Below are 115,343 nucleotides of genomic sequence, written 5' to 3'. Positions count from 1 at the left end.
TTTTCTTCAGGCTCTCGGGGCTACCCGCGCACAGACCATCCATCACCAGGTTCATCAATCTGGCGAGGCGCGAGCGCCATTCACTCTGAGCATCCATTTGCCATATGCCAGCAATGGCTAGAAAGAAATCGTCGTTGGTAATCCCGCTACGAATAGTTCCGGCCTTTTCATTCGCCCTCAAAAGCAACTCGGCGGCGGCCTGGACTGGAGCGTATCCCGATTTCCCTGGGAACTCGTAAACAGACGCAGCTTGTTGAATCGCAGCAGCGAGTCCTGCCTTTGTCATTGCGTATTCAGCGAGGCTGTCCATCCATTCTCGCAGGGCCTCCTTGGGCGGTTTTGTCGCGAGAAGCTGTTCCGCCAACGATGCCACCTGTTGCATCTCGAATTGATAGACCTCGAATACCAGTTTCTCTCGGGTGGCGAAGTGGCGATAGAACGTGCCCTGCCCCACCCCGGCCTTCTTCGCAATCGTGCTCAACGCAACCGCAGGATCGCTGGTCAGTTCGAGCACAGCGACTTCCAGTATCCGTTCGCGGTTTTTCTTGGCGTCAGAACGCATCACCAATTCGTCAGTCATGGGCAAAGTTTTCCTTCAATGTATTGCTAAGCGGACAGTTGTCCGGTACGGTTTGCAAGTGGACACTTGTCCGCTTACGCATCATTTCTGGAGTTTACTATGAACAGCACTGGCAATACGATTCTGGTTACTGGTGGCACCTCAGGTATCGGCCTTGGTCTGGCACTTAGGCTTCACAAGGCGGGCAACATAGTAATCATCGCGGGACGTCGCAAGGCTCTGCTCGACAAGATAGTGTCGGAGCATCCAGGTATTGAATCAGTATTGCTGGACGTCTCCGATCCACAATCCATCCAGCGCACCAGCGAAGCGCTTGCGGTCAGCCACCCAAATCTGAACGTCCTCATAAACAATGCTGGCATCATGCATTGGGAGGATCTGACTGACCCGGCATACCTGAGCACCGCCGAAGATATCGTGACAACTAACTTACTTGGCACGATTCGCATGGTATATGCATTCATCCCCCAGCTGATCAAGCAGCCCAGTGCAACGATTGTGAATGTCAGTTCGGCGTTGGCATTCGTCCCGCTACCTGCGACACCGACCTACAGCGCAACCAAAGCGGCAGTTCATTCGTTCACTCAAAGTCTTCGAGTGCAGCTAGAGGACTCGCCGGTCGAGGTTATCGAGCTTGCGCCGCCGGGTGTACGTACCACTTTGCTTGGGCAGGAAAACGACGAACACGCCATGCCCTTGGACGAGTTTCTGGATGAAATCTTCGAACTGCTCGAGATCTCTCCAACCCCACGCGAACTTGTCGTCGAGCGCGCCAAACCCTTACGGTTTGCTGAAGCGAACGGATCACATGATGAGGTCTTGAAAATGCTTGCGGACTACAAACCACCGGCAGAATGACGTCAACCGTATGAGTAGCCTCTGCTGCTTACCTGGACACTTAGTGGGTGCTCGCTCAGCGTGCTCAGTTTTAAACAGATAAGTTCGCCGTCGCCATGATGGATCTCGAGAAGGGTGCCATGGAAAATCAATTTGAAGCGCTCATCCGCAGCGCTCAAGAATTGATCGGCACCGCTTAATAGCTTGATTATTGTTCGTAGGTGAGGATGCGATTGAAATGAAAATCGGAATTATCGGCGCAGGCAACATTGGGGCGACTCTTGCCCGTAAGCTCGCTGCGTGCGGCCATGAAGTCAAACTGGCAAACTCGAAGAGTCCTCATACCCTTGAGGACCTTGCCAACAAAATCGGTGTGCACGCGGTGACCAAAGAAGATGCTGTGTCCGACGTGGATGCCATAATCCTCTCGATCCCCTTTGCAAAGTACCCGGATCTGCGGCAAACATTGAGTCGTATTCCCGAGAAAGTCGTCATCATCGACACCTCCAATTACTATCCAAGACGAGACGGGCCAATCAAAGAAGTGGACGACGGCAAGCCCGAGAGCGTTTGGGTAAGCGAGCAGATTGGCCGCCCGGTTGTTAAGGCGTGGAATGCCGTCCTCGCAGCAACTCTTGCCGGCCACGGCCAACCGGTCGGGGCTTCCTCACGCATAGCCCTACCTGTAGCTGGCGGTGACATCAATGCTGAGGCAATCGCGCAAGATCTTGTAGAGGATACCGGCTTCACCGCGCTTGCCGCTGGTAGCCTTGAAGACTCGTGGCGTCAGCAACCGGGCACACCGGCCTACTGCACCGAACTGAAGCTGCCAGAGTTGAAGTCGGCCTTGTGCGCGGCAGATAAGTTGAGGGCGCCTCAAAACCGGGATGCCCTGATGACCAGGTTCATGACTCCCGGTAGCAATTTCATACACGAGGAAATTGTTGCCATGAATAGGGAACAGACCGCCTGACTATCGAGAGCCCCCTAACCTCCATCTACTAGCAGTCTGTAAGTACACTGAAAGCCACCCAGTTCAATTTTGGTTTTCTGTCAGAAATCGCCATGCGTGAGTGACGGCCCACGCCGTCGGCGTGAACCTGGCGCCCTCACTCAGGCTTGGCGTCAGGCAGCCATAACGTGAAAGAGGTTGCGTGCCTGGGCGATCAGCCAATCATGGTCACGCTTCGCGAAGTGCCGTGGCATTCCGGCGGATACCCGAAGCGCCATTCTGTGGGCACCCCTGCCTTCGCTTTCACTGGGGGGCGCCTCCCCTAGCTTTGTATTGTTCTTGAACCCGCTAATGAACAAGGCTGCGGATGCGATCAACGCAATCAGCGCCGTGTTCAAGCCAGTCAAAATACGCTGTGAGAAAGCCCCGCTGGTGCGCATTGTCTAATTTCCGCGACCTTTCTGAGAAATCACACAATAAGGACTATGCACAGACGATCTCCACGTTTTGCGACGCCTGGTAGAGAATCTGCCCAACCAAATCGACCTCCGCTTCGCTGATGATCAGCGGCGGCAGGAAGCGAACGGTTGCGCCGTGCCGGCCGCCCAGCTCGACGATCAGGCCACGTTCCAGACAAGCACGTTGTAGCTTGCGCGCCCGCTCGCCATCGGCAGCGGGCTGGCCCAGGGCATCCTGGCTGGCAGGATCGATGATCTCCATACCCAGCATCAGACCACGGCCGCGCACGTCGCCGATCCAGTCGAACTCGGCCTGCAGCCCGTGCAGCAGTGTCTGCAAGCGTGCTCCGACGTTGCGCACATGGCTGCAGATCCCTTCGCGCTGAATGAAGCGCAAGGTGGCATCGCCAGCGGCCATGGCCAGTTGATTACCTCGGAAAGTGCCGGCATGGGCACCGGGCTGCCATTGATCCAACTCGCCCCGGTAGACCACCACCGACAGCGGCAGACCACCGCCAATGGCCTTCGACAGCGTCACCACATCAGGGGTGATGGCGCTGCGCTCAAAGGCAAACAGATCGCCGGTGCGCCCGATACCGCATTGGATCTCGTCGAGAATCAGGGGAACACTGTGCTCACGCGTGATCGCCCGCAACCCTTGCAGCCAGCGATCAGGGGCGGAAATCACCCCGCCCTCGCCCTGTACCGTTTCCAGGATCATGGCCGCCGGCTGGGTCACGCCGCTTTCCGGGTCGGCGAGCAGGTGGCGGATGTAATGCAGGCTGGCGTCGATCGCCTGCTCGCCGCGCAGGCCGAACGGGCAACGGTAGTCATGTGGATACGGCAAGAATTGCACCCCCGCCAGCAGCCCACCCAAGGCATTTTTCGGCCCCAGGTTGCCGCTCACAGACAGCGTGCCAAGGGTCATACCGTGATAGGCACCATGGAACGCCAGGATGCTCTGCCGCCCGGTTGCCGTGCGCGACAGCTTGAGCGCCGCCTCCACTGCGTCCGCCCCCGTGGGGCCACAGAACTGGATGCGCGCGTCCTTGGCGAAGTCGCCAGGCAGCAGATCGAAAATCGTCTCTACGAAGGCATCCTTGATCGGCGTACTCAGATCGAGGGCATGTAGCGGTATGCCCGAGGCCAGGGTCTTCTGGATCGCCTCCACGGTCACCGGGTGATTGTGCCCCAACGCCAGGGTACCGGCACCGGCCAGGCAATCGATGTACACCTGCCCCCGCGAGTCCTCAACGTACACCCCCTGCGCCCGCTTGAGCTCCAGCGGTATGCGCCGTGGGTAGCTGCGCGCATTCGACTCACGCTGCATTTGCCGCTGCAATGCCGGCGTGCTGTCCAGGCAGTAGCGCTGGCTTAGCCCGGTGTGCCGGTACTGGAGTTCGAGCGCGGTGTTGGTGATCGGGGTGATTGCATTCATGAGTGCATCCTCGTGTCGCGCGGATAGCGCGTTATCTGACGACGCTGCCGGAACGTGCGTCATGCCGCGAACGACCAGCCAACTCAGGCGATTCCAAGTTGCTGCTATCGGCTACCGGGCAACGTCACCTGCAAGGCCATGACCAGCTCAATGGGTGCGCAAGGCATCAGCCGCGATCCTGGGGCTGCATGGCTTGACGCAAGCTCAAAGGCCGCATGTCAGTCCAGGCCGACTCGATATAGGCCAGGCACTCATCCTTGCTGCCCTGCTTGCCGGCCGCGCGCCAGCCTTGGGGTATCTCCTTGTAATCCGGCCAGAGGGAATACTGCTCCTCGAAGTTGACTACAACCAAAAATCGCGTGTCAGGACTGTCCAGACTCATGTTCCACTCCGTTTCCACTGAAGGTGCGAGTGCTCGTAGGGTAAGCTTCGCATGCGAGCGGCCGTAGGATAATACAGTTAATAATAATTATCATTAGGTATTGGCGTGATGCGTTTACACGCCCTGCTGTCACAGACCCCTGCTGTCACAGACAGAGTTCGCCTGCATGCCCCCGGTTTGTTTATACTGATCGCCACCAGTGATAACGAGTCTCAACAGCAAGCGACTGACTATGCCTCGACCCACAGCCTCCCTGACCACGTATTGCGCAATGCCGCCTGACGGTGACACTGGGCCTCGAGGATGATCGCCAGCCTCGCCCCGCTGTTCAGCGGCCCGCTGGCGGACTATGGGGAAAACCTGCAACTGGCCAGTGATCAACAGCAGGCAATTGCCGCCTCGCAACTGTTTCAGCCGGACTATTTCGCCGAGTTCATTCGTGAACTGGCAGCCCGCCACGGCAGCGACGATTTCATAGCGCTGACCTCTATCTGGTCGAAATGGTATTTCTGCTTCATAGCACCCGCCGTGGCGGCCAGCTTGCTCTTGCAGCGCGAGTTGCCTATCGCCCTGAGTGATGTCGGTGTCACCCTCTCGGCAACGGGAAAGCCGCTTGGCCTGCACCTGCCCCATGAAGGCAGCGTTCTGCCACCCAGCGCGCCCTTCGCGCGCTTCGACGCCTTGATCGAGCGGCATCTGCAACCGGTGATCGAGGTAATGGCCAGCGTCTCGAAAGCCTCGCCACGACTGTTCTGGAGCAACGCCGGCAACCTCTTCGAATTCGCTACTACCCAAATCGAACTGCATCGATTGGCAACGTTCGATTGCGCAGCCCCGGCCAGAACCGTGCTGGAGAGCCGCCTGCGCCCCGATGGCCGGCGCAATCCGCTGTTCGCCCCGGTGTACTACAAGGACGTCGGCGCTAACGAACCGCAGCGGTTACGCCGTATCTGCTGCATTCGCTACCGCCTGCCCGGCATCGGCTATTGCAGCAGTTGCCCACTCGACCGCGACAAAGTACCCGAATAAGCCGCTCCAAGCGGCTACCTGACCAACTGGAAAGGCTTCTCGCTGGTGTGGTCATAGTCCACCAACTGGCCGTAATCAAGCCGGTAGATGCGATCGGCCACGTCGAAGTAGCGGTCATCGTGAGTGATGGCGATGACCGTTTTTCCGGCCGCCTGCAACTCGGGCAGCAGCTCGTGGTAGAACACGTGGCGGAACACCGGGTCCTGGTCCGCCGCCCATTCGTCGAGCAGCAGCACCTCGCGCCCCTCCATCATCAGCAACAGCAGGGCCAGGCGCTTGCGCTGCCCCTGTGAAAGGGCTGTGGTAGACAGGCGTCCCTCGACGAACTGGACTTTGTGCGACAGCCCCAAGCGTTGCAGATAGTGATCGACCCGCTCCTCCAGCCCATCGAGCTGGCCGTTCTCACCGAGCACATCGGCGAACAGATAGAAGTCGGCGAAGATTGCCGCGAAATGCTCGCGGTGCCACTCGCTGTTCGAGACGTCCAGCGTCACGCCATTGAGCGCGACCGTCCCCTCGCCTGGCTGGTAGAGCCCGGTCAGCAATTTGGCCAGGGTCGACTTGCCGCTGCCATTGCCGCCGACGATAAAGATCAGTTCGCCACGGCGAACGTGCAGATCGATGGGCCCCAGCTGGAAGGCGAATTCGTCGCTCTGCCCGGGGTAGTGGTATTGCACGTTGCTCAGGCGCAACTCACGGAAAGGCTCGGCAGCCTTGGGCGGCAAGGTGAAGTGCACCGTCTCGCCCAGGGCCAGGTCATCGATGGCCTGCAAGGCCACATGGCCGCGGATCACCGCCGGCACGGCATCGAGGATCATCGAGATCGGCGTACGCAGGAACATGATCGCCAACACGTAACCCATCACCACCTGCTGGCTCAGCAGCCCGAGGCCCTGACCGAGGAAGAACAGCGTACCGATCAACACGAACACCAGCAGCGACGTCCAGTTCAGGTTGATCGCCCACAGGGTATCGGCGCGTACCGAGGCCTGCAGCGAGGCCTGCGCGATCGGCTCCAGGCGCTGGTTGTACAGCATCTGCCGACGCTCCCGGCTCAAGGCCAGTTCGCAGCGACCGTTAATGGTTGCCTCGAACTGCTCGGTCAACCGGTCGTCCTGCTGCCGCACCTGCTGCATCAGGCGCTTGACCTTGCGCCCGAGCAGCACGTCTATCAGCACGCCGAAGGCGATCACCGCCAGGGTCAGGGCGAAGAAGGGCAGGCTCAGCCAAGCCATGTAAGCCAGGCCAGCCAGCAGCAGCAAGCCGTTGTACAGCGAGATCGGCAATTGCTTGAAGGCCGTGGCCACGGTGGTCACATCCTTGGTCAGCGCGTTGTAGATGCGCGGGCTGCCCAGTCGCTCAATGCGCTCCAGGGCGGTGCCCAACACCTTGCCCACCAAACGCAGGCGCAACTGATAGACCAGGCGATGGCCAATCTGCACCAGCAGCCACTGGGCCAGGGTGCCGCTGACGAACAGCAGCAACAGCAGGCCGGCGAACAGCGCCAGCGCCTGGCTCAGGTCATCCAGTCCCTGCTCCAGGCTGCGGTTGATATAGCCGATCAGGCCGATGCTGCTGGCCGCACTCAAGGCACTGCACAGCACCGCCAGAAAAATGCGCCAGCGCGCATCATGCAGCAGTTCCTTCAATAACATCATCAGTTCGACACCTTCTCGGCTGGGTGTTGCGGCGCAATGCTTGGCGCTAGCAAGGACATCAGATCCGCACTCAGACGCGGTTCGGCAACGATCGCATGATGGCCGACATCCAGGCTCCAATCATGCAGCGCCTTGCGCGTGTGCGCCTGCCAGGAGGTGCGCAGATCACCGTGGGCATTGCTGCGCCACAACCAGATGGGCACGTCGACCACCGGTAAGGTCTGTTCGTAAAGGCGCGTCTTGATCGCCCGGTAGCGCACCATCACAGCCTGCAACTCGGCATCAGCGCCGTGGGATTGCAGGTGCTCACGCACCTCGGCGTCGGCCAGCATGCGGGTCACCCCCTCGGCATAATCGCAATCGACCAGTTGCCGGGCCAGACGCTCGCGCAACGTATCGCCAAGCGGCCGTGAACGGCTGCGACACAGGAACACCAAGTCGGCGAGCAACTGGCCACCCTCGTCGCCGTCGCCAGCAAGGCTGCGCTGCGGATCATGATCCACCGTCGCCAAGGCCTTGATGGTGAAACCGGCTGACTGTAGGTGCGCAATCAACAGCAGCGCCAGGCGCGAAGCCAGGCACCAGCCCAGTACCACCAGCGGCCGCTGCTTGAGCGACTCAGGAATGCTCTGCACATAGCGCTGCAGCAGCCTGCCCAGATCCTTGCTTTCCCAACCCTCGCCAAATGCCGCCAGACCATAAACGGCCTGCTGTTCGCCAAGTTGCGCCACCAACGGTCGGTAGTCTTTCAGGTGACCCTCCGCGCCATGTACCAGGAGCAAGGCCGGCGCCTCACCGGCCACGTCGTTCAGTACCTGCCAGCCCTCACTATTCGCGCCCTGATCGAGGCTCTGCACCAGTTCGCGCACGGTCTGCCGCTCGAACAGCAGATTAGTTGGCGGGTTGAGCCCCAATTGTTCGCGAATCAGTGCCACCACCTTGATCGCCGCCAGGGAATGCCCGCCCGTGGCGAAGAAGTTGTCGGTCACGCCGAGATCCTCGACACCCAACACGCGGCACCAGATTTCCAGCACGGCACTTTCCAGTTCGCCGACCGGGGCCACCCGCGCACCTTGCAGGCGCTGCCGGGCACGCTCCAGCAGCGCCTGCCGATCGAGTTTGCCATTGCTGGTCAGCGGCAGGGCTTTCAGGGCGAAGATGCCGGCGGGCAGCATGTAGTCCGGCAGTTGTTGGGCCAAATCGTCGCGCAGCAGGTCCGCGGCCCGGCTCTGCCCTGGCTCCTCCACAACGAAGGCCAACAAGCGCTCACCATCAAGCAACACCGCCGCCTGCTCCACACCCGGCAGGTTGCGCAACGCCTGTTCGACCTCCGCCAGTTCCAGACGAAAACCGCGAATCTTCACCTGCTGATCATTGCGCCCGAGAATGCGCAAGGCGCCATCGGCCTGGCGCAACGCCAGATCACCGGTGCGATACAGGCGTGCGCCGGACCGCGGGTCTTGGCCGAATGCCGAACTGCCGACATCCCCCAGGTAGCCACGGCCGACACTGGCCCCGGCCACGCACAACTCGCCCGCCTGCCCGCAAGGCACGGGGCGCTGTTGTTCGTCGAGCAGATAGATGCGGTTGTTGCCGAGCACCTGGTCAAGGGCCGTGCCGCTCGCCCCCTGCTCGCTGTCGATGGCCCGCCAGAGCACGCCGACCGTGGTTTCGCTCGGCCCGTAGTGGTTGTACAGGCGGCAACCAGACCCTGCCGCTGCCAGCCGCGCCAGCAGGCTCTCACCCACCGCTTCGCCGCCAAGCACCAGCACCTGACGCGGCAGCACACCCTCCAGCGGATGCTCGCCGATCAAGGCCTCGAGGTGCGATGGAACGATCTTCAGCACATCCAGCGGATGATCGCGCAGCTCCTCGGCGAAGGCCTGCGCATCGGTGACGCTGGCCTGGCTCAGCAGGTGCACACAGCCCCCCTGCAGCCACGCCGGGTACAGCACGGTATTGCCCAGGTCGGCGAGCAGCGACGACACCAGCCCGTAATGACCACCTGCCGGCAAATCCAGCGCGTGAGTGATCTGGCTCGCGTAGTGGCGTAGCTGCCCCTGCTCGATCTGCACGCCCTTGGGCTTGCCGCTGGTGCCCGAGGTGTAAAGCACATAGGCCAGGTGCTGCGGCGCGCTGGCCACAGGCGCGGCGAGTGGTGCAGCGCTGCTGGCCTCCGACCAGGCCAGGCTGGGCACCTCGCAGATCAGGCTCGACTCATCCAGATGCAGCAGAACAGCAGGTTTGGCATCCTCGAGAATGCTGGTCAGACGCAGCGGTGGCAGCGCCGGGTCCAGCGGCAGATAGGCCGCGCCGGCCTTGAAGCAGGCAAGCATGGCGACCAGCATCTGCGCGCCACGCGGCAGCAGCAGCGCCACCACTTGGTCAGGGCCAACGCCGGCCTGCTGCAAGCTACCGGCCACCCGTTCGCTCAGTTCATCCACCTCGGCATAGGACAACAGCCGCCGGCCATCGCGCAGCGCCGGACTGTGCGGCTGGTGGCGCGCATGGGCACGGAATCGCTCGACGATATCGACGTCCGTTGGCAGTTCCCCGCCAGCCACTGTGGGCTGCCCCTCCTCCGCCAGCAAGGTATCCAGGCCGTCCAGCGGCGCTTGCGGCGCCTGCAGCAGTTGGCCGATCCAGTGCACGTAACGGCGCAGCAAGAGCTGCATCTGCTCACGGCGATACAACCCGGTGTCGTACACCAGCGCCAACTGGCCCTGGCCGGATTCATCCAGCAGCCAGTGCAGTTGCAGTTCCACCGGTGTGTCGAAGGACAAGGCCTGCAGCGCCTGTACCTCGGCCAGATGCTGCACGCGCAGCCCGGCCTGATAGCTGGCACGCCACTCCGGCAGCAGCTCGGCCTGGCCGAGGTACTCCTGCCAGAGCACGGCGTTTTCCAGTTGCCGGGCCAGCTGCCGGGCCAGACTGACCCAACTGGCGTGCTCGGACAAATGCACCTGCATGGGCAGCGTTTGCTCGAACAGCCCGTAGGCGCCCTGCAGCTCCTCATAGTCGTCACGCGGGTCGTGCTGCAGGCCCAACTGCGCATGGCGCTGACCGTTCAGGCGGCCGAGCAAGGCGCCCCAGGCTGCCAGGGCGAGTGGTTCGATGGCCAAAGCCTCGCTCCCGGCCAGTGCCTGCACGGAACTGCACAGTGCAGGTTCCAGCGCCTGCTGCACGCAGCCACGGGCACCGCTGGCCATGCCATAGCGCTCGATCAGGCGCAGCCCCGGCACCTCCTGCAGGGCCAGGTTGCGCCAGAACTGCGCGCCCTGCTCGGCGTCCTCGTCCAGTTGCAGGCCGGCGATCCACTCGGCGTAGTCGCTGTACTGCATCGGCTCGGCCTCCAGTGCCGCGCCCTGCCCCAGCAGCTCACGCCGCAGTTGCTCGAGGCTGTGCAGGTCCAGCGAGCAGGCCGGCAGCGCCAGCCATAGCTGCTCGTCGCGCCACCAGGCCAGCAGGTCGGGCTGCTGCGCCAGGCACTGGGCCTGGGCGTCGCGCTGCCAGGCCGCCGCATCGGTGCCGGCACCCGCCTGGTGCCAGTCCAGGCGCAACTCGCCCGGCTCGGCCACGCGCTGGCGCAGGCCAGTGGCGCCGAGCGGGCGCTGATAGCGCAGGCGCAGCGCATCGTGTTGGCCCAGGGCGTCACGCAGACGCTGTTCGACCCGCTCTGGCGCAACGCCGGCGAGCGTCATGCGCACCCAGCGGTACGCCTGCGGGTTGGCCTCGGCCAATTGCTTCTGGGCCGGGGAAAGAGGCAGGCCAAGATCCATCATGGTGTCATCTCCAGAGCGTTTTCCTCAGCCGTCGCCGGTGCGGCCGCGACCTGATCGCGGCGATAGATATCGCCCATGGCGACGACGATGCGCCGATCGCCCTCGAAGGGGTCGCGGGCATGGGCGGCGAGCATGTTGTCGAGCATCACCACGTCGCCGCGCTGCCAGTCGAAGCGCACCGCACAACGCTCGTAAGCGGCATTGATCGCCTCGATGGCGGCCTCTTCCAGTTCGCTGCCATCACCGTAGAACACCTGCCGGGGCATGACGCTATCGCGCCCCTTGAGGAACTGCTCACGGATATCGGCATCGAGAAACGCCGGATGGTAGAGCTGGATCTGGTTGAAGAAGCTGGCATCGCCGGTCAGCGGGTGGAGGATCACCGCCGGACACACCTGGCGCGTGTGCAATTCGTTGGCGCCGCGCCACTCGAACTCGATCCCGCCCTCATGGCAGATGCGCTCGGCCTCAGCACGCTCTTCAGTCTGGAAGAAGTGCTGCCAGCTGACATCCAGGCTGGCGCTGAAATTGCGCACGTACATCAGTTGCTTGCAACGCAGCTTGACCTGCAGCCAGGCCGGCAGCTCGCGGTACACCTCACGGCTGTCGACGATGGGCGTGGCCCCGCCGCTGGTGGCCGGCGTCTCGCAATAGAACCACTGCCGGCGCGGCCAGCGATGTTGGTGAGCGCTCTCATTGTGGAACATGATCATGCGGTCCTTCGGATAGGGCGTGGACTTGTAGATCTTGTTGCCGCCCTCCTTCTTCGGCAGATCGCCATACTGGCCGTACAGCTCCGGGCACAATGCCTGGCAGAACTGCTCGAAGTCCGCCGGGGTCGGCAGATCGAAACCACGAAAAATAATCCCGCCGTGCTCGCGCAGCCAGCTTTCCACCTGCTCGCGATGGGCCTCGGCCCACACGGCGGGGGCCAGCTCGCGCTCGCGCAGTTGCACCAGCAGGGGGAAGCTGGATCCGGCACGCAGCGGCCGGGTTTCGATCGGTGTGGCCGCGGCAGCCGGGCCATTCTGGCGCAGCTTGCCGAGCTTGCTCATTTTGCGTTGCAGCGGGTTGCCCGTGGTGGTGGACATGGCAGCAGCTCCCTTGGAAGGCAGAGATAAGGCATCGATGGGGCTGTCCGGCGCACCCAGCGCAGCCTCGAGCAGCGCCAGGAAGCTGTCGCGCAAACGCTCGATGGTGGCTGGGCGGAACAGGCTGGTGCGATACACCCAGCGCAGGCTGAGGGCATCGCCGTCGGCAGTGGCGAACAGCGCCATGTCGAACTTGGAGTGTTGTTGTTCACGGCTCACCGGCGTGACCTCGAGATTGCCTAGGCGGCGCGGCTGACGCGGCGTGTTGTCCAGTACGAAAAGGGTCTGCAGCAGCGGATGCTGGTTGGCCCCACGCGGCAGGTCGAGACATTCCACCACCTGGTCGAACGGGGTGTCCTGCCAGGCGAAGGCATCCAGGCAGACATCGCGCACCAATGCCGCCTGCTCACGGAAGCTGAGCTCCGGTTGCAGGCGAATGCGCAACGCCAGCAGGTTGACGAAGAAGCCGATCAGCGCCTCGGTCGCCGGGTGTTCGCGGTTGGCCACGTCGGTGCCGATGACCAGGTCGCGGCCCTGGGTCTCGCGCTGCAGCACGGCGGCATAGACAGTCAGCAGCAACATGAACAGCGATAAGCCGCTCTCACGCTGCAAGGCCTCCAGGCGTGCCAGCGTCGCCGCTGGCAACTGGAAGTCCAAGGCCGCACCACCACTGTTATCGCGCTCGCCGCGTGGGAAGTCGAACGGCAACGGCACCTGGCTCGGTACGCCGGACAGGGTACGTTGCCAGAACTGCTGGCCCTGGCGCTGACGGGCGCGCAGCGCCGCTGAAACCTGCCAGGCGGCATAGTCGACGTACTGGATCGCCAGTTCGCGCTCCACGGGCAGCCGGCCCTGGCTGTAGGCCTCGTAGCCTTCGACCAGCTCACCGATCAGCACCGAGCCGGACCAGCCGTCGGAGGCGATATGGTGCAGCACCAGTTGCAGCACATGTTCCTGCTCGTACAGGCGATACAGCACCGCGCGCAGCGGTGCCTCAACGCTCAGGTCGAACGGGCGCGCGGCCATCTCATGTTCAGCCTGCGCCCACTGCGCCTGGCTCACGGTCGCCAGTTGCAGCGTCAACGCAAAATCCGCCTGGATGCGCTGGCGCGCCTCGCCCTGCTGCTGATGGTAGGTGGTGCGCAGGATCGCATGGCGCCTTACCACACGCTGCAAGGCCCGCTGCAACGCCTGGGTATCAAGGGCACCCCGAAGGCGCACGTTGCTGCTCATGTTGAAGCTGCTGTCGCTCGGCTGCAGTTGCTGCATCAGCCAGACCCGTTGCTGCGCAGGTGACAGCGGCTGGTCGATGTGCTGATCGACCCGCGCGATGTTCAATCCAGCCGGGTCGATGGCGGTGGCCTGGGTTTCCAGGCGCGTCGCCAGCTCCGTCAGCGAAGGCGTCTCGAACAGCCAGCGCAGCGGCACCTCGAACCCCTGCTCGCGCAGCCGCGAACGCACCTGCGCGGCCATCAGCGAGTGTCCGCCGAGTTGGAAGAAATGCCCATCGAGCGGCACCTGCTCGAGCTGCAGCACCTGGCCCCAGATCTCCCTCAGCAGGGTCTCGCTGGCGCTCAGCGGCCGCTGCGCGCTGCCTGCTGCCGCCTGCTGCTGGTTGCGCAACTGCGGCAATTGCTGGCGATCCACCTTGCCATTGCTGTTGAGCGGCAATTCTGGCAGCGCTTGCAGATGAGTTGGCAGCATATACACCGGCAGACGTGCCTGCAGATGTTCACGCAGCTCGTCTGCGCTCGGCTCGCCAGACAGACTGGCAACCCAGAACGCGGCCAGGTGCTCACCCTGCACCGCCACCACCGCCTGGGCGACCCCCGGGTGACCGAGCAGCGCCGCCTCGATCTCGCCCAGCTCGATACGGAAGCCGCGCAGCTTGATCTGATCGTCGCTGCGGCCCAGGTAATACAACTGCCCATCGGCCTGCCAGCGGGCCACATCGCCGGTGCGGTACAGGCGCCCGCCAGCGCCGCCGAACGGGTCGGCGATGAAACGCTCGGCGCTCAGCGCCGGCTGCCCGGCATATCCACGGGCCAGTCCAAGGCCTGCGATATACAGCTCGCCGGCACGGCCTGGTGGAACCTCACAGAGGAACTCGTCGAGCACATGGCAGCGCGTGTTGAGCAGCGGCCGGCCAATTGGCACAACCGGCTGATGTAGCTCCTCCACCAACGTCTGGGTCGACCAGACGCTGGTTTCGGTCGGCCCGTAGACGTTGATCAGGCAGCCGACGAGCTGCTGCAGCTCGCTGGCCATTTCCGCCGCCAGGGCCTCGCCGCCGGCCAGGGCGACCTGCCCGGCCAGCACCTGGCGATCCCCCTGCAGCAGCATCGCCCAGGTCGCCGGGGTGGCCTGGATCAGTTCCACCGCCCGCTCACGTATCAACTGCGCCAGCAGCAGCGGGTCCTGGCGCTGCTCGTCATCGGCGAGCACCACGCTACCGCCGCGCACCAACGGCAGGCACAGTTCCAGGCCGCTGATATCGAACGTCACGGTGGTCAGCGCCAGGTAGCGCTGCACGCCCTCCAGCGGCAAGGCGCGCTCCATGGCCAGCAGGAAGTTGGCAAAGTTGCCCCGGCTGATCTGCACGCCCTTGGGCTGCCCGGTGGAGCCGGAGGTGTAGAGCGTGTAGGCCAGTTGCTGCAGGTGCCTCGGCAGCGCCGGTGCATCGGCCGGCTGCGCCTGTAACGCCAGGTCCCGCCAGAGCTGGCAGCGCAACGTGGCCGGGAAATGCTCATCCTGAAGGTCGCACAACAGCAGATGCGGCCGTGCCCGCTGCACAATGGCCGCCTGCCGCGCAGGCGGATGGCTTGGATCGAGCGGCAGGTACTGCGCCCCGGCCTTCTGGATGCCCAGCAGGCAAACCAGCAGGCGCTCGTCGCGCGGCAGGCAGAAGGCGATCGTGGATTCCGCCGTCACACCTTGCGCCAACAACCAGTGCGCAAGCTGGTTGGCCTGTGCCTGCAACTGCCCGTAGCTCAGTTGTCGGTCGCGGCAGAACACCGCGGTGCGCTCGGGATGCAAGGCGGCCTGAACCTCGAAGCGGGTCACGAAATCCGCCTCGATGTCCAGCTCGGCAGATTCGCCCCCGCTGTGCAGGCGTTGTACCGACCGCAGTGGCAGCGCCAGCAGCGGCTGCTGCAGATCGAGATGCGCCAAGCTGGACAGCACGCCCAGGTAATCGTCCACCAGGCACTGAATGCGGGCCGGGTCGAACAGCGCGGTGGCGTACTCGACTATCAATTGGCTGCTGGCCTCATCGCCGCGGCCCTGGCTGAACAGGTTGAAGGTCAGGTCGAACTTGGCGCTGATTGCCCCCTGCGGCAATGCCAGGGGCGCTACCGTGACGCCCGGCAGTTGCAGATTGCGCTCGCCGAGGTGATCCACCTGGTAGTTGAACATGGCCTGGAACAATGGCGTGCGGTCGAGGCTGCGCTCGACCTCGAGCACGTCGAGCAGGCGCTCGAACGGCAATTGCTCATGGACCCGGTCATCCGCCAGGCGTTGGCCAAGGCGCTGCAGAAAACGCTCCAGGCTTTCCAGCTCATCAAGCTGCACGCGATACGCCAGGGTGTTGACGAACAGACCGACCAGCGCCTGGCTGTCCGCCGCGTCACGCCCGGATACCGGCAGGCCGATGGCGAAATCGCGGCGCCCGGCGTGTTTCCAGAGCAGCAGCTGCTGCGCGGCGAAATACAGCACGAAGGGGGTCACCCCAAGCTGCTTGGCACGGGCCGCGATTGCCGAGGTCAGCTCGCCTGGCAACGGGAACTGCTCACGCGCGCCGGCATACGCCTGCACTGCCGGGCGCGGGCTTTCGCTGAGGGCCAGCGGCTCGTCACTCAAGCCCTGCAGGCGCTGCTGCCAGTAATCGAGCAGTACCTGGCCGGCCTCCCCTTCCAGCGTCTGGCGCTGCGCTTCGATCACTTGCAAAAGGCCCGTTCTGGGCGCGGGCTGACGGCCCTCGTAGAGGGCGGCCAGATCCTGCACCAGCAGTCCCATGGACCAGCCGTCCACGGCGATATGGTGGGCGTTGAACAGCAGGCGATAGTCGTCTTCAGCGAACTGGAACAAGTCAATGGCCACCAGCGGCCCCTGGGCCAGGTCGAAGACCCGCTGCGCGGCCAGGGCAATCGCTGCCTCCCGTGCATCCGCCGGCGATGCACGCAAATCGTGCAGGGCGAAGCTGGCCTCGGGCGCCTCCACCAGGCGCTGACGCACCTGCCCGTTGTCCTCGAAGAAGCGGCAACGCAGGGCTTCGTGACGTTCGATCAGGCTCAGGCAGGCGCTGCGCAAGCGTGGCACGTGCAATTCACCCTGCAAGACCAGCAGTTGCGTGACGTTGTAGGCAGTGGTGTCGGGTTCGAGCTGCTGCATGAACCACAGCCGCTCCTGGGCATGGGATAGCCGCGCCACGGCACTGGCCAACGCTGGCGACGCCTCTGCCGGCTCGCTGCGGGTGGCAGGCGCTGGCTCCAGAGCGGCCGCCAGTTGCCGCGGCGTGGGGTTTTCCAGCAACTGGCGCGGCATCAGGCGCAGGTCGGCCTGGCGCAGCCGGGCGATCAGTTGCAGGCTGAGAATCGAATCGCCACCAGCAGCGAAGAAGTCGTCGTCCAGCCCCAGTTGCGGCTGGCCCAGCAGTTCGCGGAAGGCCGCCAGAATACTGGCCAGACGCGGCTGTGCGCGGCAGTCGGCACTTGCTGCCATGGCCGCCAGGGTCGGCTGTTCCAGCACGTCGCGCGGCTGCAGACGGAGCCCTTCGCGTGCGGCCAGGCCGATCAGTTGCAAGCTGAGAATCGAATCGCCGCCGAGGGCGAAGAAATCGTCCTGGCGAGTGACCGCGGCGCAGCCGAGCACCTGGCACCACAGCCGGGCCAGCAATTGCTCGCTGACGCCCTGGGGCGCCTGCCCGCCCTCATCCACCGCCACGTTAGTTTCAGGCTCGGGCAAGGCGCGGCGATCCAGCTTGCCATTGGCGGTCAGCGGCAAGGCGTCCAGGCTCGACCAGTACGCCGGCTGCAGCGGTTCGGGCAATTGCGCCCGGGCCTGCGCCTGGATGGCGCTCAGTTCGTCCGGGGTCAGGCGCGGCGCGAGATAGGCCACCAGTTGCATGCGCCCCTGAATCTCGCGTGCCAGCACAGCGGCTTCGCGTACCCGCGCTTGCCGGCTCAGCCAGGTACTGACCTCACCGGGCTCGACGCGGAAACCGCGAATCTTCACCTGATCGTCCTGGCGCCCGAGGAACGCCAGACGCCCATGGTGATCCAGGCGTACCCGATCACCGCTGCGGTAGAAACGCCGCCCTGCGTCATCGATGAAGGCGGCGGCAGTGACGTGCGGCTGGCCAAGGTAGCCCAGCGCGACCTGAGGGCCGCCGATCAGCAACTCGCCCGCCACGCCGCGCGGCACGGGCTGGCCCGCCGCATCGACGATCCGCAGCTCGGCACCGGCCAATGGTTGGCCCAGCGGCAGGTAAGCGCCCTGCCCGGCCTCCGTCACCTCGCCACAAACCACACCGACGGTGGTTTCCGACGGGCCGTAGTGGTTGAACACGCGCAGCTGCGGCGCCAGTTCGCGGATGCGGGCGAACAGCGCCGCATCGAAGCCTTCACCGCCCAGGATCAGCAACTGCCGCGGCAGTACCCGCCGGGCATCGTCCAGCGCCAGCAGGCCACGCAAATGCGAGGGGGCGATCTTCAGGCAGTCCACGGGATGTTGGGCCAGGAAATCGGCCCAACCTGGTGGATCGAAGGCCAGCGCGGCCTCCGGCAGGATCAGCGGATCACCTGAGTGCAAGGCGGCGAAGACGCAGGTCAGGCCGAGGTCGGCGGCGACCGTGGCCAGGGTCGCCCAACGGCTGCTGGCGCTGGCCTGCAGGCGCTGGCTGACGGCGGCGGCGTAATGCGCCAGGTTGGCATGGCTGACCAGCACGCCCTTGGGCTGGCCGGTGGAGCCCGAGGTGTAGATCAGGTACGCGGCCTGCTCAGGCTGGCTAAGGCTGGGCACAGGCTGGCACGGTGCGGGCGCGGCGAGATCGGCGGCGCTCAGTTGCAGACGCGCGACCGCGCCGTTCAGCGCTGGCGCCTCGGCCAGGGTCAGCAGCAGGCTCGCCGCGCTGCTTTCAAGCAGTTGCTGCAAGCGCTGCACGGGCTGCGCCGGGTCGAGGAACAGGCAGGTCGCACCACGTTGCCAGCAGGCCAACATCGCCAGCACCTGCTCGGCGCTGCGCGGCATACACAGGGCGACTACCTGGCCGGGGCCGACGCTCTGCTCGGCCAGGCGCAGCGCCAGTGCCTGTACGGCATTGGCCAGATCGCCGTAGGCCAGCGACTGCCGCGTATCGCACAGGGCGGGTGCTTGCGGCGTGCGCGTGGCCCACTGCTGCACCTGTCGATCCAGCGGCTCAGGGCTGGCGCCCAGCGCGGGGCCATGCAGTTCGCTGCCCGGCGAGGCGAGGCGCAGTGCCGACAACCGCTGCCCGGGATTGACTGATGCCTCCTGCAGGATGGCCTGCAGATCGTCGAGCAGTTGCTCAATGGTGGCCGCCTCGAACAACTCGTCGCTGTATTCCAGCTCGCAGCGCAGGCGCTGGTCGGCGCAACGCAGCAGACGCAGTGTGAGATCGAAACGGGCATGGCGCTGCGGCGGGTCGAGCACCTCGACGCTTACCCCCGGAAGGCTCAGGGTGCGGCTTTCGGGTAATTCGACCTGCACGAACATGGCCTGGAACAACGGGCCGGAACGCGGCCGGTCGAGGGCTTCGAGGATCTTTTCATACGGCAGGGTCTGCTGGTCGAACGCTGCCGCCACGCTGTCGCGGGTGCGCAGCAGGGCGCTGCGAAAGTCCGGGTCGTCCTCCAGGCGCTGGCGAATCACCAGGGTGTTGAGCAGCGGCCCGATCAGCGGCGCCAGCTCGGGGCGATCGCGTTGCGCCACCGAAGTACCCAGGCACAGGTCACGCTCGCCGCTGTAGCGCGCCAGCAGCCAGGCAAAGGCGGTCAGGCCAAAGATATACAGGGTCACGCCCTGCTCGCGGATGGCCCCATCCACCTGCGCCGACAAGTCAGCTGGCAGTTCGCGCACCCGTACCGCGCCGCTATGACGGCGCTGGTTCGCGGGCGGACGCGGATGATCGAAGGGCAAGGCCAGCGGACCGGGCGCATCGGCCAACTGGCTGCACCAGTAATCGAGTTGCTGGCGGCAGGCGTCGCTGGCCAGCCACTCATGCTCCCAGGCGGCATAGTCGGCGTACTGGATGTCGAGCGGCGGCAACTGGGCTGGCGCGCCCAGGCTCGAGGCACGGTAGCCCTCGGCCAGCTCGCGGGTCAGTTGCTGGGCCGACCACGCGTCGTAGGCGACGTGGTGGATGGTGAAGAACAGCCAGGTGCTGCCCTGCTCGGCGTCGCTGAACACGCGCCAGCGCCAGGGCACCTCGCGGCTCAGGTCGAAAGGCTCGGCCAGTTGCCGGGCGTACTCGTCGGCGCACCATTGCTGCGGGTCGGCAAGCGCCTCGCGGGGTAACGGCTCGACCGCCGGCAGGCCCGCCGTCCAGGGCTCGCAGTGCGCCTGCAAGTGGCCTCGGGCATCGGCCACGTAGCGAGTGCGCAGGATCGTGTGTCGCTCCACCAGTTGCTGCATGGCCTGCTGCAGGCACGCCAGATCCAGACGGCCATCGAAGCGCAGCACCGAGCAGAGGTTGTACAGCGCACGGCTGCTCAGGGCCTCGGCCGAGAGAAAACGCAGTTGCGCATGGGCCAGCGGCACCGCTGCACCCTCCCTGCCAGCGGCCGGGACGATGGGCAGGCGCCAGCTATCGATGCCCTTCTCGGCCAGGCGCTGACGGAACAGTTGCTTCTTGTCCGCCGGCAGTGAGGCCAGGCGCTGGGCGATCTCGACAAAGGCCTGTTGGTTGGTCGCATTCATCTTCAGTCTTCCATCTCTGCCAGCAAACGCTGCATCTCATCCAGTGCCTGGTCGGTCGAAGGCCGCTGCGGGTTTTCGATCTGTTCGGCCAGGCCGGCAATGGTCGGGTTGTGGAACAGGCTGCGCAGTTCGACCTTGACGCCGAAGCGGCTCTCCACCCGGGTCATCAGGCGCATCGCCAGCAGCGAATGGCCACCGAGCTCGAAAAAGCTGGTGAGCACGCCGACCTGCGGCAGGTCGAGTAGCTCCTGCCACAGTTCGGCCAGTTCGTGCTCCAGCGCCGTACGCGGGGCCACGCCTTGCTCTGCCTGCGCTTGCGGCGCCGGCAGGGCCTTGCGGTCGATCTTGCCGTTGGCATTAAGGGCGAAACGCTGCACCTGGATGAAGCCGGCCGGCACCATGTACGCGGGCAGCAGGCTTTCCAGATGACGGCGCAGCGCCACCTCGTCGACCGGGCTCGCGGCCTGCAGCCAGGCGAACAGGTTGTGGCTGCGCGCATCGAGCATGACCACCGCCTCGTCCACGCCGGGATAACGGCGCAGCAGCGATTCGATCTCCCCCGGCTCGATGCGGAAACCACGCACCTTGACCTGGAAATCGGCGCGTCCGACATAGGCCAGGCGCCCATCGGTGCGTCGGCGCACCAAATCGCCGGTGCGGTACATGCGGCTGCCAGGCTCGCTGGCGAACGGATCGGGCAGGTACGCCGCTGCGGTGATCGCCGGCGCCCGCTGGTAACCACGGGTCACCCCGCTGCCCGCGATATACAGCTCGCCGGTGCTGCCCAGCGGCACTGGCCGCAGGCATTCGTCGAGTACGTAGCAACGGGTGTTGAGCAGCGGCATGCCAATATCGGCGACACCGGGCGGTACTTCCCGCAGCGCCTGGGTGGTCGACCAGACGGTGGTTTCCGTCGGGCCATAGGCGTTGATCAGCCTCACCCCCTTGGCCTGCAGCGCACTCACCAGTTCGGCCGGCACTGCTTCGCCGCCGATCAGGCCGCGCAGAACCGGCCAGTCGTCACGTCCGGTTTCCAGCAGGATCTGCCAGCCGGCTGGGGTGGCTTGGAACACCGTGGCACGGCGCAGCAGATCGAACAGGCGATGACCATCGACCACCTGCTCGCGGCGCGCCAGGAGGATGCTCGCACCCTTGAGCAGCGGCAGGAACAGCTCCGGCTTGCACATATCGAAGGCGTAGGTGGTGCTGGCCAGCCAGACGTCCTCGGCCGTCAGCGGCAACTGGCGGTCGAGGCCGGCAAGCAGGTTGCTCAGGTTGCCACGGGTGACCTGTACGCCCTTCGGTGTGCCGGTGGAGCCCGAGGTGTAGATCACGTAGGCCCGCTGCAGCGGCGCCACCGGTAATGCCAGGTCGTGCGCTGGCTGTTCGTCCAGCGGCAGGTGGTCGACGGCCAGGCTGTCGACACTGCCGAGTACGTCGGCGCAGGCCTGCTCACTGAGCACCAGCTGCGGCCGCGCATGCTCGATGATGAAGCGCAGCCGTTCGCCCGGTTGCTGCGGATCCAGCGGCAAGTAGGCCGCGCCCGCCTTGTGGATCGCCAGGATGCTGGGCAGCAGCCAGGGGCCACGGGTCAGGCACAGCGCGACCAGATCGTCGCAGCCGACACCCTGGGCGCGCAGCCAGTGGGCCAGGCGGTTGCTCAGGGCATTGAGCTGGGCATAGCTGTAGCGTTGCTCCTGGCAATCCACGGCCAGCGCATCCGGGGTGTGCAGGGCCTGGCGCTCGAAGCGCGCGATCAGATCCTGCGTCTCGCTCAGCGCATGCGCTGGCAGGTTCCACGTACGGCGTGTCAGGGCATGATCGGCATTCGCCAGGTCGATATCCCACAGCGGCGCCTCGGGCCGCGCCAGCATGCCGTCGAGCAGGTGACAGTACTCGTCGGCGTAGCGTTGCATGGTGCTGGCGACGAACAGCTCGGTGTTGTACTCCAGCACGCAGTGCCAGGCGCTGCCGTGCTGCTCGATATGCAGGCCGATGTCCACCAGGGCGCTGTCGCTCTCGACATCCAGGCGCTGCGCCGGCAGGCCGGCAAAACCCTGGCCGACCGCCGCCACGTCATCGCGCTGGATCAGGTTGAACAGCGCCTGGAACAGCGGCGTATGGCTGAGATCGCGGCGTACCTGCAAAGCCTCCACCAGCCGTTCGAAGGGCACGTCGCCGTGCTGCTGCGCGGTCAGGTGGGTGGCTTGCAACGCCTGCCAGAACGACGCCACCGATTGCAGTGGATCGATCTGGCTACGCAGCACCTGCGTGCTGGCGAAATAGCCGATGAGGTTGTCGGTGTGCGCCTGCTGACGCTGCGCCACCGGCAGGCCGATCCACAGCTCACGCTGCCCCGAATGCCTGGCCAGCAGCACTTTCCATGCTGCCAGCAGAGGCGCGAAGGCGGTCAGGCCATGGCGCTGCGCGGTGCCACGCAGGCGCTCGACCAACTCGACGGGCAACTCGAAACGCAGGCGCCGGCCGTGGTAGCCCTGCTCGGCAGGACGTGGCAGGTCGGTGGGCAGGTCCAGCACCGGCGGTTCGCCGGCCAGGGCCTGCCGCCAGTAGTCCAGCTGCGCTTCAATGCGTGCCTGCCCGGCAGGGGTCTGCCAACTGGCGGCGACATCGCTGAACTGCAGCTGCAGCGGCGCCAACGCCGCCTGGGTTGCGCCCAGCTCGGCCTGGTAAAGACGTTGCAGCTCATCGAAGAAGATCTCCAGCGAGCGGGCGTCGGCGATGATGTGGTGCAAGGTGGCCTGCAGCACGCTCTGACCTTCGCCCTGATACAGCCGCACCCGCCACAGCGGCGTTGCGCTCAGGTCGAAGGCGCGCTGCGCTTCCTCGCTCAAGGTGCGGGCGAAGGCGGGCGAATGCACATCCTGCTGCAAGGGCTCGACGCTGAGCAGCGTGCCGTGCAACTGCACGACCTGCTGCCGCGCGCCTGCTTGCGTCTCGCTGAACACGCTGCGCAGGCTGTGCTGGCGCTCCACCAGTTGTGCCAGCGCGCGCTCCAGGACTTCGGCTTGCAGCGTACCGTGCAGGTGCATGGCCAGTGACAGGTGGTAGGCCTGGGTATCGCCCTGCAAGCGGTCGAGGAACCACAGCCGCTGCTGGGTGAAGTGCAGCGGCGCCGGCGCCTCGCCGAATGCCCGCAGGATGCTCTCGCCTGCGCCCTCGGCCGTGGCCAGGATGGCCGCCAGTTCACCCAGGGTCGGGCACTCGAACACGCTGCGCAGCGGCAGTTGCCGCTCGTAGCGCTCGGCGATGCGCGCCACCAGCCGTGCCGCCAGCAGCGAATGGCCGCCGAGGGCGAAGAAATTGTCGCCTGCGCCAACCGCGTTGCAACCGAGCAGCTCGCACCAGAGTCCGGCCAGTTGCGCCTCCCAGGGTTTGCTCAGCTCGCCGTCGCGCTGACCTTCATGTTGGAGTGGAGCCGGCAGCGCCTTGCGTTCGACTTTGCCACTGGGGCTCAACGGCAAGCTGTCGAGACGCACGAACTGGCTCGGTAGCATGTAATCCGGCAGGTGCTGCGCCAGTTGCACGCGTAGCGCGGCGTCGCCCACGTCAGCACCCGCCGCCTGCGTCACCGAGTAGTAAGCCACCAGGCGCGCGCTGTCGCCGCTGCCGAGCAGCACCACAGCCGCTTCCCGCACCCCGGTGAGCCGCGCCAGCAGGGCCTCGATCTCGCCCAGCTCGATACGGAAGCCACGCAGCTTGACCTGGAAATCCAGGCGCCCCTGGTAGTCCAGGCTGCCTTTGGCGTTGCGCCGCACGCGGTCGCCGGTGCGGTACATGCGCGCCCCCGGCACGAAAGGATCGGGCAGGAAGCTCACCGCACTCAGGGCAGGTGCGGCGAAATAGCCACGCCCCAGGTTGGCACCCGCCAGGTACAGCTCGCCGGAAACGCCCGGAGCCACGGGTTGCAAGTCGGCGTCCAACACATAGGCGGCGGTGTTGACCACCGGCCGGCCGATCGGCACCTCCACCCCGCCCTTCTCGCCCTGACGCGGCTCGAAGGTGCTGTAGACGGTGGCCTCGGTCGGCCCATAACCGTTGATCACCTGGGCACCACGCTGCTCCATGGCCTCGGCCAGCGCGCACGGCAGGGCCTCGCCACCGGAAATGGCGCGCACGCCCTGCCAACTGCGCCCGGTGTGCGCCACCAACATGCGCCAGGTGGCTGGGGTGGCCTGCATCACCGTCGGCTGGCCGGCCTCGATCAGGCGGTCGAGGGCTTGCGGGTCGCGTGCCTGCTCACGGTCGGCGAGCAGGATGCTGGCCCCGCGACTCAGCGGTAGCAGCAGCTCGACGATGGCGATATCGAAGGTCGCTGTGGTCAGCGCCAGCACCCTGTCCTGCGCCGTCAATGGCAGCACCTGCTGTACGCCGAGCATGAGGTTCATCAGGTTGCCACGGGCGATGGCCACGCCCTTGGGCTGGCCGGTGGAACCCGAGGTATAGAGCACGTAGGCGAGCTGGGCAATATGCACGCTCGGCGCGCGGTAGGACTCGGTGGTGGTCAGCGCATCGATATCCAGCAGTTCGACGGCACTGCCCCACTCTGCCAGTTCCGCCAGGGCCTCGGCATTGGTCAGGCACAACCGCGGCTGCGCATGGGCAAGGATGTAACGGCCGCGCTCGGCAGGGGTGTCCTCGGCCAGCGGCACGTAGGCGGCGCCAGCCTTGAGAATGGCTAACATGGCCATGGGCAGCCGCGCATCGCGCGGCAGGCGCAGGGCCACACGATCTTCGGCGCCGACGCCACGGGCCTGCAAGGCAGCGGCCAGCTGTTCGGCCGCCTGGTTCAGTTCGGCATAGCTCAGGTGCCGTTCGCCGGCCTGTACGGCGATGGCTTCAGGCTGCCCGGCGACCTGCCGTGCAAAGGCCTGCAGGATGTCTTCCCGGCCCTCCACAGGCTCACCGTGCAAGCGCGCCAGCGCGCGCTGCTCGGGCGGCCAGGCGAGTTCGCCCAGTACCTGCTGCGGTTGTTCGAGCACGGCATCGAGCAGCGCCAGATACTGCTCGAGCATCGCCTGCGCGGTCTGCTCACGGAACAGCTCGCTGCTGTACTGCAGGCTCAGGGCAATGCCGTGTTCGCTGTCGCGCACGTCCAGATGCAGGTCGCACAGGGCGCTGTCCGGGCGATTGTCGAGCGGCTCGGCGATCAGCTCGGTCAGGTCGAAACGCTCCAGGGCATGGCCCGGGAAGTAGTTGAACATCGCTTGGAACAACGGGTTGTAGCTGACCTGGCGGGCCACGCCGAGCTGTTCGATCAGGTAGTCGAAGGGCAGGTCCTGATGCGACTGCACCGCCACGGACAGCGCCTGCAACTCGCGCATCAGTTTCAGCAGGCTGGCCGTGCCGGAAAGCTTCTGGCGATAGACCAGCGTATTGACGAAGCAGCCCACCAGCGGCTGCAACGCCGCGTGATGGCGGTTGGCGGCCGGCACCCCGACGAGGATGTCGTGCTCGCCACTGCGGCTGCGCAGCAGCAGCTGGAAGGCGCAGAGCATGGGGATGAAGTTGCTCCAGCCGTGGCTCGCGCTGAATGCCCGCAGGCGCGCCGCCAGCGCATCCGGGAGGCGTTGCTCGACGCGCCCGCCGGCTTGGCTGGCATGGGCCGGCCGGGGGAAGTCCGCGGCCAGTTCGAGCACCGGCAATTCGCCAGACAACTGCTCGCGCCAGTAGGCCAGCTCGTCCTGGCAGGCGGCGCTGTCCATCCACTGGCGTTGCCACAGGGCATATTCGGCGTACTGCATCGGCGCCTCGGCCAACGCCGGTTTACGCCCCTGGCGCAGCTCGCGGTAATGGCTGCAAAGACCGTCGATGATCAGTTGCAGCGACCAGCCATCGGCGACGATATGGTGGCAATTGAGCGCCAGTACGTGCGCCTGCGGCCCGAGGCGATACAGGCAGGCACGCAGCAGCGGCGCGCTGTCCAGGGCAAACGGAGTCATCGCGTCCTGGCGTAGCAGGTCGTGCAACTGCGCCTCGCTGACCACCTCGATCAGCGGCAAGGCCAGCTCGGCCTTGGCGAGAATGAGCTGCGAAGGCTCACCGCCGTCGCTGACAAAACGGGTACGCAGGACTTCGTGCTGATCGACCAGGGCCTGCAGAGCTGCCTGCAGGTCAGCGACATGCAGGTCGCCGCTCAGGCGAACCGCGCCGGCCAGGTTGTAGGCCGGGCTTTGCGGCTGCAGTTGCTGGAGGAACCACAGGCGCTGCTGGGCAAACGACAGCGGTAGGGTCTGCGGACGCGGCAGGCGCATCGGCGTGGTTTTCTCGCTGGGCTGCTGTTGTTCCAGCCACTCGGCCATGGCGGCGATGGTCGGGCGCTCGAAGACCACGCGCAGGGGCAGTTCCTTGCCGCTAAGCTTGCCGATCTGGCCGATCAGTTGCGTGGCCAGCAGCGAATGCCCGCCCAGCTCGAAGAAGTGATCCTGAATGCCGACCCGCGCGAGCCCCAGCACGCCCTGCCAGGCTTCGGCCAACTGCGCTTGCAGCTCACTGCTTGGCGCCACGTAGCGCGCCTCGCTCTGCGCGGCGAAGTCGGGCGCCGGCAGGGCTTTGCGGTCGATCTTGCCGTTGGCGTTGAGCGGCATGCGCTCGAGCAGCATGAAAGCGCTGGGCAGCATGTAGGGCGGCAGGTTGGCGGTAACGAACTCGCGCAACGCTTCGATGGAGGGCTGCGGCTCGGCCACCAGGTAGGCGACCAGCACCTTGGCGCGCTGCTGGTCGTCACGGGCCAGCAGCACCGCTTCACGCACGCCTGGGTAACGGGTCAGGCAGGCTTCGATCTCGTCCAGCTCGATACGGTGGCCGCGAATCTTCACCTGGTGGTCGGTACGACCGACGTACTCCAGCTCGCCATTGGCCAGGAAACGCGCCAGGTCGCCGGTGCGATACAGGCGGCTGCCGTCGTTGGCGATGGGGTCGGGCAAAAACACCGCCGCCGTGCGTGCCGGGTCGGCCATATAGCCACGGCCAACCCCCACGCCGGCGACGAAGATTTCTCCCACCGCACCGCGCGGCACCGGTTGCAAATCAGTATCGAGCAGGTACAGACGGTTGTTCAGGGTGGCGCGACCAATCGGCACACTGCTGCGAGACTCAGCCAGGCGCTCGGTGAGCGGATGGAAGGCCACGTCGTCGGAGCATTCGGCCGGCCCGTAGGCGTTCATCAGCGGGATGCCGGGGTAGCGCTCGAACCAGCGCCGCGCCAGCGACGGTGGCAGCGCCTCGCCAGTGGCCAATACCCAGCGCAGTGCGGTGCGCTCCAGGCCCGCCTCGAGCAGGCTCTGCATCAGCGACGGCACTGCTTCGAGAATGCTCACGCCATGGCGAGCGATGGCCTCGGCCAGCGCCTCGGGGTTCTGAATCACGCAGTCGCCGAGAATCACCGTGCGCGCCCCCAGCACCAGGCCGGCGAGGGTCTGCCAGACGGAAATGTCGAAGCACTGCGGCGCGCTCTGGGCGATCACGTCATCTTCATTCAGGCCCAGGCCCGGCAACTTGCCAATCATGTTGTTGAGCATGCCGGCATGGGCCACCATCGCCCCCTTGGGCGTGCCGGTGGAGCCCGAGGTGAAGATGCAGTAGGCAAGCGAAAGGCCATGCACGGGGATGTCCAGGTCGGCATCGCTGTAGCCGCTCAGGGCCGCTGGCTCGTAGCGGATCGCCGCCGGCGGCTGCGCCATCTGCTGGAGCGCCTGCTGTGCAAGCTCACCCTGCTCCACGCCATGCAGCAGCAGCGGCGAACGGCTCTGGGTGAGCACTTGGGCCAGGCGTTGCGGCGGATTGCGCGGGTCCAGGGGCAGCCAGCCGGCGCCAGCCTTGAGTGTGGCGAGGATCATTATCACCAGGTCGAGGCCACGCTCATCGAGCAACGCCAGCAGGTCGCCGTCCTGAACCCCATTGGCTCGCAGATGACGGGCCAGTCGGTTGGCCGCCCGGTTCAACTGATCGAAGCTCAGGCTGTGCTCGCCATGCACCACGGCGATTCGCTCGGGGGTACGACGCACCTGCTGTTGCAGGCGCTCGACGTACAGCGGCTGCAGTTGCGCCGCGTCCGCCGCCAGGTCACCGCTGGCCCAGGCGTGCTGTTGGGCGATCTCCGCCGCATCAAGCATGGCGATGCGTTGCAACGGGATATCCGCCTCGCTGGCCAGGCTGTCGCCCATGTTCAGCAGCAGCGTGCGGAAGTGGCGCAGCATCTGCTCGACTTCCTCGCGCAGGAACCAGTCGGTCTGGTAGGTCAACTGCAGGTGCAGGCGCTCGCCGGGCACGATCACCACGGTCACCGGATAGTTGGTGTGGGTGCGGTTGGCCATGTCGCTGATCAGGTAGTCCAACTGGCCCTGGCGCAGGCTGGCGGAGATCGGCGCGTTCTCAAAGACGAACAGGCTCTGGAACAGGTCCTGGCGCTGTACCTCGCTCCAGCTCTGGATCTGCGCCAGCGACACGTTTTCATGTTCGCGCAGGCTCAGGTTCTCGGCCTGCAAGGCCTTGAGCCAGGCACCGAGGGACTGCTGCGGTTGCCAGCTCCAGCGCAGCGGCAGGCTGTTGATGAACAGCCCGACGATGCTCTCCATGCCCTGCATGTGCACCGGGCGCCCGGCCACGGTGACGCCGAACAGCAGGTCACGATTGCCGCTGTAGCGCGCCAGCACCAAGGCCCAGGCACCCTGCACCAGGGTGTTGAGGGTGATGCCCAGACCACTGGCGGCCTGCTGCAGGCCCCGCGTCTGCTCGACGCTGAGGTGCTCGACGCAATCCTCCACCGGCTCCGGCGCATCGATCACGCGGCCAGGATGGCCGAAACCGAACTCGGTGGGGGTGTCGAAACCGGCCAGGCGCTGCTGCCAGAAGGCCTGATGATCCTCAGGCTTTTGCTGCTCCAGCCAGCGGATGAAGTCGCGGTACGGGCGTGGCTTGGGCAGCTCCAGACGCCGCCCCTCACGCGCGGCGCGGTAACCGTCGAGAAAGTCCATCATGATGATGGAGAAGCACCAGGCATCCATGAGGATGTGGTGATAGCTGCGCACGAACTGGTAGGTGTCCGGGGCCAGCTTGAACAGGCGCACACGCATCAGCGGTGCCTGGGTGAAATCCAGCCCCTCGCGACGCTCCTCGGCCAGCATATGCTCCAGACGCCCCTGCTGCTCGGCCTCGTCGATATCCGACCAGTCCTCATAGCTGATCGGCAGTTCGACCTGCTTGTGCACCACCTGCATCGGCCGCTTCTGCTGCTTCCAGACGAAGGAGGTGCGCAGCAGCTCGTGGCGCTCCACCACCTGTGCCCAGGCCTGGCGGAACGCCTGCAGGTCGAGTTGCGGCAGCACCATCACATGGCGGTACTGCAGCAGGTACATGCCCTTGCCCGGGTGCATCAGGCTGTGAAACAGCAACCCCTGCTGCATAGGAGCCAGGGGATAGATGGCCTCGATATTGCGGGAAAGTGCTTTGACCTTGTCGTTCATGCCGAGGGTCTCCTTGCCATGGGCTGGGGATGTAGGGGCGCCGGGGGTGCTCATTGCAGTTGCTCGAGCAGACCGAGGAATTCGTCGTCGGAAAGCCCCGAGTCGGCGAAGTCGGCAGCGGTTGCGCGACCCACCTCGGGGGCCAGGCAGTGTTCGAGCAGGGCTTCGATACCCTGCTGGAACTGCTGCGCCAGTGCGCCAATCAGGGCCTGGTCATGCACGTGCGGGGCGTAACGCCATTCGATGTGCAACTGGCCCTGATCGACCAGGGCGGTCACGTCGAGCAGATGGGTGCGGCGAGTGTCGGCGGCGCGCATGGCCGGGCACAGCGGCTGCGCCAGGCGCCACAGGCGCGAACCACCCAGCCACTGGTCGACCCGTCCCAGGTAGTTGAAGGTAAGCAGCGAAGCAGCACCAAGCCCGTGCTGTGGATCGAGGCGCAGCAGGCCGTAGCCGATGCCCTGCTCCGGTACGCGGCGCAATGCCTCCTTGGCGGCGATGATCGCCTCCTCCGGCTGTTCGGCGGCACGCACGGCCAATGGATAGCGGCTGGTGTGCCAACCCACCGAGCGCGACAGATCCGGGCCCTGCTCCCAGCCACTGCGACCGTGGCTCTCCATCTCCAGGGTGACCTGCTCGCGCCCCAGCCATTGGCCGATCAAGCCAGCCAGTGCCGCGACCAGCAGATCCTGCACCTGGGTGCTGTAGGCCCCATGGCAGTCGCCCAGCAACCATTCGGTTTTCTCAAGGGACAGCTTGGTTTCCAGCGTGCGGCTTTCGCCATACAGGCTGACATCACGGGCGACCTCGCCCTCCTCGGCCAACTGCGCCTGCCAGTAGTCGAGCTGGGCCAGCACCTCGGGGGCCTGGCGATGACGCTGCAAGGCCTCGCTCCAGCGATCGAAGCGGGTGGAAACCGCCGGCAACGAAGCCTGCGGGTCGTGGTACAGGCTTCCCAGCTCCTCGAGCAGCACCTGCCAGGACACCGCATCGACCAGCAGGTGATGCGCCGTGCACAGCAGGTGCCCGCTGCCGGTGAAATATACCCAGCGGATCAACGGAGCTCGATCCAGTTGCCAGCCCTGCTGCCACTGCTGCAGCAGCGCGTCGTCCAGCGGCTGTTCGACCACCTGCAGCAGCGTGTCGGCCATCGCCGCCGACAGCGGCTGATAGCGTTGCTGCCAGCCCTGCCCGCTCTGCTCGAAGATCAACCGCAGGCTGCTGTGACGCTGTAACAAGATCGCCAGTGCCTGGGCCAAGCGCGCCGGTTCCAGCGGCTGGTGAACGGCCAGCAACAGGGACTGGTTCCAGTACTGTGGCGAAGTCTGCCGCTGGTCGAAGAACCAGGCCTGGATCGGCGTCAGGGCAAAAGCGGCGCTCGGCTCGGCGCTATCGACCTTGGCGTGCTCGGCCACACTGGCGAGGTCCACGGCCTGCTCGGCCCAGCCGCTGACCGAAGGGAACTCGAAGATCTGCTTGGGCTTGAGCTGCAGGCCCTGCTGCTTGGCACGGGCAATGATCTGCAGGCTGAGGATCGAGTCGCCACCGACCGCGAAGAAGTTGTCGTCGGCTTGCAGCTCGGGCTTTTCCAGAATCTCCCGGGCAATCACCAGCAGCCGCTCGACCTTGGCGCGCTGTGGCGTCTGCGCCACCCGCGCCAGCGCCCGCACGCTGGGCTCGGCGAACAGCTGCTTGGGGGTGAGGGTAATCTGTTGCTGGCGTGCGCGGGCAATGATCTGCAGGCCGAGAATCGAATCACCGCCATGGGCGAAGAAGTTGTCGTCCGGGCCGATGTTCGGGTGACCCAGCAGTTCACGCCAGATCGCCAGCAAGGCGCTTTCCAATGCATTCAACGGCTGTTCGGTACGCGCCTCAAGATTGCGCGGTGCTTGCTCGGCCAGGTTCAACAACGCCTGACGATCGACCTTGCCATTGGCCAGCAGTGGCATCGCCTCCAGGCAATGCCACTGCGCCGGTTGCATGTAGTCCGGCAGGCGTGCCTGCAACGCGGCCTGAATGTCCGCCAATGCGCTCGGTGCGGCGACCAGGAAGGCCACCAGGCGGTTGCCGGTCAATGAAGTCGGTGCGTTGAGTACGCGCACGTCATCTACCTGTGGCAGCGCACGCAATTGCGCCGCCACTTCCGAAGGCTCGACGCGGTAGCCGCGAATCTTCACCTGCTCGTCCAGGCGCCCGAGGAACAGCACCTGCCCCAGATGATCGAGGCGTACCCGGTCACCCGTGCGGTAACCCAGTGCACCGAAGCGCGCCCGATCGACCTCGTTGGCACTCAGGTAGCCACGCGCCACGGTCGCGCCCTCGATATACAACTCGCCGCTGACGCCAGCCGGCAGCACTGCGCCATCCGGCCCGCGCACGCTGACTCGCACGTTGCCCAGGGGGCGTCCGAGCGGTGCGTCACCCTCACCTTCGACGTCGTGGGTCAGCACGCCCACCGTGGTTTCGCTGGGCCCGTAGTGGTTGACGATGCGCAGCTGCGGGCTTAGGGCGCGCACCCGCGCCAGCAGATCGGCGCCCAGGGCTTCGCCACCGAGTACCAGGCACTGGCGCGGCAACAGGCGTTGCGGCTCGCTGGCCACCAGCAAGGCGTTGAGGTGCGAGGGCACGATCTTCAGCATGTCCACGGGCTGCTGCCCGAGAAACGCCGCCAGCTCCTCGGCATCGAAGGCCAGCGCTTCGTCCAGCAGGCACAAGCGCCGGCCGCTGAGCAGCGCGCCGAACAAGGCGGTGTGGCCCAGGTCCGTGGCGCAACTGGCCAGACTCGTCAGGCTGGCGTCGGCGCTCAAGCGCAGGCGTGCCAGGCAGGCGCTGGCATAGTGAACAAGGTTGCCCTGGGTTACCTCCACGCCCTTGGGCCGCCCGCTGGAGCCGGAGGTATACACCACGTAAGCCGGCAAGTCCGCCGGCACGCCGGTGCGCAGCGGCGCATCGCTGAACAGCGCCTCGACCGGCACGGTCAGCCACTGCACCTGCGTCGGTAACCAGTTTGGCCGTTCGCCCTCCCCCACATAGACCCTGGGCGTTGCATCCAGGCAGATGTCCTGCAGACGCGACTCGGGCCACTGCGGGTCGAGGGCCAGATAGGTCGCGCCGCACTGCCAGGCGGCGAGCATGTGCATCACCAGTTCGCGGCTGCGCGGCAGGCAAAGGGCAACCCTGTCACCGCTCGCACTCAGCGAACCGTGGAGGCGCTCGCCACGGGCGGCCACGGCCCTGGCCAGTTCGGCATAGCTGAGTTGCCCGTGCTGATCCTCCAGGGCGATGGCCTGGGGCTTCTCCATGCAGTGTTTGGTAAAAGCCTGCCAGGCGCTTTCTTCCGGTACCGGCAGGTGTTCGCCAGACAATTGCGAACGCTGCTCGAGAGGCAGCCAGTCCAATTCGGCAAACGGCACGTCCGGCTGCTCCATGGCCGCCATGACCAGGGCAAGGAACTGCGCCTGAAAACGCTCGACGCTCTCGCGCCGATACAGCGCCTTGCTGTAACGCCAGCGCCCGACGAACTCGGGCAGGTCATCGATGATCACCAGGTTCAATTCGTGGGCCGCACCACGCTGCTCGCCAATCATGCGCTCGATGTAGCGCTCGAACGGCACGTCACGCTCCTTGTTCAGCGTGAACATGTGCTGGAACACCGGTGCCCGGCCCTTCTGCCGCGGCAGATCCAGATGCTTGGCCAGGCGCGCGAAGGGATAGTGACGATGGCGCAAGGTCTGCCGGACAGTGGCAGCCACTTGCTTGGCCCACTCAGCGCTGGACAGGTCACGACGCAAACGGCAGCGCACCGGCAACGGGTTGACCAGATAGCCCGGCAGTTCAGCCTGCTCGCGCTTCAGGCGCCAGCCACTGGGCGTACCGAGCACGAAATCTTCCTGCCCGGACAGCACCCCGAGAAATTGCTGGAACAGTGAGAACCAATAGACGTAGGGCGTCACTCCCAGGCTTTTGGCGACCGCAAGCAGCCGCTCGCTGTTTTCCGCGCCAAAATGGAACGACAACTCTCCGCCCTCGAAGCCCTGGGTGCTGCCATGGGCGAAGTCGGTGGGCAGCTCCAGCGTCGGCGCATTGGCCAGTTGCGCCTGCCACCAGGTCAGTTCCTCGGCCTCGATCGCCTCGCTGCGCAGGTACAACGCGCTGGACCAGTTCCGATAGGCCTCGGGATCGACATCGGCAAGCACATCGCCATCGACCAGGGCGAACAGCTCACTGAACAGCACGTCGAAGGTGGTCAGGTCGGAGGCGATATGGTGGATGCCCAGCAGCACCGTGTGCTCGACACGGTCGCCCAACTGGTTGCTCAACAGCACCAGCCGGCTGATCTCACCGGCAGCCAGGTCGAAGGGTTTGTCGGCCAGCTCGATGACACGTTGCTGCACACTGGCCGCCTCCGCGCCCTGCCAGATTTCGCATTGCAGTGAGGTGGGATGCGGGCGGCTGTCCCACTGCAGCAACTCACCATCACGCTCGACATAGGCACTGCACAGGTGCGGATAACGCTGCTGCACCACCTGCCAGGCCCGCTCCAGACGATGCGGCAGGTCCGCCCAGAGGTACTGCGGCCTGATACGCCCGGCCAAGGCGATGTTGTAGGCGCAACTGCCGGGCTCCATACGCTGCAGGAACCACAGGGCCTGCTCGTTATCGTTGAGGGGGCGCGCCTGGAAGTAGTCGGGGTGGCGCGCCAACCAAGGCAGAATTTCAGCACTGCGCGCTTGCAACTCACGCTCCAGCTCGGTACTCAGGGCCTCAGGCACGCCAGTGGAAATCATCAGGCGGCCTTCGCTCGCGGACATGCGGATACCGCGCAGCCAGCAGTCATGCATCAAGCGATCGAGCATGTGTTGTCCTTCATCGTGCGGATTCAAGGTCAGCCACCCTGGTAGTGGCTTTGAGGATTATTCAGCGTCAGACGGCCGAGGCGGGCTCGGCCATGGCCACCACCACCTTGCGTGCCCCCTGAAAGGTGGAGCGACCATGGGCGACCAGCATGTTGTCGAGCATCAGCGCATCGCCCGCCTGCCAGGAGAAGCTGATCTGGGTGCGCTGCAGGACATCGCGCACATGCTCCAGCGCCTCCAGCTCGATGGGCGAGCCATCACCGTAGAAGACGTTACGCGGCACGCCCTCCTCGCCGACAATCGACACCAGCGTTTCGCGTAGCGCTGCCGGGAGGTTGGAGATGTGGAACAGATGCGCCTGGTTGAACCAGACCCACTCCCCGGTGACCGGGTGCTGCGCGACGGCCTGGCAGACCTGGCGCGTACGCAGCTCGCCGTCGTCCTTCCACTCGAAGTCGATGTGGCTGAGCCGACAGAAGCGCTCGACCTCGCTGCGGTCCTCGGTGCTGAACGCCTGCTGCCAGGAGAGATCCAAACCATTGCCGTAGTTGCGCACGTACATCAGGCGCTTGTCGGTGAAACGCTGGCGGATGGCGGGATCGATGCGCTGATAGACCAGGCGACTGTCGGCGATGGGCGTCTCACCGCCGACCGGCGCGGCCTGGATGCAGTGAAACCAGATTTTCATTGGCCAGTTCAACGAGTAGGACTGCTCGTTGTGCAGCGGAATGACCTGGTGAGCGGGGTATTCGGTCGAGGTATAGACGCGGCTGTTGAGCTTGGTGCGTGGCGTGGAAGCATAGTCGTAGGTCAGCAGCTCGTGACCGAAACTGCGGGCGAAATCCTCGAAGTCGTTGGCGTCACCAAAGGCGAAATCGCGAAAGAGGATGCCACCGGTGGTCTGCAGCTCGCTGTCGGCGGCACGCCGGATGAGCTCTGCGTGATCACGCCAGGAGTCGCCTGGCACAGGGGCGCGTAACACGAAGGGCAGCGTTCCCTCGACACCCGCCTGAACCTCATCGAGTGAATGGTTTGCACGGTTGAGCAAATCGGTAAGCATCTGCGTTCCTTGGTGCTACTGACGAGGCGCACAAAATTATCGCAAAACCGACTCATTATCAAACAGGAATTAATATTAATTGAGCTTGACGCTCCGGGCACTTACTGCTGCACACAAGCCGCGAAGCAGCAGAGCCCGAGGCATTATTTAGCCATCACCTGGGCGGCTGTAGCCGCTTACCCAGGCTAGCTGGCTCACTTGTCCTGCAGGTTGTAATCGCGTTCGCCGATATGCGACAGCAGCAGGTAGGCCGAGCCGATCATGCCTTGCATGGTGTCGGCAAAACGACTGCGGTTGAAATATAGGAACTGGTGGTTCTTCACCGCGAACAGGTTCTGCCACTGCGGCGAACGGCGGAAGGCCTCGGTGCCAGCCTCCGAACCGAGCATTTCCTCATAGGTATCGATGATGAAATCACTGTCGAAGTCACCAATGCGCTCCAGGCTGTAAGGCACGTTCTGACGCGCCTCCTTGAAGGCCGCCACGCGCCCCAGGCCGAAGTCGGCGATTACGTCATCCATGCCGGAACGGCCGATCAGCTGGAAACCGTCCGGATAGACCTCCAGGGTGGTTACCGTGATACGCCCCGGCTCCTTCACCCGCTTGGCGAATTCGCCGACGATCCATTCGTATTCGTTCAGCAGCTTCTCGTAGCGCTGCTGCTTGCCTACCAGTTCGGCCAGCTCCTTGGCGTAAGTCTTGATGTCGGCCTCGCGCGCCGGCAGCAGCACCACCGGGGCGATGCGGCTGAGGCGCTCTTTCAGGTCTTGGTGATAGGACAGCCCGATGATCAGGTCAGGCTTGAGCGCCGCGATGGCCTCTAGATCGGGCGACTGGTGCGAACCGACATAGCGAATGCCGGAAACATCGAAGCGCTGCTGAGCGCCACGGAACAACACGTCCGAGAACAGCTTCTTGCGCCCCGTGGACCCGCAAGGGGTTATGCCCAGCTCGAGCAGTTGGGTGGTCAGGCTGAGGTCATGCAGGGATACCACGCAACGCGGTGCGACTGGCACTTCGACACGGCCGAAACGGTTCTCGAACACACGGGTGTCGGCGGCGACAGCCTGCATCGAACTCAGGCCCAGCAGTACACAGGCCAGCAGGGAAAGGGCTTTGAACTTCACCATCATCTTCGTCATGTCCTTCAGTGACGACGCGTCAACGATTACGTTGCCGCGCCAGCAAAATCAACAGATAAGGCGCACCGATAATCGCCACCACCAGACCGGCCGGCAGTTGCAACGGCGGCAGCAAGGCGCGCCCCAGAGTGTCACCCAGCAGAACCAGTACGGCCCCGAAGAGGGCCGACAGCGGCAACAACGCGCCATGCCGGTCACCGCACAACTGCCGCGCCAGGTGCGGCGCGACCAGGCCAACGAAGGTCATCACGCCGATATTGGCCACCGTTGCCGCAGTCAACGTGACGCTGCACAGCAACAGCAGGAGCATTATCACCGGTGCATTCAGGCCGCGACTGAGCGCCACGCTCTCGCCCAACTGCAGGAGATTGAGCTGGCGATGACAGAACAACAGGGGCATGCCCGCCACCAGCAGCCAGATCAGCAGGCTCTGCACCTGCGGCCAACCACTGCGATGCAGGCTGCCGCCAAGCCACATCAGCGCCGATTCGACCCGATCGATATTGCCGTAGGTGATCAACAGATCGGCGACGGCACCGAGCATGGCCGTCAGCCCCACGCCCACCAGAATCAGGCGCAGCGGGGCAATGCCTCCGCGCCAAGATAGTGCGACGATAAACAGCGCCACCGCCAGCCCCCCGAGCAATGCTGCCAGAGGATAGAGCGGCAGCGGCAAGGCCTCCGGCCACAGCACCAGGATCAGCAACATGGTGACGCTCGCGCCCGCCTCCACCCCGACCAATCCCGGCGCAGCCAGTGGGTTGCGCGTCAGTGACTGCATCAACACGCCCGCCAGAGCCATCGCCGCGCCCCCGAGTATCGCCAGCAGGATGCGCGGCAGGCGCAATTCCCATAGCACGTTGGCCGACAGCGCCGTCTCATCGGCGAACAGGCTCTGCCAGAGCTGAGCCATGCCCGTCGTGTAGCTGCCTACGCTCGCCGCGTACAGCGTCAGGCCCATCAGCAACAAGAGCAACACGGACGCCGCCAACACATCGATGGGTCGACCGATCCAGGGCAACCCGGGGCAACGCCTTGGCGTGGTCAGCCAGCGACTCACTTGAGCTTCCTCAGTACCAGCGCGACGAAGACCGGGCCGCCGATCAGCGCGGTGACGATGCCGGTGTTGAGTTCGTAAGGGCTCACCAGGGTGCGCGCCACTACATCGGCCAGCACCAGCAGCAAGCCGCCCAGCAGCGGCGCGGCCAGCAGCAGCTGTCGCAGGTCGTGGCCGACCAGCAGCCGCGCCGCATGCGGTACTACCAGCCCGACAAAGCCTATGGGGCCCGCCAACGCCACCGCGCAACCGGACAGCAGTACCACGGCCGCCAAACTCAACAGCCGCATACGCAACAGGTTGACGCCCATGCTGGAGGCCACCTGCGCGCCTAGCCGATAGGCATTCAACGCCCGCACATTGATCAGGCACAGCAACATGCCGACGATCAGGTAGGGCCATAGCCAGCTTGGCAGGTTTGCCCCGCTGATACCCAGCGAGCCGGTCAGCCAGCGACGCAGGCTGTCCAGCCCCTGCTGATCGAGCAGCAGCAGAATCGCGGTGATGGCGCCGAACAGCGCGGCCATCATCGCTCCGGAAAGCGTCAGGCGCACCGGATTGGGCGTGCGCCCGGCCAGCAGCATGACGCCGATGGCGGCCACCAGAGCGCCGCTGAAGGCAAACAGGGGAATCATGGTCATGTCATTGCCGGGTAGCACCAGCAAGCCAATGACCACGAACAAGGCCGCACCACTGTTGATGCCGAGGATGCCCGGGTCGGCCAACGGATTGTCGCCCACCGCCTGCATCACCGTGCCGGCCAGCCCCAGGCAGGCGCCCACAGTCATCGCCACCCACAGGCGCGGCAGGCGCGAACCGCGGATGACGCTGTGATCAGAATTACTCGGGTCATACGCCAGCAACGCCTGCCAGACATCGCTCCAGGGGATCGACTTGGCCCCCACTGCCAGGTGCAGCGTCGACGCCAGGCCGATGCCGATGAAGATCGATAACCAGATCGGCCAACGCCACCCAGCCGTCATCGGGCTACCTGGCTGTTGAGCGCGCGCAGGCGAGCAGGCGAAGCCGGCACGCACAGAGGATCACCGGAATGGGGGTCGATGAGAATATGCGCATCCAGATCGAACACAGCCTTAAGGTTGGCTGGAGTGAAGACCTCGGCAGGCGTGCCCTGGGCGTGCACCTTGCCCTGACGCAACATCACCAGTTGATCGGCATAGCGCGCAGCCTGGTTGAGGTCATGCAGAACCGCGACGACAGTGCGCCCCTGGTCACGCAGGTCGGCGAGCAATTCGAGCAAGGCGATCTGATGAGCGATGTCGAGAAAGGTGGTGGGCTCGTCGAGCAGGATGACCGGGGTCTCCTGCGCCAGAGTCATGGCAATCCAGCAACGCTGTAACTGCCCCCCGGACAGGCTGGTCAGGGTGCGGTCCAGCAGCATGCCGACGTCGGCCAGTGACACGGCGCGGTCGATCGCCTGCTGATCGGCGTCACTCCACTGCTGCCACCAGCTTTGCCAGGGATAGCGCCCCTGCATGACCAGCTCGCGCACGGTTATCCCGGCAGGCGAAGCGGTGCGTTGCGGCAACAGCGCTATTTGCCTGGCCAGATCACGTCGCGAGAGCTGAACGTGGGGCTTACCCTGCAGCAGTACGTCGCCGCTGGCCGGGCGTAGCATGCGCGCCAGCACGTTCAGCAACGTGGTCTTGCCACAACCATTGGCCCCGATCAATGCGGTAAAGCAGCCCTCGGGAATGGTCAGACTGATGTCATCCAGCACCTTCAATCCGTCGAATTGAAGCTGAAGCCCCATCGCTTTCAACATGCATACACACTCGAATTCGAACCACCGCGCCAGCGCCCTCTTGGCTCAGAGCCAGCGCAGATTGCCGGGCATGCGGGTTCACCGCGAATTTCATCCAGCCCAGAGCGGACATTGCCTATCAGGCAGCGTCCAGGCCTTGAACATTTATGCGCATTAGCTTGCAGTAATATCTTGGTGATGACAATAACGCGTGAGCTAGTACAAATATTTCTCATTTAGATGTAGAGTTCGCCCGCTATTGCTGACTGCCACGGCGCATTGGCGTGAAGGATCACAGAAAGTCCTCCGCATTGCGCACACATACCAGAAGACCAGAGGATGTTCCTTCGCCATGCGCCAGGTTACGCACCTAAGCCCCGAACGTTTCGCCCGACGCCCAGCCTTCAGCCTTACCGCACTAGCACTGGCCATGGCCAGCCTGGGCTCGGGCAGCCTGCATGCCGCTGAGATTAACCAGGCCCCCACGGCTGCGCCCTTGGAGATTGATGCCATCAACGTTACCGGGCAAAGCGTTGAACAGCCCACCGAGCATGTGGTCGGCTATGTAGCCAAACGCAACATGAGCGCTACCAAGACCGACACGCCGATCACCGAGACACCGCAGTCGCTGTCGGTGGTGACGAGCGACGAGATCCGCGACCGCCAGGCGGAAACGTTGGCCCAGGCGCTGAGCTACACGCCAGGGTTCACCGCCAGCGCGACCTCTTTCAACCGGACTGCGGACCGTTTCCGCATCCGCGGCTTCTCCGTCGAATCCGCCACCGGCGGCTCGCTGCGAGACGGCCTGCGCCTGCAGAACAACTCCTACGACGGCATTCAGGAACCTTATGGCCTGGAGCGCGTCGAGGTCATCCGTGGCGCAGCCTCGGTGCTCTACGGCCAGCTCTCACCCGGCGGCATGGTAAATGGCGTCAGCAAGCGCCCAACCGAAACGCCGCTTCATGAGCTTCAACTGCAGGCGGGCTCCAATGACCGCAAGCAGCTCGCCGCCGATTTCAGCGGCGCACTGCCCGGTAGCGACACCCTGAGCTATCGCCTGACCCTGCTCAGCCGCAACAGCGACACCCAGCAGGATCATCTCAACGACGACAAGATCTACATCGCCCCGGCGCTGACCTGGCGCCCTGACGAAGACACATCGCTGACCCTGCTGTCCTTCTACCAGAAGACCGATACGCGTTTCCCCGCGCCCCTGCCCTATCAGTTGGTCAAAGGTGTGGGTGACGGCGCCTTCAAGATCGGCCGCCACGACTTTATCGGCGAGCCGGGCTACGACGACATGAATGGCGAGATGTCGGCCCTGGGGTACGAATTCACCCACCACTTCAACGAGCACTTCACGCTTAATCACAAGCTGCGTTACTCCGAGTCCGATGTGAAGTGGAATTACCTGCAAGCGCAGACGTCCGCAGCGGCTATCCGCAATGCCGCCAATACCGGCATCCTTGCACGGCAATACAGTGATCGCCGTGAGCGTGCTCGAACCCTGGGCAGCGATACCAATATCGAATCGAAATGGCAGTTCGGCAGCGTCGAGCACACCGTTCTGGTCGGTTTCGACGGCTATGATACTTCCTACGACTCCCATAACTTCCGAGGCGCAGCCCCCAGCCTGGACCTGAGTCGCTACAACTATGGTCAGCCCGTAGTGGCCAACAGAAGCCCCGCCCTGGACCGTGGCTCGCAGCTCGATATGCTGCAAAAAGGCGCCTATTTCCAGGATCAGATCAAGTTCGACGACAAGTGGGTCCTGCAGTTGGGTGGCCGCCACGACTGGGCTGACCAGCAGCAGACGGCGCATCGCAATGGCGCCAAGGCCAGCCAAAGCGACGAAGCCACCACTTGGCGTGCGGGCCTGGTCTACCTGGCGGACAACGGCCTGGCGCCCTATATCAGCTATAGCGAGTCGTTCTTCCCGGTTTCCGTTGCGCAAGTCACCGGCCAGACCTTCGCCCCCACCGAAGGCAAACAGTACGAAGTTGGCGTGCGCTATCAGCCCAAGGACAGCAATATGCTGCTCAGCGCAGCCGTCTACGAGCTGACCCAGACCAACGTGCTCAAGCAGGATCCAGCCACCGACGAGTTCCGCCAAACCGGCGAGGAACGTTCCCGCGGTCTCGAGCTGGAAGCCAAGACGGATCTCACCCCGGCACTCAGCGTGATCGCCACCTACGCCTATACCGATGCACGCACCACCAAGAGCGCTATCGCCGCTGAAGTGGGTCAACGTACCGACGAAACGCCCTACCACCAGGCAGCCCTGTGGACCCGCTACGACTTAATCAACTGGGGCATTCCGAAACTGACCGTGGGCGCCGGCGCTCGCTACATGGGTACAACACAGGCCTCGGGTATGGATTCGGCCATGCCAGCCTATACCCTGTTCGACGCCATGGCGCGCTACAAGATCGACGAACACTGGGACGTGACCGTCAACGCCAACAACCTGACCGACAAGCGCTACGCGCAGTGCAGTTTCTCCACCTGTCTCTACGGTGACGAGCGCACCCTGCTGACCTCGGTGAACTTCAACTGGTGATCTGCCGCTCCGCGCGCCGAGCAAGCACCTTGCTGCGGCGCGCGGCCTTACTTGCCTGATGGACAGAGGCAGCGGGCGAAACAAGGATCGACAGGCATCGCGGCGCCAAGACTCCCAGACTGAGAACGGTGCTGGTTTCGAAGTTTGGAGAGCGATAAAAACGCAAAACCGCCAATCATCCCGGCCAAGTTATGGCTGGAGTGATTGGCGGTTAGCTTTTTCAGGACATCGAGCAGAAACAGGGTTCTGCTGAATCGACAGGCTACAGACCTTGGCGAGTGAATCGCCCCCTCTCTCATCGATTTGACACGCCGGCAATTTCAATTGCGGCGTAACAGCGTATTCGGCGCCACACCAAATGCCTTGCGAAACGCATGGCTGAAATGGGAGAAGTCAGAAAACCCGAAGTCCAGCGCCGCCTCGGACACGCTGCGTACCTGGCCGCGTTCAATCGCTTCTCGACTGGCATTCAGGCGTTCTTTCCAAATCTCTGCAACGGGGGTTTTCTGGTAGCGTGCGAAGGCCCGTGTCACGGTGCGGGTGGACACATTGTGGGCTTTGGCGATGGCTTCAATCGACAGGTCCGGCTCAGTCAAGTGCCGTTGGATGTACTTCATGATGCGGCCGTAGAGGTCCATCTCCTGATGGCTTGTTTTCAGGTCCTGGAGTTCCAGGCTGATCACAAGCAGATCAAGCAAAGCACTTGAGTAACGATTCGAGATGCGCTCGTCCTGCAGCGATGCCGGCGCGCTCGCGGCCTGATGCAGCATTTCGCGTAAGGGAACGACACCAGGACGCCGGTCGTCGAGGACCATCGCGGTGTACTCGGCAATACGCGGCAGGCACTCGGTGAGCAACGCTCTCGGAATACGGATCAAGTGGTTTTCGGTACCACCCAGGCTGAAGCGAAACGCCTGAGTTGCGTCATAAAGAAACAAATTGCCGGTTGCCAGGTTGGCTTTTCTTGAGCCTTGTTCTATTTGCCCATGGCCATTTCGAGCGAAACCCAACCATAAATCTTCGGCCGGACCGCTGCGCAGGTGCTGCTCGGAACGCTCCCAGTAGTGCAGCGGCGAAGACAGCGAACAGATGTCCAGCGCGCCGACGGTATTGACGCTGAGCGAACCATCAAAGCTGCTCTGGGACAAGGGTTTGCTATCGGCGGCCAGGCAATGGCGACAGACCACTTCTTTCCAATAATCAAACCGACGGGGTGCCGGAACAGCAAGGGTCGAATACTGAGTGCTTGGGTTCATGACACTGACCTCGACAACGATGCAAGAGGCGCTCGAGAAGGTGTAACGTGCGGCCAATTTTCAGGCATGAAAAGCAATTAACAGGCCAAGCGCAGTGGCAGGCCTGCTTGAGTGCGCTGCCACGTGATTTCCATCGCGACTGTCGGCGGCCTTCGCAGGCTGTCGCCCGGTGCCGCCATCCCCAATTAAGGGCATGGCACGTCACCCGGTCGGCGCACGCGCACCAGCGCGGATCACGGGAAAACGTCAGCTCCAGCCTTGTCTTTTCCAACCAAATGGTTGTCTCGCCGAACAAAGCGCCCCCTCCTCGCCCAGCCTAATTTCCACCTCACAGCAGCTCATTCATCCGCTGATGAGGCACGCCATGCATCGACACAACTCACAACGATTGGCTGATTCCTCCTGGCTTCTGCAGCGGCGCGACCTTGCGCCTGAAGAGTCGGCTTATTGGTTGATTGAATGGAGTGCCATGCAGCTGCTGCACCGACGGCAGATCGCCAAGCGCGACCCGCCATCGACGCGCTGACGCCCAACCGTAGGCCTGAACGAAAATAACGAGGAGCTCAAGATGGAATCTGCAATCGACACACATCTCAAATGCCCGCGCACCCTGTCCCGCCGTGTACCGGACGAGTATCAACCGCCGTTCCCTATGTGGGTCGCACGCGCTGACGAGCAACTGGAACAAGTGGTGATGGCCTATCTGGGCGTGCAATATCGCGGCGGCGACCAGCGCGAACCTGCATTACAGGCGATGCGTCACATCGTCGGCAGTTTCAGCCTGGCCGATGGCCCGCAGACTTATGATTTGACCCACCACACCGACAGCAGCGGCTTTGATAATTTGATTGTGGTCGGGTACTGGAAAGACCCGGCCGCCCACTGTCGCTGGTTGCGGTCACCCCAAGTGAATGACTGGTGGAGTTCGCCGGATCGGCTCGGTGAAGGCCTTGGTTATTTCCGCGAAATCACCGCGCCGCGCACCGAGCAGTTCGAGACGCTGTACGCCTTCCAGGAGAACCTGCCCGGTGTCGGCGCAGTAATGGATACGACCAGTGGAGAGATCGAAGAGCACGGTTACTGGGGTTCGATGCGCGACCGTTTCCCGATCTCCCAGACGGATTGGATGAAGCCCACGAGCGAGCTGCAAGTGATCGCGGGTGACCCGGCCCAGGGCGGACGGGTCTTGGTCCTGGGGCATGACAACCTCACACTGATTCGTTCCGGCCAGGACTGGGCGGATGCCGAGGCAGAGGAGCGCTCGCTCTACCTCGACGAAATCTTGCCGACGTTGCAGGACGGCATGGACTTCCTGCGTGACAACGGCCAGCCATTGGGCTGCTACAGCAACAGGTTCGTGCGCAATATCGACCTGGACGGCAACTTTCTCGACCTGAGCTACAACATCGGTCACTGGCGCTCGGTGGAGAAACTCGAACGCTGGGCTGAATCTCACCCGACTCACCTGCGTATTTTCGTGACGTTTTTCCGCGTGGCCGCGGGTTTGAAAAAGTTAAGGCTGTACCACGAAGTGTCCGTGTCGGACGCCAAGAGCCAGGTCTTCGAGTACATCAACTGTCACCCGCAGACCGGCATGTTGCGCGACGCGCTGCCGCCAACGACCTGAGCGCCATCGGCGTTTATCCCCCCTTTCTGCCGCCTTGCCACCCTCCTCGGGTGGCCGGTCTCCCTGTGCGAGGAATAAATGATGAATAAAATCCGCCTGCTGACGCTCTCTACGCTGTTGCCCGCGCTTCACGCCAACGCCGGTGAAGTAGCGCCCGGCGATTACGAGCAATACCCGGTCGGCGCTACGATCGGGGCGATTTATTACCAGCACGCCACCACGGACTCGGCTTATGCCAACGGCCACAAGGTCAGCTCTGACTTCAGGGTGAGCTCTGACATCGGCATCCTGCGGCTACTGCATGTCTACGCACTCTCCGACACCGTCACCATCGACCCGCAATTCCTTTTGCCTTTCGGACACGTCTCCAGCGCAGGTGACGCCTCAGCCCTGGGCAGCACTCGCGGCGTTGGCGACTTGATCCTCACCGCGCCGGTCAAATGGCGATTCAACGAAGCCCGCGACACCCTCAGTATCGCCCCCTACCTGTATGTGCCGACGGGTACGTATGACAAGGACGACGCGCTCAACCTCGGCGAGAACCGCTGGAAATTCGAACTGCAGAGTGCGTACGTCAAACACTTCACAGAAAAATGGGCGATGGACCTGGTCGGCGGTGCCACCTGGTATGGCAACAACACTGATTTCGGTGCAAATGCCGACCGTATGAAGCAGGACGTTTCCTACGCAGCGCAGATCATGGGGCGTTACATGCCAGACGCCAGCACCGCGTTTGGTATCGGCTTCGGACGCACCTGGGGAGGTGAGACGAACATTGAGCACGTCAATCAGGATAACGAGCTTGGCACCACCAACTTCCGTCTCACCGCCACCAAATTCGTCACCCCCCAAGACCAGATCCAACTGCAATTGGGCAAGGACCTCTCGGTGGACAACGGCACCAAGGAAGACTTCCGCATGAACCTGCGTTATGCGCGCATTTTTTAACCCAAGGGTCTGCGACCGCGTGCCCTTTGCGCCTTTGCACAGCGGTGTCCGGCTCAGCCAAGTCGATGTCTTTCTCAACCAAGCCTGCGACTTGAGGCGCGGACTATCTTGAGCGCCAGGCCCACTGATATTGATGAGCAGCAGTGCTCTTCGGCCACTTACGATAAGGACAGCCCAACCATGCCAATTGTTCGCCCCACCCTTGAACAGCTATTGGATGTATCGAGCCGCCTGCACATGCAGATCAGTGCGGAGCAAGCCCACGAATACCTGGCGCTTATGCAGTCAAGCTTCGATGCTTATGACCTGATTGACGAGCTGCCTGACTTCATTCCGCCGGTGCGTTACGAACGCAGTTCGGGCTATCGACCCTCGGCTGCACATAACCCGCTCAACGCCTGGTACTTCCGCACGGAAGTCAGCGGTGCGCGCGAAGGCAAGTTGGCGAATAAAACCGTCGCACTCAAGGACAATATTTCACTCGCGGGCGTCCCCATGATGAATGGTGCAAAGCCCCTTGAAGGCTTCGTTCCATCATTTGATGCCACCGTTGTCTCCCGCTTGCTGGATGCCGGCGCAACCATCCTCGGCAAGGCAACCTGCGAGCATTACTGCCTGTCCGGGGGGAGTCACACCTCCGATCCGGCGCCGGTGCACAACCCCTATCGCCACGGATTTTCCTCGGGTGGGTCGTCTTCCGGCAGCGCCGCACTGGTTGCCGCGGGCGAGGTTGACCTGGCAGTCGGCGGTGACCAAGGAGGGTCGATCCGGATTCCTTCCGCATTCTGCGGCACTTATGGGATGAAGCCGACCCACGGACTGGTGCCTTACACCGGGATCATGGCCATCGAGGCGACTATCGATCATGCCGGCCCCATCACGGCAAACGTACGCGACAACGCCTTGATGCTGGAGGTCATGGCGGGAGCGGATGGGCTCGATCCGCGACAAGCCGCGCCCCAGGTCGACACGTACAGCGATTACCTGGAACGCGGTGTGAGCGGGCTGAGGATCGGAGTGCTGCGCGAAGGCTTTGAACTGGCCAACCAGGACCCGCGTGTTGCCTCGTCTGTGCGCAAGGCCATCGACGCATTTGCACGGCTGGGTGCGCGGGTCGAAGAGGTGTCAGTGCCTGAGCACAAGATTGCCGGTGCGCTGTGGCACCCCATCGGCTGTGAAGGCCTGACGATGCAGATGATGCACGGCAATGGGGCCGGCTTTAACTGGCAAGGTCTGTATGACCTCGGGTTGCTGGACAAGCAAGCCGGATGGCGCGACCAGGCGAATGACCTGTCCGCGTCTCTCAAGCTGTGCATGTTCGTCGGGCAATACGGTCTGGAGCGCTACAACGGTCGTTTCTACGCCAAGGCACAAAACCTCAGGCGCCTGGCACGCTCCGGCTATGACGCCGCATTGGCGCGCTATGACCTGCTGGTGATGCCTACCGTGCCGATCATTGCCCAGCCCCACCCGGAGCCCGGTTGCTCGGTCACCGAGTACGTGGCCCGAGCGCTGGAAATGATCGGCAATGCCTCCGCACAGGACATCACTGGCCATCCGGCCATGTCGATTCCCTGTGGCCTGGTAGACGGTTTACCTGTCGGGCTGATGCTGGTGGGCAAACACTATGCCGAAGGCACGATTTACCAGGCTGCCGCGGCATTCGAGGCATCGGTTGACTGGAAAAACAGTTAGTAGCCGGTGCGTCCCCTTGCAGCGCAAGAGAATAAGCCGCCGGGCGCTGCCTAGAAGCTCAACGATGAGGAACCAACTGATGACCACACCTGAAAATAAAACATCAACCCCGGGTGAGCGAGCACAGGCATTACTGCACGTGCTCAAACAAAAGGACCTGATCCCCGACGGTTACATCGAGCACATGACACAGCTGATGGCACACGAATGGAGCCCGCGGAACGGTGCTCGGGTGGTGGCCAAGGCATGGGTGGACCCGCAGTTCCGCGAGCTGCTGCTCAAGGACGGTACCGCTGCATGCGCCCAATTTGGCTATACCGGCCCGCAGGGTGAATACATTGTTGCGCTGGAAGACACGCCCAGTGTGAAAAACGTGATCGTGTGCAGCCTGTGCTCCTGCACCAATTGGCCCGTCCTGGGCTTGCCGCCGGAGTGGTACAAGGGCTTCGAGTTCCGCGCCCGACTGGTTCGCGAAGGGCGCACCGTGCTGCATGAGCTGGGCACGGAGCTGCCGGATGGGGTCACCATCAAGGTGTGGGACACCAGCGCCGAAAGCCGCTATCTGGTGCTGCCTCTGCGGCCAAAGGGGAGCGAATCCATGGATGAAGAGGCACTTCGAAAATTGATTACCAAGGATGTCCTTATTGGCGTGGCGCTACCGTACGTCGCCTAATCAGGGGGCTTAGTTTCTTTCAATTTTCATTCTCTATTCATTCGCTATTAAGAGGTATCCACGATGGATGGCTTTCACGATCTCGGCGGTTTCCAAGGCTTTGGCAAAGTCCCTCACACCGTCAACAGCTTGAGCTACCAACCTGTGTTCAAGCAGGACTGGGAGCACCTGGCGTACAGCTTGATGTTTATCGGTGCCGATCACTTGAAGAAGTTCAGCGTGGACGAAGTGCGCCACGCCGTCGAACGCCTGGACGTGCGCCAGCATGTCGGCACCCAGTACTACGAACGCTATGTCATCGCCACCGCCACCCTGCTGGTCGAAACCGGCGTCATCACCCAGGCGGAGCTCGATCAGGCCCTGGGTGCTCACTTCAAGCTGGCGAACCCCGCGCATGCGCAGGGTCGCCCGGCGATCACTGGCCGACCGCCTTTTGAAGTCGGCGACCGGGTTGTCGTGCGCGACGAGTATGTGGCCGGGCATATCCGCATGCCGGCCTATGTGCGCGGCAAGGAAGGCGTGGTCCTGCACCGAACTTCAGAAAAATGGCCGTTCCCAGACGCCATAGGTCATGGAGACTTGAGCGCTGCGCATCAGCCAACCTACCACGTCGAGTTTCGCGTCAAAGACCTGTGGGGGGATGCAGCCGACGACGGTTTTGTGGTGGTCGACCTGTTCGAAAGCTACTTGGACAAGGCCGCCAGCGCGCAAGCGGTGAACCTATGATTGACGGCGCCCAGGCGGGCCGACTGCCGGTGACCGTGCTTTCTGGCTTCCTCGGCGCCGGCAAAACCACCCTGCTCAATCATATCTTGCGCAATCGCGACGGCCTGAGAGTGGCAGTCATCGTCAATGACATGAGCGACGTCAACATCGATGCCGAAGAGGTGCAGCGCGACGTGGCGCTACACCGTGGTCGAGATGAATTGATCGAGATGAGCAATGGCTGTATCTGCTGCACGCTGCGCGCCGATTTGCTCGAGCAGATCAGTGCCCTGGCACGCCAGCAACGTTTTGACTACCTGCTCATTGAGTCCACGGGCATTTCCGAGCCGATGCCGGTTGCCGAGACGTTTGCATTCCTTGACGCAGAAGGCTTCAGCCTCAGCGAACTGGCGCGGCTCGATACCTTGGTGACGGTGGTCGATGGCAGTCGTTTTCAGGCGTTGCTCGACGCGCCAGACATCGTGGCCCGCGACGACGCCCAAGCGGACGCGCCCAAACGCCATCTGGCAGATCTGCTGATTGAGCAGGTGGAGTACGCCAATGTCATTCTCGTCAACAAACTGGACCTGATCGACGAGCCCGGTTACCAGGCCGTGCACGCGATCCTCACCGGCCTTAACCCGACCGCGCGGATCATGCCGATGACACACGGCAACGTTGAGCTATCAGGCATTCTCGGTACCCATCTGTTTGATTTACCCAGCCTGGCTGCATCACCCGGCTGGATGAAAAAAATGCTGGCCGACGACACACCGGCCTCCGAGTCGGACACCTATGGCGTGACGTCATGGGTGTACCGCGAGCGTGCCCCCTTTCACCCACAGCGATTATTCGATTTTCTGCAGCGCCCCTGGTGCAACGGGCGCCTGTTGCGCAGCAAGGGTTACTTCTGGCTCGCCAGCCGGCACCTGGAAACGGGCCTGCTGGTGCACAGCGGCAGGCAGTTCCAGTGGGCCTATGTCGGGCACTGGTGGAACTTCATCGAGCCGTCGCAATGGCCGCGGGATGAATATCGGTTGCGAAGCATCATGACCAAGTGGGACAGCATTGTCGGCGATTGCCGGCAGGAGTTGGTCTTTATCGGCCAGGATCTGGATACCCACGTGTTACAGCGCGCCCTCGATGACTGCCTGCTGAGTGCCCAGGAAATCGCCGCCGGCCCATCCGCCTGGCAAACGCTGCCAGGCGCGAACGTCTTTGACGCCCAGGCCTTATCGGCCCCGATGCAATCCTTGCAGGCTGTTCCCATTTGACCGAGGTAGAGGTGCCCCATGCTCTTTTTCCGCCGCACCACACACCGGGTATTGGCGCAGCTCGCCGACCGGCTAGACCAGCCTGGGCAGGCGAGCACGCCATTGTCGTCGAACAACCGGTCAGTGCACCGCATCCTGGCAAGCGTCGAACACCTGCGGCAAGAGCGGCAAGCCGTTAAGGAGCAGGCCAGCGCACTGACGTTTCGCGTCAGCCAACTGGAAGAGCACCTGGCCGGCCGTGACAAGCTGTTGCAGCAATGGCAAGCGCGCTGGGCACTGATCATACAGGGCGCAGGTGAGCTGTTCTGGGAACTGGAGCTGGATGGAACCGCTGCACCTGGGCCGGAATGTGCGATGACGTGGACGGGGCCTGCGTCGAACCCGGCCCAGGCGATGGATCAGCTCGGCGCGTGGAGTGAACAGTTGCACCCGGATGACCGGCAAGCGCATCTGGCAGCGCTCGCCAGGCACCTTGCCGATCGTAGCGGGCGGACGGCATTTGCACTCGAGGTGCGCATGAAGCCTGCACCCGGCGATGACTACCGCTGGTGCAGCATCAGCGGTGCCTCACGGCGCGATGCGCAAGGCGCAGCGTTCTGCATCGCGGGGACCGTGCGTGACATTCATGCACAGTACCTGCACAACGAAGCGCTCGAACTGGCGGCCACACGTTTCGATATCTCCCGGGAGATGCTGCATGACGGGCTCTGGGACATCGAGGTGGTGGCAGGCGACCCGGCGAACCCGAAAAATACCATTTGGTGGTCTTCGCAAATGCGCCGACTGCTGGGGTGCAACACGGTTGAGGAGTTCCCCAACACCCTGGAAAGCTGGACCTCGCGCTTGCATCCCGACGATAGCGCAAGGGCCATCGGCGCATTCGTCGCCCATGTGGACGACCGCAGCGGCAAGACGCCGTTCGATGTGGATTATCGACTCAAGCACAAAAACGGCACGTACCGCTGGTTTCGCGGCCGCGGGCAAACGCGCCGCGCGCAGGACGGCTCCCCGCAACGGGTGGTGGGTGCCATCACCGACATACATGCCCACCATGAAGAAAGCACGATGCGCGAGGCGCAGGCGCAACAACATCGGGTGATGCAGGAAACCCTCACCAAGCTGACGCAGATTGTTGCCACCATCCAGGGCATTGCCAGCCAGACCAACCTGCTGGCGTTGAATGCCGCCATTGAGGCGGCGCGAGCAGGCGAAGCCGGTCGCGGGTTTGCCGTGGTCGCCGATGAAGTGCGCAAACTCGCCACGCGGACCAGCCAGGCGACCCAGCAAGCGGCCGAGATGATGGACAACTAGTCACATCCCTGCGCCTGCGCGGCGTGCGTGGGCACAGGGCAAATTCCAACAATAATAATCAGGTACGTTATGCGCGATTACGACTCAGCAGTGTCAACCTTCGACTATCTACAACTGGCGGCTCAAGACTTGCACGGCGAACCGCAAGCCTTGAACGCCTGCATCGAGTGCTGCGACCGGCACGCTCATGGCAATGCCGTGGCGTTGTACTGCGAAACGCGGGATGGTCGCGCCACGCGTTACACGTTCAGCGAACTGCAGGTGCACGCTGCGCGCTTCGCTAACTTCCTGCGAGCGCAAGGGGTACAGCCGGGAGACCGTGTCGCCGGACTGTTGCCACGCACGGTTGAACTGGTGATTACTGTCCTCGGGACCTGGCGCATCGGCGCGGTCTACCAACCGCTCTTTACCGCATTCGGGCCCAAGGCGATCGAGCAGCGATTGGCGTGCTCCGGGGCACGCTGGATCGTGACCGATTCCCACAATCGTCCCAAGCTGGATGACATCCCCGACTGCCCTCGCGTCATCGTGGCCGACGGCCCCCCAGAGCACCCGGGCGATGACGGTTTCTGGGACGCCCTCAGCCGGCAACACGCCGACTGCACGCCTGAGCTGCTGGATGCCAGTGCGCCTTTCCTGCTGATGTGTACCTCGGGCACTACAGGACCTGCCAAGCCGCTTGAGGTGCCTTTGAGCGCCATTCTGGCCTTCAAACGTTATATGCGCGATTCAATCGACCTGCGCGAAGACGATCATTTCTGGAACCTCGCCGACCCCGGCTGGGCCTATGGCTTGTATTACGCAGTCACCGGACCACTGGCGTGCGGCCGGGCCACGCTGTTCCATGACGGCCCTTTCACCGTGGACAGCACCTGCCGGATTATCGCCAAGTATGCGATCAGCAACCTGGCCGGCTCACCCACGGCCTATCGCCTGCTGATTGCTGCCGGGGCCGAGTTCGCCGACGCCGTGCGTGGTCAACTGCGTGTCGTCAGCAGCGCCGGCGAACCGCTCAACCCGCAAGTCATCCGTTGGTTCGCCGAACAGCTCGGCGTGGTCATTCACGACCATTACGGCCAGACCGAAATTGGCATGGTGCTGTGCAATCACCATGGGCTACGCCATCCGGTACGTGAGGGTTCTGCCGGTTACGCGGTGCCGGGGTACCGGATTGTCGTGCTGGATGATGCGCACCGGGAATTACCGACGGGTCAGCCGGGTGTACTGGCGGTCGACCGCGAGCGCTCGCCCCTGTGCTGGTTCAATGGCTACTTGCATATGCCCACCAAGGCATTTGTCGACCGTTACTACTTGAGCGGCGATATCGTGGAGCTCAATGCGGACGGCAGTATCAGCTTTGTAGGCCGTAACGACGATGTGATCACCACGTCCGGCTACCGCGTGGGGCCTTTCGATGTCGAGAGTGCGCTGATCGAACATCCGGCAGTCGTCGAAGCCGCGGTGATCGGCAAGCCCGACCCGCAACGCACCGAGCTGATCAAGGCGTTTGTGGTGCTGAACCGTCAGTACCTGCCCAGTGCGGAGTTGGCGGAAGTCCTGCGCCTGCATGTCAAACAGCGCTTGGCTGCGCATGCGTACCCACGGGAAATCGAGTTCGTCGAACAACTGCCCAAGACCCCGAGTGGCAAGGTGCAGCGGTTCATTCTGCGCAACCAGGAAGTTGCCAAACAGCAGGCAATCGACACATGACTCACGGGCGTATGGCTCCCGCGCTGAGCCGCTCGGAGTTTCAGCGCAGAGCCCTGGAGCTGTTCAAGGAACGTAGTTTCAGCCAGGTCAGCATGCGCGAATTGGCGGCGCATGTTGGCATCAGCCCAGGGGCGATTTATCATCATGTGGAGAGCAAGGAAGCCATGCTGTTTGAATGGCTGACAGAGCTGTATCAGGCACTGTTGTCGCACGTCGACCTGCTCAAGACCCGAAGATTGACGCCCGCGCAACGCCTGACAAAACTGATCGAAGGCCATCTTAAATTGCATGAACAGATGACCGGGCACTTCAAGTTAGCGGTGATGGATGCCAATTGCCTGGGCGCCCCGATGCAGGCACGCATTGAGCGATTGAGGCTAGCCTATGAGTCAGAATTCATGAAATTGGTCGGCCAACTGGGCCATCCGCCCGGCGGGACGTTGCGCGAGGGTGCGCTTACTGCGATTTTGCCCATGCTGAACAGCCTACCCACCTGGCTGAGCCCGAAGGTTGATAAGGGGCAACGTCGGCTTATTACAAAGACCATCGCCGATGCGGTCATACACGCCATAAACGCCCTGCCTTGAGTGCCCCTACCCTGCGCTGGATTTCAAAACTGACTCAGGCCCCTTTGTTCGCGTCCATGTCACGCTCCAGCGTGGTAGCGATCAAGCCGAAACTCCCATCGTACAAAACCGGGATTAGAAAACACCCATAAAAACTACTCTCTGACCTGAGAAAAAGTAACCACTGGACCATATTCCTGATCAGACACTATCGCTTGCACACTAAATTTCTTTTCTGGAAATTTACTCAGCAACACCATCCTCCATGACTGGGCAACAATCCTGCACAGCTGTTCATAAACAGCTTCATCCACTCTGTCACTGCAGCCTCCAAAAACATCATACAGATGCATATGATTCAAAACCTTCTCAACCGCCACTACATCACTATTGCAAGTCTCCATCCAGCTGGAGAACGCTTCAACAGTAAACCTGCTTTCCAGAAACACCCCCGATTCGTGAACAACAAAATCGGGGAATAACACCTTACAAAACATCAAGGCATCTTCAGGGTGTACAACATCACTTATATAAAAAAACTCATCCAGCTCGGACTGATCCTCCCATTGGGTTTTCCAACGCTCGTATTTTGGAGAACTGACAAGATCTGTCGACTTAATTATCTTCATGGAATTTATTCTTCACTAATGTTCCGTGGAGGTCTTTTGCTCGACGGAAATTGTCCTGTGATCAATCGATCCGACAACGTGTTGCGGCCCTAGTCGATAGCATGAGGCGTGGGAATTCCTGCCTGTGCATCACCCGTCACATCGCCCCCTTGGAGAATCATACCTTTATCATCATAAACGGCATAAGTTGTTATATTCACTCTGTTATCAGAACGATTCAGTGGATTACTACTTTCTGGAACATATAAAACTGCCCAGCAGTCGCTATTGGCGTCGGCGCTTGAGTGCTCGCCTCGCGCGCAGCCCTGACATGAGCGCCTCCACTAGCTGGCCGGCAGCCCCAGCAGCCGCTCAATGGCTCCGACTAATGCCACTTCCATCAGCCTGGCAGTGTCCCCGTCTTCCCACCGTTGCGTGCTAAACCATGCATGCACGATGCCCAGCAGGGACGCGATGACGCAACCGAAGGTGAGCGCCCGACTAGGCTGACGTGGGCAATCCAACAAGGCCAACAAACGCGATTCGTATTGGCCGCGCAACGCCTCGATGCCCTGCTGCTGCTCCTCGCTCAAGCACCCGCTGTCGCGCAGGGCTATGCGAAAGTGCATGGGCAGCTGCTGACGCAATTTGACGTGAGCGCGGATGACGGCGCCCACGCTGTCGCCGCACCGGCCATCCACCCGCGCCAATGTTGCCAGCAGTTCCTCGTAGAACTCCTCCAGAATATCCAGCAAAAGGTGTCGTTTGCTCGGGTAGTGGTAATACAGCGATCCCGGCGCCAACCCCATGCACGTTGCCAACTCGCGCATACCCACCTGGGCAAACCCCTTGCGGGCGAACAGTTCTACGGCCTTGTCACGGTGGCTGGCCAAGCGCTCACCGTGCTCAACCGTAGTCATAAAAGCCACGCCCGGTTTTACGGCCCAAGTCCCCCGCCGCAACCAACTCCCTGAGCATGCTCGCCGGTCGATACTTGCTGTCGCTGAAACCGGCGTAGAGCGACTCGAGAATCGCCAGCACCGTGTCCAGGCCAATCAGGTCGGCCAATGCCAGAGGTCCCAGGGGCTGGTTGCAGCCCAGGACCATGGCACTGTCGATGTCTTTCGCACTGGCGATGCCTTCCTGATAGACCAACACCGCCTCATTGATCATCGGTACCAGGATGCGGTTGACCACAAACCCTGGCCGGTTGGCGCTGGTGATTGCGACTTTGTCCAGCCGCGCAACCAGCGCCAATACCTGCGTGTAGGTATGATCAGATGTGCGCAAACCACGCACCACCTCAATCAACTGCATCACCGGCACCGGATTGAAAAAGTGCACGCCGACAAACCGCTCCGGGTGTGACAGTTTCGCCGCCAACTGGGTGATCGACAGCGACGACGTGTTCGTCGCAATCACACACTGCGGGCTCACGTGCTGCACCACGCGCTTGAGCACGTCGTGCTTGAGCGACAAATGCTCCGTAGCGGCCTCAATCACAATATCTGCATCCTGCAGGCACCCGTAGTCGGTGCTCAGCTCTATTCGGGCGAGCACCGCGAGCTTATGGGCAGGCTCCATTGCCCGCCGTCCAAGGTTCTTGTCGATGGTCGCTACGGCCTTGTCGAGCATTTCCCTGGAGATATCGAGCAACCTGACCGTTAAACCAGCACTTGCACACACCTGAGCGATCCCGTTGCCCATGGTGCCGGCCCCCACCACTCCAACCGTTGCAAGACTCATCTTCAATTCAACTCCGATTGCGGGGTGGGTTTAAGCAAAAAGTGCGCGAGCGCGGGCACCAGAATCAGGGCCCCGACCATATTCCAAATAAACATAAACCCGAGCAGGATGCCCATGTCCGCCTGAAACTTGATCGGCGACAGCACCCAGGTCAGCACCGCTACACCGAGCGTGATCCCGGTCATCACCACAACTTTGCCGGTAGACAGCAGCGCCAGGTAGTACGCGTTGGATAAATTCGCGCCCTGGCGCAGGTTGGTCAGGGTCACGCTGAGGATATACAGCGCGTAGTCCACGCCGATCCCCACGCCCAAGGCGATCACCGGCAGCGTCGCCACCTTGACCCCGATGTTCAGGCCCACCATCAAGGCTTCGCACAGAATCGAGGTCAGCATCAGCGGCAACACCGTGCACACCACCGCACGCCACGACCTGAATGTGATGAAGCACAGCACGATGACGGCGGCGTAGACCATGAACAGCATCTGCACGTTGGAGCGCTTGACGACGATATTCGTAGCCGCTTCGATACCGGCATTGCCCGCCGCATTCAGGAACTGGATCTGATCCGTGTTGTGAGTCGCCGCGAAGTGTTCGACGGCCTGCACCACACTCGTCAAGGTGTCGGCCTTGTGATCGGTAAGGTAGACATACACCGTCAACAAGTCGCAGTTCTGGTTGAACAGCTCGCGGGGCGCGCGGGTGATGATGGCGTTCAACAGGCCCTGGTTACGCGGGATCTCGTACCAGGTCATGCTGCCTTCGTTCATGCCGGCGGCCGCCTGTTTACTCAGCGCCGCGAGCGAAGTCGTGGAGACCACTCCAGGCAACTGCTGCAACGTCGCTTCCAGTGCATCCACGGCGACCAACGTCTCGTATTTGGCACAGAAGTATTGCGGTGTCTTCACCATCACCACGTACTTGTCGCTGCTGGCGGAAAAGTTGCTGACCATAAAGCGGTTGTCGTTGTTATAGCGCGAATCGGCGCGCAACTCCGGCGCGCCAGGGTTGAGGTCGCCGATCTTCACCTGCAGGCTGACAGCAAAGCCGGCAGCGCCCAGCAGCAGCGCCACGATAATTGCGCCACGTGCCCATTTGCGCTCGGTAAAACGGTCGAGAAAGGCCCAGAAAGCATGCCGACCGTGGTGGCTGTCCAACTGTGCGAACTTGTCATTCGCCGCCTCACGCAGCGCAGCAGCCTTGCTGACCCCGGTGTACGACAACAGGATCGGCAACAGGATCAGGTTGGTGAAAATCAACGTCAGTACACCAAGGGTCGCGGCAATGGCCAGGTCCTGGATCACCGGGATCTTGATGATCATCAGCACGGCAAAACCCACAGCGTCGGCTACCAACGCCATCAGCCCGGTGAGGAACAGTCGGCGAAAGGTCAGGCGTGCGGCCACCTGCTTGTCGGCGCCGCGACCGATATCCTGCATGATCCCGTTCATCTTCTGCGCGCCATGGCTGAGCCCGATGGCAAACACCAGAAATGGCACGAGGATCGAGTAGGGATCGAGGTCAAAGCCCAATGTTGGCAAGAGGCCCAACAACCACACTACGGCAATGATCGAGCACAGCAGCACCAGCAACGTGCTGCGCACACAGCGGGTGTACCAGAACAATACGATGCCGCAAATCACCAGGGTCGCGGCGAAGAACAGCTGCATCTGACGCATGCCGTCCAGCAGGTCGCCCACCACCTTGGCGAACCCGGTGATATGGATTTTCACGGCGTTGCTTTCATACTTTGCGCGAATCTGTTCGAGCTGAGCGGACAGCGCGTTGTAATCCAACGGTTTGCCGTCATCGCTGGTGATGTCCTGCAATGGCAGCAGCACGATGCTCGACTTGAAGTTGGACGCGACCAGCTTGCCCACCTCACCGGACCGCTCCACGTTCTGCCGCACCTGTTCCAGGCTGGCAGCGGAGCCATCGTAGTTGTCCGGCACAACCGGGCCGCCGTCGAAGCCCTCTTCGGTGACGCCGATCCAGCGGGTCGCGGGGGTCCACAAAGACTTCATGTAGGAGCGATCAACACCTGGCAGCAGGAAAACCTCGTCGTTGATCTTCTTCAAGGTCTCCATATAGGCTGCATCAAAAATGCTGCCCTGAGTCGCCTCCACGGCAATACGCAAGGTGTTGCCGCCCTCCCCCAGCTGGCTACGGTTTTTCAGATAGTTCTGCACGTAGGGATGATCGGTGGGGATCATTTTCTCGAACGCGGCATTGAGCTTCAGGCTCAGCGCCTGATAACCCAACACCAGGCTGAGCAACACGCACAGGCCTAAAATAATGCTGCGGTGGTTGAACAAAACACGTTCCACCAGCGTGCCGGAAGCGGGATCAAACGCACTGGAATTCAAACTGACCTCGGGCTCTGCAGGGCGGGTAAAACTGTTCATTGCGCGTGCTCCGACAATTCGGACGAGAGCATGCCGCGTGCGCTGCTGATCACCAGGTTGCCGGCAGCGGTTTGCGCCATGCCCGTGAAGTAACTCGATTGCGGCACCTCAATGGCGACGGCCTTGTTCGTTTCGCCGGTAAAGCGCAATACGCGCCCCGATTCGTCAGCCAGCAGCACCGAACCATCGGCGAGGCTGAGGCCGCTGGTCAGCGTGATCGGCTGCAAGGTGTCGAGGCGCTGCCAGCTGTCACCCGCATCGCGCGACTCGAAAGCTTTGCCGCGCAAGCCGAACATCATGAGCACGCCGCTTTGCGTGGCCTGGAGGCCGAATGTGGTGCCCTCATACGGCGAGGCCAATGCCTCGAACGTCTGGCCCTGGTTGCGCGAGCGCAACAGCGTGCCCTGCTCTCCCGCAATGAACAGGTCTGCACCAGAGCGCGCCATGGCGTAGAGGTGCAGGCCCGAGGGGTTGTCGAGTGCAGCGCGTAACGACTGCCAGCTTTGCCCGCCGTCGTGGGTCACGAAGGCCAGGCCATAGGCGCCGACGATCCAACCGGTATTAGCATCCACGAACAGCAGGTCCAGAAACGGTTTGTCCGGGCCTTCGTCGACCAATTGTTGAGCTTGGGTGATGCGCTCTGTATCGCCGCTGCGCGTGGCGTCTTGCAGTTCGATTGCTGCCGCCTGGATGCCGTCCAGCTGTCGCGTCCAGTTCAGCCCGCCGTCGCGCGTATGCAACACCACACCGGCGTGCCCGACCGCCCAACCTTCGACGTCATCGATGAAGCGCACTTTGACCAGCGTCACGCTGACCGGCGAATTAAGTTGCTGCCAGGACTTGCCTTCGTCGTTGGAGGCAATGATGAAGCCCCGCTCGCCAACCGCGACCAAGCGCTTACCGGCGCGCGCCACGCTAAGCATGACGGATTGGGCGGCAAGGGCACTGGCGATCGCCGGCTGCACCGGCATTTGCTCCGCCGCGCACGCCACGGCGCTCATCAGCAGCGTCACGAGCAATGCTTTGAGTGTGTGTATACGCATTTTCGAGCCTCGATGATGCGGTTCCGGGGTTGCCCCCGGAACACAGTGTTGAACACGCAGGTGCGAGGCTTAGCGCACAGACCCGGAAGCCACCGAGTTGCCGGTGAAGAAATTCTCCGGCTTACGCGGGATCACGCTGTAGGTTTCACCGTTCAGGCTCTGCACAACGCTGTAGGTCTTGGCTTGCAGGTTGTAGATCACCACCGGCTTGACCACCACCGCAGGAATCGATGGCACTACAAACGGCAGCACCTGGGACACGCGCCACAGCTTGCCTTCAGCGTCATAGCCATCCACCAGGGAAACCGTCCAGCTGTCTTCGTCGATAAAGAATCTGCGCTTGGGCACCGCGTGGCGCTTGCCCGGCGCAACCGTGGCTTCCAGCTCCCAGACGCGGTGCAGTTCCCAGCGCACTTTGTCGGCATTCAAGTGGTTGGCGACGAAGGCATCGTCGCGTTTTTCGGCATTGAACTTGTTGTCGTTATAGGGGATGTACAGCTCTTTCTTGCCCACCAGTTTCCACTCATAACGGTCCGGATGGCCGATGAAACCGTGGACCTCGTCAAAGTAGTTGGCGCCCGAGGCGACAAAGTCCGGCGTGTCATACCCCACCGTAGGCGCACGCCTTACGCGGCGTTGGCCCACCAGGTATTGCCAGGCTTCACGCGGCTCCGCGGGGTTGACGCTGTCGTGGGTCACCAGCGATTCGCCGGCCTTGAACGGTGGCTCGTTGGTCAAGAAGCGCAGTAAGGCGTACTGGCCGTTCCAGGCCTGTGCGTTGCCCTCCTTGTAGTAGTAGGGATACTGCCAGTTCTCGACGCCACGGCTGGCCAGGGTCTGGGTGCCGTCGGCGTTGCCGATGATGTTGGCATAGCCCATCTGGATGGACTCGGCTTCGACCCGCAAGAGGAAATTCCAGATCACTTCGTTGCCGGTTTTCGGGATCGGGAATGGAATGCCGCCGTAGCAGCCCTCCACCGACAGGCCGTTGCTGGTGGTCTTGCACTGTGTGGCATTGGCAAAGGTGTTTTGATAAACGCTTTCGGGCGCGGCGGCAGTGCGATGTGTCGGATACACGTCCAAGTGATAGGTGTCAGGGTATTTGGCCAACAGTGCCTTGGTGCCTTCGCTTAATTTGTCCGCGTATTGCGCAGCGTTCTTCGCGGTGATTTTCAGCACAGGCTTCTCACCGGGGAACGGGTCGGCGGGCACGTCGCCGAATTTGGCGCCGGCCACCTCCTTGGTCAGCCCACCGGTCCACGCGGGAATGCTGCCATCGGCATTGCCGGCTTTCTCCGCGCCCATGGGCGTGAGCGTGGTCTTGAGTTTGGCCGCTTCGTCAGGACTGACCGCCGCAAAGGCGGAGCCGGCGCAAATCGCCAACGACAAGGTCGAGAGCAGCAGCAATTTATTTTTTGTCATTATCAGTGTCCGCCTGTTCTTTGCTTAAAAGGTTCGCTGGATCGAGAACGCCACGAAGTCCCGGTCTTTCATGTTTTGCTGGTAGGTGAATGAGTTGGCCGAGTTGATCACCGGCCCGGCCTCGCCGAAAAAGTTGGTGTAGCTCAATGACGCGTACCACTGCTTCTTGTAATCCGCCTTGAGGCCCAGGGTCAGGTCACCGCCATGCTCGGGGCCGAACGCCTGGGGCGTGACCGAAGAACGGCCGGATGGGTTGTAGCCAACCGTGATGGGCATTTGCACATCGATGCCGGGGAAAACCTGGAAGTACTGCGGCTCGAAGGTGAAGCGCAGCGCGAAGGCGTCGCGCGTGGTGTTGGGGTCCAGTTGGTCAGCGTTTTTGGTTACGCTCAGGCGACGGTTGAATGCCAGCTCGCCGACGAGTGACGCGCCATCCCACAACGCTGATCCACCGTAGACGTTGACCATCGACACCTGAGCATGCCACGACCGGCCAATGGGGTAAGCCGGATTGGAATCGTTGTCGGAATCCATGCCAGTGATGATGGTGCCGCCGACACCGGCCAATGGCGTGTCGAGCCTGATCGAGGTCTCACCGGCGATATTGGCTTCGCCCACCAGGGTGCTGAAGCTGGCGCCGAAGACCTTGATGTCCTCGGGGTAAACGTTGATGAACGTGTCATTGGCACCCGGCACCAACGCAGCCGGGCGGAAGTAAAACACTGGCGTCTTTTCGTGGTATTTGGCCGCGTACAGGCCGAACTCCCAGTCCTCGATGGCAAACTTGAGTTGGGCGCCGAACTGTCCGGAATTGCGTGCGTCCTTGTCCTTGCCGTGCAGCAACGCGCCAGTCGGAAAGAACACCCGCTCCCCGCCTTCACCCACAAAATCCGCGCCACTGAAATAGCTGCCCGCCGCCGGGAGGCGGGTCTTGTTCCATTCGAACTGATAGTAGGCACCGACGCTGACGGTATCGGTGAGTTGCCAGTTGCCCGACACCTGCTTGGTGGGCATCAGAATCTCTTTGAACTGCGAACCGGGGACCGATTGCAGCTTGACCAGGTCGACCGTGGATTGTGCATTCGCAATGCCGTTGGCGCCGAAGAACAGGCTCTCACCGTAGATCTGGGTGAACTGCCCAAGGCGCCCGGATAACGTGGTGTTGCCCACTTCCCGGGAACCGTAGACAAAGGCGTCTAGGACTTCCGTACGTTTTTCGTGAATGCGCCGGGTGTCGCTGGTGAACTGGTCGTGGTCGACGCTCACCGAGTTGGCGGTGCCGGGCGAGTCGTTATCGTTGTCGTGGCTGTAGACGTTGTCGTACCAGGATGCCGCACTGAGCCTGGCGCCGACGTCTTTGTACTTGATGTCGAATTCAGAGAGCAGGTCGAGGCGATTGGAGATCAACCCACGGTCAAAATTGCGGTCGCCATCGTCCAGGTTGATGTTGCCGTTGGAGGTACCCGGACCCGCCGCCACTTTTGAGTCCAGCTTGTTCACGCGCCAAGCGTTACTGTACTTGACGGTGTTGTCCCAGGTGGCGGTGAGGTCAGGGTTGCCGGTATCGATTGCAAAGGCGTGCACCGTGCTTGAAAGGCTTAGCAGCAGGGTTGCGCTGACGGCGCAGGCGAGGCCGGAGACCGGCAACGGGCAGGGCCGCAGGTTGGCTGTTTTCATCGTGATGTTCCTGTTTTTGTTGTTTTTGTTAACGGGCATCCACTCGCGGCGCCCTCGCACCGCATGTGCGCAATGTTATTTTTAATGCACCAAATAACACTTTGTGCACAAAAACTATTCCTGTAAAAATTCAATGTCAAGCACATTCCGGATTTGCAATGAGGCTTTGCACTAAATCTGTTTTTGCGCATAAACTGCGTTTAGTGCAAATTTCAGGACACCCACCATGACCCCCTCCGCCAACAGTCCGCTGATCGAAGTCGCGCTGACGAAGATGAAAAAGGCGATTGTTTGTTGTGAACTGGCCCCCGGCGAAAAGCTCAAGGTGGCCGAACTGTCAAAGACCTACGGGTTGAGCAGCTCCCCTATCCGCGAAGCGCTCAACCGCCTGGCCCAGGACGGCGTCGTCGAGTCCAGCGATAACAAGGGCTTTCGGGTGGCGCCGATTTCCACCGCAGACTTTCGCGATATCACGCGCATGCGCTGCCTGCTTGAGTGCGAAGCGCTGAGCGATGCGATTGAATACGGCGATGACCACTGGGAAGCCGAAGTACTCGGCGCGTTTCACCGGTTGAACCTGATGGAGAAAAAACTCGGCAGCGGTGTGCTGGTGCTTGACGATGAATGGTCGACCCGGCACAAGGCGTTCCACTTTTCACTGTTTGGTGCGTGCCCGTCGCCGCTGTTGCTGAAGATGATCGACTCGCTGTTCGACCGTGCCGAGCGTTACCGGCGCTTTTCTGCCAAGCAACGTATCCGCCAGCGTCACAAAGGCAATGAGCACCAGGAACTGATGGATGCAGCCCTGGCACGCGATACCGATAGAGCGGTGACGCTGCTGCGCAATCACATCCAGGACACGCTGGAGCGCACAATCGAGGCGATTGAACGCCAGCAGGCCACGTTGCAATAACAAGGTAGGAGCGAGCTTGCTGTGGCGAGCTCGCTCCTACAGGTTCAAGCGGCGTCCGGTCGCTTGCCACTCAAGGCCAATTCCATGCCCTCCAGCAGCTCCATGGCCCAGGCCACGGTCACTGCACCGCCATACACATAATGGTCCGGACGCACGATCACCACGTTGCAGCCACGCAGCTCCAGCCATTGCGCCAATAGACCATCGACCTCTTCGTAGTCATCCACCGTACGCGCACCAGGCTGCTGCGAAGTGACCAACCGCACCACTTCAATCGGCAAGCCATCGAGTGACTGGCTGCTGCGCAGACACCGCAGCAACGCACTGGCGTCGAACCCTGGCGCGATGATCACGCGAAAGGATTGCCCGGTGAACTCATCCAGCAACCCCTGCTTACCTTCATGATTGATTACCCGCGGCTGAGGAAACAGCTCGCCGGCCGGCGCCACATTTGCGATAAACCCATGCTTCAAGCCTGGGATCAGCGATTGACGAATGATGCCTTCCGGTTGCTCGGTCATCTGCCGGATCAAGTGCGCATCGCGCAATGCCGCGCGCTCACTGTCGCGTTCGCAAATCACCCCGCCGAACTCCTTGGCTGCCTGGGTCGTTTGACGCACGTGGGGGATACGCTCAGCCTGATAGGTATCGAGGAACGCCGGCGCCGCCAGGCCTTTCTTGACCAGGGCGAGCTTCCAGACCAGGTTCAACGCATCGCGAATCCCCTGGCACATGCCTTGCGCCAAAAACGGCGGCGTCATGTGCGCGGCATCGCCGAGGAAGAACACACGGTCGGCCTTCCACTGCTCCAGGATCAACGCATGGAAGCGATACGCCGAGGCGCGCCACAGTTGATAGTCAGCCTCCGGTAACCAGCGAGCGATGAGCTGTTTGATTACCTCGGGTTTTGAAATCTCCGAGGGTTGCTCATCCGGATTGATCATGAACTCCCAGCGTCGATGCCGCCCCGGCCCCACCACGAAGGTGCAAGGCCGCGCCAGTTCGCAGAACTGTACGTTGGTCTTGGGCAAATGCTCTCCCGCGCCCTCATTGAGGATCACATCGACCACCAGCCAGGGTTCGTCGAAGGCCAGATCCTCCATGTTCAACCCGAGCCGGGTACGAATCGGGCTAGTGCCGCCGTCGCAAGCCAGGACGTAGTCCGCCGTTACCGTGCGCTCGCTGCCATCCCTGGACTGAATCCGCACCTGGGCCTGGTCAACCGCCAGCACTTCGGCGCCAAGTTCCACGGTCACACTCTTGTGGCCGGCGATTTTACCGCGCAGCGCGTGTTCTACCGGTGGCTGAGAAAATACGTAATTGGGTGCCCAGCCCAAGGCAAACGGCGGCTTGGCTGCGTCAATGCGCTTGATCAGGTGGGAACCGGTGGTGCGATACTCCGAGGGGCGATACGGCATCACATGCGCGGCGATCTCATTGGCCAAGCCGATATTGCCGAAAACGCGCATCACCTCATGGTCGAACCCCATGGCGCGGGGGTTGGTGTAGACCGTTTCGGATTTGTCCACGACGAGGGTCTTGAGCCCCCACATACCGGCCAGGTTCGCGCATACGGCACCTACCGGCCCCATTCCAACAATGATGACATCGTAGTCCATCGTCTACTCCGCTTCTTGTGCTTATCAGGTGCAACGTGGGGCTGATGGGCAGGCACGGGGCCCCCATCAGCCGGGCTTCTCATGACGCGATCAGCCAAGCCGCACGCGTTGCTCTTCGATCTTCGCGCGTATCGAGTTCTTCCACTCGTCACGGGTCTGAAAGCCAGGACGGCGCAGGCACATGGCATGGGTCTGGGCCAGGATCACTTCGGCCGGCAGTTCCAGATCCAGCGGTTCCTTGCAGGGTTGGGCGGTGTAGAACGGCGCATCCACATACATTTCGATGGGGTTGCCCTCGGGGTCCTTGAAGTACAGGGACCAGGCGTTGCCATGGTCGACCTGGGCAATGCCTTGAATGCCGTTGCGCTTGGCAAACTGGTAGTAGGTTTTCAGGTCTTCGAGCGAATCGAGCAAGAAGGACAACTGGTTGATCGGGTTAAATGCCAGGTCGGCAGGCTTGCCGTCGAAGAGCACCACCTGGTGATGCAGCTCAGGATTTTGCGTCATGAAGAACAGTCGGTGGCCGGTCGAGGCAACCCCTTTGTCGCTGACGATGAAACCCAGGACACGGCAGTAAAAATCGACCATGCGGTCGAGGTCTGCGCAGAAAACACCGGTATGAGTGAAGTTGATAGTGGGTAGAGCGGGCATGTGAAACCTCCAGTTTTTATGATTGTGCAGAGGACAACGCTCAGGCTTCGTCGATAACGCCGTTGGACAGGGTGCCGATTTCGGTGATCACAACTTCAAACACATCACCGGGTTTTAGAAAGATCGGTGGGTTGCGTTTGAAGCCGATCCCGCTTGGCGTGCCAGTGGCCAGGATATCGCCCGGGTTCCATGCCAGTGCCTTGGAGACATAGGCGATCAAGTGCGGAATATCGAAGGCCAGCTCTGAAAGACTGCCCTCCTGCAATTGCTCGCCGTTGAGCACCCCGCGCACCACAAGCTTACGGTAATCGGGAATGTCCGCTGCGGGAATCAGCCAGGGGCCCAGCGCACCGGTTTTTCTGAAGGTTTTGCCCATGCCGTATTGATGAGTATGGAACTGCCAGTCACGCACGCTGGCATCGTTGAAGCAGGTGTAGCCGGCGACATGCGCCATCGCATCCGCCGGGTCGATGTGCGATCCACCCTTGCCGATCACAACGGCCAATTCGGCTTCAAAGTCGAATTGCTCCGACACTTGCGGCCGCACCAATGGCTCACCGTGGGGCAACAGTGTTTCGGCGAAGCGTTGGAAAATCACTGGGAATTCACCGACCTTGCGCCCGGCTTCCTCGGCATGCGCCACATAGTTGATGCCCACGCAAATCACCTTGCCTGGGTTGGGGATCACCGCTTCCAGCTCTACGCTGGAGAACGCATAGTCTGCCGGCTGGCTGCCTACGAGCCGCCGCGCTTCGTCCATTAAGGCCGGGTCGCCCAGGAACGTCGCGAGGTCGCCCACCGAGGCAAAGGCCTCGGTCAGCTCAATCACGCCATCCCCCCGCACCGCGCCGAAATGCGCTTTGCCGTCTTTGCGGTAAGAAATCAGCTTCATGTTTCTCTCCTGTTTTTTGTGCACAAAAACTTACTTCTTGCACCATACATTATTAAATGCATAATTCGAAAGGCCAGCTTAAAAAATAATGCGCCGTTTGAGGCGCTCGTATCAGGAGGTTCGGCATGACGCTTGTGAGGGTAAGGAAGATCAAACTGGATGTGGAGGAAGTCCTCCATGAGGGCGGGCCAGTCGCGTCAGCGCCGTTGAGGATAGCGGTGGCCACTGCGGTGGTTGCCAACCCCTACGCCGGCCAATATGTTGAGGACGTGCTGCCGTTCATGCAGGCGCTGAGAAGTTTGGGGGCCGAATTGTCGGAGCGCTTGATCCACGCGCTGGGCGGCGCGGAACATGTGCAGGCGTATGGCAAGGGTGCCATCGTCGGCGAAGACGGCGAGTTGGAACACGGTGCGGTCTGGCATGAAGCCGGAGGCTGGGCGATGCGTGAGGCACTGGGCAACCCGAAAGCGATTGTGCCGGCGGCGAAAACCATTGCGGGCCCGGGCTCGCGGGTAATGATCCCGCTCGGGCACATTCAGGCCGCCTACGTGCGCAGTCATTTCGGTGTGGCGGAAATGACCGTGTGGGATGGTCCGCGTCGCGGCGAGATCGCGTTTGGCCTGGCGATGGCCACGGGCGGACGCATCCATGCGCGGCTGGGCGGCCTTAGCGCCTTCGATGTGAAGGGCGCAGACGGGCTGCGATAACAGCACAACGTAAACATAAGCTCCAAGTGCCTTACCACTACAAAAATAAAATGTGTGTTGGAGAACATCATGACTGCAAACACTATGCGTGCCGCACGCCTGTATGAAGGCGGCAAACCAATGGTTATCGAGCAAGTGCCAACCCCCGGCATCCGCCCTACCGAGGTATTGGTCAAGGTCAAGGCCTGCGGCATCGTGCCGAACCTGCACAACATCCTCACCCATTGGGTCACATGGTTCCCTCACAGCCCCTTACCGAAGCTGCCAGCGATTTTCGGGCTGGACCCTGCCGGTGTTATCGAAGCGGTAGGTGATCAGGTCTACGACTTCAAGGTGGGTGACCGGGTGTACGTCAACCCCGGCCGCCACTGTGGTTCCTGCCGCGCCTGTCGTGCAGGCAATACGATCGCCTGCACGGCCTACACCTTCAACGGCTACTTCGGTTTCACTGCCAAGAGCCCACGGATGTTTGAGGACTACCCCTACGGAGGTCTCTGCGAGTACATCCCCGCGCCGCAATACAGCCTGGTCAAACTGCCCGAGAACCTCAGCTTCGAAACGGCTGCACGCCTCGGGTACCTGGGTACGGCCTATAAGGCTCTGCTGCGGGCCGGTGCCGGTCCTGGCAGTACCGTATTGATCAACGGCATCAGCGGCACACTCGGGCTGGGCGCCGTGGCGCTGGCATTGGCGATGGGCGTGCGCAAAATCCTCGGCACCGCGCGCAACCAGGAGCTGTTCCAGAAGGTTAAAGACCTGGCAGCCCCCGGCAGGATCGAGATTCACACCCTTGGAACAACGCCCACGCAACAATGGGCCAGCGAAGTCACCCGGGGCGAAGGCGTTGATATCGTCATCGACGCCTTGGGCCCTGGCGCCCCCCACGAGAGCTTGATCCAAGCCCTTAAATCCCTTAACAGGGGCGGTCACCTGATCAACATCGGCGCCATTGCGGGTGATGTCCCTATCGACCTGCACTGGATCATGGATAACGACGTCCAACTCAGCGGGTCGGCGTGGTTCACCACCGGGCAGGGCCAAGCCATGGCCGACATGGTGGAGTCCGGCGTGCTGGATCTGTCGTTCTTCGAGCACACCACCTTCAGCCTGGAAAACGTCAACCATGCAATTACTGGCATCGAAAATCGCCATGGCGGGTTCAGCAACTATGTGATCTGCCCTTGAGTGAACGCAGCGAGGAGCGCATCCCCTCGCTGCCCCTTTTTGCGCGCTGAGTAATCTCCATGAAAATAAGAAGACTGGTCACCGGGCACAACGAACAAGGCCACTCCGTTTTTGTGTCTGACGATTTGGCCCCCAGGGCCCAATCCTTCAGCTCCATTCCGGGGCATGGCATGGCGCAAATCTGGTCGACACCCGCCCTCCCGGTACTGCTCGCTCAGGGCAGCGACCCGACCTTGGCGCTTGCTTCGCTGATTCCTGCCCAAGGCGGCACCAGCATTGCCCTGTTTGATTTCCCTCCCGACAGTGTCATGCATAACCTTGTAGACGGCGTAAAGGCCTATGCCGAGTTGAGCGCGGCCCTGCCCGGTTTGATTGAGTGTTTTGAGCCGGACAGCCCAGGTATGCACACCACCGCCACCATCGATTATGGCGTGATCCTGGAAGGTGAAATGTGGCTTGAACTGGATAACGGTGAAAGCCGCCTAGTCAAGGCTGGCGATATCGTGATCCAGAACGGCACGCGACATGCCTGGCACAACAAGAGTGAACACATCGCTCGAGCGCTGTTTGTGATGATCGGCGTCACCCCCTCCGCCCAACACTTGCAAGGATTACCATGACCCACATCGTCCACCGCCTTCTCGGGCTATCAGGCAGCTTGCGCGCGCAGTCCACCAACACTGCGGTGCTCAACACCCTAGCCAGCCGCTTGGGTGACCATGTGCAACTGCAGGTGTTCGCCCTCAACGATCTCCCTTTGTACAACGCTGATCTGGAGGCTGATGCGCTGCCTGATGCCGTGCACGCATTTAAAGAAGCCATACGCCAGGCAGATGGCCTGATTATCTGCTCGCCCGAATACAACTATGGGGTTTCCGGGGTGCTGAAAAACGCCTTGGATTGGGCGTCTCGCCCTGGCTTCAACTCACCGCTGAAAAACAAACCGGTATTGATCATGACGTCCTCACCTGGTGTGCTGGGTGGGGTACGGGCCCAGGCACAATTGCGCGATACGCTGAACGCCACGTTGTCACGGGTGATCAACTGCCAGCAGATTGTGATTCCGGGGGTCAATCAGAAGATCCATGACGGCCGATTTGTGGATGAGCCGACGATCGAGTTCATGTTGGCAGGGGTCGCCGATTTGACGGACGAGATCAACCTTCTGACTTGAGCTGATTCGGCTTGGCGCCCGTCACCGTCGGCAGACGCCCCGCTTGTTGATCAAGAACAAAACGCTCGACTTGCGAATGAATGCACATCAAAGCGCATTCAGTTGTACGACAACAAAACGACACATGATAGTATTTCTCATGCAGCGGACGTTCGATTCGCTGCACCGATGACACGGACGTCCGCTCGAGAAACACGCCACCCCTGTGCGTGTTTAAAACCTCAAGTTAATCAAGGATCTGATTATTCATGACAACACCATCAACCTTCACCGCGTGCAAACTCGCCAGTGCTATTTTCGGCGTACTCGTGCTTGGCAGCTTGCCGGCTCACGCTGCGGACATTTGGCTGGATTCGGCCACGACGGGCTGGGCCACTCAGAATGGCGGCACCAAGGGCGGCTCCAAGGCTGCCGCGGCTAACATCTACACGGTCAAAAACGCTGCCGAGTTGAAAACCGCACTGAGTGCTTCGGTGGGAACCAACGGACGCATCATCAAAATCACTGGCGTGATCGACGTCAGTGAAGGCAAGGCTTATACGACGACTGCGGATATGAAGAAGCGTGGCCGCCTGGATATTCCCGGCAAAACCACCATCGTCGGCACCAGCAGCACCGCCGAAATCCGCGAAGGTTTCTTCTACGCCAAAGAAAACGACGTGATCATTCGCAACCTCACCATCGAGAACCCTTGGGACCCAGAGCCGATCTGGGATGCCAATGATGGCAAGGAAGGTAACTGGAACTCCGAATACGATGGTTTGACCATCGAAGGCGCCAACAATGTGTGGGTTGACCATGTCACCTTCACCGACGGCCGCCGCACCGATGCGCAGAACGGCACCGCTAACGGTCGCCCGAAACAGCACCACGACGGCGCCCTGGACGTGAAAAACGGCGCCAACTACGTGACCATTTCGTATACCGCCTTCAAGTCCCACGAGAAGAACAACCTGATCGGTTCGAGCGACAGCCGCACCACCGATGACGGCAAGCTCAAGGTGACGATCCACAACTCCCTGTTCGAGAACATTTCGGCCCGCGCCCCGCGCGTGCGCTTCGGCCAGGTGCACCTGTACAACAACTACCACGTGGGTAGCACCAGCGATAAGGTCTACCCCTTCTCGTACGCGCATGGCGTCGGCAAGGGCTCGAAAATCTTCTCCGAGAAAAACGCGTTCGAGATCAGCGGCATCAGCGGCTGCGACAAAATCGCCGGCGACTACGGTGGCAGCGTATACCGCGACACCGGCTCGACCCTCAATGGCAGCGCGTTGACCTGCCCCTGGACCCCAAGCATCGGCTGGACCCCGCCTTACAACTACACACCGCTGGCGGCGGACAAAGTCGCTGCAGACGTCAAGGCCAAGGCCGGCGCCGGCAAGCTCTGACTGAACGGTTGTACCCAGTAAAAAGAAGCCCTCGGTGACGGGGGCTTTTTAGTGCGCGCTTGCAGCTATTGCACCAACTGGTTGATCTCGATAATCGGCAGCAGCACGGCCATTACAATCACCAGCACCACCGCGCCCATCACGACAATCATCAGTGGCTCCAGCAACGCCGTCATGCCCATGGCCCGACGCTCGATATCGCGCGATAAGGTCTGCGCCGCCCGCTCCAGCATTGGCGGCAGCGAACCGGTTTTTTCGCCACTGGCGATCAGGTGGATCAGTACCGGCGGGAACACATTTTCCACGCGCAACGCCGGCGCGAGGTTCACGCCTTCGCGCACCTTCGCCGTGGCATCTCTCACGCTGAGGCTCAAGCGGTCATTGGACAGGGTTTGCCGCGCCGCTTCCAGGGCACGCAACAACGGCACCCCGGCGGCCCCCAGAATCGCCAGGGTCGAGGCAAACCGCGCCGTGTTCAGGCCCAGCACAAAGCGCCCGATCAAGGGCAAGCGCAGCACCCGGCTGTGCCAGTTCAGGCGCGCCACCGGGTTACGCAAATACAGGCGCCATCCCCAGAAGCCGGCGGCCATGAGACCGAAACACAACACTCCCCAAGCACGAATGAAATCACTCGCATTGAGCATCGCCAGGGTCAGCCCCGGCAAGTCCTGGCGAGCCTGGGAAAACGCACTGACCACCTGCGGAACCACATAGCTGAGCAGAAAGATCACGATCGCAATCGACACCAGCCCGACCACACCCGGGTAGATAAACGCGGTGAGGATCTTGCTGCGCAGGTTGTTGCGTTCTTCGATGTAATCGGCCAAACGCTCCATGACCTGCGCGAGGTCGCCGGACTCTTCACCGGCGGCAATCAATGCGCGATAGATCGCGGGGAAATCCCGTGGCCGTGTCGCCAGGGCCTCAGCCAGGCGCATACCGCCGCGTACATCGGCGCGCACCGCGCTCAAGGTCTGGGCGATATGCTTTTTTTCCGCCTGCTCGACCGTGGCGCTCAAGGCGGCCTCCAACGGCAGGCTGGCGCCCAGCAGGCTCGCCAGTTGCCGCGTGGCCCAGGCGAGGTCGTTGTCGGAGAACCTGGCGCTGAACACTGCACCACCGCCGGCAGGCACAGGGGTTTCAAGCTGCACCGAGAGCGCGGTAAGACCACGGCTGCGCAACACCCCGAACGCGGCGCGCTGGCTATCGGCTTCAAGGTGCCCGGACTCAAGCTTGCCGGTGGCGTCGGCGGCTTCGAAACGGTAGCGATTCATCAGGCGTCCCGTGTCACACGCAGGATTTCTTCCGGCGCCGTGGTCCCTGCGCGCACCCAACGCTCACCGTCTTCGCGCAGGCTGAACATGCCCGCTTCGCGCGCCGCAAGGCGCAGGGCCTGTTCACCCGCCCCCTGGTGGATCAACGCGCGAATCTCATCGTCGATGCAGAACAACTCATGGATGCCGGTGCGGCCGCTATAGCCGGTGTGGTTACAGGCGGCACAGCCAAGCGGCCGCCACGTGCCGGGGTGGGCCGGGTCTTCCTGCTTGCAGTGGCTGCACAGGCGCCGCACCAGCCTTTGCGCCAACACGCCGAGCATCGAAGACGCCAGCAGGAACGGCTCGACGCCCATGTCAATCAGCCGGTTGACCGCCGATACCGCATCATTGGTGTGCAGCGTGGCCAGCACCAAGTGCCCGGTCAGCGAAGCCTGCACTGCGATCTGTGCGGTTTCGAGGTCGCGGATCTCGCCGATCATGATGATGTCCGGGTCCTGGCGCAGGATCGCCCGCAGGGCCAGGGCGAAGGTCATGTCGATCTTGGCATTCACCTGGATCTGGCTGATGCCCGGCAGGTCGTATTCCACCGGGTCTTCAACGGTGAGGATGTTGCTGGTGCTGGCGTCCAACCGTGCGAGCGCGGCATAGAGGCTGGTGGTCTTGCCGCTGCCGGTGGGGCCGGTGACCAACACGATGCCGTGGGGCTGGCGGATCAGGTTGTCCAGCTTGGCCAGCACCTGCACGTCCATGCCGAGGGTTTCCAGTTGCAGACGCCCGGCCTGTTTGTCGAGCAAACGCATCACCACCCGCTCACCGTGGCCGGTGGGCACCGTGGATACGCGGATGTCGATCGGCCGACCCGCCACGCGTAACGCGATGCGGCCGTCCTGGGGCAGGCGTTTTTCGGCGATGTCCAGTTGCGCCATGATCTTGATCCGCGACACCAGCGCCGCGTGCAACGCCTTACGCGGCGAGACCACGTCACGCAGGGTGCCGTCGACCCGGTAACGCACCACCGAATGGCTTTCGTAAGGCTCGATGTGAATATCACTGGCCTCGTCACGCGCCGCCTGGGTGAGCAACGCGTTGATCATGCGGATCACCGGCGCGCCGTCCTGGGTGTCCAGCAGGTCGGTGATTTCCGGGATGTCCTGCATCAAGCGGTCAAGATCGACTTCGTTTTCCGCCGCCCCCACCACCGCCGCCGCGCTGCCGGTGTCAGCGTAGGCTGCGGCGAGCAAGCCGTCGAGTTCCTCGTCCCGCACCTGCTCGAGCCGCGCCGCGCCGAACTGCCGGCGCACCTCGCTGATCGACCAGCCGGGTGTCGATGGGCAAACCGTCAGCACCGCGCCCTCCTCGCCATTGCGCAGCAGGATGCGTTGAGCCTTGGCCCAGGCGTAGGGCAACGCGTTCATTGGAGCGGCACTGCGCGAATCGTCGCGCGGGGTTGTCCGCTTCCCGGTGCCGCCGGCACCCCCACGGCCGCGGCGGGTAGTTGCGGCGCCTGCATGTCCGGCATCGCCCAACTGCGCTCCGGTTGCAGTGCGCCCTGGGCCCGGCGGATAAAGTCGTAGCGGTTCAGGGTGATCGCCCGTCCACCGGCGCTGTCACGGATGATATAGGGCCGTAGGAACACCATCAGGTTGGTCTTGGTGGTGGCCCGGCGTTCATTGCGAAACAATGCGCCGAGCCCGGGAATGCTCGACAGCCAGGGCACCGCCTCGTTGCTCTGGCTGTAGCCGTCCTGCAGCAGGCCGCCGAGCACCATGATCTGCCCGTCATCGAGCAGGATGCTGGTGTCAATTGCGCGCTTGTTGGTCACCACGCCCGCCGACGTCGCACTGCTGGAGGCGCGTTCGTCGATGCTGCTGACTTCCTGGTAGATATCGAGCTTGACCGTGCCGCCTTCGGAGATCTGTGGCCGTACATTGAGCTTGAGCCCAACCTCCTCGCGCGTCACCGTCTGGAACGGGTTGTTGCTGGTGCCACCGCCTCCGGTCACGTAGCTGCCGCTGACAAACGGAATGGTCTGGCCGACGAAAATACTCGCGGCTTCGTTGTCCAGGGTCAGCAGGTTCGGCGTTGACAGTACGTTGCTGCCGCCCTTGCTCTTGAGGGCGCGGGCCAGCACTTTGAGGTCCATGACATTGCCGACACCGGGGATGTTCACCGTGCCGCTGAGGTAACCCACGCTCAGGCCACCGGGCAGCGCGTCGATGCTGGTCAGGCCGCCGGTCTGCACCCCGCTGCCGCCCAGGTTAGTGCCTCCGACCACCCCTTTGCCCGCCAGGTCACCGCTTTGCCATTGCACGCCAAATTCGTTGGCATCGTCCTCGCCGACCTCCACGATCAGGCTCTCGATCACCACCTGTGCGCGACGCTGGTCCAGCATGTCGATGACTTCCCGCAGGTTGCGGTACAGCGGCTCGGGCGCGGAAATCAGCAAGGTGTTGGTGGTGGCGTCCGCCTGGATCGTGACACCGCCGGCGCTGAAGGCGACACTTTGGTCCGTGGCCTGGGCGCCGGCCTGGCTGCTCGAATTGCCGCTGCTCTGTCCGTAGCCCATGCCGGTGCCGTTGCTGGAACTGCTGCCGCTGCTCGACGTCTGGCTGGTGCTGCTTGGGCTGTTTTGGCCGCTCTGCCCGCCGCTGGTGTTGCCACCCATCGCGCTCAGCACCGAACGTCCGGTATCGCCGGTGCCGCTGTCGCTTTCACCGGTGAGCAAGCCGCGCAGTGCCTGGGCCAGCTTCGCCGCCTGGGCGTTACGCAGGTACACCACGTGCAGGTTGCTCGGATTGCTCTGGGCGTTGTCGAGTTTGTACACCAGGTTGCGCGCCAGTTCGGTGCGCTCCGGGCTGCCGGCACGGATGATGATCGAGTTGGAACGCGGGTCGCCCACCACCGAAATCTTCTGGGTGGCGTCGCTGCCAGGCTGTTCCAGCAGCTGCGAGACCATACCGGCGATGTCCACCGCGATGCCGTTCTGGACCTGCACGACATCGGTGTCGATCGCGCTGGGGCTGTCGATGCTGTCAATCAACTGCGCCACGCGCGTCAGGTTGTCGGCGTAGTCGGTGATGACCAGGGTGTTGTTGCCGGGGTAGGCATTGATCGGATTGTTCGGCGAGACGATCGGGCGCAGCACCGGGATCAGGTTCACCGCGTTTTCATAATGCAGGCGAAACGTGCGCGTGAGCATGCCATTCGCCGCCGGCCGGTCGGCACTGTAGACCGGCCCACCGAGCAATTTCGCATCGGCCTCCGGTACCACATGGGCCACGCCGCCGACGTCGACCACGCTGAAGCCCTGCATGCGCAATGCCGCCAGCAACATATCGTAGGCCTGATGGGCCGGAACTTCGCCTTCAGACACCAGGGTCAGGGAACCGGTTACGCGTGGGTCGACCAGAAACTGCCGGCCGGTGGCGCGGGAGAGTCCGCGCACGACGGCTTGAATGTCGGCATCCACGAAATTCAGACTCACCGGCTGGCTGCCAAGCGGGTTGCTCAGCGTTGTACCGCCGATACTTGCGCCGCCCCGGCGCACCGGATTGACGAGGGTACGCTGCGGCCGCGCTTGCCGCTCGATCTGCGTCTGGGCGCGCTGGCGTTCCAGGAGTACGTCGCCGCTGCGCTGGGTGTTGGCCAGGGGCTGGCCGAGTTCGCTGTCGACCAGCAGCGATGGCGCGTTGGAAGCCGTTTGCGTGCTGCACGCGCTCAGTGCCAGTAACAGGAACGGCGCGGCGTTGCGTACATAATTGGAACCTGACCACTTCATGAAGCTTCCTTAGCGCCAAGCGCCTGATCCATGCGGACAGTTCCCGACAGAGTGCCTGCCGTATCATCGGCCTTGGCTTCGCCTGCACGCTGCAAACGGGCCTCGACCACTTCCAGAGAAAATTGCCTTGGGTTGCTCACCAGCCAACCGATGACTGCGTCAGCCGGTGCAGTTTCGAACGTCAACTGCCAGCCGGTCTCCACCGGCGTCAATTGGTAATATCCGACCAGCCCGCGCGCATCCAGGCTTTGGCGCAGGGCCGGTTCGAGCGGCTGGCCGGCGGTTGGTGTCGGCACCTCGCGCAGCAAGCGTTCGAGTGCCTCGGTTTGCGCACGCAGCTTTGGTGTTTCAGCCTGCCAATATTCGATTTTCTTCAAGGCCGGCTGGATCAGGACCAGCCAGCTCAGCAGCCCGACGAGCAGCAGCGCAGTGCCCGCGACCATGCGTTTTTCCCGCCGTGACAGGCCTCGCCAAACGCCCCGTGTGCGCGCGTTGAAGTGCTGCCATTGGCCACGCCAAAGGGTCAAGGAATGCTTATTCATTGTCGCTTGCAGCACCGGAGTCGGGTTCACGGGATTCGGCATCGGCCGGGCGCAGGCGCCAGCCCGTCGGCGTGGCCTGAGCCGCGACGCCGGCCTGGGCCAGGGTGGCTTGCCAGGCGTTATCTGGGGTATTTCGCCGCGCATCGGCGGTCAAACTCACGTGCAGCTCTGCCTGTTCAAAGACCAGGCCCTGCACATTGCCGACCATGAACGGCATCGCGTCGGCGGCTTGCAGCATCAGGCCGGCAAAGCGCTGGGATGCGTCGTTACTGGCCGGGTTCTGCCGCGCGCTCAATTGCTGACGGGCTTGTTGCAGTGGATTAAGGATCACCGGCAACTCGGGAAACGCCTGTTTGACCCGCTGACTCATTTGCATTTTGAGTTGCTGGCCTTCGCTGGCCTCACGCGCGGCGTACAGGTTCAGGCCCAGCAGCCACACGCCGATTGCCAGCGCGCAACAGGCCAGCGCCCTGCCCCAACCCGCTTGCGACCCTGGTGCCTTGCCGACGCCGCCGTGCAATCCCCACGTAGGTAAAGCAGCAGACCATCGTTGCTGCGCAGGTTGTGGCTCGATCACTGCAGCGGGGGTGTCGTCACCGAACCAGGCCAAGCGGCTGCCACTGGCCGCCAGCGCGTCCAGGCTCGCCTGAACCTGCGGTTCGACCACGCCTTGCTCAAGGCTATGGCGCAGCAGCAAATGCCCCTCCAGCACACAGGCACTGATGTGCCCGGCCGGTGGCACCGGCAGGCCATAGGGTGCAGGATAAAGTCCCCGCAGCTTTAACCGGTGCTGGCTCAACACCTCACCGAAACGCTCCAGGACCGACGTCGGCAACCAACTGAGGAACACGTGCCCATCGGCATCGCCAGGGCTGTGCGCGATATGCATCTGTTCAATGCGACCGAGGATCAGCGCCTGTGCCGCACATATCACCGCCGCCTGGGTCTTCGCGGCCGACAGCGGTGGCAACTGCAACTGTGTGAGGACGCTGTCCATGGGGTGAAGAAAGCACTCCACGCTCTGCGATTGAGCCGTCTGCCCCAGCAACGCCAGCGTACTGACGCCGGTCTGGCTGACGCGACCGTTGCGGTCCAGGCGTGCGAACGCAAGCTCAGTGTCCGGCGTCAGGCTGTTCAGCGGCGGCAAGGCAATGCGCACACTCATACGCCCAGTCTCGACCAGATCACCTTGGGCATGTCGCTCTCCGAGCGATACAACAATGCGTCCACCCTGACCCGGCGCTTGTCACGACGGGCGTAACCGTGAAGCAGAAACCATTCGCTGGTGATGCCGACATCAAGGTCGTCGACGCTCAACTGCGGCGCACGCAAGCGATTGAGAAAGTCGCCACGATTGATAAACCACTGGCCCCGATCACGCTCTGCGACCAAGGCCTGCGCCTGGGTCAGCGATAGCCCAGGCACTACCGCGGCCAGTACCTCAGCGCTGGCGGTATTGCTGTTGACCCAGGTACTGACCGGGATAACGCTGACATAGGGCGCCAGGCGCGCCAACACCCGCTCATTCACGCCCTGGATACCGCGCAGGTCGTCGAGGCTGCGCAGCATCGGCCGGGTTGCAGGAACGGGATTGGCGTTGGCGTCGGGCGAAGTCGCGCGGCCGCTGTTAAACCGGTTTTGCGTCGTGCTTTGCGAATGTTCCTGGCGCGGATAAGCGGCAATGACGCGCTGACTGATGCGTTGCGCAACGCCAGCCTCGATGCCGAGCATAGCGCACAGCTGCTCAAAACTGCGTAATTGCCGGGCATTGACGCGCTCGCCGGCGATCAAGTTCCGCAGGTTGAATTTGCCTTGCTGATCCTCCAGGCGCCCATCAAAACCTGCACCCGGGAGGGCGCTTTTGATCGGTTGCGCCCATGCCTGGTCACGCCGCGTTGGTGCTTCCTTGCGACGCGCATCCCACAGCAGTTGCCGGCTGGTTTCCAGGCCGCCGAGCAGCACCGCACTGCCTTGCAGGCGTGACTGTTCAGCTTCCAGCGAGCGGGTAAACACGCTCTGCCGGGTGAGCATGCCAGCGGCGATAACCGCCACCACGGCGGCGATCAGCAAGGCGCTGATGATCGCCATGCCGCGCTGTTTCGCGCTATTGAGCAACGGTTTTTTCATGGCAGCGCTTAGAGCTGCCAGGAGCCGATATCGGCGTTCACGCCGTCGCCGTCAGGTTGCCCGTCTGCACCGAGGGAGAAGATGTCGACTTCGCCGTTCGCGCCAGGGTTCAGGTAATGGTAAGGACGCCCCCACGGGTCATTGGGCAAACGCTCCAGGTAGGAACGCCAGTTGCTGTTCTTGGCGTCCGCCGGGCGCTCCACCAGCACTTTGAGCCCCTGGTTCATGCTCGGGTAAGTGCCGTGGTCGAGGCGATAGAGCTTGAGTGCCTGCATCAGGCCGGAGACGTCCTGCTTGGCCGCCGTGGCCCTGGCTTGATCCGGACGGTCGAGCACCTTGGGTACGACCATGGCCGCGAGGATGCCGAGAATCACCACCACCACCATGATCTCGATCAGGGTGAACCCCTGCTGGCCTCGGCCACCTGCAGACTGAAATTTGACGCGAGCGACATCCATATCCACCATCCTTGGCTTGTTTGCAATTCGGCGCGCAGTGTAACAAATGAACTAAATGGTGTATTGAAAAAACTCAGCCGCACGCTGAGTCATCTGCCTGTTTTCGAGTGTTATCCTGCATGCCGGTTTTCGGTAAAGAGTCACCCATGGAGCTGTCGCGCAAGGAGCAAGGTTTTACGTTGATCGAGGTGCTGGTGGCGTTGGCGATTATTGCCGTGGCCATGTCGGCAGCCGTGCGCGTTGCGGGCCTGATGACCCAGAGCAATGGCCTGCTGCGTGACCGATCACTGGCACTGCTGGCGGCGCAGAGCCGACTGGCCGAACTGCGCCTGGAAGGCCGGCTGGTACCGGGGCACAAAGCCTTCGAATGTGATCAGGGGCGCCTGCAACTGCGCTGCGGGCAAGTGATCGCGCCGAGTGCAGCCCCCCGGCTGATGCGCGTCACGCTGCAGGTCTCGGACCGCGAACGCGAGGCGCCGCCGTTGGCGCGGCTCGAGACGCTGCTCGCCCAGCCCGTGGAAAAAAGCGAATGAGCGGGCTCAGGGCCGGGTCAATCGTGGCATCGACTGAGCGTCGGGCAGCGTGCTGACCTTGAATCGAGTCCGTTCGCTGCCGCGCTCAATCACCACGGTGTCGCGCTCAATCGCCACCAGGCGCACCCCCTGGGTCAAGCGCTCCCCCACCAGAAACCCACGGGGTGGCATGCCGTTGAGACTGAGGATCGCGACCGCGCCATGCGCACCGGTCATCATCCCTGAAACCTTGATATCCAGCACTGCAAGCCGATTGGAAAACCACTGCAATGCCGGGCTGTCGACCGCCACTGCGGCGCCTTCGCGCTCGGCCGGCGGTGCGCTGGATTGGACCGGGGTCAGCAGCAGTGATGACCAGACCAACACGCCCGCCAACGTCGCGAGCAACGCCGCCGACTGCACGCATTGCGCGGGCGATAAACGAAAAGTGTATGCCAAGACGAAACCTCCTTGTTGTCCTGTCAGGCAGTCTACAGGACAACTCTCGGTATGTTCTCCACGACGACGGAGCGTTGCGCGATGACAGCGGCCAGGCAACACGGCTTTACCCTGATCGAACTGATGGTGGTGCTCATCATCATCGGCATTGCCAGTGCGGCGGTCGGCCTGAGTATCAAGCCCGACCCGTTGCACCTGCTGCGCCAGGACGCCAATCGCCTGGTGCAACTGCTGCAGGTCGCCCAGGCCGAAGCCTTGGCCGACGGGCGCCCGATCACCTGGCTGGCAGATACCAAAGGTTTTCACTTCAGCCGCCGCAATGAACATGCTACGGGCTTCGATCAGTTCAACAGCGACCCGCAACTGCGCCCTCGTGCGTGGGACACACAGGCGGTTCAGGTACGCGTCGTCCCCAAACAACGGGTCGTACTCAACGCCGAGTGGTTCGATACGCCGTTGCAACTGCAACTTTCGGACGGTCAGAACAGCCTTTCGGTACGGCGCACCGCGGCCGGACAATTTCGCGTGGAGGCCACGCCATGAATACTCGGCAGCACGGCTTTACGCTGATTGAAGTGATGGTGGCGATCATGCTGATGGCGATCGTCAGCCTGATTGCCTGGCGCGGCCTCGACAGCGTCAGCCGTGCCGACCAGCATCTGCAGGCGAGCACCGAACACACCGAAGCCCTACTGCGCGCCCTGAACCAGCTGGAACGCGACCTGGCCCTGCGCGCCAGCACCGAATTGCGCGTGCCGAACCTTACCGAGCACGAGACCGAACCTGCGCAAGCACCGCCGGCGATCAGCGTACGCAGCGCAGACAATCAGCGCTTTCGCCTAGACGTGATCCGCAGCGCAGCCGCGTCGGAAGACGGTCTGCAACGGGTACGCTGGTGGCTGCAGGACCAAACCCTATACCGCGCAGCAGCACCCGCGCGCAGCCGCTACCCGCTTCCCGCACCAGGCGAAGGCGTGGCCGTATTGGACAAAGTGAGTGACCTACAGGTGCGTGTCTGGGAGCCTGGCCAGGGTTGGCGTCAGCTGAGCGGCAATCGCAAGGACGAACCCCAAGGCCTGGAGATCAAGCTGACTCGCCAGACGTTGCAGGGAGCAGAACATTATCGGCAGGTCGTGGGCCCATTGAATTAGGTGTGAACGTATTTAAGGGCTAGACATTAATTTAACAGGCTATTTATCTTTATGTACTTAAACGCTACAGCCCACAGATCTCATTAGCAAAAGCACCGTCCCATCAAATTCTTAATCAGTCATACCCCTTATTGACTTCGCACTCTTCCACTCCCCTATAACAGGAAGAATGACGACTTTAATCTTCTCAACATTAGTAAATCCATTTTTCTGAGTGAAAAAGGGGACAAAGAAAATAAATCCATGCACTTTTCTCAGATGCAGCACCTGTTATTAATGAACATACACTTCAATTTAAATGCTCGAGGCTGTTGGCCGGAAATATATCTGGCCGAGCATTAAGTCCCCGAAGGGAAGGCAGTTACTTTTCTGATGCCCTTCCTTCGCGAATCAAATTGCAATACGCAACAACTTAATATCTTGCGTCACGGGATCCATACATATTACGCACGCCACAAGTAAAATTTTCGCAAGCGCAGATTCAATCTTAACTGAAAATTGAACAGTGTCTGGAGAGCACTTCAAACTAGCGATCAACGCGGAGAACCACGATTTAGAGTATTGTAAATGCGGACCAAGCGATGCAGCATCCAGCTGTAAAGCACCTTCACTGTCCAATAATTTTAAACCCAAAAACAAGGTGACGTTCCCATCAGCCTCGCTAATCGCGAGTTGATCATTGTTGTAGTCGCCGCCGTATCGACCAGAAATCAATGTTGCGTTGTAGCGACCCACAAGAGATTCAAACAGCTGACTTCGCACCTGGGCATCTTTCGAAAGATTGTTCATATTTCATCAACCCTGCTATTTCAGAAAGTCATAATGAACATCATAGCAATCCAGCGGTTTCACGGGTAGCCACTCCGCTGGAATATAGGGTGTATCTATAGCTACTTGATAACCGTGCCGCCAGGCAATTTTTGCGTAAATAACACCAACCGTAGAAATCAGCCCCTCGGAATAACCACTTTCACTACTAAGCCTTCTCTTTATTGCGGCGGGTGTTGTTAGTTCGCGCAAGACGGATTCCATTTTTGACGTATCACCCTCGGCCAGCGCAATGAAGAACTCATTATCCAGCATGAATCTCTTCTTGGGTCCCGAAGGTGGATGCGCAATCATTCTGGCACACCGCTCGATCAACTGAGTAAAGTCACCTTTAACCGCCAACCTAATTTGATACGCTACAAAGTCCGCCGTAGTGGTCGCCTGAACTCTTTTAGCATCAAAGATATCGTCGTTATTGCAGAACCAACTGATCAAGGATTCATTATCAGAAACCAAGCCAGCTAAAAAATCAAACGTCTTCGTCATGAAGTTCATTTTGTCGGTTTTCAGTGAATACCGGTGCCGACGCAGACTGTCCGCTATAAAAAACCAGGCTTTCATCTTTTCCAATGACGAATTGCTAAACCATTCCTCTATAGCTTGCGCATATGCATGCGACGATAAGCTATCCATGCACGCAATTGGATCACCTTTGCCGGTTTCTATATTTACTACACATCTTTCGATATTAAAGCCGCCGTCCAAGTGGCTTTTTACATGTTCGATTCTTGATACGGCTTGCGCCTTGTATTTTCCATATTTTTCAAAGGCCTCCATTTATTCACCTCACTTTAACTTAGCAATTATTAGCTGACCTGATTTTCGATCAACACCCGCGACACCTTTTACCAAACCTCAATAAGAGCGTCGGCAGCGGTACGAATGATGGTGATGGTTCCATCCTCATTGGCAGTAATACGGTTCTGACTGGTCTTAGTGCCAGATCCGCCGCCCTCAACCCTGAAGTAGGTGACAGTTTCTGGAGAACCTCCTTTTGCACCGCTTTCGCTTGTTGATCCTACTCCCCCGACCGCTTCGGAGCAGCGGCACCTCCCAGCAGGGCTACGTCGATAATTTCCGCTAGCGCCACGCGCGCGCACAACTCAAGGGACCCCAGGCAAAACCGTTTACCCGAGGATGGCAAAATAGTGCTAAAAGGCCACTACCGGTTATCGCTTTTTGGCGGAATAACACTATGCCTAATCATCACTCGTTTCCCAGGACATCGTTTATCCGTTGGTTTGTTCAAGACAATGAAAAACTCGATCGGGACATTCGTTTAAAGCTACTCAAAGGCCCCCTCTCCTCTCGAGCGGCGCTGGCGGCAGCGGGGCTGAACACGCTGCTCGTCTGCAGTGTCGCCGTGATACTCCATCCCACCGTGTTTTTCATCTGTTGGTGGGTAGCCGACATTGTGATTTGGATCATCCGCTGGTTTTTACTGCAACGTTTTTTAACCCGTGAAGCGTCCAAATTACCCTACGCGGCGGACCTGTCGCTGCTCTTCGGTTTGATTTGGGCTGCCGAAATCGGCGTGGGTACGGCGGCGTGCGTCATCAGCATGGACCCTGTGCTGCAAGTGCTGGCCTGTACGTCGGCGGTCAGCATGAACGGCGCTATTGCCATGCGGAATCAAGGCATCCCCCGATACGCCTTCACCCAGATCCTGCTCACGGATATACCGCTGAAACTGGCCACGCTGTTTCAACCGGAACCGATGTTACGGGTATTGATCCTACAGGCCCCGATGTACCTCACCGGTTTGTGGGTACTGCTGAACAACCTCAATGCCAACCTTACGAAAGCCTACATTGCAGAAGCACAGAGCACACATTCAGCCACCCACGACAAACTGACGGGCGTACTGAACCGCTTAGGCATCCTGAATATGTTGACCGCCTCGCTCAGCTCGAACGCCAAAGAGGATGCGGGTTTTTTCGTCCTTTACCTGGACTTGGACGGGTTCAAAAAAATCAATGACGCGAACGGGCATGCGACCGGCGACGGCGTACTCGTGTCCTTCTCTGCCATCATCACCGAGGTGGTGCGCAAGAGTGACGTAGTGGCACGCATAGGCGGGGACGAATTCATTGTGTTAATGCCGGGTACCGATAAGGCATCCGCCGCACTCGTTGCCGAGCGCATTATCAAGACCCTTGGCGATTACACCGATACACATGCTGACTATGACGGTCTCGGTGTCAGCATCGGCATTACCGAGAGCGCGGCTGCAGGACCGGAGAGTGTTGATCAGGTTTTATCCAGGGCGGATATAGCGATGTATGAAGCAAAATCCGCCGGTAAGAACTGTTATCGGTTTGGATAGGTCTTGGTTCATGCTTCATAAATAACGGTGAATGTCCCGATCACGATTGAACTGAGGGATGCGACCATTAAGGGAGCGCAAATACCCCCACTGGCAAGGACGAACCGATGAGGTTGGCTGTCGATGCAACCATGCCAAAATCGCCTCAGCGGCGATAGTCAATGCCAGTTGCTGACCTGGACATTCATGTCGTCCTGAGCCGAAGCTGAAGGTTCGTCGTTGCGTCCGTTTTAGCAAGAGGCTATCGGGGTGTGGGTTTGCGTAGGGATCCCTGTTGGCTGAAGCGAGTAACACTAGAACGGTATCACCCGCCTCCAGGACGCTATCCCCGATAGTGCATCGCTTTGCAACGAATCGCCGGGTATTTTGCACCGGGGAGTCGTAGCGCGCGACCTCTGCCACCAAGTCTGCAACGAGCATCGGCTCAGGTTGCATGCCTTCAGTCAGATCAGGGTGACGATGGAGCGCTACGAGGGTATTGCCGATCAGGCCTGCGGTGGCTTCGCAGGTCTGTGATAACAAGCCGATCAGGTTGGCGATCAATGCATCATGCTCGCTCCAGGCGGTGGCTGCGCAGGCGCTCCGGATATGACTCATGAAGCGGCTGCTGTCCTCCTGTTCACTCAATAGCGCACTGAATAATTGATTTAACCGAGTGGCCCCGGAATGAGCTTCGCCGAGTTGAATTTCGTCGCTTAACGGCGACAGGCAGGCGACAAAATCCCGTGTCAGCTTCGCGACTTCGTGTAGCCGCCCGGATGGGAGGCCTATCAAGGCTGCGATGACGGAAACCGGTAACGTGAACATCAACTCATCCAGGTCTTCAACGGGGTCATCGAGGGTCTCGACCACGCGTGACACGATCTCTGAGAGGCTTTCTTTCCCGACAGAAGCCAAGGCAGGCTCGATAGCCATCCTGGGGCACAGATGCTGCGGGCCCTCGTTCATGCGCATCAAACGACCAAAAATCACTCCTGCCGCGCCACGCGCAATGGCAGGAGGAATCGGCTCGCTTAGCGGGCGCACCCGACAGTCGGGATGCCCCAAAATGGCTTCGACGACTTTGGCACTGCTCGCAATCCATAAACCCAGCTCTGCATCGAATAACAAGCCATTTTGTCGCCTGAGGCTTGCGTAATAACCGTAGGGATCAGCATGGGTAGCGGCTTCAAAAGGCGTCATTGCGCAAGTCCTGTTCACAAAGAACGGCTACTATCGAACACCCCTCATGCCAACGATTCGCTCAGGAACGAAATATGGACGCTCAACGCAATGACACCGCGATTTCTCGGGTAGCCGGCGCCATTGCCGAGCCTGCGAGGACGAAAATGCTGTGTTCGTTGATGGACGGTCACGCCCGTACCAGTACCGAAATGGCCGCCATCGCCGACGTCGGTGCATCCACGGCGAGCGCGCATTTGGCACGACTGAAAGAGGACGGGTTGGTAAGGCTGCACACGCAGGGCAGGCATCGCTATTACAGCCTGGCGGACGCGCAAGTGGCCCAGGCTATTGAGGCCCTGATGGTGATCGGCCAAAACACTGGTCCACGGTATGTGTCCACAACCCCGACCCGATTGCAGTTCGCACGTACCTGTTATGACCACATGGCTGGAACACTCGCTGTGCAACTGCACGACCATTTCATCGCGTCAGGCTGGTTAACCGCGTCGGTCGCTGGGGACAGCATGTATCAGCTTACGATGAACGGCGAACAAGCGATGACCGGGCTCGGTATCGAGATAGAACAGGTAAGAGCCCAACGACGTCAGTTCGCGTGCTCATGCCTGGATTGGAGCATGCGCCGCCCTCATCTTGCCGGAGCACTCGGAGCAGCGGTCCTACAGACAGCCATAAACCGCAAATGGGTTATCCAAGACCTTGACAGTCGGGCACTGGCATTAACATCCAAGGGGCGAAAGGAGCTGTCTGGCCGATTTGGGATCACTTTTGAAAACACAGAGATAAAACGATCAGTCGTAGCAAATGTAACACCACCCGCCGAGCCAGCTTTACCTGCACGATAACGACCAATCCCTTTGGCTGGGCATCTGTTCGGCCACACGCGGATGCCTGGCGCCCAGCAAAAACATCTCAACTGACCGACCGTCGGGTGCGCCAGGGGGCCACAAGATAAACCGTGCGTACCCTATACCGCTGCACGACGATGGGTTTTCTAGCGATAGCCCCGCGCCTGCACGTCAAACAGGTCGGCATAACGTCCACTGGCAGCCATCAGTTGGCTATGACTGCCCTCCTCCAGAATCTGCCCGCGTTCCAACACAATAATGTGATCCGCGTTGCGCACACTGGAAAAACGGTGGGAAATCAACAAGGTCATGCGGCCCTTGGCATGCTCACGGAAGTGCTCGAACACTGCCGCTTCAGCCCCGGCATCCAGCGCGGAGGTCGGCTCATCGAGGATCAGCAAGTCGGCGTCCTGACGCATGTAAGCCCGCGACAAAGCAACTTTCTGCCACTGCCCACCGGACAGTTCCTGGCCGCCGAACCAGCGTCCCAGCTGGGTTGAATAGGTTTGGCTCAAGCGCTCGATAAATTCGGCCGCAACCCCTTGAGTGGCCGCGCTGCGCCAGCGTGCCTGGTCGTGCAGGGCATCGACGTCGCCGACGCCGAGGTTTTCACCCACGGTCATCTGATAGCGAATGTAGTCCTGGAAAATCACCCCGATGCGCTGGCGCAGGGTGTGTTCATCCCACTCTTGCAGGTCGCTGCCATCCAGCAGGATGCGGCCTTCATCCGGGGTATACAGACGGGTCAGCAGTTTGATCAGGCTGGTCTTGCCTGAGCCGTTTTCACCCACCAGCGCCAGGCTTTTGCCGGGTGCCAAGTGCAGGCTGATATTGCGCAGCGCTGCAGAGGCGGCGCCTGGATAGGTAAACCCCACTTGCTCGCAGCGCAGGCCATCGCCAGGGCGCACGCCCTGGGTGAGCCGGCCGCGCGGGGTGATCACGGGGGTTTCCAGGTATTCATACAGGTCCGAGAGGAACAAGCTGTCATCGTACAGCCCGGCAATAGCGCTGAGGCTGGCGGTGATTGCGCTTTGCCCCTGCTTGAAGAGCACGATGTACATGGTCATCTGGCCCAGGCTCGTCTGGCCACGCACGGTGTCGAGTACCACCCAAGCGTAGGCCAGGTAAAACGCTGCGGTACCCAGCAGGCCCAATGCAAACCCCCACGCGTCACGGCGCACCGTTAATTGGCGGTCTTCCGTATACAAACGCTGGGCGTTGTCGCGATAGCGCTGCAGGAACAGCGGTGCCAGGCCGAACAGCTTGACCTCCTTGGCATGGGCCTCGTGGGAGAGCAGGGACTCAAGGTAGTTCTGCTGACGCGTCTCCGGTGCCCGTCGATGAAACAGGCGGAACGCATTGCCCGAAAAATGCGTCTCGGCGAAGAACACGGGTAATGCGCCGACCACCAGGATCAACAAGGCCCAGGGAGAGAAATGCACCAGCAGCACGGCAAAGCTGACCAGCGAGATGAGGTTCTGCACCAACCCCAGTCCTTTAGTCACCAGGCTCAGCGGCCGCGTCGAAGCACCCTGGCGCACGCGTACCAGTTTGTCGTAGAACTCAGCGTCTTCAAATTGCAGCAGCGAAAGGGTCTGGGCTTTCTCCAGGACCATCAGGTTGACCTTGACGCCTAACCTCACCCGCAGCAGCGACTGCTGCATCGACAACGCCCGTTGCGCAGCCGCCAACAACGCCAGCACGCCGGCCTCAGCCAACACGTAGCGCATCACTGGCCACACCGGCGCCTGGCTGCCGGCCGCGTGAACCTGCATGGCGTCGACCACGCCATCAACAATGCGCTGTCCAATCCAGGCGGCCAAGGCGGGCAGCAGCCCGGCGACGATCGTCGCCAGCAACAGCCCCAAGAACAGTGGCCGTGAGGTTTCCCACACCAGTCCCAGTGCCCTGCGCGCCTGGATAGAAAACGCGCCCAATCGATTGAACAGCACCATGAATGGCATGGACTCCATGAGGGGGGGGTGAAATCAGGCCGGATGGCCGAGTGTGACAGGTGCCTGCGGATCACTGCTGCATTTGCTGCAAGGTCCAGGGTACAGGCGCGCCTGCATTACGCGCAGATTATGACAGGCCGCGACACCAGAACGTCGAGCATTCATGCTCGACGTCCATGTTTTGGTTACCGAACAGATCACTCCTGAGGCGACTCATAGGACCGGGTTCTGCGCACTGTCTGAAAGCACCGTCAAAACCTGCTCGAGGGATTTGGGCGCCCGACCGGACAATTGCTCCACGTGACCGGTCACGACGTCGAATACGCCTTGCGCAAAGTCTTCCTGGATACTGATCACCACGTTGACGACGTCCTCCGGCAGACTGGCCTGGTTCAGACCGGCACGTAATTGCTCCTGACTGAGGACGACGAACGCGAACGGCTTTCCCCAGGTTGATTACGAACTGACTGCCCTTGGCCACTCGCTCAAACCTCAGCTGGAGCTGCTTGCCGAGTGGGCGCGGGTCAATCAGGCGACTATCGAACAAGCACGCATCACCTTCGACCAGCGGAACTCACTGGCCTCTCGATGACGACCGCTGTCCTCAACCGGCAAGACGCATGGAGAGAAAGTCCAGCAAGGTCTTGAGGGCGTTCGGCATACGCTGGCGTGACAGGTAAACGGCATGGATGCCGATGGGTTTGATGCGATATTCAGGAAACAGTCGAATCAGGCGCCCCTCCTTGATGGCCTGCTCGGCAGCGAAATGCGGGAGCATCGACACGCCTGTTCCGCTCAGCGCAGCACGCACGATAATCGATGCCTCGTTAGTGCTGAAGCTGCCAGTGACCGGCACCGAGACGTTCTCACCGTCAACGATGAAATGCCAAAGGCTGCGTCCGTAATACGCGTAGGTCAGGCAATTGTGGACGGCCAGGTCTCTCACGTCGCCCGGTACGCCATGGCGCTGGAGATAGGCCGGGCTGGCACAGATGAACGAATTCACCTCGCCGAGCTTCTTCGCGATCACCCCCGGATCAAGGTTGTCAGTCACCCTGATCGCCAGGTCAATGCCCTCTTGCGCAAGATTGGTCATGCCATCGGCAATCTGCAAGTCGATGGCGACAGCCGGGTACAGCTGGAGAAACTCCATCAGCAGATCCGTCAGGCAATACTCGGCAAAAATCGACGGTGCAGTGACCCTGAGCAGGCCCTTGGGCGCACTCTCGGCTTGCGACCCCAGCACCTTGACGTCGGTCGATAGCGCCACCAGTTCCTTGCAAAGAGGCAGCAGTTGTTCGCCCGCGGCGGTCAGGCTGAGTTTGCGTGTGGTCCTGTGCAGCAGCCGTATCTCGGCCCATTCCTCCATCAACCCGATGTAACGCGTGGCCATCGCCCTGGACATCCCCAGGTGCGTGGCGGCCGCCGAAATGCTTCCCCTGGCGACGGTTTCAAGAAAGACTTTTGCCGCAGTCAACCGGTCCATATGCGCGCCTTGTGCAACAAAGCGTCAACTATAGCCCTGCATATCTTCATCCGCTAAGCGAATACGGTAGCAACCGACTGATTCCGTCTATTCCTGAACCGGAGAATTTTGCATGTCCGACGCCAACGGCAAGACCCTGCGTTTGCTGTTTCCACAATGGCAAGGTGGCAACAACCCGCCCTATCACTTCGGCGCCCAGCTTCTGTCCTGGCTGGCGCCTGAACACCTCGGCCCGGTCGAAGAGGTTCCTGTGAATCTCCCTGACGGCTCAACACTTACGCCGGAAGGCGGGATCATCGGCCGAAGCGCGTTGCTGCGCCAGTTGCACGCTGCGCGTGCGCTGATCGACAAGCATCAACCGGATCGCCTTGTTGTTCTGGGCGGCGACTGCCTGGTGGACCTGGCGCCGTTTGCCTACCTGAACGAGCGTTATGACGCAGACCTGGCCATTCTCTGGGTGGATGCTCACCCGGACATCCTGACGCCCAACGACTTTCAGCACGCCCACGCGATGGTGCTGGGCAACCTGCTGGGCGAAGGAGACCCTGATTTCCTGAAAGCCGTGAAGCGTCCAATCAAACCCGCCAATGTGATGTACGCAGGCCTGCAAGCAACGATGGACGTTGAAACCGCAATGATCGCCAGGCTGGGTCTGTCGAGTGCAAGTCCTGGCGAACTGGCGCATTCCAGCGAGCCCGTCTTGCAATGGCTGAAATCGACAGGAGCGAAGCATCTGGCGATCCACTTCGACCTGGACGTGCTGGACCCGACGCTGTTTCGTTCATTACTGTTCGCCAACCCTGACGTTCCTGCCAGCACATGGGACGGCATCGCTCAGGGAAAAATGACCATGGCGCAGGTTGTTCGCCTCCTCGGGGATGTGGCAAACGTCATCGATGTGGTCGGAATCGGTATTGCCGAACACCTGCCGTGGGACGCGTTGGCACTAAAAAACATGCTGACCAAACTGCCGCTGATTGGCCAGCCAGAAACGAAACTTAGCGTTTCACCGGCGCATCGAAGCTGACCGCTGACAGGCATTGACCGGTGGTATCCGTCCGCGCCAGGGCTGGGCGCGCTCCAGCTGCGCCGCGAGTGCAAACAAGGTGCTTTCCTCACCAAAACGACCGGCAAAATGCGCCCCCATCGGCAGGCCTGCCGCGCTCCAGTACAGCGGCACCGACATTGCCGGTTGCCCACTGGCGTTGAACAGTGCGGTGAATGGCGAATAGCTGTGAAACCGCTCAATCAGCTCATCGAGGCTCAAGCGATCGTCTTGCAGGTCCAGCTCACCGATCGGTGCCGGCTCACGCGCCAGGGTCGGCGTGAGGATCAGGTCGTAATCCTGCATGAACACCGCCAATTGCCGACCCAAGGCATGAATCCCCTCCACCGCCCCGGCGTACTGCGCACCGCTGACATCGCCTTTGCTGCGCAAAATGATGCGGGTACGGGCTTCAAGCTCCTCAGGCTGTACCGCGAAACCGCGCATCTGTCCCAGGACGTCGAGATAGTGGCGAGTACTTGCACCGATGATGGTGAAGACCTGGGCGAGAAACGCCGGCATCGCGACGGGTAAGCTGACCGGTTCAACGGGGTGCCCCAAGGATTGGCACAAGCGGGCGGCCTGGCGCACGGCTTCCAGACTTTCGCGGGAAGTCGGCCAAGGCTCGAGTTGCTCAACCAGCGCGATACGCAGAGGCCGGGGGTCACGCTGCAGTACCGTGACATAAGGCTGCACCTGCTGCGGCGCGGCGTACGGCGCACCCAGGTCGATCCCGGCGGTGGCGTCCAGCAGCACAGCGCTGTCGCGTACCGACAGGGTAATGGCATGGGGGGTGCCCATCCCGGCCCAGCCTTCGCCGACCATCGGCCCGGATGGCAACAGCCCACGGCTGGGCTTGAGACCAAACACGCCACAGCAGGAGGCTGGCACACGCAAGGAGCCGCCGCCATCGTTGCCATGGGCAAACGGCACCACGCGTGCCGCCACCAAGGCTGCCGCGCCGCCGCTGGACCCACCGGCACTGTGGCCGACATTCCAGGGGTTGCGGGTGGCGCCAAAGCGGTTGGACTCGGTGGAGTACGACGTACCGAACTCGGGTGACGTACTGGTGCCGAGAATCACGCAACCGGCCCGGCGGATACGGCTCACGTGTTCGGCGTCAAAGTCTGCGCGAAAGCCTCCCAGCGCGTGCGAGCCATTGGTCATCGCCGCGCCGTTGACCGGTGAAAACAGGTCCTTGATCAAGGTCGGCACCCCGGCAAACACCCCGCGACCGGGGCGCGATGCGAGGGCGGCCTCGCGGGCGGAGTCGTACAGCCGCTCGGCGACTGCGTTGAGATGCGGTTCGACCAGTTCAATGCGATCAATCACCGCCTCCAACAGCTCGCCCGGTTGCACGTCACCGCGCCTGATCCACTCGGCCAGGCCGGTGGCGTCTTCACTGTCCAGCAGGTTCTGGATGTCCATCTTGATTTCCTCTCTTACGAATGACTTGAGCCGAATGTCTGGGTCAGTGCTTTGCGCCGTGCCTGCAGGCCTGCCAGCGCCCATCCCAGGGCCGAGGCAAAACTGGCAAATGCCAGCCATTGGATGGCGTGAGGCAAGTCACCCGAGTAAACGCTGAGCACGGCCACCACCAGCGGGCTGACAAATTGGCCGAAGTACAAAAACGCGGTGAACCCGCCGAGGCCGCGCCCTCGGTTTTTGGCGTTAAGGGCATTCATCACCGGCGCCATCGCATTGGGCACCAGCAGTCCCGCGCCCACGCCGTGAATCAGCACCGCTACCAGCACCGCGTTGTAGCTTTGCCCTCGCATCAGCAGCCATAACCCCAGGCCCAGCAGGCTCAGCAACAGCGCATTGCACCCAGCGATGCCGACGCGGCGGCGCAGCAGCGGCCAGGCCAACGAACCGACCAAGGTCGCCAGCAGCGCCAGGCCCGCCGACAGCCCGATCATCGTGCTCGACGTCACCCCAAGGCTCACCAGCAGAATCGGCGCCTGGATCGGCACGACAAAACTCAGGACCATGCCGCTGAGGATCAGCAGGTAACCGACCACCAAGGGCAGCATCGCCACCCTGCCCTGCTCAGGCGTCTCGACCAACCGCCGGGTGGCCGCAGGCTCCCACAGCACCTTGATCATCACCGGTACCAACAGCAGCGGCAGCAGGTACAACAGGAAGGGCAAGCGCCAGGAGTGCTCGCCCAACGCCCCGCCCACCACGAAGAACAACGAGCCCACCAGGCCGATAGTCACCACCTGCCGATTGATGTAACGCAGCCGCTCCTCGCCGTGCCAATAGTCGGCAATCAGCGTGGCGCAGCAGGTCATCACCGCCGCCTCCGCCGCGCCAAACACCAGGCGTACGCCGACGATGGCCGGCAAGTTATCCAGCAGCGCCGGGATGGCCCCGAGCACGGCATACAACAGCGTGGCGATCACCAGCAAGGCCTTGCGCCCGACCCGGTCGGCCAACCAGCCGGCCAGGGGCGCGCACAGTGCAATCGCCAGGGCCGGCCCGGTGACCGCCAAGGGCACCAGCAGGTCGGCGCGGGGTTCCAGCGGGCCGAATTCGGCCCCCAGCTTGGGCAGGATCGGCGCCACCATGACGGCGCCCATGATGGTCAGGCTGCTGCCCAGCATCAGCACCAGCCCTTCACGACGCCCGGTGGCTTGCCGTGGAGATAAGGAATCGGAATGTGATGAGTTCATGCGCAGCCCCCTAGAAACTTTGCGAAATACGCAGCGCCACGGTGTAACCCTCGGCACGGTTGCGGGCATCGGTTTCCTTGTAGGCATGCAGCCACACGGGAGGCAGACCGGGCTTGAAGTAACTCACTGCCGGCCCGATGGCCAGCACCCGCGCACGGTTGCCCGATTGCAGCCCGGGCGCATCGTCATCGGTGAACTGGCGGTAGTAGTAACCCCCCAGGCCCAAGGTCCACGGCCCCACGTGCTGACCCACGGCAAACTCGTGCCGGTACTCGACACCGTTCTTGTAATCGGTCGCGGGGTTGCGGGTATTGACGTCGACCTCAACGCTTGACGAAACCTCAAAGCCGCCGTCGGTGATGTAGGTCGCGTTGACGATTGGCGAAAACGTCCAATGGTTGAGCCCCGGCGAAATCAACCGATTCTTGTCGTAATCACCGGTGGGCGCCTGGATCTGCAACTGCGTGTTGATGAACAGATTCGGCGACAGGTTCCACTGCAGGATCACCGGCAGCAATTGCACGTCCGCCATGCGAAACGGATCAGCCTCAAGGCTCAGCGGCCCGACCGGCGTCGGCACCTTGACGGAGGCGTCCATCTTGAAAAACGGTACCACCGTGCCGAACCCGTATTGGGCGCCCAGCACGGTGTAATCCGTCATGCGCATGTAGGCGACGCCAATGGACAACACATCCAGTGAGAAGTGGTTGTCAACTGAGCGGCCGTGACGGTCCTTCTGCACGTTGGCGGAGTAAAACGCCGTTCGCAGCCCCAGCGTCCCGAACGGTGTGGCTGGCGGCATCATGCCCGCGCCAAAATCGTACACACCGACAGCGGTCGTCGGCGCACCGTTCTCGGTGCCGTGCACGCTGGCGCAGCAACCCAGCAGCCCCAGGGTAAACAGCGTCGTCCGTGCGACGCGTGCATTATTGTTATGAATCATCGAATGCCCCTCCCATCAAGTGGTGTGGGCCATCCTAGTAAGCGCCAGCGTCTGCCGGTTATCCGTTTTCAGCAGAGTTGAGTGCGACGCAGGGTCTGTGATGGGCTTTCGCCAAACATGGTGCGGTAATCGCTCGAGAACCGACTCAAATGCCAGAACCCCCAACGCGCCGCCACTTCTTGTACGCCATGGGATTGGGTGCGGGTTCGCAGTTCGCGGCGCACCGCATTGAGGCGCAGCGCACGCAGATAGGCCACCGGGTTGATGCCCAGGGTTTCCTGGAAACAGTATTGAAGTTTGCGCCGGCTGGCGCCGATGTGGTTGCACAGGTCAAGGATCGACAGCGGTTCGTCGAGGTGGCTCAACGCATATTCGCGCGCCCGGTCGACCATCCTTTTGCGCGCCGTCGGGTTAAGGGGCGGCGCCTGGTCCGGCGCGATCAACTCCAGCACGTGCAGCATCACCGCATCCCGTATGCCGCGCCGGATCGAGTCATGCCCCAGCACGGCATCACGGCCCTGGTCGCAACCCGCCAGCGCATCGAACAACCCTGCGAGTTCACGTTGCACAGATGAATCGCCCAAGCGGTAACACTTGGGAAGATCGGTAATTCGAAACTCACTGCCCTGACGCTCCAGGACGTGTGCCAGTGCGTGTTCTTCAATGGCCACACTGAGCAAATCCAAGTGCTGTGGCGTGTGCAGTTCGGGAAGGTTTTCACCGTGGGCCACCAACAGGCTGGGCGCATGGATCGGGTGACCCGAGCAATACACCGGGCCGTCGGCACTCAAGGGAAGGCTGAAGGTGATGGCGCCTTTCCAGGCTGCGCCACTCTTGATCATGGCCTGATTAGAGCGGTCGCGCACCAGTTGCATCCAGCCCGAGCGAAACTCCACCAGCTCACCTTCAAAGGCGCCCGGCGATAACTGATCGTAGCGAACCTGCCAGCCGCCCATATTGCGTGCGTGTTCATCGATGTCGCTGGTCAGAAAACGCTGGAGGGGTAGCGCCGGTGGAAGCACCACCGAGGCCGCAGGCATCCGCACATTATTATTGTTCATCGACCCAACCTTTTTCAGTTCCAAGGCTTACAGGTCAGATCGCACGCAAGTTCCATTCCGAACCTGGGGCGGGTCGTGTATTTGTGCCGAAATTGGATAGTGAAGATTGGCCAGCGCAATGCCCTCGCCGGGCAAACACGTTCACCTATTAACTATAGGTGTCGTGCATTCAAGGCTTGATATTTTTCAGCTCGTTCAGCAATCCCAGGAGTTGCTCCATTTTCTCGGCGCCAAACTGTTCTTCGATTTTCTGGTAGTTGCTTTCCATGCCTGCGCTCATGGAGACGAAGCATTGCTGGCCGCGCTCGGTGAGGCCCACGAACACCCGGCGCTGATCCTGGCTGGACTTCTGCCGCCGCACCAGGCCGTCGCGCTCCAGGCGTGTCAACACACCGGTCATGCTCGGCTTCAGGATGCAGGCCTGCAAAGCCAGTTGGTGGCTTTCGAGTTCACCCAGCTCGCGCAGGATCCGAATGACCCGCCACTGTTGTTCAGTCAGTTCATGCTTGTTCAGGGCCGGACGGAAGAAGGCCATTGCGGCCTCACGGGCTTGCAGCAGGGTCAGGGTCAGCGAAGGTCTTGGGTTGGCCATAAACGGCACCACTTGAATGGGCGAGCCGGCAGCTTAGTGTCGCCGGCCAGCGGCTGCAAGCGGCGTGGGCACGGTGAAAAGTACAAGCGGTTCTGTGTAAAAGCCATTCTGTCGCGCCACTGCGATGCGCATGATGATCCGCACACGATCAACAAGACCAAGGTGCGAAGCCGCTATGCCTGGCTCAACGCAACCCCGATTGGCGCTGGCGGTACTCCCCCGGTGTGAGCTGCGCGTAACGCTGGAAAAACCGGCTGAAATAGGCCGGGTCCTTGAACCCCAGCTGGTAGCAGATTTCGTTGGCCGAGCTGCCCGTAAACAGCAGCAGGCGCTTGGCCTCTTGCATCAGGCGTTCGAGGATCAGGCGCTTGGACGGCAGGTCGGCGATGCGGCGGCACACGTCATTAAGCCGTGCCTCGGTCACCCCGATGCCTTGGGCGTAACGCGACAACGGCCAGTGCTGCTGGTAGTGCGCTTCGATCAGCTCATTGAAACGGTGGAAGATTTTCAAGTCCTCGTGGCGGGCAGGCGTGGCTTTCAGCGAATGGGAACACAGCCGCAACAGGCTGATCATGATCAACCGCGTCAGGCTGTCCAGGGCCGCACTGCGCCCCGACCGCTGGGCTTTCATCTCGTCGCTCAGCGACTCAAACAGAACGTCCAACCGGCGGATATCGCCTGCGTATTGCGGCCCCAACTGCGCCAGGGCCACACACGCGGCGGGCAATTGCGCCCCCGTCGGCGCCAGGCTGGCGTCGGCTTCGATCAGTTGCCACACCAATTGCTGACGCACCGTCAGCACGTGCCCGTCGCTGTCCGGCTCGGTTACGAAGGAATGCGCGACCGTGGGTGGCGTGAGGAAGAACATCGGCCCCGATTCGACGTACTGCTGGTCGTCCAGGTACACGCGCACGGTGCCGCTTTTCACGTAGTGAACCTGGAAAAACCGGTCATGCCGATGCACCGGCATGTTACGGCCGAAAAAATCCGCCAGGTTGGCCAACTGGTCGTAATGCACTTCGGCATCGCTGTAGCGCTGGTCGTAGACCTGGCCAATGTTGATGTTCGGAATGGGTTGACGGTCGCTCATCGCACGTTACTCGTTTTTAGTGTGATTGCCGCCGTGCAGCGGCTCTCATCCTGCACCGATTCGGTCGGCACAACCACCGAAGAAACAGTCTGTCACGCTTGACGATAGTTAACATCTTAATTATAACGATTAACACATTAACTAAATCCAGGGCCTCCATGGACCTGCCAGGAGAATGCATGAGCCGCGCCTTGCATGACGTCGCGAAGGGCACCCTTTTCGGTGTCGCGCTGAACTACCAGGGGTTGCTCAAGCAGCACCTCGCCGAATTCGAAGCGCCGCCGTATCAGAAGCCGCCGGTCAAACCGGTGCTGTTTATCAAGACGCCCAACACGCGTAACTCACACGGTGGCGAAGTCGTGCATCCCGGCCAGGGCGAACGCCTGCAGCCTGGGCCGGCATTGGCGGTGGTGATGGGCAAGGACGCCAGCCGCGTCAGTGCAGCCGACGCTCTCGACTACGTGGCCGGTTTTACCCTCGTCAACGAGTTCAGCCTGCCGGAAGACAGCTACTACCGCCCCGCCGTCAAAGCCAAATGCCGCGATGGTTTCTGCGCCATCGGGCCCGAGCTGATACCTACGGCGCAGGTCTCGAACCCGCACAATCTCGCGATCACCCTGTACGTCAACGGCGAGATCCGCCAGCAAAACACCACGGCCAACTTCGTGCGCAACATTCCATTGCTGATCGCCGAGATCAGCGAATTCATGACCCTGCACGCGGGCGACGTGCTGATCACCGGCACTCCCGAAGGCCGGGTGGATGTGCAGCCTGGCGATACCGTGGAGGTCGAGATCAGTGGCCTGGGCCGCCTGGTCAATCACATCAAGGCAGAGGAGCTCTCATGAAACACGCCCGTATTCGCTTTGAAGGTGAAGTCCATTCGGTACAGGTCGAAGCTGAAAACGCCGTGCGCCTGGCCGACGGCCGCCTGCTGGCCGAAGACCAGGTGCAATGGTTGCCGCCGGCCACCGGCAACATGTTCGCCCTGGGCCTGAACTACGCCGACCACGCCGCCGAACTGGCCTTCACGCCGCCAACCGAACCGCTGGCTTTCATCAAATCCGTGGGGACGTACACCGGCCACAACCAGGTGACCTGGCGCCCGGATAACGTCGCCTACATGCACTACGAGTGCGAGCTGGTGGCCGTGATCGGCAAGCCGGCGCGCAACGTCAAACGCGAAGACGCGCTGGATTACCTGGCGGGTTACACCGTGTGCAACGACTACGCCATTCGCGACTACCTGGAAAATTACTACCGCCCCAACCTGTGTGTGAAAAACCGCGACGCCACCACGCCTGTCGGCCCGTGGATCGTCGACGTGGCCGATGTACCGGACCCGAGCAATCTGACACTGCGCACCTGGATCAACGGTGAACTGCGCCAGGAAGGCAGCACCCAGGACATGATTTTCGACATTCCCTACCTGATCGAATACCTGTCCAGCTTCATGACCTTGCAACCCGGCGACATGATCGCCACCGGCACGCCCGAAGGCCTGGCAGACGTGGTGCCCGGTGATGAAGTGATTGTGGAAGTCGAAGGCGTGGGCCGCCTGGTTAACCGAATTGTCAGCGAAACGGCGTTCTTCAACGCCCGTAAAGAGGCTTGAGCAGCATGATCAAACATTGGATCAACGGCCGTGAGGTCGACAGCAAAGACGTGTTCGTCAACTACAACCCGGCCACCGGTGAAGCCATCGGTGAAGTGGCCAGCGGCGGTGCCGAGGAAGTCGCGCAAGCCGTGGCGGCCGCCAAGGAAGCCTTCCCCAAGTGGGCAGGCACACCGGCCAAGGAACGTGCACGCTTGATGCGCAAGCTCGGAGAACTGATCGAACAGAACGTGCCACACCTGGCCGAGCTGGAAACCCTCGACACCGGCCTGCCGATTCACCAGACCAAAAACGTGTTGATTCCACGGGCGTCGCACAACTTCGATTTTTTCGCTGAAGTCTGCACGCGCATGGACGGCCACAGCTACCCGGTCGATGACCAGATGCTCAACTACACCCTCTACCAGCCGGTGGGTGTGTGTGCGTTGGTCTCGCCGTGGAACGTGCCGTTCATGACCGCCACCTGGAAGACCGCACCGTGCCTGGCGCTGGGCAATACCGCCGTGCTGAAGATGTCCGAGCTGTCACCGCTGACCGCCAACGAGCTGGGCCGGCTGGCCGTCGAAGCCGGCATTCCCAACGGCGTGTTGAACGTGATCCAGGGCTACGGCGCGACCGCCGGTGACGCCTTGGTGCGTCACCCCGATGTGCGCGCGATTTCCTTTACCGGCGGCACCGCCACCGGCAAGAAAATCATGCAGACCGCCGGCCTGAAAAAATACTCCATGGAACTGGGCGGCAAGTCGCCAGTGCTGATCTTCGAGGACGCCGACCTGGAACGCGCCCTCGACGCTGCGCTGTTCACCATCTTCTCGCTCAACGGCGAACGCTGCACCGCCGGGAGCCGGATCTTCATCCAGGAAAGCGTGTACCCACAGTTCGTCGCCGAGTTTGCCGCGCGCGCCAAACGCCTGATCGTCGGCGACCCGCAAGACCCGAAAACCCAGGTCGGCTCGATGATCACCCAGGCCCATTACGACAAGGTCACAGGTTACATCAAGATTGGTCTCGAAGAAGGCGCTACCCTGCTCGCCGGTGGCTTGGAGCGCCCGGCCAACCTGGCGGCGCACTTGAGCAAAGGCCAGTTTATCCAGCCAACGGTGTTTGCTGACGTGAACAACAATATGCGTATCGCCCAGGAAGAAATCTTCGGCCCGGTGGTGTGCCTGATTCCGTTCAAGGATGAAGCCGAAGCCCTGCAACTGGCCAACGCCACCGAGTATGGCCTGGCGTCCTATATCTGGACCCAGGACATCGGCAAGGCACATCGTCTGGCCTATGGCATCGAAGCGGGCATGGTGTTTATCAACAGCCAGAACGTGCGCGATCTGCGTCAGCCGTTCGGCGGTGTGAAAGGCTCAGGCACGGGTCGTGAAGGTGGCCAGTACAGTTTCGAAGTGTTCGCCGAAATCAAAAACGTGTGCATCTCGATGGGCAGCCATCACATTCCACGCTGGGGCGTCTGAGCGACACCAGAAGCCCCTAAGACAACAACAATAATTTCAGGAGAATCATCATGGGCGAAGTCGTCCTGGCGGCGAAAATCTGCCACGTACCCTCGATGTATTTGTCGGAGCTTCCCGGTAAACACCATGGTTGCCGTGAAGCGGCGATTGCCGGTCACAAAGAGATCGGTCGTCGCGCCCGCGAGCTGGGCGCCGATACCGCCGTGGTGTTCGACGTGCACTGGCTGGTCAACAGCGCCTACCACGTCAACAGTGGCGAGCACTTCAAAGGCATCTACACCAGCAATGAACTGCCGCACTTCATCAAGAACATGGAATACGAGTACCCAGGTTGCCCCGAACTGGGTGAGCTGATCGCGGCCGAGGCCAACGCCGCCGACGTGCGCACGCTGGCCCACAATATCCCGAGCCTGGAGCTGGAATACGGCACCTTGGTGCCGATGCGCTACATGCACATGGGCGTACCCGACGAGCAAACATTCAACGTGGTGTCGGTGGCCGCCTGGTGCGCCTGGCATCGCCTGCAAGACAGCTTCACCTTCGGCGCCGCTGTGCGCCGGGCCATCGAAAAAAGCGACCGCAAAGTCGTGGTGCTGGCCTCGGGTTCGCTGTCGCACCGTTTCTCCGACGACCGCAATGCTGAAGCCAATATCCATAACTGGACCCGCGAATTCGACAAGCAGGTCGACCTGCATGTGGTGGAACTGTGGCGCCAGGGCCGCTGGAAAGAGTTCTGCGCCATGCTGCCGGACTACGCCGAGCATTGCTTCGGCGAAGGCAAGATGCATGACACCGCCATGCTCCTGGGGTTGCTCGGCGGACCGGACTACGACAAGCCGGCCGAGATCATCACGCAACCCTTCGGCAGCTCGGGCACCGGCCAGATCAACGCCATTTTCCCTGTTTGAGCGCATGGCCGCCCGGTATCCCCGTGCGGCCTCAAGGAGCCCCTCATGCCCCACTTTATCGTTGAGTACACCGACAACATCGAACAGCAAGCCGACCTGCCTGGCCTGTTCGAAACAGTCCACGCCACCCTGGGCGACAGCGGCGTTTTTCCCCTGGGTGGCATCCGCAGCCGTGGCGTGCGCCTCGACACCTGGCGCATGGCCGATGGCAAGCACGACTACGCCTTCGTGCACATGACGTTGAAGGTCGGCCATGGTCGCGACCTGGCAACCCGCCAGAAGGTCGCCGAACAACTCTTCGCGGTGATCACCCAGCACTTCGCCGCGCTGCAGGACCAGCGGCTGCTGGCGTTGTCGTTTGAAATGATCGAGCTGCACGAGCAGCTCAACTTCAAGCAAAACAACGTGCACGCCTTCCTCAAGGCGCAGGTGGGCTGACACACCCACCCGCTCGTTCCATCGGCCTCTCAGACAAAAAGTATAAAACCATGAGCTCAGCCAATACCGCCGACACGCTCGGCACCGACGTCCGTGACCAAACCCACAGCACCGTGACTTGGCGGCTGATGCCGCTGCTGCTGATCTGCTACCTCTTTGCCCACCTCGACCGCATCAACATCGGCTTCGCCAAAATGCAGATGAGCGCCGACCTCAACTTCAGCGACACGGTCTACGGCTTCGGCGCCGGCCTGTTCTTCGTGGCCTACGCGCTGTTTGGCGTGCCCAGCAACATGGCCCTGGACCGCGTGGGCCCCAGGCGCTGGATTGCCGTGTTGATGGTGGTGTGGGGCGCGTTGTCGACGTGCATGTTCCTGATCGACAGCGCCATGGGCTTCTATGTGCTGCGCTTTTTGCTCGGTGTGGCCGAGGCCGGTTTCTTCCCAGGCATCCTGGTGTTTTTGAACCGCTGGTACCCGGCCGGTCGGCGCGCGCAAGTCACCGCCCTGTTTGCCATCGCCGTGCCGATGGCCGGGGTGATTGGCGGGCCGCTCTCCGGCGGCATCCTGGAACACTTTCATGACCTGGGCGGTTTGCGCGGGTGGCAGTGGATGTTCGTCATTGAAGGCGCCCCCGTGATTCTGCTTGGGCTGGTGGTGCTCAAATGCCTGCCGGACAGCTTCGAAACGGTGAAGTGGCTGACGCCCGTGCAAAAGCAGCAACTGCGCGAGCAGCTGCACCAGGAAGAACACCGCAAATCCATCACCTCGTTCTCGGCCATTCTCCGTAATCCGCAAGTGTGGCTGCTGGTGGCGGTGTATTTCGCGGTAATGCTGGCGGTCAACACCCTGGCGTTCTGGATGCCGACACTGATCCATGGCGCCGGCATCGGCAGTGACGGCAAGGTCGGGCTGCTCAGTGCGGTGCCCTACCTGGCCGGTTGTTTCTTCATGCTCGGCTGCGGACGTTCGTCCGACCGCCACCGCGAACGCCGCTGGCACCTGTGCGTGCCCTTGCTGATGTCGGCGGCCGGTATTGCCATCGCCGGGCTCGCCCCCGCCAACCCGGCCCTGGTACTGGGCGGCCTGATCATCGCCGGCATGGGTGCCAGCGCGGCGTTGCCGATGTTCTGGCAGTTGCCGCCGGCGTTCCTGTCCAACCACACCCAAGCCGCCGGCATCGCCTTGATCAGTTCCTTCGGCAGCATCGCCTCGTTCTTTGCGCCGTACCTGATCGGCTGGATGCGCGACACCACCCAGAGCGCCAGCCTGGCGCTTTACGTGCTGGCGCTGCTCATTGCACTCGGTGGCTTGCTGGTGCTGCGCACCCAGGCGGCCATCGTCAACCCTCAGTAAGAGAACCCTTGCCATGCTTGATCAACACCTCATTCAGCAAGCCGCCGCCCGCCTCGACCAGGCTGAACGCTCACGCGAGCAGGTGCGTCAGTTTTCCCTGGATCACCCAGAAATCACTATTGAAGACGCCTATGCCATTCAACGCGCCTGGGTAGCGCAGAAAATCAAGGATGGGCGCAAGCTGGTCGGGCATAAAATCGGCCTGACCTCCCGCGCCATGCAGGTTTCGTCCAACATCACCGAGCCGGATTACGGCGCGCTGCTCGACGACATGTTCTTCGATGAAGGCACCGACATCCCGTTCGAACGCTTTATCGTGCCGCGCGTCGAGGTGGAGCTGGCGTTCATCCTCGGAAAACCGCTCAAAGGCCCGAACGTGACGGTGTTTGATGTACTGGACGCCACCGAATGGGTGATCCCGGCGCTGGAGATCATCGACGCGCGCATCCAGCAAGTCGACCCGCACACCAAGGCGACCCGCAAGGTGTTCGACACCATCTCCGACAACGCCGCCAACGCCGGCGTGGTCATGGGCGGGCGTGCCGTGCGCCCCACCGAGATCGACCTGCGCAAGGTGCCCGCCGTGCTCTACCGCAATGGCGTGATCGAGGAATCCGGCGTCTCGGCCGCCGTGCTCAATCACCCGGCCAAAGGCGTGGCCTGGCTGGCGAATAAACTGGCGGCCTATGACGTGACCCTGCAACCCGGGCAAATCATCCTGGGCGGCTCTTTCACCCGCCCTGTCGCGGCCAACCCAGGCGATACCTTCCATGTCGATTACGACATGCTGGGCTCCATCGCCTGCCGATTCGTCTAACCGGAGATCGCTCGATGGATATGCCTGTCAACACCTTCAAACAGCGCCTGCGCAGCGGTGAAACCCAGATCGGCCTGTGGCTGGGCTTGTCCGATGCCTACTGCGCCGAGCTGGCCGCCAACGCCGGGTTCGACTGGCTGCTGATCGACGGCGAACATGCGCCCAACGACCTGCGCGGCATGCTCGGCCAGCTCCAGGCCGTGGCGCCCTACCCCAGCCATCCGGTGATTCGCCCGGTCGTCGGCAACACCGCACTGATCAAGCAAGTGCTGGATATCGGCGTGCAAACACTGCTGGTGCCCATGGTGGAAAACGCCGAGCAAGCGCGGCAACTGGTGAATGCCATTCACTACCCGCCCAACGGGGTTCGGGGCGTCGGCAGCGCACTGGCCAGGGCGTCGCGCTGGAACAGCATTCCCGGTTACCTCGACCACGCCGATGAGCAGATATGCCTGCTGGTACAGATCGAAAGCCGCGAAGGCCTGGCCAACCTCGACGCGATTGCCGCCGTGGAGGGGGTCGACGGCGTGTTTATCGGGCCGGCGGACCTGAGCGCCTCGATGGGCCATCGCGGCAACCCGGCTCATCCGCAGGTGCAGACGGCAATCGAAGACGCCATTGCGCGCATCCGCAGCGCCGGCAAAGCCGCCGGTATTCTCAGCGCCGACCCGACACTGGCCCGGCGCTACATCGAACTGGGAGCGGCGTTTGTCGCGGTGGGCGTGGACACCACAGTGCTGATGCGCGGGCTACAAACCCTGGCGGCGGCGTTCAAGGGTTCATCGGCACCCACCAGCACCGCTGGCGCCATCTACTAACGATGCAGGCGCCGGCTTTTGATCTGCTTGTGATCTGCTTGTGATCTTGATCTCAGGCGCCCCGTCAAACACGCTGGCCGAACGCAGGCTTGAATCCGTGGGCAACCCGGCAGGACGCCGGGTTAGCCGCCCCGCGCCATGGATGGCGCGTGGCGGCGGCCCACGGATTCAAGCCGGAGTGAGGGCACACCGAGCCTAGGCGAGGTGCCGAGTGTTGGGGCGAAGACTTTTTGCTTACTTTTGGGTCTCTCCAAAAGTGAGCCGCTGTAAGAGCGGAACCCTAAGTGGCCGTTACCTAAATAACGGATATGTACTCCGTCTGATCCAACATCCAGGTCGGCTGCCAGGCCGCCATCGGGGGCAAGCCCCCTCCCACATTTGGATCGGTTTACACCCACGCTTAATTAGCGCTTGAGGCCTTTAAGCTCGTTGAGCAAGGCCAGCAAAGTCTGCAACTTCTCTTCGCCAAAGTCCGCCTGTAAACGCTGGTAATTGGCCTCCATGCTCTGGCTCATCGAATCGAAACACGCTTGCCCCTTCTCGGCCAGCCGCACCAGCACACGCCGTTGATCCTGTTGCGCCTTGCGCCGCTCAACCATGCCCGCCGCTTCCATGCGCACCAGCACACCGGTCATGCTCGGCTTGAGGATGCACGCCAGCTCAGCCAGGCGATTGATCTCAAGCTCCTCGTGCTGGCTCAAGATACGAATGACCCGCCACTGCTGCTCGGTCAGTCCGTGTTGATTGAGCGAAGGCCGAAAAAAACCCATGGCGGCTTCACGCGCCTGGAGCAAAGTAAGGGTCAAGGATTGGCGCGGTTTGGACATAAATGGAGACGTCGTAATTAGTTAACAGATTAACAACACTCTAACACCGGCCGCCGATTGGCGTGTGCCGCTTTATTGCCCGGCCGGATTCATCGTTGACATTGGCAGCCACGATCAAGGCCGGCGGCACACAGAATCAAGACACCTACCGCTCGGAAGGCACTTAATACACCCCAACAGGCACAGAGCTGTTTGTCGGCTCTGCAGCGAGATCCCTTCACTTTTCCAGGCTGCGCCATGATCAATATCGAAACGCCTACCTACTATTCGGCAACCAAGAAATACAACCTCAGCTTTCCCACGCTCGAGCAGGACGTAGAAGCCGACGTGGTCGTGATTGGCGGCGGTTTCTCGGGCATCAATACCGCACTGGAACTTGCGGAAAAAGGCATCACCAACATCGTGGTACTCGAGGCGCGCTACCTGGGCTTCGGCGGTACGGGCCGCAACGGCGGGCAGATCATGGCGGGGATCGGCCATGACCTGGAAAAAATCAAGAACCAGGTGGGCGACGAGGGCCTGCGCCAGATCTTTGAAATCAGCGAGCTGGGCGCCGGCATCATCAAGGACCGTATCGCCAAATACGCAATCGACGCCGACTTCTGCCACGCCTATGGCTACATGGGCTTCAATGCCCGCCAGGAAAAAACCCTGCGCGCCTGGGAGAAGGACTTCCAGTCGATCAACACCAAGGACGAAATCCGTTTTATGGCCGGGTCCGAGGTCAAGCAGATCATCGGCTCCGACGCCTACACCAGCGCGTTGCTGCACATGGGCGGCGGGCACGTGCACTCGCTGAACCTGCTGCTGGGCGAAGCCAAGGCGCTGGCCGGTCATGGCGTGCGCATCTTCGAGCACAGCCCCGCCCTGGAGGTCAGCTACGGCGAGCGCATCACCGTGCGCACCGGCCGAGGTTCAGTCAAAGCCGCCAAGCTGTTGTGGGCCTGCGACAGTTTCCTCAACAAACTGGAACCTGAACTGCACAAAACCACCGTCAACACCTACGCCTTCCAGCTGATGACCGAGCCGCTGTCGGACGAGATGATCCACCGCATCAGCCCGATCCGCGGTGCCTACAGCGATATTCGGCCGGTCATCGACTACTACCGCGTCACCAACGAGAACCGTCTGCTGTTCGGTGCCGCCACGCCGTTTGTCGAGCACATCCCGCTGGACCTCAAAGCCTGGAACCGCAACCTGATGCTGAAGATTTTCCCGTACCTGAAGGACGTCAAAATCGACCTGGCGTGGGGCGGGCCGATGGCGACCGGGGCCAACCTGTTCCCGCAGATCGGCACGCTGAGCGGGCGCCCCAACGCCTTCTACGTGCAGGGTTACGCAGGTTTTGGGGTTACGCCCAGCCACATCATCTGCAAGGTCTTGGCCGAAGGCATGAGCGAAGGCTCTTCGCGCTACGACCTGATCAGCTCGGTCAAGCATGCGCAGATCATGGGCAAGGATCATATCCGCCCACTGCTGCTCACGGCCGGCAAAAGCCTTCACCAACTCTCGGGCTACTTCAACGGTCGCCGTTAAGCCCCGCTGTTTCATTCACAGGAGAACTGCCATGCCCGTTACAACCCTGAAAAAAGATACCCAATTGTCGGACCTCGATGCCTGGGGCACCGTTGCCGACCTGGGCTCCGAGATCCTCGAAGGTGAAGTCAACGCCTTTGGCAAAATGACCTTCGGCGCACCGACCGACCCCGTCAGCAGCGCCTATTTCGGCACCACCCAAGGCAAATTCCGGATGGTCTACCCGTTCGCCGAGCAAGCCACGGTGGTCACCGGCGAAGTGCTGTTGACCGACGAAAGCACCGGCCAGACCACCCGCTACAAGGCCGGCGACAGCTGGTTTGTGACCAAGGGCACACCGGTATTGTGGGAGGTGGTGAGCGAGAGTTTTGTGAAGCATTATTTCGCGGTAGTCTGATCGCTTTCGCCTGCTGGCTTCGGCCAGCAGCGTTTCCTCCGGCGCAGGTGACTGACCATGCACACCCTCCCCGCTCAGGAAGTTGCCGGCCATTGCCTGCAGGCTTTTACCCAGCTCGTCCCCGTCAGCCAGGCGGCGTTCTATTGTGTCGACCGCCAACTGCAAGCGTGCGACTTCCGGCTGCACGGCATGAGCCGTGAAATGCACCGCGACTATCTGGACAACTACCGCCAATTCGACCCGTTGCAACCGCGCAATTGCCTGTCCAGCGGGTTGACGGTGGTGCCCCTGGGTTTCGCCATGGCACGCCAGCCGCCGCGTGACAGCCACCGTTACCGGGACTTCCTGCAGCGTTACGGCGTGGTCGATGTGGTGGAGATCGTCGCCCATCGCGCCGACCAGCCGCAGGCGGCCATCTCCTTGCTGCGCACCGCCGAACAAGGGGTGTTTACCGCCGACCAATTGACTCAGCTCAACGCGTTGCAGGCGTTGCTGCAGATGGCCGTGGCCAATATGCAGCCCTGCGACGATGCGCTGGCCGGGCTTACGCCCAAAGAGCGCCAGATCGCCTGGTTATTGCGTCAAGGTGCAAGCAACAAGCAATTGGCACTGGAGCTGGGCGTCGGCCTGCCGACCATCAAGACCCACCTGATCCACCTGTTTCGCAAGACGGGCGTGAGCAGCCGCACCGAGCTGGTCGCCGCGCTGTTTCTTTAAGCCGCCTCAACCCTTCGGTTGATAGGCGAGCCTCCTCGCCCGCCGCATGATCCGGGATGTCCATTCCATCAACCGGAGCCATGCCATGACCACCCAATCCGACTGGATCACCGTAGGCGCCCTCGCCGACGGTTTCGCGCCCGACGCGTTTATCCTGCCCAACCTTGCCGACCTCAACGGCAAGACCTTCCACCTGCACTTCGCCAACGGCTGGCAGATCGAGCATCGCTTTGACACCGAGGCGTTGCAATGGCACGCCGCCGACGGTCACTCCAGCGGGTCGGCCGCATACCGCGCCACCTCGGTACGCCCGGGCCTGTACTTGGTCGACTTCATCAAGCACGAGGCCGGTCAGGCCTGGTCGATCAGCCTGGTGCTGGACACCACCACGTCGTCCTTTACCGCCGTGATCGGCCGCATGCCCAAGCGCGAACAAACCGAGGAAGGCCTTTACAGCCGCGCCCTGGCCGGCAAGGCCCTGACCTCGGTGGACGTGGACTTCCTGCATGGCAGCCTGGACCAACCCTGGCAGCCCGGCCAATGCCCCCACGCGCCCACTCAGGAACTGACCGGCTTGCGCAACCTGTATCGCTACAGCCCCAGCGAAGTCTACGAACACATCTACCTGAACGATCAGTTCTATGCCTGGCAATGCCTCAAGGGTGTGGAGCAAGGCTTGTGCGACACCGACCGCTGTGACTACTACAAGATTGCCGATCAGTTGTACCTGTTCGTCTGGCGCGAAAAGATCATCCCCACCCTCGGTCTGGTCCTGATCGACCTGCAACAGCACCGCAGCGACGGCAAGATCTTCGGCTATGCCGGCGCGGCCTTCGATGAGCTGTCGAACTTTCCGGTCAGCTCCTACTGCCAAGTGCTCAACCGCACGGAGTATCCCGATGCCTGATCCACGTACCGTTGTGATCACCGGGGCCGGCACGGGCATCGGTGCCGCCTGCGCCCGGCTGTACGCCGCCGAGGGCGCCAACCTGGTGCTGATCGGCCGGCGCCGCGAGCCTCTGGAGCAAGTGGCCGGGGACACCGGCGGCCTGGTCTTGGTCGGCGACGCAGCCTGTCCGGACAGCTGGGAAGGCTTCGTCGCACAGATCCGTGAGCGCTACGGCCGCCTCGATGTGCTGCTGGCCTGCGCCGGTGGGCATGGTGTGGGCAGCGCCACCGAGACCAGCCCTCCCACCTGGGAGGCGGCCTTGCGCAGCAACCTGGACAGTGCGTTCTACAGCGCCCGCGCCTGCCTGCCGCTGCTGATCGAATGCGCCGGAACTATCGTGTTGCTCGGCTCCATCGCCTCCCTGGCCGCCGGTCCCGAAGTGTGCGGCTACACCACTGCCAAGCACGCGCTGCTCGGGCTTAATCGCTCCTTGGCGCGGGATTACGGCCCACGCGGCGTGCGCGTGAACGCGGTGTGCCCAGGCTGGGTCACTACGCCGATGGCCGACGAAGAAATGCAGCCGCTGATGAGCTTTTATGGGGACACACTGCCGCAAGCCTATGCCCGCGTATGCGCCGACGTACCGTTACGACGCCCCGCCAGCGCCGAAGAAATCGCCAAGGTCTGCCGCTTCCTGGCCAGCCGCGATGCCTCGATCATCACCGGGGCCAGCGTGGTCGCCGACGGCGGTTCGAGCATCGTCGATGTGCCGACACTGGCCTATGCCCATATGGAGCGCGCACATGCCTGACGACTTGAATTTCAGCGGCAAAACCGTGCTGGTCACTGGTGGCGCGCAGGGCATCGGCCGGGCCATCGTCGAGGCGTTTGCTGTGCGCGGCGCGCGTGTGATGATTGCCGACCTTCAGCTGGCGCAAGCCCAGGCGCTGGCCGACGACCTGACGGCGCGAGCGTGCCAGGTCGCGGCCATCGAGGTTGACCTGGCCGATGCGGCGGCGGTACTCGAATGGGTGAAGGGAATCGAACGCAGCTGGGGCCGCCTGGATATCCTGGTGCACAACGCCGGCTACTTTCCGTTGACGCCATTCGCACAGATCACCCCGGCGATTCTTGAGCGCACGCTGGCGGTCAACCTCTCGGCCCTGTTCTGGTTGACCCAGGCTGCCTTGCCCATGTTTCAACGCCAGGGCGGCGGCTGTGTGCTGGTCACGTCGTCGGTCACCGGGCCACGGGTTGCCTACCCAGGGCTCAGCCACTACGCGGCGTCAAAGGCCGGGGTAAACGGTTTTATCCGCAATGCGGCGCTGGAGCTGGCCGCCTACCAGGTGCGCGTCAACGGCGTGGAGCCCGGGATGATTGCCACGCCTGCCATGGATAACCTGGGCGACAACCAGGTCAATGCCGACATCGCCACCCGCGTGCCCCTGGGACGGCTCGGTGCTCCGGAAGATATTGCCGGGGCCATGTTGTTCCTGGCGTCCGACCTGGCGGCCTACATCACCGGGCAGACCATCGTGGTAGATGGCGGGTCGACATTGCCTGAGGTGAAATGACCTCTATCGGGCTGTAAACCGGATCAAAGGTTGGAGGGGGCTTGCCCTAATACCAGTCAGTTAAGGGCAAACACTGTACCTGTGGCGAGGGAGCTTGCTCCCGTTGGACTGCGCAGCAGTCCCAGTCTTTTGAAACAAAGAGCTGGGGCCGCTTCGCGGCCCAACGGGAGCAAGCTCCCTCGCCACAGGTTATTTTTTACCCTTTCTACGCCTTAACTGACTGGCATTAGGGCTTGCCCTCGATCGCAGTGGGTCAGTCACCGGATGCACCCACTGACACGCCCTCATCGGGAGCAAGCCCTTCCCACCTGTTGATCGCGATGTATCAGTTGAATAGCGCTCGGCCCTTTCAAGCATCGACAGTAATGGTCTGCATCACCCGGCAGACCCGTCTGGTGGATGGCGGGCTGTAAACCGGATCAACTGTGGGAGGAGGCTTGCCCTAATGCCAGTCAGTTAAGGGCAAACACTGTACCTGTGGCGAGGGAGCTTGCTCCCGTTGGACTGCGCAGCAGTCCCAGTCTTTTGAAACAAAGAGCTGGGGCCGCTTCGCGGCCCAACGGGAGCAAGCTCCCTCCCACATTTTGATCGGGGTGTATCCGCTGAAGAGCGGTCACCCATTAGAGCATCGACAGTGAATCACTGAACACCCGCGACAAGGCCGCAAGCCGTTTGACGTAACCCTGGGGCGTTGAGTAGATCAGCTCCACATGCAGGCTGTCGACGACACCCAGGTAGGCGTCGCAAAACACCTCAAGCGCCTCGGGTTGCACCGTGCTGTACCGACCTTGCGCTGCACGCTGAAAGTCATCGCGAATGCGCGCCAGGTAACCCTCGAATCCTGCGGTGATGACGCCGCGAATGTCCGCCGGCGGAAAGTACGCCGTGCGCAACAGGAAGCGCAGGTGCGCCGACCCTTCATAACGCCCGCTCAACCGTTCAAGGTGCAACTGCCCCGGCACGCCGGTGTGTCCGGCTTCCTCCTTGAAGCATTGCGCGATGTACGAGTGCTCATGGGCCAAGGCAATCTCGAAGACCTTCTGAAACAGCGCATCCTTGCTGACAAAGTGCGCATACAGCGACGCCTTGCGCATGCCGGCCCTCTCTGCGATTGCGCTCAGCGAGGAGGCGTCGTAGCCGTGGTCGGCAAAGTGTTCGACCGCCACGGTACAAATGTTATGGGCCGACAGGGTGAGCGGTTTCATTGATCGATGCGAACCTACGCCGCCCCGACCGTTTGCTGCAGGTGCGTAGACCGAAAGTCCTTGGGCGACAGGTCGAATTGCTTCTTGAACGAGCGGCTGAAGTGCGCGGAATCGGTGAAGCCCCATTTGTAGGCGATCGAGGTGATCGACTCACGCTTGAGGAAGGGGTTGGTCAGATCATCCGCGCTGCGTTTGAGCCTAGCACGCTGGATGTAGCGGCAGACGCTGTCGTCCTGCTCTTCAAACAAACGGTACAAATGCCGCACCGAGATGTTCAAGCGATTGGCCAGGCCCACCGGGCTCAAGCCGGGCTGGGTCAGCGATTCGTCGATGACTTTCTGTACGTAGCTGCGCAGGTTACTGCCCTGCAACGACGCCGCGCAGTCGCCCGGCGCGTCGTGCAATTCAAAGGCTGACCCGAGCAAGGAGACAAACGCTGCTTGCAGTGCATCGGCCTCTTCAATCGAGTCCTGCCCCTCCAGGCCTTCTCGGCACAGTTGGTCCATCAACACATGGAGCATGCGCCCACAGGCCTTGCTCGAAGAGATCTTGCCGAAGGTTTTCGGTGCACCACCCAGTTGCTTGCACACTTCATGGCGTGAGAGTGACAGGGACGCATGTTCGATAAGGCCGAACGGGCTGATCTCGATCGAGCCCGTGGAGTCCATCAGCAGCATATCGCCGGGGGCCAACTGGATGACTTGGCCGTTCTGGGTGATCTGGCAATAGCCGCTGCGCTGACTGACGAGGAAACAATGTTGGTCCATATCGTGATCGGCGTTGGGTCGCTCGCGCTTGATCAGCCCCGCATTGGTCCGCAGGTTGGCCAGTGACAGGCCGCCCCGGGAGTGCTTGGACACTTCACCGATGAACAGCGAACGGTTGAAGGCCAGTTCCGTGTCGAAATGGCCGCAGGCCGCCCGCAGGTCCCGAGTCCAGGTTTCCAACCCATAGTGCGCAGACTGATAAGTGCTCATGGCATCTCCACAATGGCTTCTTGTTTTTGTTGGCCAATAGTTAACATGTTATCTATATAGGCGCAACAAGTCCGTGATAGCGACTGTGGAAGCACTAATGATGCCAAGTATCCCGATCAGACGGCGCCCAATACCCGCTGCAAGCCCGCCAAAACAGTCAACAACCCTGCCCGTTGAGCGTCACTCAACGGAATGTAGCGACGAAACGCCGGCATGCGGTTGACCACCTCGCTGCCGCCGATGTGTTCCAGCCGCACCTGCCATTGATGCCCGCTCAACGCGATGTGCAGGCGCTTGAAGTCGAGCCCCATCAGCGCTTGATGCAGGCTGAGGTCGTCGTTCAAAGCCGCCTCGAGCCTGGCAAGTAGAGCCGGCTCTCCCGAGCGTTGCCGACACGCCAGCCCCGTGCGTCGAATCGCCCCGCGGTGGTGCAGCTCAAAGCGTGCACTGCCCTGCTCTGTGGCGGGCACCGTGAGCATGAATTCGGTCATGACCAGGTGCATCAGCAGTTGCGATTCGGTGCGTTCGGCAACGTCCACCTGCAGGCCGGTATCGTCCAAGCGAAACGCTGCACGGGCAGGCCCGGTCGAGGCGAAACTCGCCAGCCCGAGGTTACGCCTAACATATTCAAGCGTGACCCCCGGCCGGTAACCGGCCGGCGCCCGTTGGGCACTGAACAGCTCAGACAGCTTTTGCAGCCTGCTCGAGATAAGCGTTGTGAACGTTACCAGGTTCATGGGAAAACTCCTTGGCCAGCACTTCTTCGACCGAAGCGGGCTTGAATGGATTGACCTTCTGCACCACCAATGTCCAGAACAACGCGTACGCCGCCGTGATCCCGAGCATGACCCCGAAAGGCACATAAATATCTGCCGGGTTCATGCCCGGCGGGGTGATGAACCACATGCCCAGCAAGATGCCGACGCTGGAAAGAATCTGCGGCAACGGGAACCACGGCGACCGATAAGCCCGTGGCAGGTCAGGACGACGAATACGCAGGATAACCACCGACAGCGTCACCAGCAGGTAGGAAAAACTCCACGCACACACAGCGGCCAGCACCAGGTGCATGATGTTGTCGGTGTTGCCGCCCAACCACAGCGCATACAGGCACGGAATCAGCATCGCCACCAAGATGCACAACAGCGGCGTCTTGAAGCGCGGATGCAAGTAAGTGAACACCTTGGGCAGCGCGCCATCCACCGCCATGCCGTAGAGAATCCGTGGCACGCCCGCCATCAGCGTGTTGATGGTGGCGGCGCCGGCGAACAGAAAGCCAAGGCCCAGCCACAACGGGCCAATATCCCCCATGACCTGCTCGGCAAAGCGTGGAATCGCCATGGGCGTGTCCAACAAGTGCACGCCGCTGGCGGCATCCAGCAGTACGTTTTCCACCTGGCGCTTCATCGCGGCGCCGTAGATAAACATGCAGGTGGCCACGCTCAACAAGCCGAAAATCATCGCCTTGGGCATCACCTTGGCCGAATTGCGCAGGTCCGGCGCCAGCGGCGTGACGAACTCGCAGCCGACGAACATGAACATCGCCATGCCCACCAGCGACAGAATGGTGATCAGGTCGGTGCCCACCAGCGACACGCCGAACCAACCCTCGAGCTGCACCGCCGGCGCCGCGATCAGGCCCATCACGCCAAACACCATCAGCGTGGTCCACATGCCGAAGGTCAGGATGATCTCGGCCCTGCCAAAGGCGCTGACGCCAAAGGCATTCAGAATGCCGAACACCACCACAAACCCCACCCCCAGCAACCACGAACCGCCGGCAGACTCCGCCAGGGTGTTGAGGTGCTCGAAGTTCACCAGGGCCATGACCCCGGACAGAATCGTCTCCGCCGTCCCGGCAAACACATGCACGATCAGGTACGCCGACAAGGTGCCGGTAATTGCAAAGAAACGGCCCATGCCGCAGTTGATGTAGTCGTAGACCGAGCCGGTGGTCGGCAGGATTGAGGCGGCTTCGGCAAAGGTGGTCGCCTGGGCCAGCATCATCACCACCGCGATCAGCATGGCCACCGCGAACGCGCTGCCGCCGATGCCGAAGCCCATGGTCGCGGTGAGAATCACCGGGCTGGCCATGATCAGGCCGATGGTGCTGGCCAGCGCGGTCGGAAACCCGACGCTGCCCCGTTTCAAATGCTGTGTGAGCCGGTCATTGATCGACATGGTACGGATCCTCGAAAGCGGATTTC

89 protein-coding genes and 2 pseudogenes (1 of these 91 running past the window's edge) are annotated in these 115,343 nt (G+C 61.9%); 42 read left to right on the top strand and 49 right to left on the bottom strand.

Features of this window, described 5'->3' with window-relative positions; all coding sequences use genetic code 11:
- A protein-coding gene (locus tag AO064_RS13170) for a TetR/AcrR family transcriptional regulator (RefSeq protein WP_027603413.1) crosses the window boundary here: on the bottom strand, positions 1 to 580 show its 5' portion. The gene continues 8 nt to the left of window position 1, outside the view; only the first 580 of its 588 coding nucleotides appear in the window; its start codon is at positions 578 to 580; its stop codon lies beyond the left edge, outside the window.
- Positions 581 to 679: 99 nt separating this feature from the next.
- On the opposite strand from AO064_RS13170, the gene AO064_RS13165 reads away from it, so the two are divergent.
- Positions 680 to 1,438, top strand: a complete 759-nt coding sequence (locus AO064_RS13165) for an SDR family oxidoreductase (RefSeq protein WP_064053602.1) — start codon at positions 680 to 682, stop codon at positions 1,436 to 1,438.
- 211 nt (positions 1,439 to 1,649) lie between these two features.
- A complete protein-coding gene (locus AO064_RS13160) occupies positions 1,650 to 2,390 on the top strand; it encodes an NADPH-dependent F420 reductase (protein ID WP_259641023.1) in 741 nt (246 codons plus the stop codon).
- Positions 2,391 to 2,852: 462 nt separating this feature from the next.
- Here the strand turns inward: AO064_RS13160 and AO064_RS13150 are convergent, their stop codons facing one another.
- Positions 2,853 to 4,265, bottom strand: a complete 1,413-nt coding sequence (locus AO064_RS13150) for a diaminobutyrate--2-oxoglutarate transaminase (RefSeq protein ID WP_064053599.1) — start codon at positions 4,263 to 4,265, stop codon at positions 2,853 to 2,855.
- Between the two features lie 166 nt (positions 4,266 to 4,431).
- Entirely contained in the window at positions 4,432 to 4,647 is a 216-nt protein-coding gene (locus tag AO064_RS13145; RefSeq protein ID WP_064053598.1) for an MbtH family protein, read from the bottom strand.
- A 303-nt stretch (positions 4,648 to 4,950) separates the two neighbouring features.
- On the opposite strand from AO064_RS13145, the gene fhuF reads away from it, so the two are divergent.
- Positions 4,951 to 5,676 (top strand): siderophore-iron reductase FhuF, encoded by a 726-nt coding sequence (gene fhuF / locus AO064_RS13140; RefSeq protein ID WP_064053597.1) that lies wholly within the window; start codon positions 4,951 to 4,953, stop codon positions 5,674 to 5,676.
- Between the two features lie 14 nt (positions 5,677 to 5,690).
- Here fhuF and AO064_RS13135 read toward each other — a convergent pair whose 3' ends face one another.
- The 10 genes from AO064_RS13135 to AO064_RS13090 all read right to left on the bottom strand — a co-directional run bounded on the left by AO064_RS13135 (position 5,691) and on the right by AO064_RS13090 (position 39,525).
- Positions 5,691 to 7,334 (bottom strand): cyclic peptide export ABC transporter, encoded by a 1,644-nt coding sequence (locus tag AO064_RS13135; RefSeq protein ID WP_064053596.1) that lies wholly within the window; start codon positions 7,332 to 7,334, stop codon positions 5,691 to 5,693.
- Entirely contained in the window at positions 7,334 to 11,116 is a 3,783-nt protein-coding gene (locus AO064_RS13130) for a non-ribosomal peptide synthetase (RefSeq protein WP_064053595.1), read from the bottom strand. The genes AO064_RS13135 and AO064_RS13130 overlap by 1 nt, the downstream gene beginning before the upstream one ends.
- Positions 11,113 to 20,142: a non-ribosomal peptide synthetase gene (locus AO064_RS13125; RefSeq protein ID WP_064053594.1), complete on the bottom strand. Its 9,030-nt coding sequence runs from the start codon at positions 20,140 to 20,142 to the stop codon at positions 11,113 to 11,115. The genes AO064_RS13130 and AO064_RS13125 overlap by 4 nt, the downstream gene beginning before the upstream one ends.
- Before the next feature lie 2 nt (positions 20,143 to 20,144).
- A complete protein-coding gene (locus AO064_RS13120) occupies positions 20,145 to 29,624 on the bottom strand; it encodes a non-ribosomal peptide synthetase (RefSeq protein WP_122256148.1) in 9,480 nt (3,159 codons plus the stop codon).
- A 50-nt stretch (positions 29,625 to 29,674) separates the two neighbouring features.
- Positions 29,675 to 34,480, bottom strand: a complete 4,806-nt coding sequence (locus AO064_RS13115) for a non-ribosomal peptide synthetase (protein WP_064053592.1) — start codon at positions 34,478 to 34,480, stop codon at positions 29,675 to 29,677.
- 67 nt (positions 34,481 to 34,547) lie between these two features.
- Positions 34,548 to 35,540, bottom strand: coding sequence for a TauD/TfdA family dioxygenase (locus AO064_RS13110; RefSeq protein ID WP_082893932.1), 993 nt, complete (start codon positions 35,538 to 35,540; stop codon positions 34,548 to 34,550).
- Positions 35,541 to 35,734: 194 nt separating this feature from the next.
- A complete protein-coding gene (locus AO064_RS13105; protein WP_244159514.1) occupies positions 35,735 to 36,673 on the bottom strand; it encodes an ABC transporter substrate-binding protein in 939 nt (312 codons plus the stop codon).
- A 28-nt stretch (positions 36,674 to 36,701) separates the two neighbouring features.
- Positions 36,702 to 37,742, bottom strand: a complete 1,041-nt coding sequence (locus AO064_RS13100; protein WP_064053591.1) for a FecCD family ABC transporter permease — start codon at positions 37,740 to 37,742, stop codon at positions 36,702 to 36,704.
- A complete protein-coding gene (locus AO064_RS13095) occupies positions 37,739 to 38,722 on the bottom strand; it encodes a FecCD family ABC transporter permease (RefSeq protein ID WP_064053590.1) in 984 nt (327 codons plus the stop codon). Before AO064_RS13095 ends, AO064_RS13100 begins: the two co-directional genes overlap by 4 nt.
- Positions 38,719 to 39,525, bottom strand: coding sequence for an ABC transporter ATP-binding protein (locus AO064_RS13090; protein ID WP_064053589.1), 807 nt, complete (start codon positions 39,523 to 39,525; stop codon positions 38,719 to 38,721). Before AO064_RS13090 ends, AO064_RS13095 begins: the two co-directional genes overlap by 4 nt.
- Positions 39,526 to 39,934: 409 nt before the next feature.
- On the opposite strand from AO064_RS13090, the gene AO064_RS13085 reads away from it, so the two are divergent.
- The gene (locus AO064_RS13085; protein WP_064053588.1) at positions 39,935 to 42,064 is read left to right on the top strand and encodes a TonB-dependent siderophore receptor; all 2,130 of its coding nucleotides are present in this window, start codon (positions 39,935 to 39,937) and stop codon (positions 42,062 to 42,064) included.
- Positions 42,065 to 42,384: 320 nt separating this feature from the next.
- On the opposite strand, the gene AO064_RS13080 is transcribed toward AO064_RS13085, so the two are convergent.
- A complete protein-coding gene (locus AO064_RS13080) occupies positions 42,385 to 43,320 on the bottom strand; it encodes an AraC-like ligand-binding domain-containing protein (RefSeq protein ID WP_064053587.1) in 936 nt (311 codons plus the stop codon).
- A gap of 364 nt (positions 43,321 to 43,684) precedes the next feature.
- On the opposite strand from AO064_RS13080, the gene AO064_RS30920 reads away from it, so the two are divergent.
- The 11 genes and pseudogenes from AO064_RS30920 to AO064_RS13035 all read left to right on the top strand — a co-directional run bounded on the left by AO064_RS30920 (position 43,685) and on the right by AO064_RS13035 (position 53,850).
- Complete coding sequence (locus AO064_RS30920; protein WP_167355323.1) at positions 43,685 to 43,846, top strand: hypothetical protein; 162 nt, start codon at positions 43,685 to 43,687, stop codon at positions 43,844 to 43,846.
- 42 nt (positions 43,847 to 43,888) lie between these two features.
- Positions 43,889 to 44,947, top strand: coding sequence for an aliphatic aldoxime dehydratase (gene oxdA / locus AO064_RS13075; RefSeq protein ID WP_064053586.1), 1,059 nt, complete (start codon positions 43,889 to 43,891; stop codon positions 44,945 to 44,947).
- Positions 44,948 to 45,028: 81 nt separating this feature from the next.
- On the top strand, positions 45,029 to 45,895 hold the full coding sequence (locus AO064_RS13070) for a transporter (RefSeq protein ID WP_064053585.1): 867 nt from the start codon (positions 45,029 to 45,031) through the stop codon (positions 45,893 to 45,895).
- A 180-nt stretch (positions 45,896 to 46,075) separates the two neighbouring features.
- Positions 46,076 to 47,590, top strand: a complete 1,515-nt coding sequence (locus AO064_RS13065) for an amidase (protein ID WP_064053584.1) — start codon at positions 46,076 to 46,078, stop codon at positions 47,588 to 47,590.
- Between the two features lie 79 nt (positions 47,591 to 47,669).
- On the top strand, positions 47,670 to 48,263 hold the full coding sequence (gene nthA / locus AO064_RS13060) for a nitrile hydratase subunit alpha (protein WP_064053583.1): 594 nt from the start codon (positions 47,670 to 47,672) through the stop codon (positions 48,261 to 48,263).
- 63 nt (positions 48,264 to 48,326) lie between these two features.
- Positions 48,327 to 48,989, top strand: a complete 663-nt coding sequence (gene nthB, locus AO064_RS13055; protein WP_064053582.1) for a nitrile hydratase subunit beta — start codon at positions 48,327 to 48,329, stop codon at positions 48,987 to 48,989.
- Positions 48,986 to 50,242: a GTP-binding protein gene (locus tag AO064_RS13050; protein WP_064053581.1), complete on the top strand. Its 1,257-nt coding sequence runs from the start codon at positions 48,986 to 48,988 to the stop codon at positions 50,240 to 50,242. Before nthB ends, AO064_RS13050 begins: the two co-directional genes overlap by 4 nt.
- A gap of 18 nt (positions 50,243 to 50,260) precedes the next feature.
- Positions 50,261 to 51,259, top strand: a pseudogene (locus AO064_RS31490) (PAS domain-containing protein); the annotation flags it as partial.
- Positions 51,260 to 51,544 (top strand): annotated as a pseudogene (locus AO064_RS31780) (methyl-accepting chemotaxis protein); the annotation flags it as partial.
- Between the two features lie 78 nt (positions 51,545 to 51,622).
- Positions 51,623 to 53,263: an AMP-binding protein gene (locus tag AO064_RS13040; protein WP_064053579.1), complete on the top strand. Its 1,641-nt coding sequence runs from the start codon at positions 51,623 to 51,625 to the stop codon at positions 53,261 to 53,263.
- The gene (locus tag AO064_RS13035; RefSeq protein ID WP_482211634.1) at positions 53,260 to 53,850 is read left to right on the top strand and encodes a TetR/AcrR family transcriptional regulator; all 591 of its coding nucleotides are present in this window, start codon (positions 53,260 to 53,262) and stop codon (positions 53,848 to 53,850) included. Before AO064_RS13040 ends, AO064_RS13035 begins: the two co-directional genes overlap by 4 nt.
- 134 nt (positions 53,851 to 53,984) lie before the next feature.
- Here the strand turns inward: AO064_RS13035 and AO064_RS13030 are convergent, their stop codons facing one another.
- The 7 genes from AO064_RS13030 to AO064_RS13000 form a co-directional block, all read right to left on the bottom strand.
- Complete coding sequence (locus AO064_RS13030; protein ID WP_064053578.1) at positions 53,985 to 54,458, bottom strand: hypothetical protein; 474 nt, start codon at positions 54,456 to 54,458, stop codon at positions 53,985 to 53,987.
- A gap of 323 nt (positions 54,459 to 54,781) precedes the next feature.
- Positions 54,782 to 55,357, bottom strand: a complete 576-nt coding sequence (locus tag AO064_RS13025; RefSeq protein ID WP_064053577.1) for a TetR/AcrR family transcriptional regulator — start codon at positions 55,355 to 55,357, stop codon at positions 54,782 to 54,784.
- Positions 55,344 to 56,183, bottom strand: a complete 840-nt coding sequence (locus AO064_RS13020) for a 3-hydroxyacyl-CoA dehydrogenase NAD-binding domain-containing protein (protein ID WP_064053576.1) — start codon at positions 56,181 to 56,183, stop codon at positions 55,344 to 55,346. Before AO064_RS13020 ends, AO064_RS13025 begins: the two co-directional genes overlap by 14 nt.
- 2 nt (positions 56,184 to 56,185) lie before the next feature.
- Entirely contained in the window at positions 56,186 to 58,588 is a 2,403-nt protein-coding gene (locus AO064_RS13015) for an efflux RND transporter permease subunit (RefSeq protein ID WP_064053575.1), read from the bottom strand.
- A complete protein-coding gene (locus tag AO064_RS13010; RefSeq protein ID WP_064053574.1) occupies positions 58,585 to 59,631 on the bottom strand; it encodes a WD40/YVTN/BNR-like repeat-containing protein in 1,047 nt (348 codons plus the stop codon). The genes AO064_RS13015 and AO064_RS13010 overlap by 4 nt, the downstream gene beginning before the upstream one ends.
- A 69-nt stretch (positions 59,632 to 59,700) precedes the next feature.
- Positions 59,701 to 61,053 carry a DUF1329 domain-containing protein gene (locus AO064_RS13005; protein ID WP_064053573.1) on the bottom strand — a complete coding sequence of 451 codons (1,353 nt, stop codon included), beginning with the start codon at positions 61,051 to 61,053 and terminating at the stop codon, positions 59,701 to 59,703.
- 24 nt (positions 61,054 to 61,077) lie between these two features.
- Positions 61,078 to 62,730: a DUF1302 domain-containing protein gene (locus AO064_RS13000; RefSeq protein WP_064053572.1), complete on the bottom strand. Its 1,653-nt coding sequence runs from the start codon at positions 62,728 to 62,730 to the stop codon at positions 61,078 to 61,080.
- A 226-nt stretch (positions 62,731 to 62,956) separates the two neighbouring features.
- Here AO064_RS13000 and AO064_RS12995 point away from each other — a divergent pair, with 226 nt between their 5' ends.
- Complete coding sequence (locus tag AO064_RS12995) at positions 62,957 to 63,643, top strand: GntR family transcriptional regulator (protein WP_064053571.1); 687 nt, start codon at positions 62,957 to 62,959, stop codon at positions 63,641 to 63,643.
- A 44-nt stretch (positions 63,644 to 63,687) separates the two neighbouring features.
- On the opposite strand, the gene AO064_RS12990 is transcribed toward AO064_RS12995, so the two are convergent.
- The 3 genes from AO064_RS12990 to AO064_RS12980 form a co-directional block, all read right to left on the bottom strand.
- On the bottom strand, positions 63,688 to 65,262 hold the full coding sequence (locus AO064_RS12990) for a bifunctional 3-(3-hydroxy-phenyl)propionate/3-hydroxycinnamic acid hydroxylase (RefSeq protein ID WP_064053570.1): 1,575 nt from the start codon (positions 65,260 to 65,262) through the stop codon (positions 63,688 to 63,690).
- A 90-nt stretch (positions 65,263 to 65,352) separates the two neighbouring features.
- Positions 65,353 to 65,913 carry a VOC family protein gene (locus AO064_RS12985; protein ID WP_064053569.1) on the bottom strand — a complete coding sequence of 187 codons (561 nt, stop codon included), beginning with the start codon at positions 65,911 to 65,913 and terminating at the stop codon, positions 65,353 to 65,355.
- A gap of 40 nt (positions 65,914 to 65,953) precedes the next feature.
- Positions 65,954 to 66,805 (bottom strand): fumarylacetoacetate hydrolase family protein, encoded by an 852-nt coding sequence (locus AO064_RS12980; RefSeq protein ID WP_064053568.1) that lies wholly within the window; start codon positions 66,803 to 66,805, stop codon positions 65,954 to 65,956.
- Positions 66,806 to 66,930: 125 nt separating this feature from the next.
- Between AO064_RS12980 and AO064_RS12975 the strand changes: the two genes are divergently transcribed.
- The 5 genes from AO064_RS12975 (at position 66,931) to AO064_RS12955 (ending at position 71,262) form a co-directional block, all read left to right on the top strand.
- The gene (locus AO064_RS12975; protein WP_064053567.1) at positions 66,931 to 67,512 is read left to right on the top strand and encodes an amino acid synthesis family protein; all 582 of its coding nucleotides are present in this window, start codon (positions 66,931 to 66,933) and stop codon (positions 67,510 to 67,512) included.
- A 69-nt stretch (positions 67,513 to 67,581) separates the two neighbouring features.
- Positions 67,582 to 68,697: an alcohol dehydrogenase catalytic domain-containing protein gene (locus tag AO064_RS12970; RefSeq protein ID WP_064053566.1), complete on the top strand. Its 1,116-nt coding sequence runs from the start codon at positions 67,582 to 67,584 to the stop codon at positions 68,695 to 68,697.
- 59 nt (positions 68,698 to 68,756) lie between these two features.
- Positions 68,757 to 69,317 carry a cupin domain-containing protein gene (locus tag AO064_RS12965; protein WP_064053565.1) on the top strand — a complete coding sequence of 187 codons (561 nt, stop codon included), beginning with the start codon at positions 68,757 to 68,759 and terminating at the stop codon, positions 69,315 to 69,317.
- Complete coding sequence (locus AO064_RS12960; protein ID WP_064053564.1) at positions 69,314 to 69,871, top strand: NADPH-dependent FMN reductase; 558 nt, start codon at positions 69,314 to 69,316, stop codon at positions 69,869 to 69,871. The genes AO064_RS12965 and AO064_RS12960 overlap by 4 nt, the downstream gene beginning before the upstream one ends.
- Before the next feature lie 248 nt (positions 69,872 to 70,119).
- Positions 70,120 to 71,262: a pectate lyase family protein gene (locus AO064_RS12955; protein WP_064053563.1), complete on the top strand. Its 1,143-nt coding sequence runs from the start codon at positions 70,120 to 70,122 to the stop codon at positions 71,260 to 71,262.
- Positions 71,263 to 71,327: 65 nt separating this feature from the next.
- Here the strand turns inward: AO064_RS12955 and gspF are convergent, their stop codons facing one another.
- From gspF to gspG, 7 genes are read right to left on the bottom strand one after another with little or no spacing between them, the layout of a single operon-like run.
- Positions 71,328 to 72,536, bottom strand: a complete 1,209-nt coding sequence (gene gspF, locus AO064_RS12950; RefSeq protein ID WP_064053562.1) for a type II secretion system inner membrane protein GspF — start codon at positions 72,534 to 72,536, stop codon at positions 71,328 to 71,330.
- On the bottom strand, positions 72,536 to 73,954 hold the full coding sequence (gspE, locus tag AO064_RS12945) for a type II secretion system ATPase GspE (RefSeq protein WP_064053561.1): 1,419 nt from the start codon (positions 73,952 to 73,954) through the stop codon (positions 72,536 to 72,538). The genes gspF and gspE overlap by 1 nt, the downstream gene beginning before the upstream one ends.
- The gene (gene gspD, locus AO064_RS12940) at positions 73,951 to 76,317 is read right to left on the bottom strand and encodes a type II secretion system secretin GspD (RefSeq protein WP_064053560.1); all 2,367 of its coding nucleotides are present in this window, start codon (positions 76,315 to 76,317) and stop codon (positions 73,951 to 73,953) included. The genes gspE and gspD overlap by 4 nt, the downstream gene beginning before the upstream one ends.
- Entirely contained in the window at positions 76,314 to 76,859 is a 546-nt protein-coding gene (gene gspM, locus AO064_RS12935; protein ID WP_064053559.1) for a type II secretion system protein GspM, read from the bottom strand. The genes gspD and gspM overlap by 4 nt, the downstream gene beginning before the upstream one ends.
- Positions 76,852 to 78,024 carry a type II secretion system protein GspL gene (gene gspL, locus AO064_RS12930; RefSeq protein ID WP_064053558.1) on the bottom strand — a complete coding sequence of 391 codons (1,173 nt, stop codon included), beginning with the start codon at positions 78,022 to 78,024 and terminating at the stop codon, positions 76,852 to 76,854. The genes gspM and gspL overlap by 8 nt, the downstream gene beginning before the upstream one ends.
- A complete protein-coding gene (gene gspK, locus AO064_RS12925) occupies positions 78,021 to 78,986 on the bottom strand; it encodes a type II secretion system minor pseudopilin GspK (RefSeq protein WP_064053557.1) in 966 nt (321 codons plus the stop codon). The genes gspL and gspK overlap by 4 nt, the downstream gene beginning before the upstream one ends.
- A gap of 8 nt (positions 78,987 to 78,994) precedes the next feature.
- Positions 78,995 to 79,444 carry a type II secretion system major pseudopilin GspG gene (gene gspG, locus AO064_RS12920; RefSeq protein WP_046036790.1) on the bottom strand — a complete coding sequence of 150 codons (450 nt, stop codon included), beginning with the start codon at positions 79,442 to 79,444 and terminating at the stop codon, positions 78,995 to 78,997.
- A gap of 146 nt (positions 79,445 to 79,590) precedes the next feature.
- Here gspG and gspI point away from each other — a divergent pair, with 146 nt between their 5' ends.
- Positions 79,591 to 79,977 (top strand): type II secretion system minor pseudopilin GspI, encoded by a 387-nt coding sequence (gene gspI, locus AO064_RS12915; protein ID WP_064053556.1) that lies wholly within the window; start codon positions 79,591 to 79,593, stop codon positions 79,975 to 79,977.
- A 6-nt stretch (positions 79,978 to 79,983) separates the two neighbouring features.
- Here the strand turns inward: gspI and AO064_RS12910 are convergent, their stop codons facing one another.
- The gene (locus tag AO064_RS12910) at positions 79,984 to 80,415 is read right to left on the bottom strand and encodes a hypothetical protein (RefSeq protein ID WP_064053555.1); all 432 of its coding nucleotides are present in this window, start codon (positions 80,413 to 80,415) and stop codon (positions 79,984 to 79,986) included.
- 81 nt (positions 80,416 to 80,496) lie between these two features.
- Between AO064_RS12910 and AO064_RS12905 the strand changes: the two genes are divergently transcribed.
- Positions 80,497 to 80,958: a GspH/FimT family pseudopilin gene (locus AO064_RS12905; RefSeq protein ID WP_064053554.1), complete on the top strand. Its 462-nt coding sequence runs from the start codon at positions 80,497 to 80,499 to the stop codon at positions 80,956 to 80,958.
- Positions 80,955 to 81,566: a prepilin-type N-terminal cleavage/methylation domain-containing protein gene (locus tag AO064_RS12900; protein WP_046036787.1), complete on the top strand. Its 612-nt coding sequence runs from the start codon at positions 80,955 to 80,957 to the stop codon at positions 81,564 to 81,566. The genes AO064_RS12905 and AO064_RS12900 overlap by 4 nt, the downstream gene beginning before the upstream one ends.
- A gap of 390 nt (positions 81,567 to 81,956) precedes the next feature.
- Here the strand turns inward: AO064_RS12900 and AO064_RS12895 are convergent, their stop codons facing one another.
- Positions 81,957 to 82,355 (bottom strand): hypothetical protein, encoded by a 399-nt coding sequence (locus AO064_RS12895; protein ID WP_064053553.1) that lies wholly within the window; start codon positions 82,353 to 82,355, stop codon positions 81,957 to 81,959.
- Between the two features lie 15 nt (positions 82,356 to 82,370).
- A complete protein-coding gene (locus tag AO064_RS12890) occupies positions 82,371 to 83,171 on the bottom strand; it encodes an Imm49 family immunity protein (protein WP_064053552.1) in 801 nt (266 codons plus the stop codon).
- Positions 83,172 to 83,589: 418 nt separating this feature from the next.
- Here AO064_RS12890 and AO064_RS12885 point away from each other — a divergent pair, with 418 nt between their 5' ends.
- Positions 83,590 to 84,720, top strand: coding sequence for a GGDEF domain-containing protein (locus AO064_RS12885; RefSeq protein ID WP_064053551.1), 1,131 nt, complete (start codon positions 83,590 to 83,592; stop codon positions 84,718 to 84,720).
- A gap of 15 nt (positions 84,721 to 84,735) precedes the next feature.
- Here AO064_RS12885 and AO064_RS12880 read toward each other — a convergent pair whose 3' ends face one another.
- The gene (locus AO064_RS12880; protein WP_064053550.1) at positions 84,736 to 85,902 is read right to left on the bottom strand and encodes a cytochrome P450; all 1,167 of its coding nucleotides are present in this window, start codon (positions 85,900 to 85,902) and stop codon (positions 84,736 to 84,738) included.
- A gap of 74 nt (positions 85,903 to 85,976) precedes the next feature.
- On the opposite strand from AO064_RS12880, the gene AO064_RS12875 reads away from it, so the two are divergent.
- Complete coding sequence (locus tag AO064_RS12875) at positions 85,977 to 86,747, top strand: ArsR/SmtB family transcription factor (RefSeq protein ID WP_064053549.1); 771 nt, start codon at positions 85,977 to 85,979, stop codon at positions 86,745 to 86,747.
- Between the two features lie 149 nt (positions 86,748 to 86,896).
- Here the strand turns inward: AO064_RS12875 and AO064_RS12870 are convergent, their stop codons facing one another.
- Entirely contained in the window at positions 86,897 to 88,705 is a 1,809-nt protein-coding gene (locus AO064_RS12870; protein WP_064053548.1) for an ABC transporter ATP-binding protein, read from the bottom strand.
- Between the two features lie 213 nt (positions 88,706 to 88,918).
- Entirely contained in the window at positions 88,919 to 89,065 is a 147-nt protein-coding gene (locus AO064_RS30685) for a hypothetical protein (protein ID WP_156521565.1), read from the bottom strand.
- Between the two features lie 58 nt (positions 89,066 to 89,123).
- Between AO064_RS30685 and AO064_RS31485 the strand changes: the two genes are divergently transcribed.
- Positions 89,124 to 89,297: a winged helix-turn-helix transcriptional regulator gene (locus tag AO064_RS31485; protein ID WP_122256153.1), complete on the top strand. Its 174-nt coding sequence runs from the start codon at positions 89,124 to 89,126 to the stop codon at positions 89,295 to 89,297.
- A gap of 12 nt (positions 89,298 to 89,309) precedes the next feature.
- On the opposite strand, the gene AO064_RS12865 is transcribed toward AO064_RS31485, so the two are convergent.
- Positions 89,310 to 90,191, bottom strand: coding sequence for a LysR family transcriptional regulator (locus tag AO064_RS12865; RefSeq protein WP_064053547.1), 882 nt, complete (start codon positions 90,189 to 90,191; stop codon positions 89,310 to 89,312).
- A gap of 112 nt (positions 90,192 to 90,303) precedes the next feature.
- Between AO064_RS12865 and AO064_RS12860 the strand changes: the two genes are divergently transcribed.
- Positions 90,304 to 91,218 carry an arginase family protein gene (locus tag AO064_RS12860; RefSeq protein ID WP_064053546.1) on the top strand — a complete coding sequence of 305 codons (915 nt, stop codon included), beginning with the start codon at positions 90,304 to 90,306 and terminating at the stop codon, positions 91,216 to 91,218.
- Here AO064_RS12860 and AO064_RS12855 read toward each other — a convergent pair.
- The 6 genes from AO064_RS12855 to hpaA all read right to left on the bottom strand — a co-directional run bounded on the left by AO064_RS12855 (position 91,198) and on the right by hpaA (position 97,597).
- The gene (locus tag AO064_RS12855; protein ID WP_064053545.1) at positions 91,198 to 92,664 is read right to left on the bottom strand and encodes an amidase; all 1,467 of its coding nucleotides are present in this window, start codon (positions 92,662 to 92,664) and stop codon (positions 91,198 to 91,200) included. The two genes, AO064_RS12860 and AO064_RS12855, sit on opposite strands and share 21 nt — an antisense overlap.
- A gap of 14 nt (positions 92,665 to 92,678) precedes the next feature.
- Complete coding sequence (locus AO064_RS12850) at positions 92,679 to 93,911, bottom strand: MFS transporter (protein ID WP_064053544.1); 1,233 nt, start codon at positions 93,909 to 93,911, stop codon at positions 92,679 to 92,681.
- A 10-nt stretch (positions 93,912 to 93,921) separates the two neighbouring features.
- Positions 93,922 to 94,854: a SphA family protein gene (locus AO064_RS12845; protein WP_064053543.1), complete on the bottom strand. Its 933-nt coding sequence runs from the start codon at positions 94,852 to 94,854 to the stop codon at positions 93,922 to 93,924.
- Between the two features lie 68 nt (positions 94,855 to 94,922).
- On the bottom strand, positions 94,923 to 95,915 hold the full coding sequence (locus AO064_RS12840; protein ID WP_012724428.1) for a helix-turn-helix domain-containing protein: 993 nt from the start codon (positions 95,913 to 95,915) through the stop codon (positions 94,923 to 94,925).
- A 169-nt stretch (positions 95,916 to 96,084) separates the two neighbouring features.
- Positions 96,085 to 96,507, bottom strand: a complete 423-nt coding sequence (gene hpaR / locus AO064_RS12835; protein WP_046036095.1) for a homoprotocatechuate degradation operon regulator HpaR — start codon at positions 96,505 to 96,507, stop codon at positions 96,085 to 96,087.
- 184 nt (positions 96,508 to 96,691) lie between these two features.
- Positions 96,692 to 97,597 (bottom strand): 4-hydroxyphenylacetate catabolism regulatory protein HpaA, encoded by a 906-nt coding sequence (gene hpaA / locus AO064_RS12830; protein ID WP_046036096.1) that lies wholly within the window; start codon positions 97,595 to 97,597, stop codon positions 96,692 to 96,694.
- 179 nt (positions 97,598 to 97,776) lie between these two features.
- On the opposite strand from hpaA, the gene AO064_RS12825 reads away from it, so the two are divergent.
- From AO064_RS12825 to hpaI, 8 genes are read left to right on the top strand one after another with little or no spacing between them, the layout of a single operon-like run.
- Positions 97,777 to 98,445, top strand: a complete 669-nt coding sequence (locus AO064_RS12825) for a fumarylacetoacetate hydrolase family protein (RefSeq protein ID WP_064053542.1) — start codon at positions 97,777 to 97,779, stop codon at positions 98,443 to 98,445.
- Positions 98,442 to 99,212, top strand: a complete 771-nt coding sequence (locus AO064_RS12820; RefSeq protein WP_064053541.1) for a fumarylacetoacetate hydrolase family protein — start codon at positions 98,442 to 98,444, stop codon at positions 99,210 to 99,212. Before AO064_RS12825 ends, AO064_RS12820 begins: the two co-directional genes overlap by 4 nt.
- A 5-nt stretch (positions 99,213 to 99,217) precedes the next feature.
- Positions 99,218 to 100,678, top strand: a complete 1,461-nt coding sequence (gene hpaE / locus AO064_RS12815; protein WP_064053540.1) for a 5-carboxymethyl-2-hydroxymuconate semialdehyde dehydrogenase — start codon at positions 99,218 to 99,220, stop codon at positions 100,676 to 100,678.
- A gap of 50 nt (positions 100,679 to 100,728) precedes the next feature.
- The gene (gene hpaD, locus AO064_RS12810) at positions 100,729 to 101,586 is read left to right on the top strand and encodes a 3,4-dihydroxyphenylacetate 2,3-dioxygenase (protein ID WP_064053539.1); all 858 of its coding nucleotides are present in this window, start codon (positions 100,729 to 100,731) and stop codon (positions 101,584 to 101,586) included.
- 45 nt (positions 101,587 to 101,631) lie between these two features.
- A complete protein-coding gene (locus AO064_RS12805; protein WP_012724435.1) occupies positions 101,632 to 102,024 on the top strand; it encodes a 5-carboxymethyl-2-hydroxymuconate Delta-isomerase in 393 nt (130 codons plus the stop codon).
- A gap of 50 nt (positions 102,025 to 102,074) precedes the next feature.
- Positions 102,075 to 103,379, top strand: a complete 1,305-nt coding sequence (locus AO064_RS12800) for an MFS transporter (RefSeq protein ID WP_064053538.1) — start codon at positions 102,075 to 102,077, stop codon at positions 103,377 to 103,379.
- A gap of 13 nt (positions 103,380 to 103,392) precedes the next feature.
- The gene (gene hpaH, locus AO064_RS12795) at positions 103,393 to 104,196 is read left to right on the top strand and encodes a 2-oxo-hept-4-ene-1,7-dioate hydratase (RefSeq protein WP_064053537.1); all 804 of its coding nucleotides are present in this window, start codon (positions 103,393 to 103,395) and stop codon (positions 104,194 to 104,196) included.
- A 14-nt stretch (positions 104,197 to 104,210) separates the two neighbouring features.
- Entirely contained in the window at positions 104,211 to 105,014 is an 804-nt protein-coding gene (gene hpaI, locus AO064_RS12790) for a 4-hydroxy-2-oxoheptanedioate aldolase (protein ID WP_064053536.1), read from the top strand.
- Positions 105,015 to 105,418: 404 nt separating this feature from the next.
- Here hpaI and hpaR (AO064_RS12785) read toward each other — a convergent pair whose 3' ends face one another.
- Positions 105,419 to 105,841, bottom strand: a complete 423-nt coding sequence (gene hpaR, locus AO064_RS12785; protein ID WP_064053535.1) for a homoprotocatechuate degradation operon regulator HpaR — start codon at positions 105,839 to 105,841, stop codon at positions 105,419 to 105,421.
- Between the two features lie 237 nt (positions 105,842 to 106,078).
- Here hpaR (AO064_RS12785) and AO064_RS12780 point away from each other — a divergent pair, with 237 nt between their 5' ends.
- From AO064_RS12780 to AO064_RS12755, 6 genes are all read left to right on the top strand, one after another.
- Positions 106,079 to 107,377: an NAD(P)/FAD-dependent oxidoreductase gene (locus AO064_RS12780; protein WP_064053534.1), complete on the top strand. Its 1,299-nt coding sequence runs from the start codon at positions 106,079 to 106,081 to the stop codon at positions 107,375 to 107,377.
- A 31-nt stretch (positions 107,378 to 107,408) separates the two neighbouring features.
- Positions 107,409 to 107,774, top strand: coding sequence for a cupin domain-containing protein (locus AO064_RS12775; protein ID WP_012724441.1), 366 nt, complete (start codon positions 107,409 to 107,411; stop codon positions 107,772 to 107,774).
- Positions 107,775 to 107,831: 57 nt separating this feature from the next.
- A complete protein-coding gene (locus AO064_RS12770; RefSeq protein WP_064053533.1) occupies positions 107,832 to 108,491 on the top strand; it encodes a helix-turn-helix transcriptional regulator in 660 nt (219 codons plus the stop codon).
- An 85-nt stretch (positions 108,492 to 108,576) separates the two neighbouring features.
- Entirely contained in the window at positions 108,577 to 109,398 is an 822-nt protein-coding gene (locus tag AO064_RS12765) for a molybdenum cofactor biosynthesis F family protein (RefSeq protein ID WP_064053532.1), read from the top strand.
- A complete protein-coding gene (locus tag AO064_RS12760; RefSeq protein ID WP_064053531.1) occupies positions 109,391 to 110,191 on the top strand; it encodes an SDR family NAD(P)-dependent oxidoreductase in 801 nt (266 codons plus the stop codon). The genes AO064_RS12765 and AO064_RS12760 overlap by 8 nt, the downstream gene beginning before the upstream one ends.
- Complete coding sequence (locus tag AO064_RS12755) at positions 110,184 to 110,954, top strand: SDR family oxidoreductase (RefSeq protein ID WP_064053530.1); 771 nt, start codon at positions 110,184 to 110,186, stop codon at positions 110,952 to 110,954. The genes AO064_RS12760 and AO064_RS12755 overlap by 8 nt, the downstream gene beginning before the upstream one ends.
- A 620-nt stretch (positions 110,955 to 111,574) precedes the next feature.
- On the opposite strand, the gene AO064_RS12750 is transcribed toward AO064_RS12755, so the two are convergent.
- The 4 genes from AO064_RS12750 to AO064_RS12735 all read right to left on the bottom strand — a co-directional run bounded on the left by AO064_RS12750 (position 111,575) and on the right by AO064_RS12735 (position 115,317).
- On the bottom strand, positions 111,575 to 112,159 hold the full coding sequence (locus AO064_RS12750) for a TetR/AcrR family transcriptional regulator (RefSeq protein ID WP_064053529.1): 585 nt from the start codon (positions 112,157 to 112,159) through the stop codon (positions 111,575 to 111,577).
- Positions 112,160 to 112,173: 14 nt separating this feature from the next.
- A complete protein-coding gene (gene feaR, locus AO064_RS12745; protein WP_064053528.1) occupies positions 112,174 to 113,136 on the bottom strand; it encodes a transcriptional regulator FeaR in 963 nt (320 codons plus the stop codon).
- 116 nt (positions 113,137 to 113,252) lie between these two features.
- A complete protein-coding gene (locus AO064_RS12740) occupies positions 113,253 to 113,873 on the bottom strand; it encodes a DUF3156 family protein (protein WP_064053527.1) in 621 nt (206 codons plus the stop codon).
- A complete protein-coding gene (locus tag AO064_RS12735) occupies positions 113,818 to 115,317 on the bottom strand; it encodes an APC family permease (protein ID WP_064053526.1) in 1,500 nt (499 codons plus the stop codon). Before AO064_RS12735 ends, AO064_RS12740 begins: the two co-directional genes overlap by 56 nt.
- Positions 115,318 to 115,343 lie beyond the last annotated feature (26 nt).

Source organism: Pseudomonas marginalis (assembly GCF_001645105.1).
GTDB classification, from domain to species: Bacteria; Pseudomonadota; Gammaproteobacteria; order Pseudomonadales; family Pseudomonadaceae; genus Aquipseudomonas; species Aquipseudomonas petroselini.
Note: the sequence above shows the minus strand (reverse complement) of the source record. Positions and strands in the feature narration are given on the sequence as shown.

Bases quoted from the DNA above. Each gene is read 5' to 3' on its own strand.
- fhuF (WP_064053597.1), top strand. From the start codon at position 4,951: ATGATCGCCAGCCTCGCCCCGCTGTTCAGCGGCCCGCTGGCGGACTAT.
- AO064_RS12805 (WP_012724435.1), top strand. From the start codon at position 101,632: ATGCCCCACTTTATCGTTGAGTACACCGACAACATCGAACAGCAAGCC.
- hpaH (WP_064053537.1), top strand. From the start codon at position 103,393: ATGCTTGATCAACACCTCATTCAGCAAGCCGCCGCCCGCCTCGACCAG.
- AO064_RS13010 (WP_064053574.1), bottom strand. From the start codon at position 59,631: ATGCGTATACACACACTCAAAGCATTGCTCGTGACGCTGCTGATGAGC.
- AO064_RS12855 (WP_064053545.1), bottom strand. From the start codon at position 92,664: ATGGACATCCAGAACCTGCTGGACAGTGAAGACGCCACCGGCCTGGCC.
- AO064_RS12775 (WP_012724441.1), top strand. From the start codon at position 107,409: ATGCCCGTTACAACCCTGAAAAAAGATACCCAATTGTCGGACCTCGAT.
- AO064_RS12755 (WP_064053530.1), top strand. From the start codon at position 110,184: ATGCCTGACGACTTGAATTTCAGCGGCAAAACCGTGCTGGTCACTGGT.
- AO064_RS13105 (WP_244159514.1), bottom strand. From the start codon at position 36,673: ATGATGGTGAAGTTCAAAGCCCTTTCCCTGCTGGCCTGTGTACTGCTG.
- hpaR (WP_064053535.1), bottom strand. From the start codon at position 105,841: ATGTCCAAACCGCGCCAATCCTTGACCCTTACTTTGCTCCAGGCGCGT.
- gspE (WP_064053561.1), bottom strand. From the start codon at position 73,954: ATGAACGCGTTGCCCTACGCCTGGGCCAAGGCTCAACGCATCCTGCTG.
- AO064_RS12820 (WP_064053541.1), top strand. From the start codon at position 98,442: ATGAAACACGCCCGTATTCGCTTTGAAGGTGAAGTCCATTCGGTACAG.
- AO064_RS12760 (WP_064053531.1), top strand. From the start codon at position 109,391: ATGCCTGATCCACGTACCGTTGTGATCACCGGGGCCGGCACGGGCATC.
- nthB (WP_064053582.1), top strand. From the start codon at position 48,327: ATGGATGGCTTTCACGATCTCGGCGGTTTCCAAGGCTTTGGCAAAGTC.
- AO064_RS13040 (WP_064053579.1), top strand. From the start codon at position 51,623: ATGCGCGATTACGACTCAGCAGTGTCAACCTTCGACTATCTACAACTG.
- AO064_RS13000 (WP_064053572.1), bottom strand. From the start codon at position 62,730: ATGAAAACAGCCAACCTGCGGCCCTGCCCGTTGCCGGTCTCCGGCCTC.
- AO064_RS12865 (WP_064053547.1), bottom strand. From the start codon at position 90,191: ATGGACCGGTTGACTGCGGCAAAAGTCTTTCTTGAAACCGTCGCCAGG.
- AO064_RS13015 (WP_064053575.1), bottom strand. From the start codon at position 58,588: ATGAACAGTTTTACCCGCCCTGCAGAGCCCGAGGTCAGTTTGAATTCC.
- hpaE (WP_064053540.1), top strand. From the start codon at position 99,218: ATGATCAAACATTGGATCAACGGCCGTGAGGTCGACAGCAAAGACGTG.
- gspK (WP_064053557.1), bottom strand. From the start codon at position 78,986: ATGAAAAAACCGTTGCTCAATAGCGCGAAACAGCGCGGCATGGCGATC.
- AO064_RS12905 (WP_064053554.1), top strand. From the start codon at position 80,497: ATGACAGCGGCCAGGCAACACGGCTTTACCCTGATCGAACTGATGGTG.
- AO064_RS12970 (WP_064053566.1), top strand. From the start codon at position 67,582: ATGACTGCAAACACTATGCGTGCCGCACGCCTGTATGAAGGCGGCAAA.
- AO064_RS12780 (WP_064053534.1), top strand. From the start codon at position 106,079: ATGATCAATATCGAAACGCCTACCTACTATTCGGCAACCAAGAAATAC.
- gspD (WP_064053560.1), bottom strand. From the start codon at position 76,317: ATGAAGTGGTCAGGTTCCAATTATGTACGCAACGCCGCGCCGTTCCTG.
- AO064_RS12975 (WP_064053567.1), top strand. From the start codon at position 66,931: ATGACGCTTGTGAGGGTAAGGAAGATCAAACTGGATGTGGAGGAAGTC.
- AO064_RS13030 (WP_064053578.1), bottom strand. From the start codon at position 54,458: ATGAAGATAATTAAGTCGACAGATCTTGTCAGTTCTCCAAAATACGAG.
- gspG (WP_046036790.1), bottom strand. From the start codon at position 79,444: ATGGATGTCGCTCGCGTCAAATTTCAGTCTGCAGGTGGCCGAGGCCAG.
- gspF (WP_064053562.1), bottom strand. From the start codon at position 72,536: ATGAATCGCTACCGTTTCGAAGCCGCCGACGCCACCGGCAAGCTTGAG.
- AO064_RS13035 (WP_482211634.1), top strand. From the start codon at position 53,260: ATGACTCACGGGCGTATGGCTCCCGCGCTGAGCCGCTCGGAGTTTCAG.
- AO064_RS12955 (WP_064053563.1), top strand. From the start codon at position 70,120: ATGACAACACCATCAACCTTCACCGCGTGCAAACTCGCCAGTGCTATT.
- AO064_RS13120 (WP_122256148.1), bottom strand. From the start codon at position 29,624: ATGAACGACAAGGTCAAAGCACTTTCCCGCAATATCGAGGCCATCTAT.
- AO064_RS13110 (WP_082893932.1), bottom strand. From the start codon at position 35,540: ATGCTTACCGATTTGCTCAACCGTGCAAACCATTCACTCGATGAGGTT.
- AO064_RS12965 (WP_064053565.1), top strand. From the start codon at position 68,757: ATGAAAATAAGAAGACTGGTCACCGGGCACAACGAACAAGGCCACTCC.
- AO064_RS12960 (WP_064053564.1), top strand. From the start codon at position 69,314: ATGACCCACATCGTCCACCGCCTTCTCGGGCTATCAGGCAGCTTGCGC.
- AO064_RS12740 (WP_064053527.1), bottom strand. From the start codon at position 113,873: ATGAACCTGGTAACGTTCACAACGCTTATCTCGAGCAGGCTGCAAAAG.
- AO064_RS13085 (WP_064053588.1), top strand. From the start codon at position 39,935: ATGGCCAGCCTGGGCTCGGGCAGCCTGCATGCCGCTGAGATTAACCAG.
- gspM (WP_064053559.1), bottom strand. From the start codon at position 76,859: ATGAATAAGCATTCCTTGACCCTTTGGCGTGGCCAATGGCAGCACTTC.
- AO064_RS12985 (WP_064053569.1), bottom strand. From the start codon at position 65,913: ATGCCCGCTCTACCCACTATCAACTTCACTCATACCGGTGTTTTCTGC.
- AO064_RS13150 (WP_064053599.1), bottom strand. From the start codon at position 4,265: ATGAATGCAATCACCCCGATCACCAACACCGCGCTCGAACTCCAGTAC.
- gspI (WP_064053556.1), top strand. From the start codon at position 79,591: ATGGAGCTGTCGCGCAAGGAGCAAGGTTTTACGTTGATCGAGGTGCTG.
- AO064_RS13020 (WP_064053576.1), bottom strand. From the start codon at position 56,183: ATGAGTCTTGCAACGGTTGGAGTGGTGGGGGCCGGCACCATGGGCAAC.
- AO064_RS13165 (WP_064053602.1), top strand. From the start codon at position 680: ATGAACAGCACTGGCAATACGATTCTGGTTACTGGTGGCACCTCAGGT.
- AO064_RS13115 (WP_064053592.1), bottom strand. From the start codon at position 34,480: ATGCTCGATCGCTTGATGCATGACTGCTGGCTGCGCGGTATCCGCATG.
- AO064_RS13125 (WP_064053594.1), bottom strand. From the start codon at position 20,142: ATGAATGCGACCAACCAACAGGCCTTTGTCGAGATCGCCCAGCGCCTG.
- AO064_RS12995 (WP_064053571.1), top strand. From the start codon at position 62,957: ATGACCCCCTCCGCCAACAGTCCGCTGATCGAAGTCGCGCTGACGAAG.
- AO064_RS12860 (WP_064053546.1), top strand. From the start codon at position 90,304: ATGTCCGACGCCAACGGCAAGACCCTGCGTTTGCTGTTTCCACAATGG.
- oxdA (WP_064053586.1), top strand. From the start codon at position 43,889: ATGGAATCTGCAATCGACACACATCTCAAATGCCCGCGCACCCTGTCC.
- AO064_RS12840 (WP_012724428.1), bottom strand. From the start codon at position 95,915: ATGAACAATAATAATGTGCGGATGCCTGCGGCCTCGGTGGTGCTTCCA.
- AO064_RS13025 (WP_064053577.1), bottom strand. From the start codon at position 55,357: ATGACTACGGTTGAGCACGGTGAGCGCTTGGCCAGCCACCGTGACAAG.
- AO064_RS13095 (WP_064053590.1), bottom strand. From the start codon at position 38,722: ATGACGGCTGGGTGGCGTTGGCCGATCTGGTTATCGATCTTCATCGGC.
- AO064_RS12825 (WP_064053542.1), top strand. From the start codon at position 97,777: ATGAGCCGCGCCTTGCATGACGTCGCGAAGGGCACCCTTTTCGGTGTC.
- AO064_RS13065 (WP_064053584.1), top strand. From the start codon at position 46,076: ATGCCAATTGTTCGCCCCACCCTTGAACAGCTATTGGATGTATCGAGC.
- AO064_RS12900 (WP_046036787.1), top strand. From the start codon at position 80,955: ATGAATACTCGGCAGCACGGCTTTACGCTGATTGAAGTGATGGTGGCG.
- AO064_RS30920 (WP_167355323.1), top strand. From the start codon at position 43,685: ATGCATCGACACAACTCACAACGATTGGCTGATTCCTCCTGGCTTCTG.
- AO064_RS12895 (WP_064053553.1), bottom strand. From the start codon at position 82,355: ATGAACAATCTTTCGAAAGATGCCCAGGTGCGAAGTCAGCTGTTTGAA.
- gspL (WP_064053558.1), bottom strand. From the start codon at position 78,024: ATGAGTGTGCGCATTGCCTTGCCGCCGCTGAACAGCCTGACGCCGGAC.
- AO064_RS13005 (WP_064053573.1), bottom strand. From the start codon at position 61,053: ATGACAAAAAATAAATTGCTGCTGCTCTCGACCTTGTCGTTGGCGATT.
- AO064_RS13130 (WP_064053595.1), bottom strand. From the start codon at position 11,116: ATGATGGATCTTGGCCTGCCTCTTTCCCCGGCCCAGAAGCAATTGGCC.
- AO064_RS12980 (WP_064053568.1), bottom strand. From the start codon at position 66,805: ATGAAGCTGATTTCTTACCGCAAAGACGGCAAAGCGCATTTCGGCGCG.
- AO064_RS12765 (WP_064053532.1), top strand. From the start codon at position 108,577: ATGACCACCCAATCCGACTGGATCACCGTAGGCGCCCTCGCCGACGGT.
- AO064_RS13050 (WP_064053581.1), top strand. From the start codon at position 48,986: ATGATTGACGGCGCCCAGGCGGGCCGACTGCCGGTGACCGTGCTTTCT.
- AO064_RS12885 (WP_064053551.1), top strand. From the start codon at position 83,590: ATGCCTAATCATCACTCGTTTCCCAGGACATCGTTTATCCGTTGGTTT.
- hpaR (WP_046036095.1), bottom strand. From the start codon at position 96,507: ATGGCCAACCCAAGACCTTCGCTGACCCTGACCCTGCTGCAAGCCCGT.
- nthA (WP_064053583.1), top strand. From the start codon at position 47,670: ATGACCACACCTGAAAATAAAACATCAACCCCGGGTGAGCGAGCACAG.
- AO064_RS12750 (WP_064053529.1), bottom strand. From the start codon at position 112,159: ATGAAACCGCTCACCCTGTCGGCCCATAACATTTGTACCGTGGCGGTC.
- AO064_RS12890 (WP_064053552.1), bottom strand. From the start codon at position 83,171: ATGGAGGCCTTTGAAAAATATGGAAAATACAAGGCGCAAGCCGTATCA.
- AO064_RS12880 (WP_064053550.1), bottom strand. From the start codon at position 85,902: ATGACGCCTTTTGAAGCCGCTACCCATGCTGATCCCTACGGTTATTAC.
- AO064_RS12800 (WP_064053538.1), top strand. From the start codon at position 102,075: ATGAGCTCAGCCAATACCGCCGACACGCTCGGCACCGACGTCCGTGAC.
- AO064_RS13070 (WP_064053585.1), top strand. From the start codon at position 45,029: ATGAATAAAATCCGCCTGCTGACGCTCTCTACGCTGTTGCCCGCGCTT.
- AO064_RS12845 (WP_064053543.1), bottom strand. From the start codon at position 94,854: ATGATTCATAACAATAATGCACGCGTCGCACGGACGACGCTGTTTACC.
- AO064_RS13145 (WP_064053598.1), bottom strand. From the start codon at position 4,647: ATGAGTCTGGACAGTCCTGACACGCGATTTTTGGTTGTAGTCAACTTC.
- AO064_RS12770 (WP_064053533.1), top strand. From the start codon at position 107,832: ATGCACACCCTCCCCGCTCAGGAAGTTGCCGGCCATTGCCTGCAGGCT.
- feaR (WP_064053528.1), bottom strand. From the start codon at position 113,136: ATGAGCACTTATCAGTCTGCGCACTATGGGTTGGAAACCTGGACTCGG.
- AO064_RS12735 (WP_064053526.1), bottom strand. From the start codon at position 115,317: ATGTCGATCAATGACCGGCTCACACAGCATTTGAAACGGGGCAGCGTC.
- AO064_RS13135 (WP_064053596.1), bottom strand. From the start codon at position 7,334: ATGATGTTATTGAAGGAACTGCTGCATGATGCGCGCTGGCGCATTTTT.
- AO064_RS12850 (WP_064053544.1), bottom strand. From the start codon at position 93,911: ATGAACTCATCACATTCCGATTCCTTATCTCCACGGCAAGCCACCGGG.
- hpaA (WP_046036096.1), bottom strand. From the start codon at position 97,597: ATGAGCGACCGTCAACCCATTCCGAACATCAACATTGGCCAGGTCTAC.
- AO064_RS12990 (WP_064053570.1), bottom strand. From the start codon at position 65,262: ATGGACTACGATGTCATCATTGTTGGAATGGGGCCGGTAGGTGCCGTA.
- AO064_RS13090 (WP_064053589.1), bottom strand. From the start codon at position 39,525: ATGTTGAAAGCGATGGGGCTTCAGCTTCAATTCGACGGATTGAAGGTG.
- hpaD (WP_064053539.1), top strand. From the start codon at position 100,729: ATGGGCGAAGTCGTCCTGGCGGCGAAAATCTGCCACGTACCCTCGATG.
- AO064_RS12870 (WP_064053548.1), bottom strand. From the start codon at position 88,705: ATGGTGCTGTTCAATCGATTGGGCGCGTTTTCTATCCAGGCGCGCAGG.
- hpaI (WP_064053536.1), top strand. From the start codon at position 104,211: ATGGATATGCCTGTCAACACCTTCAAACAGCGCCTGCGCAGCGGTGAA.
- AO064_RS13080 (WP_064053587.1), bottom strand. From the start codon at position 43,320: ATGAACCCAAGCACTCAGTATTCGACCCTTGCTGTTCCGGCACCCCGT.
- AO064_RS12875 (WP_064053549.1), top strand. From the start codon at position 85,977: ATGGACGCTCAACGCAATGACACCGCGATTTCTCGGGTAGCCGGCGCC.